This window comes from Pleurocapsa sp. FMAR1 (genome assembly GCF_963665995.1).
Lineage (GTDB): Bacteria > Cyanobacteriota > Cyanobacteriia > Cyanobacteriales > Xenococcaceae > Waterburya.
On record NZ_OY762512.1, the window covers coordinates 691,281 to 806,623 of the forward strand.

Sequence of the window (115,343 nt, forward strand, 5' to 3'; positions counted from 1 at the left end):
TTATGTGGTATGAGTTTGTGGTTAATTGCTTTGGCAGCAGAATTACCTTGGAGTCAGCTAATGGCAGTTTCTCTAGGTGGAATAAGTATAGCTAGCTTGAGTATTGCCTTGAATTCTTATCAGCTAGACCGAATTACTTCTTTTATTAATCCCTGGAAAGATTACCATAATAAGGGATACCAGCTAATTCAAAGTTTATTGGCGATCGCATCAGGGAGCTTTGACGGTTCGGGTTTTGGATTATCGCAACAAAAATTATCATACTTACCAATTCGCTCTACAGACTTTATTTTTGCGGTTTATGCCGAGGAATTTGGTTTCATTGGCTGTGTGCTACTATTATTGCTGATTATTGGTTATGGAACACTAGCTTTGAGAGTAGCCATTAAATGTCGCCAAAGTATCCCCAGATTGGTCGCCGTAGGAAGTATGGTATTTATCGTTGGTCAATCATTAATCAACATTGGGGTAGCAACAGGTTCTTTGCCTACTACTGGACTGCCCTTACCCTTCTTTAGCTATGGCATCAATTCAATTATTGCCTCATTATTGCTGGCTGGATTGTTGGTGCGAGTTGCCAGAGAAAGTAATACTTCTAAGGTAATTAACCTTAAAGAAATTTCTCCGACTCAGCAAGCTTTAACAAGGGAATGAAAAATGATTATACAATAGGGCATCTAAAAATAATTAAGATTAAATTAGTAATCAAAACAAATTTAACTCGGCATCTAGCCAAAATCTGCCTTATTTTCTAATCTGGATTAACTATGTCCACTCCCGACAGGTATCTACTCAATTCTGCCTCTAAAGTCACCAATTCCGAGAAAAAAATTCACGTTCCTGGCTCAATTATTGGTAATCGTTATCAGATTATTCAAAAGTTAGGTAGAGAAGAAATAAGAAAAACTTACTTAGCTAAAGATTTACAGGCTACAGGAGATGCTAGATGTGCTGTGGAGCAGTTAAGTCCAGTCTGTAATAAGACAAATTGGCAGCTTATTAAGCAGCACCTAATTAGAGAAGTAGAGGTTCTCAAAAGGCTGGGAGATCACCCCCAAATCCCTCAATTTTATAATTACTTTATCGAAGATCGGCAGTTTTATCTGGTTCGAGAGTATATTGATGGGGATAATTTAGAGCAGGAAGTTGAGCGTAAAGTACTAGATGAAGCACAAGTAATTCATCTAATGCAAGATGCCTTGAGAATTCTTGATTTTGTTCACAAAACTAACGTTATTCATCGCGATGTTCAACCAATTCACTTAGTGAGAAGAAAGCGCGATCGCAACTTTGTTTTAATTAATTTTGGGGCTATTCGAGAGATCGAATCAACGGCACTTGATTTTCAAGGAGAAGTAATCTCCAGCAAATCTTTAGATTGGGCTTATATTGCTCCAGAGCAGCAATCAGGAGAATCTAACTTTGGTAGCGATATTTATGCCCTTGCTCAAACCGCTATTTATGCCTTGACGGGAAAATCTCCCCAGGAACTTGAGCAAGCAAATACTACTTGGCAAAGTCAGTGTCAGATAAGCTCTAAGCTAGAGGCAATTCTTAGCAGAATGACGTTATTCAACATTGAAGAACGATATCCCTCTGCCCTAGAAGTTTTGTATGATTTACGACCATTACTTAAGCTCAAGCAGGTGGTAGGAGGACGTTATGCTATTACTCGTTATTTAGGCGGAAAAAAACGCATAGAAACCTATTTAGCCGATAATCTGCGCCGTCAATATCAGTCTCCTTGTTTAATTAAGCAAATTGAATTACCGAATGTTCAGGGTAATGGCGAGACCACAATAGAAAAGCGTTTTGCCGAAGAATTATCAATTTTAGAAAGACTAGGATATCACGAGCAAATCCCTCAGCTTAGAGATCATTTTACAGAAAATGATCAATTTTATTTGGTTCAAGAATATATTCCCGGAGAAAATCTAGCTCTGAAAATAGAGCAGCAAGATTTATCCACCGCTCAAATAATCAATATTTTAATTAGTACTCTGGGAGTTCTAAATTTTATTCATCAAAACCGTATTATTCATCGTAATATTAGACCTTCCAATTTACTAATTCGCTCAGAAGATCAGCAGGTGGTACTTACTGACTTTGGAATTTTGACAGATATAGGAACTTTGCCCAATGCTACTTTGGACTCTAGCCAAACTCAGGATAAACAAAACTACTGCTCTCCTGAACAAATTGCTGGTAGACCAACGATTAGCAGCGATATCTATGCTTTGGGCATGACAGCAATAGAGGCTTTGACTAAAATTAAACCAGGTAGGTTTTCTAGAGATAGACAAACGGGTAAGCTACTATGGCAGGAAAATCTGGCGGTCGATCGCCGTTTTGCCAAAATTATTGACAAAATGGTTTATTTAGATTTGGGTCAACGTTATCAATCTGCGTCCAAGATTCTTGATGATCTGCAAAAAATTAAATCTGTTTCTAAGTCAGCAACCAGAAAACCACTAGGGCAGAAAAAAAGAAAAACTGCAAATCATCGCCAGTCTCAATTTAAACTACCTATATTACCAGTTTTGATCGGATTCTTAGGTCTGATCTGTTTATTAGGCAGTATTGAATTTGCTTTTCCTACAGTTAGACCGATTTATTACTGGTATCAGGGAAAAAAACTATTGCCTAAAAAACCTCAAGCTGCTCTCAATGTTTTTACAAAAGCCATTGAGCTTAAAGCTGGCAGTTCCCTGGCTTGGTCAGGCAGGGGAGATGCTTTATATAATTTAGGACGTTATTCCAAAGCTTTAGAAGCATACTCTGAAGCGACAAAATTAAGTGAAGCCGACTTTAAAATTTGGAAAAAACAGGGAGACAGTTACTATCAATTAGAACAGTTTACCAAAGCGATCGCTGCTTATAATCGCGCTTTAGAATTAGAACAGAAAGATGGCGAACTATATAATCACAAAGGTAAAGCTTTATATGAGTTGAAAAACTATGATGCAGCCTTGAGTATGCAGGACTCTGCCATAGACTTAGATTCATCTAATGCTGAGTTTTTGAGCGATCGCGCTAAAAATTTACTCGCTTTAAATAAATATGACAATGCTTTGACGGTGCTTAATCGAGTTCAGGCAATTGAACCTTCTAGCGTAGAACTATGGCAAGATAAACCTTTGGTCTTAGCAGCTTTAAACCGTCCTCAAGAAGCAGAGCGAGTCAATCAAGAAATTATTGGCAACTATCAACAATTACTGCAAAACCAGCTTCAAGATCCTCAAATATGGCTAACACAAGCAGAGTTTTTCGCCAATAGCCAAATGTACCAAAAAGCCATTAATTCCTTTGAACAGGCGATTAAGTTAAAACCTAATTTTTATCAGGCTTGGCTGGGTAAAGGTAAGGCTTTGGCTAAATTAAATCAAGGACAAAAAGCTTTAACCGCCTTGGACAAAGCTTTGCAAATTCGCTCAGAATCATATCTGGCTTGGCAAGCAAAGGGTCAAGTATATCAAAATCAACAAAACAATTTAGCTATGGCGATCGCTAGCTATAGTCAGGCTATTAGCCTTAACTCTAATTATGCTCCTCTTTGGCGCGATCGCGGATTGGCGTTTAATCAGCAACAGAATTATACCCAAGGCATTGAATCTTTAACTAAAGCTAGCAAAATTGCGCCCCAAGATCACGAAACCTGGATCGGTTTAGCCACTGCATGGGATATGGTTGGTCAAGATACTAAAGCCTTGACTGCTTTAGATCGCGCTATTGAAATTCAACCACAAAATGTTGCCGCCTGGAGTCAAAAAGGTTTAATTTTTACTAAAAATGCTCAATATAATGAAGCCTGTGAAACCTATCGGCAATCTCGTTTGGCTATCCCTAATTCCCAAATAATTCTTGATTCTATGAGAACTTTGGGCTGTCGAATTGAATAACATAAGATGAATCTTAGTTGGGGCAAGCGGCGGTTTGCCCCAACGTAAACTTGATGTTATAACCTAAAGGCGTGATGCTATAAATATCTCAAGCAGATTAACTGGGATTAATTTCAGGAGCATTATAAATAGTATTTTGTTCAATACTATTGGCGGTCTTTACAGGTGAGAATGTTTCAATAACCGCTGCTTTTTTGGGTTGCATTTTGCCTATAGGAGGAATTTCTAATAAGTCTCTTGTTCCCGTAGCTGCTTGACCAAAAAACAATAACAGTGCCAAACAATTAAGAATTATATGGATATTGCGCATGGTTAAACTGCGATAGATATCGTCTAAAATTGCAATCGAAAAAATCATCAGTAGCGATGCGGCAATTCCATAATAGTAATGTGACCAATACCATTCATCAGGTAATCGCCAAACCCCATCTTGTTGACCCAAAATAATCAAGCCCATGCCTGTCATAGTCGCAAAAATACCTCGCCACAGCTTAGGTCTGGCTCGTAGCAGCAGAATCAATGAAGCAATCGTCGCCACAAATAATAAAATAATCAAAATCGCCTGGGGGTTATTCTTCTCCCAAAGCTTGCCTTTGATAAAGCTTTTGTAAACAATCGAGTAAGCGATCGCAATTAAGGAAACAATAACTACGCTAGTAGCCAGCCAACGACCAACTTGAACGTGTTCTCGTCCCACAACCGCAGGAATTTTGCTTTTTCCTTTTTTGCTTTCCAAACGACGCTGACGAGTTTGCCAGGCAAAATTGGCTACTATGCCTACCATAGGAAAAACAAAGGCAACTACTAGTATCGGGTGAATCAGACCAAGTAAATCTTCACTTCCAAGATTACTAAAAGCGAGATAGTTTTGATGGACAATTAAAGTCCATATATAGCTATTCATGATGGTTAAAGATTAGGGGTAATTAATTTAGAGATTTTCAACGTTCTCTCAGTAAGTTAAAACACAATTATGAAAACAGACTGAATTTCTTCTGATTTTAAAATGTGTTACATACCCCATCGCCAAAATGTTGATACTTCTTTGGATAATGTCTTAGTCGTTATTCCTGTGCGTAACGAAGAAGCAACAATTGCTGCTGTAATTAAAGATTTACAGAGCTTTGGCTTAACTAAAATTCGGGTAGTAGACAATGGCAGTAGCGATCGCAGTGCAGAAATAGCTAAAGAAGTTGGGGCAGAAGTTTCATTTGAGTTTAGGGCTGGTTATGGGCAAGCCTGCTGGAGAGGATTACAGAATATGCCCTCAAAAATTGACTGGATTTTATTTTGTGATGGTGATGGCAGTGATGGTTTAATATCGCAGTACGTTAATCGGTTAGCGGTGCGACCCCCGCAGGGAGTGTCCTAACACAGCCTCGTATTGCTATATCTACTCGCACAAGTTTGGCATCCGCCCGTCAAAAGCAACAGTATTTTTGCTCTACCTTTAAGAATCATAACTATATTTTTATTCTGGAAAGCTCGTAATTTTCAACAGTTTGCTCTCAGCTTCCTTGCCTCGTTGCTAATTATCTCTCCCATAGTTCACGGCTGGTATTTCACCTGGATAATTCCCTTTGCAGTAGGTACAAAAAATTGGGGAGTACGCCTAGTTAGTCTTTCGGCTTTTGTGTATTTTGTTTTGCCCTATCGTCAAGCATTGGGCGATCGCAGTTGGCATCTGACAGACACCGAAACATGGCTGTTATGGCTACCCTTTATCTCAGGCTATGGCTGGAGTTTATGGCGATCGCAGACTAACCCAGATCTGCTTTAGTTGCCAACTTTAACATTCCTTGAGTGATACCAGGAAACAAACGATTTAAAAACGCAGGCACTTTGGCAGAACCCACTATTATCTCGGCTTGAGGGTGCTTAACTGCATCCAAAATTGCTTTAGCTACATCTTCAGGTTGACTCGATAAAGGACTAGACATCATTTGCTTCATTTGTTGAGGGTCGCTGTCCTTAAATACCGCTCGTTCTAAAAAGTCCGTGTTGGTGACGCTGGGATGTACTCCAGAAACATGAATACCTTGAGGCTCTAATTCTAAGCGGAGGGTTTCTGTTAAGCCGACAATAGCGTGTTTGGTGGTGCAGTATGCCGTCATTTTAGGTAAGGGTACTTTTCCTCCAAATGAACCAACGTTGATAATATTTCCCTGCTTTCTAGCTAAAAAATGAGGCAAAAGGGCATTGATCGTGTAAATATAGCCCCAAAGATTAACGTTGATCATTCTTTCCCAATCTTCAATGGTAGTTTTTGCCATTGGTGCGCTCATACAGACACCTGCGTTATTAACTAAAACATCAATTTGCGAAAAACGTTCTAGACCTAAATTAATTAAGGCTTCAATAGCACTGCGATCGCTCGTGTCGGTGGTAATTGCCAATGCTTGCCTGTCCAAACTTCTAATCTCTTCGGCAACAGATTCCAATCTATCTTTAGTGCGAGCAGTAATAATTAAATCGTAACCGTTTTTGGCAAAGAGCAAGGCTGTAGCTTTACCAATGCCTTGAGATGCACCTGTAATAAAAGCAGTAGGAGACATAGTGATGAAATTAGAAGTGATTAACGCTATTTTAAATATTACAAATTAATACTTAGTCGAGACATCAATAGAAAGATATAAAAACCCTTGGAATCTCTTTGACCTCAACAAAGCCAGCAAATTGCCGTAAAAACTCGCAAATCTATCTTTAGGAATAGCTAAAAGCCTTTCATACTAGCAAGATTGCCGAACTTTTACAAGTTAAATAAGGCTACCATAAAGTTAGAAGTTGTTTATTAGACATATTGAATATTCAAAGCCAGCTAAATCAGAGATTACTTGCAAATCTTCTACAATCTCTGACAGCCGTAAAACCGTTATTTATTCATAAATACTATAGTCGGACGAAGTTTTAAGATTAGGAAATATATAGATGAAAATAGCTATAAATAAGCGAAAAAAACGCCATAATATCTTCATCCCAATTTTGGTGTCATTGGGCTTAATTTTACTTGGTTTTACTACCTATCGCCTTGTCAAAAGTTCCAAATCAGAAGTAGATATTAACGCTTTAACTGTTCCTGTAAATAGAGAAAATTTAAATGTAGAAATTGCAGCTAGTGGCAGGGTTGAGCCGATCAAAAGCGTCAACGTCAGTCCAAAAGAACCTGCGCGGTTAATCAAACTACTAGTAGAGCAAGGCGATCGCGTCAAGGCAGGACAAACCCTAGCCATCATGGAAAATGCCGAACTGGGAGTGGGAGTTACTCAAGCAGAAGCCGATTTCAAACAAGCCCGCGCTAGCCTTACCGAAGGAGAAGCAAATGTACAAGCCGAAATTGCTCAAGCAGAAGCTAGACTCAAACAGGCTGAAGCAAAATTAAATCAGGCTCAAAATAGAATCCCCGCCGACGTGGGGCAAACTCAGTCCCAAATTGCTGCTGCCGAATCTCGTTTAAGACTTGGGCAAGAGCGACTTAAGCGCAATAAATATCTTTTGCGACAGGGAGCAATTACTCAAGATGCTTTTGACGAAATTACTAATAATTATGAAAATGCCCAATCTGAGATTAAGGAATTGCGTCAACGACTAGAACAGTTTCAGAGTACAGGAGGTTCAGAAGTTGAACAACTCAAAGCAGAAATAAAAGAGGCTAAAGTCTCTCTCGAACAAAAACAGGCAACTGCACCAGACCAGATAGCAGGATTGGAAGCATCCTCAGAAAAAGCAGAAGCATCCCTGAAGCAATCAGAAATTCAATATACCGATAGCTTAGTCAAAGCTCCTTTTGCAGGTGTTGTGACCCAAAGATACGCCGTGGAGGGGTCTTTTGTTGCCCCTAGTACTTCTGGCTCTAGTACTGAGTCAGCTTCTGCCACTTCAATCTTGGCATTAGCCCAAGGATTAGAGGTAATTGCCAAAGTTCCAGAGTTAGATGTAGGTCAGCTACAGCCAGGACAAAAAGTTAAGATTGTCGCCGATGCTTACCCAGATAGAGAATTTACAGGTGAAATTAAACGGATTGCTCCTGAAGCAGTAATTGAAGAAGAGGTTACTTCTTTTGAGGTACGGGTCAAGCTGCTTACAGGCGAGGATGTACTACGCTCTAAAATGAATGTTGATGTCACTTTTATTGGCAAAGAACTAAATAACAGCTTGGTAGTTCCTACTGTGGCGATATTTACCCAAAATGGAAAACAGGGAGTAATGATACCTGATGCGGAAAACAAGCCTAAATTTCAGCCTGTCAAAGTTGGTTTGTATTTAGGTGATAAAACGCAAATTATTGATGGAGTTAAGGCTAATCAAAAAGTATTTATTGACCTCCCTAATCAAAAAAAGAAAGAAAAATAATTAGACATCTTGCACAAATCAGAAATATTGATTGAGAATGAGGTCAGAGGTTTATTGTTACTCGACACTTTTTAACCACCTATGCGGAATTCAATTACATCTCCTTCTTGAACAATATAATCTTTACCTTCTAAACGCAGCAAGCCTTTTTCTTTGGCACCATTTTTAGAACCCGTGGCGATTAAATCTTCATAGCTAATTGTTTCTGCTTTAATAAATTTCTTTTCAAAGTCAGTATGAATTACTGCTGCTGCTTGAGGTGCTTTCATACCTGCAATAATTGTCCAAGCGCGGGATTCTTGCTCTCCTGTGGTAAGGTAGGTACGCAAACCTAAAAGATCGTAGGTAGCTCTAATCAAAGATTTTAGTCCTCCTTCTTCTACCCCCAAGGCTTCGAGAAAATCCTTAGTTTCCGCTTCTGATAGTTCAACTAACTCCGACTCAACCTGAGCAGAAACTACAACTACCCTAGCCTCTTCGTCTTTAGCAAATTCTCTGACTTCTTCTACCCAAGAATTACCCGTTGCCAAATCATCCTCAGCAACATTAGTAGCATAAATAATCGGTTTATTTGTCAGTAAGCCCAGTGGTTTAATCATTAGCAAGTCATCTTCAGACAAGTTCATACTGCGAACAGATTCACCATCATTTAAAACTGTACTAATTTTTTCTAATAGCTCAACCTCGGCTTGAGCGTTTTTATCATTCTTTGCCTGTTTACGCAGTCTGGTGATGCGCTTTTCTACCTGAGCCAAATCTGCTAAAACTAGCTCTAAATTAATTACTTCAATATCTCGTACCGAATCTACAGAGCCATCGACATGAATAATGTCGTCATCATCAAAGCAACGAACCATGTGAACAATAGCATCAACCTCACGAATATTAGCGAGAAATTGATTGCCCAACCCTTCTCCCTCGCTAGCACCCTTAACTAAACCCGCAATGTCGACAAACTCGATTCTCGTTGGCACGATTTTTTGCGAGCTATTCAATTTAGCCAGTACCTCTAAACGTGCATCAGGTACGGATACCACGCCGACATTGGGTTCAATGGTACAAAAAGGGAAATTAGCGGCTTCTGCCTTAGCATTGGCAACCAAGGCGTTAAACATAGTAGATTTACCCACGTTTGGTAATCCCACGATTCCTGCTCTTAACATGACGACTTATTATAGACTTATTGCTTCAGTCTGCTAATTTTACTGCATTACAACTAGATAACTCAAACATATAGCCTCTACCCCACACAGTTTTGATAAAGTCAGCATTAAGATCGCCAATTTTTTTGCGAATTCGACCAACATGAATATCGACTTTGCGATCGTCTCCATCATAGTCATCTTTATTCCAAATTGCCGAAATTAATTCGGCTCGATCCCATACTCGATTAGGATTATTTGCCAAGAAATATAGTAAATCAAATTCTAAGGCAGTTAGAGGAATTATGCGCCCATTTAAAACAACTTCGCGCCGATAAAAATTGATTTTTAAGTTGCCTAAATTTATCGAATTATTCTGAGTTGGTTGTAAATCATTTGTAGCCCTTCTTCTAAATAAAACATCAATTCTAGCCTTGAGAATTTGCAGATCGAAAGGTTTACTAATATAGTCGTCTGCTCCTCTAGAAAATGCTTCTAAAATATAGTTATTATCTGTCATGGAACTTAGCATAATAATCATGACGTTACTTTTATGCATTTCTTCGCAGAGAGTTAATCCAGTATCATCAGGTAGATTGATATCTAGAATTGCTAAATTTGGCTGAAACTCTTGGAACTTTTCTCTGGCGGTTCTACAATTAGAAGCAATTTCAGTAAGATAATTATTGTAGCTAAGAAATCTGTTCAGCAAATGCTGTAGGGCTGCATCATCATCTACAATCAGAATTTTTTTTTGGGGCTTCTCGACAAGATTGTAATAGTTATTCAATAAATACACTTGTTATATATCCTTTTTGTTATTAATTTTACTTTTTTAAAGGATATCAGAGTAAATACGCAATAAGCGACAGTAGAAGACGGTTTTTTACTCAATCTTTATATATTAAGCAGTCTGTATAAAGTTATAATTAAACAATTACAATTCTCGATAAAAAATAGTAAGTCAATCTTAATTATTCGAGAAACCAAAAGGTTGGGTTGAGAAATAATTAGTCAAATAACTTTAGCGGTTCTCATTTTTAACGCCTGATGTGAATAATAAAGCTCAAAATTCAATAGTTTGAGCTTTATTATTCGTGAACGTTTTATTTTTTGGTAGAAACTTGTTTTAATTAAGCGAAATTTTTAGCGACAGATGATCTTGAGCTAATTCTAAAGAATTAGCTTCGCGTCCGTAGTATTCTAAAGCTGAAAGCTAAGAGCTAATAGCTAATAGCTACGAGCCGATTAATATCAACGAAGACAATCCACATCAAGCGTTTTTAATAAGGTACGTTAATAAGGTACGGTCTTAATGATCTAATTTTGTTAATTAATCATAAATAGCTAATGATGGAGACTCCTTTATTAAATGCTTTAAAAACGTCTGCTCACAAATCTCATGCAGCTTTTTATGCCCCTGGACACAAACAGGGTAAAGGAGTTAGCGATAATATTAAAGACTTAATAGGAAGTGCAGTATTTGCAGCAGATTTACCAGAGTTACCAGAATTAGACAACTTATTTGCTCCAGAAGGTGTAATTAAGGAGGCACAGAAATTAGCAGCAAAGACTTTTGGCGCAGAGAAAACTTGGTTTCTAGTTAATGGCTCTACCTGTGGCATTATGGCAGGTATTTTAGCTACCTGTGGTGCAGGGGATAAGATTATCTTACCGAGAAATATTCATCAATCGGCGATCGCAGGTTTAGTTCTCTCAGGAGCAATACCGATATTTATTAATCCCGAATATGATGCCACCGAAGGATTGGCTTATAACGTGACTCCAGAAGCGGTACAACAAGCTTTAAAGACACATCCTGATACTAAAGCGGTAATGATGCTCCATCCCACTTACCAAGGAGTTTGCGCTGATTTAAAGGCGATCGCCGAAATTGTCCATCAATATAATATTCCGCTACTGGTAGATGAGGCTCATGGCGCACATTTTGCTTTTAATAATGATTTACCTCCTTCTGCCTTGAGTGTTGGTGCAGATTTAACGGTACAGTCGACTCATAAAGTCTTGAGTGCCATGACTCAGGCATCGATGCTGCACATCCAGGGCAAGAGAATTTGCGATCGCCGAATTAGTAAAGCCTTGCAGCTAGTTCAATCTACCAGCCCTAGTTATCTGCTGCTTGCCTCTTTAGATGCAGCCAGACAACAAATGGCAACCAAAGGCAAAGAGTTAATGAATAGCACCATTGCTCTAGCTACCAAAGCCAGAAATCAACTAGCCGAGATCCCGAACTTATCGGTATTTAAACCAGAAACAAATTCTGGCTGTCGGCACTTTGACTGTACCAGACTAACCCTTAACGTCTCTCAACTAGGCATCACTGGCTTTGAAGCTGACGAAATACTCCACGAACAATTAGGAGTAACCTGCGAACTTCCTTTGCTGCATCACCTAACTTTTATTATTTCTCTGGGCAACACGTCAGAAGATATTCAAAAACTTGTCCAAGCCTGTACAACTCTTTCACAATTAGCTATTAGCCCTCAACCGTTAGCTATTAGATATCAGCTATCAGCCATCAGCTATCAGCCATCAGCTATTAGCCCCCGCGATGCTTACTTTAGACTTACTAAGACTATAACCATTACCAAAGCAAGCGATCGCCTTAGTGGTGAATTAATTTGTCCCTATCCTCCAGGAATTCCTGTCTTAATGCCTGGAGAAAAAATCACCTCTCAAACAATTGACTACTTACAACAGGTGCTAGCTGCGGGAGGAACTATTACGGGGTGTAACGATCCGACTCTTAAAACAATACAAGTACTGAAATAGAACTTAAGTAGGTAAACTAAAAACTAAAAACCAATTATGCTTTGGCCTTACAAAACCCCTGGAATTCCCGATAAATTGTTTGAGCGTTTGCCTGGAATTCCTTTAAGCAAGAGAGAAGTTCGTGTTTTAATTATTTCCTCGCTGCGAATGAAGCCAGATTCAGTCCTGTGGGATATTGGTGCTGGGACAGGAACAATACCTGTAGAGATTGGTTTACTTTGCCCTCAAGGACAAATTATTGCCATCGAAAGAGATGATGAAGTAGCAAAATTAATTAAGCGCAATTGCGATCGCTTTGAAGTTAATAATGTCAAGGTAGTCCAGGGAAGTGCGCCCAAATGTTTAGAAGATATACAGCCAAAACCAGATCTGGTTTGTATTGAAGGAGGTAAACCCATTAAAGACATACTCAAGCAAACTTGGAAATACCTTCAGCCAGAAGGACGTATTGTTGCTACCGTTAGTAATTTAGAAAATCTCTATATTATTTCTGAAGGTTTAGCAGAACTTCAGGCTCGTAATATTGAGGTTGTCCAGTCGGCAGTAAATCGCTTAGAAACAAGAGGAATTCATCAGACTTTTGCAGCAGTTAATCCGATGTTTATTCTCAGTGGCGAAAAACTATAAACCTTTATTGATGGGTTTTGCCTTTAGCTTGACCCATCCTCTAAAAAATCAGGTCAATATTGATTATCCGTTCGCTTTCTTTGCTGCTTTCCAGGCATCTTTAGTTCTGCCGAGGTTAATTTTAAACTCATCAAACCCCATCAGAGTACCCGCACGATCTTCATCCCAACAGGCTGAAAAAAGACCGTAGCTTAAGCCTAAAACTCCTAAACCTAAAAAGCCAAAGGAAACAGCGAAAGCTAGATAGGGAGGTAATTCGACGATCTCTTTGACCTTAAGCCAGTAGAAAATAAACAGGGAAGACATACCCAAAACAGAGGGAATACCGCAAAATACCGCCATGCGTTTCCCCATGCGTTTGCTGACTAAATCAGGAATTGCTGAAAGATTAGAGTTCGGACGAGAATTTCTAGAAGTCGATTTAGCTTTTTTGACTACCTTTGCTGATTTGGGAGATGGGGATGTAGAAGCTTTCTGGGGCTTGTTTTCTGAACTATTTTCCTTGGATGCAGCAGGCTTGTTTTTATTGTTTTTACGGGGTTCAAATGGTAGACGACCCCGTTTAGAATCTGATGGCATGAGTTTTAATGATTAACGACGAATGCCGAGACGAGCAATCAGTTTTTGGTAGCGTTCAAAATCTTCTTTTTGGATGTATGCCAAAAGACCTTTACGACGACCAATCATTTTAAGCAGACCACGACGGGAAGAATGATCTTTTTTGTTAGCTCTTAGATGAGAAGTTAGTTGATTAATTCTTTCAGTTAGAACGGCAATTTGTAAATCGGCAGATCCAGTGTCGGTTTCATGGATCTGATATTCTGCCATTAATTCCTGTTTACGCTGTTGAGTCAAAGTCATGTTGGTTTAGTCTGGTATTCTCTGGTTATATTTAAACTACAAACTATTATATTACCATCGATTTTTTAGATCTTTCATCCCGATCGCAACTGACGATTCTGGATACAATTACCAGTGACAGATTACTCCGCCCTAAACGGACGGAGCCTGCTGTCACCGTTGGTCAAGATTTTGATCTGTCATAATAGGCAAGCCTTATATTATATTGTAAGCATTTATTTATATTTAAAAGTGAAATCACCTTCTGATCCTAATTCTTTACCTACTGGCTCTGATTCAGTAGTTCAAGCTACAGGCTTGGGTACATTTGGCGGTGTGTTTACTCCTTCGATTTTGACAATCTTGGGAGTCATCATGTACTTGCGTTTTGGCTGGGTAGTTGGCAATGCAGGATTGATAGGCACCCTGGCTATTGTGACTATTGCTACCTCAATTACCTTTTTGACGGCACTGTCAGTATGTGCGATCGCTACTGACAGAGTTGTGCGGGTGGGTGGTGCATATTATATGATCAGTCGCTCCTTGGGCATTGAAACAGGTGGCGCAGTAGGTATTTCACTTTATTTTGCTCAGGCGATTTCTGTAGCACTCTACACCATTGGTTTTGCTGAAAGTGTAGTCAATGCCAAGATCAATATTTTCGGTCGGGCTATTAATCTGCAAAATTATGACTTAAATCAAACTTATGTTGCCCTAATTATCACGGTTTTAGTTGGTATTTTGGCAATTACTTCTGCTAGCTTGGCGATCAAAGCCCAGTATTTTATTATGGCAGCGATCGCCATATCTCTTTTGATGTTTGTCTTGGGCAGTCCTTTACCTAACGTCGAACCCCAGATGTTTTCTGCACCGCCTAAAACAGCCCTTCCTTTTTGGACAGTGTTTGCAGTGTTTTTCCCTGCGGTAACGGGAATTATGGCGGGGGTAAATATGTCAGGAGATTTAAAAGACCCGATTAAATCTTTACCGACAGGAACACTGGCAGCAGTAGGAGCAGGATATGTGATTTACATGATCTTGCCAATTTTTATGGCAATGCGGGCAGATTCAGCCAGCCTAATTAATCCAGATGTCTTTGTGATGCAGGAAACTGCTCTTAAAGGCTTTGGTTTTACCATGTTGCTGGGAGTCTGGGGCGCAACCTTGAGTAGTGCTATCGGTAGTATTCTGGGCGCGCCTCGCGTATTGCAGGCATTAGCTAGAGATGGAGTCTTACCGCCAATTCTCAGCTTTTTGGGTAAGGGACACGGCTCAGAAGATGAACCCCGTAACGGTACTCTGGTTAGTTTAGCAATTGCGATCGCTGCGGTTTGCGTGGGTGATTTGGATTTGATTGCCCCTGTGCTAACGATGTTCTTTTTGACTACTTACTTGGTATTAAACGTTTCGGCGGCGATCGAAGGTTTTTTACAGAGTCCCTCCTATCGCCCAAGCTTTCAGGTGCATTGGTCATTATCCCTATTGGGAGCACTGGGCTGTCTGGGGGTAATGTTTTTGATCAATGCCATTGCTACGGTTGGTGCTGCGATAATTGTTTTGGGTATCTATCTTTGGTTACAGCGTCGGGAGTTACAAACGACTTGGGGTGATGTGCGTCGCGGAATGTGGATGGCGTTAATCAGCCAAGGGATCTTCCAAATAGAAGAACAAGACGACCCCAAAAACTGGCGACCTCATATTTTGGTTTTATCGGGCGCACCTCAAAAACGCTGGTCGTTGATTGAATTAGCCGATGGCTTTAGCCATAATCGCAGTCTGATGACGGTTTCTAGCGTTCTTCCCAGTGGTTCGAGGGATCTCAAGCAGCAGCTTAAGTTGGAAAAAACCATCCGCGACTATATCCAAAAACGAGGAGTTAAAGCTTTAGTTAGGGTAGTGAGTGCTGACGATCCTTTTGATGGTGCGGTGCGTTTGGTAGAAACCTATGGTTTGGGGCCGCTTGTGCCTAATACTGTGGTTATGGGAGATAGCGAACAACCAGAAAGAAGAGAAGGTTTTTGTAATGCGATCGCCGAGATTCATGCTAGCCGTCGCAATGTAGTTATCTTTCATGAAAATCAACAGCAAGGATTTGGTTTTCGTCGTAGTATTGATGTCTGGTGGGGAGGTATGCAGTCTAACGGCAGTCTAATGCTATTGCTGGCATACTTGCTGCGCACTGACATTAATTGGCGTAATGCAAAAATCTATCTTAAGTTAGTCGTAGCCGATCAGGCTGCTGCTGCTGCTGCCAAAGATAATCTCAATACTTTTAGCCAAAGCTTACGTATTGATGTAATTCCCCAGGTTATAGTGGCTGAAGGTAGGTCTTTTGATGAAATTCTAAATTCATCTTCCCGCAATGCCGATTTAATCTTTTTAGGTATGGCTCAACCATCGGCAAAATTTATTGAGTATTATGAACAGCTGCAAAATAGAGTAGCAGATTTACCTTCTGCCATTTTTGTGTTGGCTGCTCCTGATTTTGCTTTTGGAGAAGTTTTGACAGAGTAGAAGTCAGAGGTCAAAGGTTCATTAAAGAAGAACGCTTGTTCGCCCGTACAGAAATAATAATGAAAAATTATCAGGTTAAATCAGATTCACGATCAAGTCAATGGCAATGCGTTGCAAGCTGTGGTGCTTGTTGTAATTTGACTCCAGAAGATAGACCAGACCTAGATAAATACTTGTCTAGTGCAGAGCTAGAGCTATATATGAGTATGGTAGGAAAAAACGGCTGGTGTATTAATTATGACCATGATAATCGCCAATGCAAAATATATGAAGAGCGACCTCGCTTTTGTCGAGTTAAGCCTGAGAACTTTCAGGATATGTACGGGGTAGAAACAGCAGAATTTAATCAATTTGCGATCGCCTGTTGTCAGCAACAAATTGTTGGTGTGTATGGCGAAAATAGCCAAGAACATGAACGCTATAATCAGGCTATATTTCCTAACTAACTTCAACCCGATGTGGCGATCGTGCAGAAACTGGGATGAGAATATTTATCTTATCAATACTAAAATAGAAGAGAATTAGGTTAGAATTTTCTTATAAAGCGACTTAGATTTTTAACTTTAATTAGGAAGTACAGCTAATGACTACTTTAAGGTTGATCAAGCAAAACATCGTTAAAATGACCGAAGAAGACGTAGCGACCATTGCTAGTCGCTTAGAGCAGGATGAATATGATACTCCTTTTGCGGCTTTAGAAGATTGGCATTTACTTCGAGCGATCGCCTTCCAAAGAGAAGAATTAGCTGAACCCTATATTCATCTATTAGATATCGAAGCATACGACGAAGCCTAGTAGGGGACGGGGCTTATAAACGCCTGGGAAACCACAGGCGACAGCCCCTTCGCTTCGCGAATCGCCCCTACTAAATCATGGCATCGTCGCAGAAGGCGAGATAAGGACAAAAAGCGCATTTTTCCAGAGTCGGAGTAGCGGTATAGTTACCCTGATAAATTTGTTGTGCCAAATTGTTTGCCTGTGGGGCGATCGCCGCCAAATCATCTTTAGTAAAGCTATGGATACGATCGTGGCGTAGATAGACTATATGTGCGTTAGGGTGTTTTAGGGCTTGGGCATATACCCACAGTTGAAAACGATGATCTCTAGGCTGCATAGCGCGATCGCTTTTGTAGTCTAGTACCCAATCATTACCTACCAGATCGATTACGCCGTTAAAAGTTAGCTTTCCTAGCTCTAGACTAATTTGCTGTTCCTTAGCAATTGCGGTCTGACGAAAATGCTGATATATAGGCAGTTGAAAGAATCTTTGCGCTAGAGCGATCGCCTGTTCAAATACTTCTTGTGACCAGTCTCCCTCAGCAAAGGGTAATAAATCTTGCACTTGGGTAATATTATTCTCTAAGGCTTTGTGAACCAAAGTACCGATTTGCATTCCATAAGCCAATCCTTCTCCCAAACCTGGATGTCCATCAATAAAACGAAGCTTAAACCGTTGAGGACATCTTGCATAGTCAGTTAATGCCGTCACAGGCAGTTCTGATAATCCTGAACCAACAGAATTGAGCAATAGCGGTGGCAAATGCTCTGCAATAGGCGGGGTTTGAGGCAAAGGAGGCAAGGCTTTACCATCTGTATAGGGAATGGTGAGAGTCGGAATTGACGCAGCCATTAAGCCACGCTGAAGGCGATTTAATTCTCCTTTATAGGGTTCGGCAGCACTGAGAATCAAATAATCTCTGGCTCTAGTTAGTGCCACGTATAATACTCTAACTGCTTCTTCTCTATCTTTTTGTTCTTGTAGATATGCTAGCCAACTATACAGCACTGGTTTTTGCATCTCTCCTTGAGCATCCTTAGTTTTAACCGCTACTCCCAATTGAGCATCAAAATAAACATTGGGCGAAAACTTAGGACGTTCTTTACTCAAGTCAGCAACTATAACTAAAGACCACTCTAAACCCTTGGAGGCAAAAATAGTCATCAAAGAAACAGCATTAGTTACCGCCAGTACAGGGCGGGGGACAGCAACTTCTTGAGCGAATAAGCGTTTGAGGCGACGTACTACCCCAAATAAATCGTAAGTACCCTGTTCTAAATCTTTAACTAGTTGCTGAAAACCTTGCCAGTCTGCCATTCTTCTTGATGCACCAGCAAGGTTGGCAATTACTGCCGTATATCCCGTTAGGCGATCGCATATCTGCAAAATACGAGACGGTATTTCAGATTGACGGTATTTTAATAACTGCTGCAATACTTTTACAGGATGTTCTAATTCAGCAAACTGTAATGTTTGTAATTCATCCCACCAACAACTATCTTGATCGGCTTTAATAAATGAATTACGGATTTGCCATAAAAGGCGATCGCTGATGGCAAAAAAGGGACTTCGCAACACTGCCACCAAGGCAATATCATCTCTTGGGTTAGCCAAAAAGCGTAACATTGCGCTAGCATCCTTGGCTTCTCTAGTAGCTAATAAATTTCCTCCTCCTGCGGGGGCAACGGGAATACCAATGGAGGTTAAAGCCTCACTATACACTTCTAGAGGTTGCCAAGTACGAGTAAGAATAGCAATGTCTTTTGGTTGAATCGAGCGAATTTGTTTAGTTTGCTTATCAAAGACGGGAGTTTTATTGTCTAGCATCTGCTTGATTTTTTCTGCCAAACAAAATGCTTCTACTTGCTGACGTTGAGCTTTATTCGGCTTGGGTAGTTTTTCTTCTCCCTCTTGAGGAAAGCGAAGCAGCGCGGTCTTGCGAGACAGTCCGTTGCGGGGGTTTCCCCCGTTATAGGAACTGTCGAGGGCGGGGGTTTCCCCCATGAGCGACTGCTTCAAGAAGGGATCGCCAATAGTTAATACTTGCAAATAATTGTAGTTTTTTCCTTCACTTTGGATCGGAGTTTCTCGATAGGCATTTAAATCCTGATGATTTTCTGCCAGTAGAGGTGCAAAGATTTGATTAAAAGCAGTGATTAAAGTTTGATGAGTGCGAAAACTAGTGCTGAGAATAACTTCCTTACCATTGTTGCTGAGAATGCGATCGCGAAACTGTTGAAAAACGCGAATATCTGCCCGTCGAAAGCCATAAATTGACTGTTTGATGTCTCCGACTATAGTTAATTCTGCCTTGGCGGTTAGAGTACTAAGCAACTCTGCCTGAGTAGGGTTTGTATCCTGAAACTCATCTACTAGAAATACTTGCCATCGTTGATAATAATAGTTCTGTACCTGGATATGCTCTAAAGCCCTTAACGCATATATTTCTAAATCGCTAAAGGTAAGTACTTTCTTTTGCAGCTTAAGACGACTTAAATAACTTGTAACTTCTTGATATGCCTCAGTCAAAGCAGGAAGCATTAGCTTTAATTGTTCATCACTATCGCTCAAGGCTAAATCTAGTAAACCTTGATTAATGACTCTTTTGACGCACTCTCGAAGAATTTTTAATGCTTCTTTAACTGTCTTTAGATCATCACCCTGCCAATTCTTTTTACTGCCGACTCTCAGATTAACTTGATCGATAGTTTCAATGGCAGCATTAATATTTTTTGCCTCTTCGAGATCTTCCATCGCTTTGATAACAGACTGACGAATTACCTCTAGCTTGTCGTCTTCTTTTCCCCGATGCTGTTTTAGCGTTGTCCAAGTTTCTCGCCATGAGCGATCGCTAATAATTATTTTTACAGCTTTAGTACGAGCTTCGATAATTAGCTGTGACCAATCTTGGATACCCTGTCTCAAAGCCTTATCAGCCGTATAAGGATCATCTAAAAGTTTATTTAATACATCCTGCAACAAAGAGTAGGGAATTGCTTGAAAAATCTCTGGAGGTAATTGAGTTAAAGCATTTTGTAAAGCATCTTTTGACCATACCTGCCCTTCTAAATCATCTAGTACCTGAAAATCTGCTGGGATATTAATTAGCTGAAAGTGTTCTTGACAGACACGGGCAGAAAGAGCATGAATAGTACTTATTTGAGCAGCTTCTAATTCAGCTAATAGATCTAAACGTTGAGGTAATTGTTGACTGACTAGGGTTCGGATGCGCGATCGCAATTCTGTAGCAGCCTTTTCTGTAAAGGTGACTGCAACTATCTCCAAAGGTGATAAGTTTCTCGACCGCAGATAATAAAGATATCTCTCTGCCAACATATGCGTCTTTCCCGTACCTGCCCCCGCAGTAATCACCACGCTACAGGGTGCATAAGCTGCCGCTTGTTGTTTTAGGGTTAGATTAGACATAGGGATAATTTATAACACCAAAGTAGTATTTTAATTGGCAGAAATAAGGCGATTAGGCTTACGCCTAGCCAAAGCGATCGCGCCTTAGAGCTTTAGTTACAAAACTGAATATATCGCAGTACGTTGACTAGTTAGGACAGAAAAATGAACTGCTCGTAAGTAACGAGTAACAAGTAACAAGTGTCCTAATATAAGTACGTATTGCTATATTAGATTCTCATTTACTCAGATTAATCTTACCGCTACAGATTAATCCATTAATCATCCATGTCAATGCTTTCGGTTGTGATTGCTGCTGAGTAGCTTATCTTGATTACTTTTATTGTAAGTAGAAATTTAGAGTAAAGACTTTTGTCTCAGGCATATGTACTAGAAGAATAAGCGAAAGTTAAAGAGTTTTTATTTCTTTAGTTTGGATAATTCGAGACTTTGGCCTGATCTTGCTATTTTAGATTCCCTTTAGTATCTAATGTATGGTTTTCAACCTTGAAGTTTAGATTATGGAAGAAAGTACTGGTTTATGAGCAATGGCAAATTTAAAGAAAACCATGATGATTTTTTTTGCTTTCTAATGCTTTTATACCTATAGCTGTTTATACCAAACAGTCAAATTGAATGCCTGCATTTTTCCCGAACTATCAACATATTCAAACAGAAATAACACAAATCAGCTACATAATACATAAAGCTGTAAAAACAATTAGGAGAAAATTTTATTATGGACGAAAATACTGGTAATTTGATTAGTGGAACTGATGGAAATGACACTCTCAATGGTGGTGTAGGTAACGATACCATTGTCGGCGGTAAAGGCGATGACCTTCTAACTGGCAGTGAAGGGGATGATCGCTTCATTTGGGCTAATGGTGACGGTAGCGACATTATCGAAGGTGATGGTGGCAATGACGTAAGCCAAGTCAACGGTGCTTTAGAAGATGGAGATAGCTTTGAGTTAAGAGCCAACGGCGATCGCGCTGAGTTTGAAAGACTCAATTTAGGTACCTTTGTCTTAAACGAAGATAATGTTGAGCGGTTTGAAGTCAATAGTTCTGGTGGTGACGACATCCTCACGGTTCAAAATCTAACTGGCACCGACGTTCAACAAGTTGTTTTTAATGGTGAAGACGGTATAGATTTTCTAGATGCTTCTCTTGGCAATGTCGCCGTTGTGGCTGATGGCGGTGCTGGAGACGATATTCTATTTGGTAGTAGCGTGCCTGAAATTATCGACACCCTTAGTGGTGGTGAGGGTAATGATACTTTGGTCGGCAATAAAGGCAATGACATTCTAACTGGCGGTGAAGGAGACGATATCTTCGCTTGGTTTAATGGTGAAGGTAGCGACATCATCGAAGGTGACGGAGGCAATGACGTTAGTCAAGTCGTCGGCGATTTAGCAGATGGAGATAATTTTCAATTAAGAGCCAACGGCGATCGCACTGAGTTTGAACGACTTAATCTAGGTAACTTTGTCTTAAACCAAGATAATATTGAGCAGGTTAAGGTCTTTGGTGTTGATGGTGACGACATCCTCACGGTTCAAGATTTAACTGGCACCGACGTTCAACAAGTTGTTTTTGATGGTGGATACGGTAACGATCTTCTAGATGCTACTCTGGGCAATGTCGCCGTTATGGCTGATGGCGGTGCTGGAGACGATATTCTATTTGGTAGTAGCGTGCCTGAAATTATCGACACCCTTAGTGGTGGTGAGGGTAATGATACTTTGGTCGGCAATAAAGGCAATGACGTTCTAACTGGCGGTGAAGGAGACGATCGCATCATTTGGAGCAATGGTGAAGGTAGCGACATCGTCGAAGGTGATGCTGGCAATGACGTAAGCCAAGTCAACGGTGCTTTAGAAGATGGAGATAACTTCGAGTTAAGAGCTAATGGCGATCGCGCTGAGTTTGAACGACTCAATCTAGATAACTTTGTCTTAAACCAAGATAATGTTGAGCAGGTTGAGGTCAATAGTTCTGGTGGTGACGACATCCTCACACTTCAAGATTTAACTGGTACTGACGTTCAACAAGTTGTTTTTAATGGTGAAGACGGTAACGATGTTCTAAATGGTACTCTAAGCAATGTCGCCATTGTGGCTGATGGCGGTGCTGGAGACGATATTCTGGGTGGTAGTTTAAATAATGATGATACTTTAACTGGCAATACTGGTGCTGATACTTTTACTCTCGGTTCTGGTGGCACAGATACCATTACTGACTTTAATTCCGCAGAAGGTGATATGATTGCGCTTTCAGGTCTTGATTTGGGTATATCTTCTCTCGAATCATTGAGCTTTAACACTAATAATAATACGTTAAATCTAGGCGAAACTGAATTAGCGATATTTGAAAATCTAGAACCAGGAGTCAATCCAATAGATTTCAGCTTTCTGGTCTAAGATTAGACCTCGAAAGTGTTTGAAGATTTGATATTTGCTGTGTATCACCAGAGATATTAGTTGGTCGTAAAAAGGGGGTATTGAACATGAAATGTAAGCTTTAAAACGTCTATTTAAAGCGAACCATGAATATCCCTTTTCTTTTTAATGCTTTTATACTATATCTATACATCAGCTTTGCATAATTTCAGGCGATCGCTTTAAATATGTTAATAGCTACTATTTTGGTTTTTCTCTAAAATATTATTTCTATACCTCTATTTTTTTCATACTCTCGGTGTCTCCTCGTTTTCTCACCATCAATCTTGTGTCGTAGTCTACATCGGTTTTTAACGACAAAACTTGTATATACTTCTGTAGCTATTAAACTTTTTTGCTGAAGTTTACAAGAAATATTTCAATTACATTTGTTTCATCTTTTTCTACTTGCTGTATTATTTTCCCTCTTGCTTCTAGTTCGATCTCCAAAATTAAATATCGTATCTCTGATTAAGAATATATTCTCTCGCTTACTGCAAATTTTTCTCTGTATATTCTAACCCTCGTCTTGATAAAGCTTATATATTCTTTTAGCTGCCTTATTTCTTGTGTTAACTATACATCCCCTTCTTTGACGATAATGCTTTTGTCAGCCTTTATCAAGGTATGTTTCTGCTGCTCTGTTTGGGTTTGTATTGTATAAAATAACTCAAGATATTTGTATATGTAACTAACAGAAAATCCTGTTTTTCTAGCAACTATACAGATAGTAATTTATTGCTTTTTATCTACTAAAGTAGCGATCGCTTCTTGATTCAGTCACTTCTTCTGTTTTTGATAATGCTTTTTGTCTTCTTTTCTATCTATATTCAACCAGTGCTGCTATCTGTTCATCTGACATTTTTTTACCTGGATACGATTTAGTTAGTAGCGATGTAAATATTGTAGACGTTTTCAAGGCAGTACCGATAATTACTGTTATCGGTACTGCCTTAAATTCCTATACCTCAATCATTCCCAGCATGACATCTGAAATAGATTTTACTTTCTCAAGATAGTCAACGCTATATACATTATTCGCCAGAGTTCTTGTCATTTCACCCTGTTTAATATCTTTTAGGACATAGATCATCATCTTATTCATTATATAAAAAGCATTTAATTTAAGCTCTAATACCAGATTTATAATGGCACAGCCAACCTAGATCATGCTTCTATTAAATAGCATAGATAATCTAGATTATTTTCTGTTAAATTTGCTTTCTACTATTGAATTTCAGATAATAAAATCAATAAAAGCTTTACTAAACTTCGGCATCTATATCTATATTTAACGTACGCCTAATGTGTCATTACTTTAAGTATGACACACATAAATTGAGTGAATTTTAGCAAACGTCTTTTCTGTTTTCTACATAGATTTAATTCTTATTTCCCTCGACGATAATTGGTCAAATTAGACGATGGCGTAATCTCGTTAGTAAGTTTGGGATCTCGGATAAGAACTCCTGGTGTTATTTCCAATGGTAATTCTCCTGCCCAAATCGGCAATGCGTAATCTTCTGCATCATCTGATGGTGAGCCAGTACGAACTTTCGCCGAACCTTCTTCAATCGGAAAAGAAAGCACAGTTGTGGCTTTTAATTCTTGAGAATTGGGAAGACGAGCATCTTCCCAGCGTCGAGGGATCATTTGTTCTGTAAAAGCTCGTAGAGCAGTCATTTTCTCGGTTTCACTTTCAACTAACTTAGCTTTACCAAACAAGACTACAGAGCGATAATTCATTGAGTGATGAAATAAAGAACGCGCAATTACTAGTCCATCTAGTAACGTCACGGTGAAACATACATCAACGCCTTGTTGTAAAGTTTTGAGTAAGCGACTAACAGAAGAACCATGAAGATATAGGCGATCGCCTTCTCTGCCGTATGCCATCGGAATTACAAAAGGCTGAGTATCACTAATAAATCCCACATGGGCTATCAGTGCTTCATCTAAAATATTGTAGATCAGTTCTCGCTCCTGACTACCTCGTTTTGGTAAGCGTTTAATTTTACTGCGTTTGGTTACTTGAAGATTATGAGAATCAGACATTGGTTATCTTTGTAGTTGTCTTTCTCTGACCAAGATAAAAAGAATATTGGTATGATTCAAGAGCCAATTTGAGTTTTTTATACCAGTCCACTTTTTAAAATTATGGACTTAGCTATCCATCTAGATCGCGCTTCTACAACACCCTTGTATCAGCAGCTAATAGAAAAAATTCGTGATGCTGTATTAGAGGGAAGACTTAAGCCCAACCAAAAACTACCTTCATCTCGAAGTTTGGCAAAGTCTTTAACTATTTCTCGCTCTACAGTAGTTCAAGGCTACGAACAATTAGAGAGCGAAGGATACTTAGAAACTCGTCGTGGTAGTGGTACTTATATCTGTCATCGAATACCTGATGAATGGCTAAAACCGCAGTCAATAAAACCTGTAACAGCAAAGGTATTTAAGGCTTGTACCTTGTCCCGATTTGGCTTGAGTTTAACCTCTATAAAACAATTAGAAGTCTCAGAACCAGATTATGAAATTAGCTTCCGCTACGGTAATCCTGCGGTAGAGTATTTTCCAATGCAACAATGGCGGAAGTTTTTGGCTCGCCACTATAAAGATTCGACCTTACTTAATTATGCTTCTGATGCTACGGGATATTTCCCTTTGAGAATAGAAATAGCTAACTATTTAGGACGTTCTCGTGCGGTTCGCTGTACTCCAGAACAAATAGTTATTATTAACGGTTCACAGCAAGCATTGGACTTGATTGCTCGTCTAACCTTAAATCCAGGGGATTGGGTAGCAATGGAAGAGCCTGGTTATCTTGGCGCACGCTACTGCTTTATGGGACAAGGGGCTAATTTACAACCTATAGCTGTGAACTCCGAAGGTTTAGACGTATCCGTTCTTAGTAAGAATCGTCAAAAATTCAAGCTGATTTATGTCACACCTTCACATCAATTTCCTACAGGGGTTACTATGTCATTATCTCAGAGAATAGCACTTCTCCAGTGGGCGCAGGAAACAGACACCCTGATTATCGAAGATGATTACGACAGCGAGTATCGTTATGGAGAACAGCCAATTCCTGCTTTGCAAGGAATGGATCGAAGTCAGTCAGTAATTTATATTGGTACTTTCTCCAAAATTCTCTTTCCGTCTTTACGAATTGGCTATTTAGTTGCTCCTCCTGCATGGATACCGATTATTCGTCAAGCTAAGTGGTTATGCGATCGCTTTTGCCCAACTTTAGAACAGTATGCCCTTACCGATTGGATTGCATCAGGACATTTTGAACGACATATTCGGCGAATGCGACATCTCTACGATCTGCGTCGCCAAGTTTTAATCAAAGCTCTTAAAGGCTATTTTGGAGCCAGGGTAACTATTTTGGGAGAAAATGCAGGTATTCATGTAATGGTAAAAATTGAAACTGGTTTAGCCGATGATATTGTTATCCAAAAAGCTGCTGCTGCTGGAATTGGCTTGATAAGTGCCAGGGAGTATTATTTAAAACCTCAACATCAAGGAGAATTTATCTTCGGTTATGCCCAGCTAGAAGAAACTCAAATAGAACAAGGCATCTTGAAGCTGTCTCAGATATTTTGATTGGCAGAGAAAAGACTAGGAAAAATAAGATTTTGTTACATTCTCTGCATTATTTTCTGTGGAACAAATAATATGTGTCATAAATAAAGTTTTGACACGCTACTAAAATAAGTTCGTTAGGCTGATATGTAAAATATGCAAATGAATGGTAAATCAAAAGAAATTAAGCAAATAATTAGGAGAAGCAATGAGGTATTTAATTACCAGTGCATTACCTTATATCAACGGCATTAAACATCTTGGCAATTTGGTGGGTTCGATGTTGCCACCAATGTAAAGCGATCGAGTAGCCAAGAATTACAGCGATCGCTGTACCAAATAAACTCTAGTTTATTTAGTACAGAAAATTGGAACGAGATTTCAATGGTTTGATGGGGCTAATTCTCCGAGGGTCTAACTGGTACACAAAATTAAATTCCCAAAGAATCTCTGTAAAGGAGATGCAGTAAAGCTTTGTTCTACGTTGTCCACTAAATTGGACGGCAAGCGCGTGATTCTTGGTTCGCTTGCTACGCAAACCCCTTTAATTGATGTAAATATCCATTTAGTGCAAAAGCAATCCTTATTCTACGTTTACTCGCATTTGACAACTGGTGAAGCCGTTGAATAAATAGGTCGATGATATAATGCTTGCGAATTATTAGGTCGAAAAGGTTTCTGAAAAACAGATTCCATTAGCTTATGGAATATCCCATATTGTTTAATTTCTGGAATCTCGCTTGTTTCTTCTTTTAGTAGGTGAAGCTCTATTGTTTGAGTAGAGCGTTCTCCCTTGATAAGCCATCCTATCGATTTATTAACTATAGAAAAGTCAGAAACTTCAATCGGTAGTTGCTCTGAAGACGATTCCCAAAAAGGAATAAATTGATCTACATAAAAAGCAGTAACTAAAGATCTCAAAGACCATAAACAGCTACCCGCTCCTGAATATCTATTCAAAACACTTATGTTCTGACCACAATAGCCTTGTGTTACTGTACCCTCACGTAAGGCATCATGCTGAATAAAAAATGACCAAGTTAGATCTAGAACTCGATAAGCAAAACCTGGAGATATAAGGTCTGGTGCTATTAACGTTCCCGCGATTATTGGTGCTGGAGCTCCAAGACGATAACAGGTACTTCTTCCCATCATTGGAAATCCATTCTTACTAAATAAGTATCGATAAAACTCTAAAAACTCTGTCTGCGTAGATTGAATAAAATCTGGATCGAATTGCGGGTCTATTTGATCTAGCCAGAAAAGAGTATAGTGAACTGCCCAGGCATTATAATAATCAAATCCCTTAGGAGGATCGTTAAACCAACCTTCGCCGGAGTAAAGGCGTTTGTACTTTTGATATTTTTCTTGGATTTCCTTATTGTATTTAGGATTATTAACTCCCAAACCTTGTAAAGACTTCAAAGTAACTACTGGAAATAGTAGCCAATTATTATCAATAACTTTTCGCTTTATAACTCCCTCTAGCCAAGATACAACTTGATTTTGTTCTTCAATCGAAAAATTTGAGTATAAAATATTGCGACTAATCCACAAACCTAGCGCAATGTCTGCTGCTTCGACAATGCGCTGGTCTTGATCTTTTATGTCTCCCCAATATTCAGGGTTGTTTGGATCTGTACCAGCAATTATTCCTTGACGCAAAATTTGAATGAAATTTACTTTTTCGCCATCAAGCTCTAACGTAGCCTCATTTCCAGATGCGAGATATGCCGCCGCTAGAGGAAAAAAGCGAGAAAATCCTTCTAAAGCATCAACTCTGAGTCCATGAGAACTATGTTCTCCAGGATAATAGACCAATGCTCCATTTTGTGACCGATACTTAACGAAACCCAACGCAAAATACTCAAATAGCGATTGATAACGAGTAGCTGGCGATTTATTATTATCGGTAAGAAAAGATTTTTTGATACTTATATCGGCTATATTATGGTCTTGAAATGGTTGATTTTTTTTACTCCAACCCTCTACAGGTGGATATTTATTTGTCAGTAGTTTTATGCTTGTAACAATTGCAAGCATAATTAAAAAAATTGCTACTAATTTAACTATTTTCTTTGATGAAAGCATTATCTGAATTAAAACTTTTTGACATTTTTTTTTTCCGTAGTTGCACTATTAAAAATAAAACGATTAGTTTTTCCGTTTCTATTTCCTCGCTCTGTACTGCTAAAAATTGCTTGATCTCTTTTTTTTCGGCTACTAACTTTGGTTTTTTACTCTAATTTCTCTTTTGGAACTTTTTTCATGAGATTTCTGCTGCATCAAATAAATCGCAGCAGCTCGATCTCCCTACAAATGTGACCTCGAACTCAGAAGCAAGATAGTATTCTAATTCATTCAGATTCCATTCATTTTTACTTTATAGAAAAAAGGCGAGTTGCATTTTTGATAAAATTGTAGTAGGGTGCTGCATATTTGTCTATCAATATTACCACAATCAATGGGATTAGCAAAAAAGACATCTCCAATAACTTGTAACTAAGTTTTATCGGTTATGCCCAACTAGAAGAAACTCAAATAAAGCAAGGCATCTTGAAACTATCTCAAATATTCTAATAAGTAGAGAAAAGACTAGGAAAAATAAGATTTTATCTTATGCGCTGCATTGTTTTCTGTTCCGTTACTCAAGTAAAACTAAAATGGGTCATAAATAAAGAAGTGATACATTTCTTCAAAATAAGGAAATATTTTAATGAATGCAAAAGTAATCGCCGTAAGTATTAATACAAACCATTCATTTAGCAAAGACAACCAAGAAAGCATCAAACTATTAGCAAGATTGGGTGTAGAGGGAGATGCTCACGCAGGAGAAACAGTTAAGCATAGATCCAGGGTAGCTAAAGATCCCAGTCCCAGTCAACCTAATTTAAGACAGGTACATTTAATTCATGCAGAATTACATGATGAATTAAAAACCAAAGGTTTTGATATCTTTCCTGGTCAGATGGGAGAAAATATAACTACCAAAGGAATAGACTTACTTGGTTTGCCTACTAATACCAAGCTGCACATTGGAAATAAGGCTGTAATTCAAATAACTGGATTGCGTAATCCCTGCGCTCAACTAGACAGTTTTAAAACGGGCTTAATGGCTGCTGTTTTGAATAAGGATAGAAAAGGTAATCTTATTCGTAAAGCGGGAATTATGGGCATTGTGCTTGCGGATGGAACAGTAAGCGCAGGAGATAGTATTCTTATTCAACTTCCAGCCAAACCCTATCGATCGCTTGAACGAGTTTAAAAACATATTTTAAAAGAGCAGCGAATGTTTCATTAATTTATTTTTGACACATATAATACAAATTATCCAGCAATGCCTGATATGGAAATAATTAGACGTAATGCCTTAGATGCGATCGCTATAAAATATGTAAATGAATGGTAAATAAAAAGAAATTAAGCAAATAATTAGGAGAAGCAATAAGGTATTTAATTACCAGTGCATTACCTTATATCAACGGCATTAAACATCTTTGCAATTTGGTGGTTCAATGTTGCCAGCCGATGTGTATGCTCGATTCTTAGGACAAGAGTGAGAAACAGTACTTTTTATTTGCGGTACAGATGAACATGGAACTCCTGCTAAACTAGCTGCATGGGAAGAAGGATTAAATGTCGAAGATTATTGCCAACGTCAGCATGAGCGACAAGCAAAAGTTTATGATGAGAGAACCTATTTAACTATAGTTTCAAATTTAGAAAATTAAGACGTTAAAAAAACAAAATTATGGCAACTTATCAAGTAACGCTGGTTAACGAAGCAGAAGGCATCAATCAAACTATTGAGGTGGCAGACGATCAATATATATTCGACGCAGCAGAAGAGAATGACCTAGATTTACCTATATCTTGCCGTTCTGGTTCTTGTTCTAGCTGTGCAGGTAAAATCTTGTCAGGAACAGTGGATCAATCTGAGCAAGCATTTTTAGATGATGAGCAAATGGAACAGGGATTTGTTTTAACCTGTGTTGCTTATCCCACATCCGATTGCAAAATCCAGACTCATCAAGAGGATGAGATTTTATAAGCTGGTTTTTTCACCAACATCCATCTAAATAATGGTTCGGACAAAATTTAATTAGTAACGAAAAAATTAGGTATTTGAGGCTTATCTTAGACTGGGATAGCTAACGATAAAGTGGGCTTTTAGAGCTTTTATCTAAAGCTGTCCGAACTATTGCTTAAATCAATACTGGCTTTAATTTCCTTTCTAGCTATTTCTAAAGCCTTATCTGCTGTGTAATATATTTCGTCGGGCTGATATAGCGAAACAGGCATTTTTAAACTTGGAAATTCTCAATTTAGACGATTTTGAAGTAGACGAAGGATTGGATAATTATCAGCACATGAAGCGAGTTATGGCAGAGATTTAATGGCGATTAATTAGGTAGGGCTTGAACAAAATCAGCTTCAATAGTTAGAGGGCTTTCCTTTAGTCCTCGGTTGATAAAATTAATTAAAAAAGTAGAACTCAATCTAGGTAGGCGATCGCTTATCTTTATTTGCTGATAATTAGTGCTGGTTAATCTATAGAACTCAACATTTCCATTCTGCCAGAACCAGACTTCCTCAACCCCAAGCAGCTTGTATTTATCTAGATCGGCAGTACCGCCACTACTATAAACTACTTCTATAGCCAGATCGGCAATAGGCTTACGAGTATCGAAGGAATAAGAACTATCGGGTTCTTTGCCAGCTAGAGGAGGATTTTTTAGCGTGGTTGAACCCATTGGGAAATAGGGCAAACTATACTTACGACAGTAAGCAGTGATTAACCCAGATATTGTTCGCTCGATGACCTCATGATTATAAGATGGCGACACAATAGTAATAATTCCCTCTAAATAAGATAGGCGATAGCTATTCGCTTCTTGAGTTAGGCAATCGTAATCCTCCCAAGTCATACCTGACAGGCTTAAGACCTGATCTTGTAAAGTCGATCTATCTCGATTAATTGATAAATTTAATAAGTCTGTAAACATTTTTTGAATGACAGTTTCTAGATTAAAGGTGGAATAGATTCATTCAAAGCTTACTAATTCGTTTTTGTTTCAGAATTATAATTTTGAAACATCTCATAGTAGGGAATGTTCTTTTTAATCGCATAATCAGTTTTAGAAGAATAAAACTCTCCATGGCGATCGTGAAAAGCCCAGGTAGTAGGAAAGTGTATAATAGCTCCCATTGTTAAGGGAACACCCGATTCTTTAAGAGTTTTAATACGTCGGTGTAGAGTGCTTCTAGATAAGCCAGTTTCTTCAATTAACTGGCGGTAACTATATTTTTTGCCATCAATTAGCATAATGATTGTTTAGAATTTGATTGAACTGTGTCAGAAATTTAATTTTGACACATACTTAACTATTTGGCTTTAAAATCCTATTAGCGCGAATGAATATATACCGAGTAGTTAGAATAAAGACATTTTGTTTCATTATTTTAATTTTGACACAAAACAATAGCAAAATTCAGCTTATTTAGAATCACTTTTAATCTGTATCCTTATCCTTCATCCTTGAAAACATGGCTTTACCCAGAATAAAAATAGCAAAAGACAAAGCTGAGTTGGTTCAAAAACTATTAGATGCAAAAGGAACAACGGGGGCGTTTCAAACCTATGCAGATATTATTGCTTTTGCAGCCAGTTTAGGAGTCAAACATCAGAAAAGAGTCAAGTTGACGGAAATATCCCAAAGTGAACCTGCACCAATCAGTTTAGAAGTATTTATCTCTCGTGGCTACGATCGCCTGATTAAACTTATTGCAGTTACCGAAACTCAAAATATCAAAATTCTCTCGGCGGAGAATATAGCCATAGAAGCACAAAGAGTTCTTATTTTTGAAGAATATGCCAACGGTGGTCTAGAAAAACTAGGCTATGAATTACGAGGGGCGGTAGATTATGCAGAAAGATTAGTTTTGATTCTTAATGCAGAGAGATTTAGGACTGAAACTAGTGGCGAAGAATTTGATTTAAGTAGATTTCTTTAGTAGCTATAATGTTTCAAAAGTAAAATAATGACACATAAAAAAGTATTGAAAAATACAAAATGATTTCGTTTGTACTAACCAGTGCAGTTGGTCAAGAGACTTAATAGCATATAGCTAGCTGCCTCAACTAATTAATTGCCTTAACCCGAACTGAGGTTTTTATAGCTAATTTGAACATAGTCCTTAAATTTTAAATAATGAATGATTTTTCCAGTCAACAATTTTATTGGCGAAATAGCTGCTTTAAGTGCTGCTTTACTTTGGGCGATCTCCTCCGTTGTCTATATTCATTTGGGGTTAAAGATTCCCCCGCTACAGCTTAATCTTTATAAGGGCATAATAGCGATCGCTTTTATTGCCATAACTTTACTTATTCAAGGTGCAGCCTTGAGAGATTTATCCCCCCAGACACTATCTTTACTATTCCTTAGCGGTATAGTTGGCATTGGCTTGGGAGATACAGCTTATTTTGCAGCCTTAAACAGCTTAGGGGCGAGACGTACTCTCTTGTTAGAAACCTTTTCGCCACCAATAGGTGCATTGCTGGCTTTAATTTTCATTGGCGAACAGCTAACTACGAATGCTTGGTGCGGTATTTTGTTAACTATTTTGGGGATAGCCTGGGTTATTAGCGAACGAAACCCTGTAGATAATATCAGCGTGTCACGGCAAGGTATAATCTGGGGAATCCTAGCTGCGATCGCTCAAGCAGTTGGCGCAGTTATCTCTCGTTTTGCTCTAACACAGTCAGATATAACCCCTTTAGCCAGCACTTTAATTCGTTTACTAGGTGGTACGGCGATTGTTTTGGGTTTAATATTTATACCTCTACCTGTTGCTCAAAAACCTGGCATTAAATGGAAACTATCTTGGCATAGTCTAAAGATAATTGCGATCGCAGCTATGGGGAGTACCTATCTTGGCATCTGGCTACAGCAAACATCACTTAAGTTTGCACCCACAGGAATTGCTCAAACTTTTTTAGCCACCAGTCCTTTATTCGTAATGCCCATAGTTGCCCTACAAGGAGAAAAGATTAGTTGGCGAGCAATACTAGGGGTGATAGTCTCTTTAAGTGGAATTGCTCTCATTTTTGTTCGCTAAATATCGAGAAGATTCATAAGTTACGCCTGATGTGAATTAACTTTCTTTTTTCATCTTAGAAAAGATTTATCTATTCCCGTAAATAGAGAGATTTATCGTTTAAATTAAATTCAAGCGAGTTTAACATTATGCGGATTCAGACTCTAGCTAATCATGGGAAGAATCGATATTAATGTTTACGTCAGGGGTTTGGGGAGGGTCGTAACGTCCCCAACAGGGGGTTTGGGGGAATTTTTCCCCAGGAATAAATCACGGTTTTTACAGACCAATTTCATTTAGAAGCGATAATAAGCATTTTTTTCTTGGTCAGCATTCCCTTGCTAGCGGGCGTGGAATAAGCTTCTTGGACAGAAGCTTATTCCACGCCCGCTCTGACGGCGACGCGGTGAAGCAGTTGCGGTGGTGAGACACTTGCGTTGCGGACGGCAGTTTTTGAGGCGAGGAAACGCCCCCGTTTAGGGGGCTTGTTCCACTCGCCTGTTGGGACAGAATACTCTGACCCAACCTCGACAGTTCCTTTAAGCGGGGGAACCCCGCCAACGGACTCAGATGCGGACGAAGCGTCCTTTCTCGCAAAACACGCCTCGTCTATGACCCGTTGCGAGACACCCTCAACAGTCCTCTGCGGAGGGAAACCCTCCTGCAAGGCTGTTTCGCAAAACCGTTGCGGGGGTTCCCCCCGTTGAGGTACCTGCGGGGGGTATCCCTTGGTTGTCGAGGGCGAGCAAAGTGTCGAAAAGGTTCCCTGGCATAAGCAAAGGCACGAACCATGCGCGGGGGTCTGACCGCTAATTCACATCAGACGTAAATTTAAGGCGATCGCCTTAAATGCTTGCCGAAAACCAATCAGTGAAACATTAAGATTAGCCAGTTATTTAGCTCAAATCGGCAATGCTATTTAGTAATGCTATAATGCTAAAGCAACATTTTGTTACATAAATTTTAATAAAACGTTGCCAAAAATGTACTAGTTCGCTATAGCTCTATTGGCAGTAGGGCTGCAAATACTATTAGTGAAAGACAGTAAATTAAGTCGTATAAACACTCACAGTATTTTATATTTAGCGTCATTGATGGTCAAAATATTTAGTAATATCAAGCTGTTAATGATCGATAAGGCAATTTAAAAGGATGCAATTAAAGCGCGGCGTTCTTAATTACCTGTGAAAGAGTGCAATTTTTATAGTTAGTAGTTGGGCAAACAAGCTCAAATAATAATGAATCCATCCTCAAATCAACTACGGGCAATAGTGACAGGTGCAAGTAGTGGTATTGGAAAAGCAACTGCCTTAGCCTTTGCTAAATCAGGTATTGAGGTTGCTCTAGTAAGTCGTTCTGCAAAAAATCTCAAAATCGTAGCTGATGAAATAAATGCTCTAGAAACTCAAGCTAAAGCAAGCGTTTATCCTATAGATTTAGCAATTGTAGATCGAGTCAAGCTAAAGATTGCTGAAATTTGCGACCATTTTGGCTCTATTGATATTCTAGTCAATAATGCAGGAATGGCATATACCAACTCTTTAAGTAATACAACCTTGGAAGATTGGCAAAAAGTGATCGAGCTGAACCTAAATAGCCCTTTTCAATGTATACAGGGAGTCTTACCGCAAATGCGCGATCGCCGTAAAGGTACAATTATTAACGTTGCCTCAATTGCTGCGTTTAATGCCTTTCCTGACTGGGGTGCTTATGGTGTAAGCAAAGCTGCTTTGGTGGCGTTGGGCAAAGCTCTATCAGTAGAAGAAAGAGCTAATGGTATTCGCACAGTAACAATCTCTCCTGGTTCGGTTAACACTCCAATTTGGGATACAGATACCGTCCAGGCAGACTTCGATCGCGAAGCAATGTTGACCCCAGAGATTGTTGCCCAATCAATACTCCATACAGCTTTACTACCTGATTACGCAGTAGTAGAAGAGATGATTGTTACGCCTAGTGGAGGGGCATTATAAGTAACGTTAGATCACGGCGCGTTTTGGGGCGAGGAAATGAGGGAAGACCCCGCGTCGCCGTAGGGCGCAAGGGAATGCTTCCCGATGCTCTCAGGCTCTATCGAGCCTCGACGTTGCTTTGCAACGGCGGCGGACAGAGAGTCCGCGAGAGCATATTCCACTCGCCCGTTGCGGTGAGGCAGTTGCGTTGCGGAGGTTCCCTCCGTTGAGCAAAGGCACGAACCCGAAGGGGGGTTTCCCCCGTTGAGCGGAGGAAACGCTCCCGTTTAGGGAGCTTGTTCCACTCCGCTGTTGAGGTTATTGTCGAGGTTCTGCATGAATCTTCATACATAAAAGCCGCCTTACTAAATTTAGTAGCAAGAGGACAGAGTTTTACTCGCATTAATTAATTATGACAACAGTTTCTTCTAACGGTTCTAGTAGTTCAGAATCTTTTAACAATAATGCTTCTAACCCATTAAAATCAAGTTTGCGAGAGCAGATTACTAGTAGACCCGATCGCAATACCCATAATGGCAAAGCTGCTCAAATAAAAGCAAAATCTGAAGCTGCCAAAGAAAAAATGATGGAAGCAGTTTATACAATGTTAGAGTGTGTCGGCGAAGATCCACAGCGAGAAGGATTACTCAAAACTCCTAAGCGAGTAGCTGAAGCAATGGAATACTTGACTAGTGGCTATAACCAATCTTTAGAAACCCTGGTTAATGATGCCATTTTTGACGAAGGACATAATGAAATGGTCTTGGTCAGGGACATCAACTTCTTTAGTCTCTGTGAGCATCATATGCTGCCCTTTATGGGTAGAGCGCACGTAGCGTATATTCCTAATCAAAAAGTAGTCGGTCTAAGCAAGCTTGCCCGTATTGTCGAAATGTATGCTCGTCGTTTACAGGTACAAGAGCGTCTTACTCGCCAAATTGCTGAGGCAATTAAAGAAACATTAGAACCCCAGGGAGTTGCCGTGGTTATGGAAGCGACTCATATGTGTATGTCCATGCGTGGAGTGCAAAAGCCTGGATCTTGGACAGTAACTAGTGCTATGTTAGGCGTATTTCAAGATGAACAGAAAACTCGTGAAGAATTTCTTAATTTAATTCGTCATCGACCTAGTTTTATGTAAAAGCATAGTATCAGCAAGTTTTTAGTTTAGATAACCTGATAATCCGATCGGTGTTTTGTCAATTTAAATTTGCTGTTGCTCAATTAATGTCAACGAGCGACCCCGCGTCGGCGGTAAGCTGTTCCTAAACGGAACAGCACGGGGACTCCTAAACGGGAAGCCACGCGGACTTGGGAATGCTGACTTAGCAAGAAAATGCGCGAGTCATAACTGATATGGTAATTAGCACTTGGACAAGAAGACATATCCTGTCTTTAATTGATTTTACGGCAGCAGAATACGAGATTGTATTACAAACCGCAGCTAGCTTTCAAAAAGTACTCTCAGGGAGAACTAAAAAAGTTCCTGCGCTTCAGGGTAGAGTTGTGGCAAATATGTTTTTTGAACCTTCTACCCGCACTCGTAGTAGTTTTGAATTAGCAGCCAAAAGGTTATCCGCTGATATTTTAAATTTTTCTCCTGGTAATTCTTCCCTCAGCAAAGGGGAAACAATCTTAGATACGGCAAAAACATATCTAGCAATGGGTGCGGACATCATGGTGATTCGCCATCAAGAAGCTGGTGTGCCTCAGGCGATCGCCATGGAGATGGATCGCCTAAATTCAGGAGTAACCATACTCAATGCAGGAGATGGTTTACATCAACATCCTTCTCAGGCTTTGCTGGATCTATTTACCCTTACTTCTGTCTTAGATGCCGATAATCCTCGTTTAGAATTATTAGCAGGTAAAAAAATTGCGATCGTCGGTGATATTCTTCATTCTAGAGTAGCCCGTTCTAATATCTATAGCCTAACCACAGCAGGAGCAGAAGTTCACTTAGCAGCACCTCCTACCCTTCTACCTAAAGCCTTTTTAGCAATGGTAAACCAACAGCGTCAGGGTAAATTATTTCTCCATTGGGAATTAAACCCCGCCCTAGAAAACGCTGATTTTGTGATGACGTTGCGGTTACAAAAAGAACGAATGACGGCGAATTTTATTCCCAGCTTACGAGAATATCATCAACTGTTTGGGATTACACGCGATCGCCTAAAAATATGTAATCCTAATGTTAAAGTACTTCATCCTGGTCCAACAAATCGCGGCGTAGAAATAACCTCAGACCTAATGGACGATCCTAGCTTGAGCCTCATTCCTCAACAGGTGGCAAGCGGTGTATCAACTCGTATGGCATTATTATATTTAATCGGCATAAAGGGCGAAAGTTAGAAGCTTGAAGGTTAAATAACTTCCGTACTTATTTGTATGGCGTTGCTGAATCGAGGTATGATTCTGTTTTTTAGACAACTAAACCAATTGGCAGGACAACTAAAAACTAAAAACTACGAGCAGATTACTGTTCGGTTTCATATTTTCAATCAGCAACGCCATTTGTCTTTATCAATTTCAACATTAATTAACAGTTCAGAAAGGCGATCGCCTAGTTTTCAGTTATTGAGCAAAAATTCTCATCTCATGTCGCCACAAAAGCCTGTGAATAATCTTTTATAGTCATTCTATCTAGTTTGCTTATGGTAGTTTTGTATTGATAACTAGGTTAAATGCTAATTGTTACTCGTTACTTTTTCCCAAAACCAACTGGTTGCTATTTAAAATGACTATCAGTCTAAATGGATCTGTCCAAGACGAAAAAGAATGGTTGTTGCATTGCTTTAAAATCCATCAAACCCAACACCGTATTTTCATTCACCTTTCTAAAAATGTCATTAATTGGCAGGTAGTCATAGATCATAGTTGCGCTTACTTTGCCTCGATGTTCCATCATCCGAACTCTGGCTTTACTTTCTTCGGTTTTGAACATTTTGAGCGTCAAACTATAAAACGGTTTTAGCGCATCGTTTTTGGGAATAGATATGTTGAGTCCCAGATTCGTGGCGGTAGGATTTAGATCTACCTTAAAAATCTTGTTGCCATCAGAGAATAGTAAAGGATGAACCGAATCTGCCGAGACAAATTCTTTTCCGTACCAACCAATAGTCTCTAATAAACCGTCCATCGGATGATTGGTGTGAAAGCCAGATCCTTTCCATCTACCCATCATGAACTTTAAATCCACAGTATCCAATTCATCAAAGAGTTTTAATGCTTCATCGGTACTAGTTTTCCCTTGTCGAGTTATCTGGAATTTCTCTAAAGTATTCATCATTTTTCAGGGAATGAAATAAAAATGCCCCCTTGATAGATTATCTTATCAATTGCTCGATCTTTCTCACCGACTCATCCGTATCCATCTCACTTAACAAAGGACATGATTAATTTTGTAGTTTTACGAGTTACTGTAGTTGCGATTTTTAAATAATTATTTAAGTATTAAATTAAGTAAATAATATAATAATACAGTAATTCATCAGAAACAGGCGATCGCTGTTACTTCGGGACAATGGGCTACAGTCTGGGACATACCAGGAAGACTGGCTAGTGAATCTGCATCAAAATACAAAAAATTATTTAAAGAAAAGAATCGATCGAGCAACTACCATGACCAAAAAACAACGCAAGCCACTTGATGATTCTCTAGCTTCAGAATTTGTCTTTGGCGGAGATAAACCCCAAACAGGAGCAGCACCCACACCAGATATTGAATTAGGTGTCGAAGAGGAATCAACACCCATTGCACCTATCGAAGAAAAACTACAGGTTGAAGCAAAAGAGGGAACTAAGGGTTTTACTATTGACTTGAAAGAATCAATACACCGAAAATTGTCTATTCTTGCAGCTAAAGCAGGTAGAAGTAAAGCAGATATCGTCATAATGTTACTTGATAATGCACTTGAAAATGTAAATGAGTAAATACTTACTTGCTTAAGCACTGCATTAATTATAGCGATCGCCATTTCTTTAAAAGATCTTTTCTCGGTTGTAAAATTTCATGACTAATTCACCAGACCAAGAAGCAGTATTAGCTGCCAATCAAGCCTTTTACGATGCCTTTTCCAGCAAAGAACTGGGAAACATGAACCGTTTGTGGTGGCAAGGTTCGTCCAGTTTGTGTATTCATCCTGGAGGCGGGATGCTGGTGGGATGGGATACAATTCAAGCTTCTTGGAAATCTATTTTTAGCAACACTGATTCAATAGAAATTGATGTAGAAGTTATTAAGGTCGAAGTCGATCAAGCTATTGCTTATATAGTAGTCCGCGAAACCGTGTTGCAGTCGAGCCGAGGCAGAAAACTAAAAGCACAATCAATAGCAACCAACATCTTTCAGAAGATGGCACAAAAATGGTATCTAGTTCAACATCATGGTAGTCCGATCATGCGCTAGTTTTTAGTTAAAAGTGCGATCGCGGTTAAGCAAGTCAAGCAGCAGAAGATATATTTCTAAATAATATTTGTGGGGTTTCTGGTTAATCAAGGATTTAACTGTTATCCTGAATTTTGCTTAATTACTTATTTAAGTACATGACACCTAACTCTCAGATTCCTCATTGTGCTTGGCAACGTCCTATAGGAAAAGGATGGTCAAAACCCTATACTGTTCGCTATGCAAGTAATCTGGATGATGGCCCTTGGCACGGAATGCCTTTGGGTGGAATGGGTGCAGGCTGTATTGGGAGATCCACTAAAGGGGATTTTAATCTTTGGCATTTAGATGGAGGAGAGCATATCTTCAAGTCTTTACCTGCCTGTCAGTTTAGTATTTTTGAACAGACAGAATCAGCGACTCAGGCTTATGCTTTGTGTACGGAAGCCCCAGAAGATGATACCTTGTCTCGTTGGTCTTGGTATCCGCAGTCAAAGGGGACTTACGGTGCGCTATATCCTCGCAGTTGGTTTGAATATGAAGGTGTATTTGCTGCGGATCTTACCTGTGAACAGTTTTCACCAATTTGGGCAGAAAATTATCAAGAGTCTAGCTATCCGATAGTTAACTTTGACTGGACGGTGCATAATCCAACAGATAAGCCGATAACCCTGAGTATTATGCTCACTTGGCAGAATGTTATCGGCTGGTTTACTAATGCGATTAAATCGCCAACAGTCAAGGTGCGAGATGATGGTAGTCCAGAATATGAATATCAACCAAAATGGCGAGACAGTACGGGTAACTATAACGAATGGATTGAGGATAATTATCGAGTCGGTTGCTTGCTGAATCGAGTCCAGGCACATGAGGAGGTACAGGAAGGAGATGGACAAATTGCGATCGCATCTGTATTTAATCCTAGTCTAGAAGTATTTTATCTCAGTCGCTGGAATCCTGACGGGAATGGTTCAGAAGTTTGGGATTACTTTGCAGCCGACGGTTCATTACCTGACCAGCAAGACGAAACTCCCGCCGATCCTGGGGAACAAATTGCCTGTGCGATCGCCATTCGGTTTACAATTAAACCAGGAAAAACTAAGCAAATTCCTTTTACTTTAGCTTGGGACTTGCCTGTTACCGAATTTAAGCAGGGAATTAACTATTTTCGTCGCTATACAGACTTTTTTGGGCGCAACGGTAAAAATGCCTGGAGTATGGTCAGGACTTCTCTCAAACACGGTGACTTATGGAAAGAGAAAATAGCAGCTTGGCAAAAACCTATTTTGCAACGGGATGACTTACCCGACTGGTTTAAAATGGCACTGTTTAACGAGCTATATTTACTGGCAGACGGTGGGACTCTCTGGACGGCAGCCACAGAAAACGACCCTGTAGGACAGTTTGGGATCTTGGAATGTATGGACTATCGCTGGTACGAAAGCCTAGATGTGCGTCTATACGGCTCATTTGGTCTAATGATGCTCTGGTCGCGCCTCGATAAATCCGTCTTAGAAGCTTTTGCTAGAACTATTCCCCATCACGATAATACACCCCGCATAGTAGGTTACGATGGCTCAAGTGCTATTAGAAAAGAAGGTGGTGCAACTCCCCATGACCTTGGCGCACCCAACGAACATCCTTGGGAAGAAGCTAACTATACTTCTTATCAAGATTGCAACCAATGGAAAGACTTACCCAGTGATTTTGTCTTGCAGGTATATCGAGATTATGTCCTAACCGATGGCGCAGATATTAACTTCCTTTGGGAATGTTGGGACAGTATTACTCAAACCTTGGCATATCTAAAGAAATTTGACCGCGATCGCGATGGCATCCCCGAAAACTCTGGCGCACCCGATCAGACCTTTGATGACTGGAGATTAAAGGGTATTAGTGCCTACTGCGGTGGTTTGTGGATAGCAGCCTTAGAAGCAGCTATCAAAATCGGCGAAATATTAATTGCCAACCCACCGACAAATCCTAACCTGCAACCTTCAGATTTTCCCGCAGGTATAGAAAATGCAGTTGATACCTATCGTAGCTGGTTACATCAAGCGCGATCGCTTTATCATGATGCTCTTTGGAATGGTGAATACTATCGTCTCGATACCGAAAGTGGCTCAGATGTAGTCATGGCAGATCAACTCTGTGGACAGTTTTATGCTCGTTTATTAGGTTTACCCGACGTAGTAGAAGAACAATATACCAAATCTACTCTTAACAAAATATACGATTCTTGTTTTCTTAAGTTCCATGATGGCAAATACGGTGCAGCTAATGGTGTATTACCTGATGGTAGTCCCGTCAACCCCGATGATACCCATCCTTTAGAAGTATGGACGGGAATCAACTTTGGTTTAGCTGCTTTTATGCTGCAAATGGACATGAAAGAAGAAGCCTTTAAGCTAACAGAAACCGTGGTTAAGCAAGTATATGAAAATGGCTTACAGTTTCGTACTCCTGAAGCCATAACAGCAGTTGGTACTTTTAGAGCCAGTCACTATTTAAGAGCGATGGCTATCTGGGGTATTTATGGTGTTTTGTGTGGCTGGGATTAGTTTCTCGCAAAGACGCAAAGGCGCAAAGGATTTAATTGCTTGTAAGGAATGTTATAAAAGAAAAAATTAAGTATTGATGATTATTCTCGTAAAGCTATTTATGAGCATTTGAGTCAAATTAAAAATGCAATTAAAAACCTTAACTATTATTTTCTCCTTATTTCCTCTTCTTGCGGGATGCCAGGGAATATTCCTAGACTGCACAAGTAAACAGACTACCAATCAAAGACATCTTAAACGTTTACTCAAAACCAAAAAATGTACTAATTGCTATTTGGGAGATGCCGATTTAAAAGGTGCCGATTTAAAAGGTGCCGATGATTATTTTCTGTCGGGATCTTATTTAGTTAAAGCCGTTTTAGATGATGCTGATTTAAGGAATGCTAATCTTGGCAACACTCAGTTTAGCTGGTTCGATGGGAATTATGGTGCGGGAGCAAATGGTTATATTGGACCACCCACCAGTTGTTATGTAAGTTTATCGGCTTCTCTTAAGAGAGTGAATTTAAGCGGTGCAAACTTAAGCGGTGCTAATTTGCGAGATGTTGAGTTGCAAGGAGCAAACCTACAAGGTGCTGATTTATCAGACACTAATCTATATCAGGCAAGATACACTAAAGCAAGAATGTTTGAGAAGGAAAGTATAGAAAATGGAGATACAAATTTTCCCGCTCAGTTTGAACCATCAAAGGCAGGTATGATTCGAGCTGGGGAATATCCTTCTGGGGAATATCCTTTAGATTTTAGTAAGGTAGACATCAAAACTGTAGATCTAAGAGGTAAGGTTATTTACCAAGAAAACTTTGACGGTCGAGATTTGAGTGGATTAAGTTTTAGAGCTACAAAATTCATCGAGGTTTCTTTTGAAAACGCCAATCTAAATAACACCGACTTCGACCATGCAGAATTTTTTAAAGTATCTTTCAAAAAAGCTCAACTAGTTAAAGCTAGTTTATCCAGTGCAAATCTATCGCAAACAGACTTACAGAAAGCGAATCTTAGCTATGCTAGACTTACTCACGCCAACTTACAGGGAGCTAATTTACAAGAAGCGAACCTCAGCTACTCGCGATTAGGTCTAGCAAGTTTTCAACAGGCAAATTTGTCAAATGCGACCCTTCCCGATTTAGGAATGAATTACAACAAGTCTAGAATGTTCAAAGGCGCAATTATGCCTAACGGTTCAGTTTATCAAGAAGATACTAAATAATATAATTAAGCTGCAAATTTTAGCGGATAAAGGTTCGATATTTAAGAATGTGGACTCACTACGAATAAACATTTTCTAGTGTAGCTAATTTACAGAAAAGCGATCGCGCCGTCATAGTAGAGAATGCGTTGATAGACATAGCTCTTATCCTTCTTGTTCATTTGGACAAAGAAACTTGACCTCAATACTTTATACTTTTTGAATAAAACTCCAGTTTTCAAAGTGGGCAGGGTTTAAGAGGCTGGATATTGGTCAAATTTTTGCATTAATTCCAATAGTTCTTCTTGACTGGGTTGTCGTCCATCTTTTTTCAATTCTGCCAAGCCGATAAAATATTGCTCTCGCGAATCTGCGGGACAAAACATAATTAAGAACTTAGCTCTTTTCGCACTACGATTGGAAAAACCATGAGGCGTGTTTTCTGGCACGCTCATCAAACTTCCTGAGACAGCGGTTATTTTCTGTTGACCTAGCACCAATTCTAGTTCCCCTTCCACAACATAAAAGATCTCGGTCATCTGTTTGTGTATATGAGGACTTGGACCTTCGGTTTCTGGCTCTAAGGTATATTCAAATAGTCCAAAGTGACCATGAGTATCCTTTCCTGTCAGCTTAAAAGTACAGTTACTCGTACCAATTGTTACCGACTGTCCTTCTCCTGGATGAAGAATGATGGGTAATGACATTTTAAAAACCTCTTAAGAATTAGGAATTACTGTTACTGCATCAATCTCAAACAACATTTTATCGTCTGCTAGTCTAGGTACGGGAATTAGAGTACTAGCTGGCTTCTGACTTGACCAGAAAGAATTTCTCTTGGCAGAGATTAAGCGTAGTTTATCTTCATCGTGATCGACTGAAAGAATGGTAATCTTTACCACGTCTTCTGGAGTAGCACCCACTGCGGTAAGTGCTATTTGTAAATTAGCAAATGATTGTTCTAATTGCTCGGCAAAACTACCATAATTGCCGTTTTTGTCTGCCCCGCCTTGTCCTGCTATATAAACTAAGTTTGAACCAGATGGCACAATAACAGCTTGAGTATATCCATAGCCAGATGAATCTCCAAGTTCTGGTGGATTGATATGCTTCATGTTTTTAAAGTGTTTATATGCTTATTTTGTTAATGTTTCTAGACGAAGTTGAGCAATTTTACTAATTTCTGATAAAGCCTGCTGTTTTTCTTGTTCTGGAGTATTTTTTAAACGAGTTTCAAAAGCTTTTAAAATACTATCTTTAGTTTGGTTTTTAACTGCAATAATAAAAGGAAAATTGAACTTATCTTTATAAGCCTGATTGAGAGATTGAAAACGCTGATATTCTGACTCGGATAAGCGAGCTAAGCCAACTCCTGCTTGCTCTTGTACCGAAGCTTCTGCCATCTTCGTTTTACTACCTAAGTCGGGGTGAGCTTTGATTAATGCTACTTGTTCAGCCTCACTCATATTATTTACTACTGCAACCATAGCTTGATACAAAGCATCAATATCTTTAAAAGGTCTGCTGTGCCATGTTTGGTTGGCAATTTCAGGCGTTTCTTCCCAAATCTCGCCCAAAGCAGCAGTAAACGACCCTTGAGACATCTGATTTAATTGAGCGATTTCATATTGTTGATTATTCATTTTTTCTCTATTAAAATCCTAAATCTTGTTTTTTAATGATACTGAGTAGCAAGTGCGATCTGCGCGTGAAAGGGTTTCACCGCAAACTAAAGGTTGTTGCTTCTTCCCATAAGCAACATAACGATAGACTAAAATTGGAGTGCCTAAAGGTACTTGAAGATGTTCGGCAATATCAGATGTGGCATGGGTGCTTTCTAGAACAACTTCTGTAGATGCTAAGTAATAGCCAGATTGATGAAGAGTAGCGTAGGTAAAGCCCATTTGCAATAATTCTGCCAGATTTTCTGCTATATCTACTGGAAAATAGGAAATATCTAGAGCGATCGCCTGACGGTCTGCTAGAATAATTTTTTGCTGTTGATAAACCTCAGTTTTAGGCTGAGATAATTCTAATTGAGTGCAAATTTCTGAAGAAGCTTTAATAAGTTGGAAACTGAGATTACAAATTTCACCTGTTATTCCTTGTCGAGATAAATCTTCGTTAAAAAAGGTGAGGGGATTTGATAAGGAAAAGCTAATCTTTTGCTGCTGTTTGACAAAAGCACCTTTTCCTTGCTGCGTATATACAAGTCCTTGATTGATTAAATTGGCGATCGCTTTTCTGACTGTAGTTCTACTTACTCCAAACAAAGCACCAAGATCGAATTCGCTAGGCAATAGTTCTCCTGGGGAATAAACTCCAGCTTCGATTTCGGTTCTCAGCTTTTCTGAGATTATTCGATGCAGTGGTTTTTTAGTCTGCTTTGCCATAGTAAAAGTAACGATCGCAGAAGATTTATTTTTAAATAAGTTAAATTATTAAAAGCGATCGCTTCTATCTCATCAAAATCATAATTTTAAGCAATTTGCAGCGTACTAGGTTTGGGAATGGGTTCGTCTTCTGCTTGCCAAGCTTTTAAATACATCTCAATTACTTCTTCTGCTTGGCGAATTGCCTCTTCACGAGTTTTACCATGAGTACAAGGCATGATAACGCGATCGGCAAATTCTGGAATCGTAACTAGAAAGAGTCGATCCTCATTACTCCATTGAACAATCATGCTGTATTGGTTCATGAATCTTTATCCTCTCTTAATTCTTCTAGTTTAGTTAATAACTTAGCTAACTGCTTTTCTAAGTAAAGTGGTACATCATTCCCATCTTTACCTGGAATTGTTAGTGTTTTCTCAAGCAAAGGGTGTCGCCAACGTTCATGACTACCTTTACCACGCTAGGGTAGATACACAAATCCCTCACGGGCAATTTGAGCTTTTAACTCTCTAATTTTTCTGGGCATAAACTTTGTTTGTCTACCTTATGCGATCGCTTTTCTTACTGTAGTTTTACTTACTCCAAACAAAACACCAAGCTCGAATTCGCTAGGCAATAGTTCTCCTTTGAATGGGGATAAATAATTACTGTATCTCAGCACAGCATCTTATTTGATGTTATATGAAGCATAGTTTAAACCTTTTAATATTTTACGAACATCATCAACCCACCTAAAATCAGAAACAAACCAATAGTAGATATGATATTGGGTATTGGTTTGCCTAAGAACACCATGCCACCAATTAAGGCAAACACAACCTCACTTGATTGGGTTGCATCAACGCCAGCTATTTGACTTGAATTAGAAGCCAGATTCCTGGCATATAAAAAAATACTGGTACCAATTATCCCTGAAAATAGAGCTACTAAAAGCGTATTCAATAGTTGAGAATAGCTGGGTAAGGGTGGCTGTGAAATTAGAATCAGAATTATCCACAGAGGGAAAGATCCCAAGGTTAACAGCATAACTTTATTGAAAACATTAGTTAAAAGAGGGGAGTCAATCTTAGGAACTCTTTTATGGCTTCCATGTTTTGCTTCCCAAACGAGTTGATTGCCTAACGGATAACAGAACGCTGCAATGATTACGGGAAATCCTCCAAGCACCAGCACTCGTAGATTAAATTCATCTATACGGGATAAATTGACCATACATACGCCAGCAAAGATAATTAATGCATAAATCCAGACTCTTTTGGGAAATGACCGACCAAACAACATCAGCACCAAGAGAGTAGCGACTGTGGTGAACTGGTACGTTGCAGCAATTACCCACCCTGGTGAAAAGTCGGCACTAAAACAGATAAGTGCGTAAAATGCCCCAAATCCAATACTTCCGCTTAAAATCCAAAACTGCCAGTTTGACAAAAAAAGCTTGAGTACGTCTTTTATCCGATTAATCCCACCCTGAACAAAAAGAATTACGACCAACATCAAAGCCATAAAAACATAGCGTAAGGATGCTGACCAAACCCAATGACCGCCAGACGAACTCATCACTTCATTTAATAGGAAAGTCGAACTGAAAAATGCACTTGAGAATATACCCATCAAAATCAACTTCGACATTTTTAATCAAGGTTTTTGGACATATAAACGCGATCATAACCGTTTTCGCGAACTCGTCTAATTTCACGATAGCCGATATGTGTATACAAACTGATATTCTCAGTCATCTTTTCGTGAGTGTAGAGCGTAATCGTCTTGAATCCCAATTCTAGAGCTTTATTTTCGGCGGTTTCTAAAAGAATTTTGCCAATGCCTTTATTTTGATGATCTCGATGGACGGCAATGTTATCGAGAAGAAAAATTGAGTTGACTATCTTCAGGACAATCAAGCCGAATATGGAGTCTTGCTTTTCAGCTACATAGACGTAATCCATTTCGATGACTTCTTGATAGTTTTCTAGCATTGGTGCAGGAGGTTTTCCTATTCTTTCGATATATGAGCAATAGGCATCGTGGATAAGGGTGGCGATCGCCTGGACATCGCCACCCTGTGCCCGTCGAATGTTAATAGTCATTGACAGCATATTCTCTAAGAAAGTTTTATATCGTCAGATTGAAATTTGTGAATCCTATACGGCTACCTGCTGAAAACGAGACAGCTTAAACAAGCTAGTGTCATGTTGAGTTTTTCCTTTTAAAGCTAATTCCGCCAGCATCTTACCCATTAGGGTGGTGAATTTAAAACCGTGTCCAGAAAAGCCCGCCCCAAATGCTATGTGGGGATAATTAGGATGGTTATCGACTACAAAATGTTTGTCAGGTGTGAGGGTATAAAGACAGCGACGAGTAGAAATTGTCTCCCCTGCTGCATCAGGAATATATTGACGGGAAAAGTTACGGATATATTCTACCCACTCTTCATCGGGAGTATAGTCTACCTCACTGGGATGATCTACAGTTTGCCAGCCATAAAAGGTTGTTACTTTTACGCCAATGCTTTCATCTTCGTGGGGAATACCATAGGGCATTTCGCCGTATTCGCCATTCATGTGAGCAAAAAATACGGGAAAGTTTCCAGGCTTAAATTTTGCTGATTTTGGTTGGTAAAATCCTAGCTGACAGGGCATAATTTTTAGCGGTAGATTAATACCTTGTTCGGCTAACAAGGCTTTTGACCAACTACCTGCGGTGATTACGAGTCTTTCTGCTAGATATGTCTCGGTTTCGGTTTTTATTTCTACACGATCGCTATGAGGAATAATCTTAATCACGGGAGTGCGATCGCAAACTGTCGCCCCATACTTTTGAGCCAAACGAACATGAGCCAGCACACAGCGAGAAGCTTTTAGCAATCCCGTGTCCGCCTGAAACAAAGCTGCCATACCATCATCTAAATTAAACTGAGGAAAACGCCGATCAACTTCTTTTTTTTCTAAATATTCATAGTCCAATCCCGCTCGATCCATACTTTGCTTTAGCTTTTGGAATGTTTCTTCACTGGGAAAGCCAAAATCTAAACCACCTGTCTTTACATAAAGCTGCTCTCCAGCCTCTTCTTGTAGGGCAAACCAAAGAGGATAAGCAGCCCGCATTAGCTCAATATAGATCGGATTGTCGTAGGTATAGCGAATTACCCGCGAGAAGCCATAAGAACTTCCTTGTTGGTGGTTGAGTTCAAATTGTTCGAGTAATAAAACTTTTTGTCCTGATTTAGCAAGATAGTAAGCAGCAGCACTACCTACCCCACCAGCACCAAGAACGATCGCATCAAATTGTTGTACCATTACGAATCAATAATTTACAGTATTTATTATAATTATTTTTTTGAGTCACTCATAAATAGCTATTTGCTGCTACGACCAGCAAAGGCAGTCATCATACCTAGCCCAATAAATGCACCACCGCTCATATAACGTCCGAGTTGGCGAAATCCCTTTGCCCGTGCCAATGTTGGGGCAATAGAACCCGCAGTTAACGCATATACAGTATCGGTTGTTGCTGCTATAGCGACGAATAACGCACCAAGCATCACGCTTTGCAGCATGGGCGTTGTTGTTTCCATAAATTGAGGCAGAAAAGCAGCAAAAAAAATAGCTGTTTTGGGATTAAGTAAGGCAACAATAAAACCATCTCGAAAAATCCTCCAGGGTTGAGCAGAATTGAGTTTTTTCCTTACTTCCGACTCAGGCAATAAGCCTGACGGACAGGGCGTTAGCCCAGATCGTCGTCTTACGACGACTGGCGATGCTTCCGCATCGCGTGCTTCGCTACGCAATACTTGAATCCCAAGATAAACTAGATACAAAGCTCCTGCATACTTAACTATCGTGAACGCAACCGAAGACACAGCAAATACAGCAGCGAGTCCCACCGATGCACCGATAGCATTGCCAAGGTTGCCCAACGCCACCCCTGCAACTGAAGCCAGTCCTGAACGCCTACCTTGAGCTAGGCTGCGAGTGACAATATAGAAAACGCCTGGTCCAGGAGTTACAGCCAGAACGAAGCTTGCAGCCAAAAAAGTTGTAAGTAATGACCAAGGCGGTAAAAGTTCATTCATTAGACTTTTGACTTCTTACTTATTCACAACCAGACTCTTTTTCATCTCAGTTGCTTGTAACTCTTCCGCCTCAAGCATCGCCATTTCTTCATTCAGCCCACGATAAAGACTAAAACACATTACCAAAAGCACGACCGCAAAAGGTAAACCTGTAGTAATAGAAGCAGTTTGTAGAGCCTGCAAGCCACCGCCTAAAAGCAAAGCTGCTGCTACTACCCCTTCGGTAACTGCCCAAAATACTCTTTGAGGAGTAGGAGAATCTAATTTCCCTCCAGAGGTTATGCTATCTACCACTAACGAGCCTGAGTCGGAAGAGGTAACAAAAAATACGGTTACTAAGATAATGCCAATAAAAGAAGTGATCGCGGTTAGAGGCAACTGCTGTAACATCACAAACAGGGCAGTTGCTACATTATCTTCAACCGCTTGGGTAATTGCTGTCCCTGGTTGATTCAGTTCTAAAAACAGTGCCGTACCGCCAAAAGTAGACATCCATAAAAAAGTCAGTAAAGAAGGTAGCAGTAAAACTCCTAAGACAAACTCCCGTATAGTTCTACCCTTAGAGATGCGAGCGATAAAAATACCAACAAAAGGCGACCAAGATACCCACCAACCCCAGTAAAATACTGTCCAGCTATTTTGCCAGTCGGTTTGCTCAAAAGTCTCCGTCCAAAGGCTAAGAGTCGGCAGCGAGGCAATATAATAACCAAGGGTTTGCACAAATGAGCCGAGAATGAATAATGTTGGTCCAGCTATCAGTACAAACGCCATAAATAAACCAGCTAGCAACATATTCAGTTCGCTCAAACGGCGCACGCCACTATCCAAGCCAGATACTACCGAGGCGGTGGCAAAACCCGTAATAATTGCAATTAAAGCAACTTGAACTGATGTATTGTCTGCCAGTCCGAACAAGAAATTTAGTCCTGCGTTAACCTGCTGTACGCCCAAACCCAAAGAAGTGGCTAACCCAAACAAAGTTGATGCTACCGCTAAAATATCAACTACGTTACCCCACCAACCATAAATGCGATCGCCCAACAGGGGATAAAATACAGAACGAATAGTTAGGGGTAATCCGCGATTATAGGCAAAGAAAGCCAAAGCCAGACCAACAAGCGCATATACTCCCCAGGCATGAAGTCCCCAGTGAAAAAAGGTAATCCCCAACGCTTCCTGGGCCGCTGCTGCCGTATCGGGCTTTACTCCACCAATCGGCGGAGTCTGAAAGTGAAAAACTGGTTCGGCAACGCTCCAAAACATCAGTCCAATTCCCATCCCTGCGCTAATTAGCATGGCAATCCAGGCAAAGGTGGGAAACTCTGGGCGAGCATCTTGTCCTCCAAGGCGGATTTTGCCAAACCGACTAAATGCCAGAATAACAACTACGCTTAGGTAGATACTAACCACCAAAATCATAAACCAACCCATTGCATTAGCAATAAAGGTTTGTAAGCTGCTAAAGGCTGCTTCTGCTGGTTTTTGAAAAATAAGAGTTACCAATACAAAAAGTAGAATTAGTCCCGCCGAAACAAAGAATACTTCTGGGTGAATATCAAATCCCCATTTTTGTAGATTCCTATCTCCAGGAACTCGCTTTGAAGAATTAGGGCTAGAACTTTCTCTCGAACGAGGCTCTTTTCCATTCATAATTTTTTCTCCTTAAACAAGGTGTTATAAGCACAAAGTTTGAATAGCTATAAATTAAGCAATATATTTAAAATTCATTTTGGTAAGGTAAGATACTTTTTATTTTTTAGTTATTTTGTCAATAATAGTTGGTTGTTACTTATGTTTTTACAACTTAGTGGTTCAAATATTTAGTTAGATATTACTTTGATATTAATCGCCAAAATAAGCCATGAGTTTATGAGTACTCAAATCGCTCATTAAATTAAACATGATGCTCTTGGGTAATAAACTCAAGATCTCCTGACATATGCCATCAGCACAGTTTGTAGTTTTTTGAATCTAAATACTTTAACTTGAATAAAAAGCTTGGTATTTCAGAATCAGAGTTTTGTATCATCTATTCTTTTTACGCCTAATGCAATTTTAAAACTGTAAAAAAGCTCACATTTTTACAATAAAAAACAAAAGCCGAATTTTGGTTTTTACACTTGTAATTACAAGTTAAATTGGTTAAGCTAATTTTACGTTACGTTTGCTGAGTTGGGTTTATAGTTTTATACCCAACGGCAACTATCGAGCTGTTCTTTAGTTACTTAAAGACGGCTTACGTGCGAATTTTATTAGTGAGATAATCACTGTTTAAGCATATTTATAATTTTTGCCTGTGACGAGGTAAGTCATGACCGAGAAAGTGTTGGCGCGTCTGAGCGATGACCAAAATTCAAATAGCAACAAAATTGAACGAGCGATCGCAACTTTAGATAATTCTACGGCTGATGCTGTTGGCTTACCTGCTATGGCATATACCAGTGAGGATTTTTTAGATCGAGAACGACGTACTGTATTTACTAATCATTGGGTTTGCGTTGGTATAGGTTCAGATTTGCCAAATTTTGGGGATTTAGTTCCCGTAGAGGTGGCGGGGATGCCCATAATGCTGGTGCGCGATCGCTCTAGTAAAATCCGCGCTTTTCACAATATTTGTTCTCATCGAGGCTTACAGTTAGTTACTCAACCCTGTCAGCAACAAAAGCTAATCCGCTGTCCCTATCATTCTTGGTCATACGCTTTAGACGGCGAACTCAAATCCACGCCTCACTTTGGCGGTTACTGGCAGGATACCTATGAAGGATTTGATCGCGCTAGTAAAAATTTACAGTCTATCAAATGTGAACAGTGGCTTGACCTGATTTTTATTAATTTGGTTGGCAATGCACCACCGTTAGAAGATTATCTACAACCAGTTATAGAAAGATGGTCGGATTACGATCTTAGCTTACTCTCTCATGGGCGAGATCTCAGTTTTGAGTTCGATGCCAACTGGAAACTAGCAGTAGAGAACTTTTCGGAGAGCTACCATTTACCTTGGGTTCATCCTCAGCTAAATAATTGTTCGCGGATGGAAGATCATTTTGGTTTTGAGGTAGGAGAGAATCATGTCGGTCAGGGTAGTAAGCTTTATCGCATCGGTGCGATGGGCGATCTAACTCTACCTGTATTTCCGAATTTACCAGAAAGTCGAGAAACCGTAGCCGAGTATATTTCTGTCTTTCCCAATCTAATGCTGGGCATTCACCCCGACTACTTTTTGGCTTTGACTGTTAATCCTCTCAGTCCCACTCGTTCGGTAGAGAGAATGTCATTTTATTTCATCGGCGACGGGGCAACGAGTATCGAATATGAAGCTTTGCGCCAGATTCCCATTGACCTTTGGAAAATTACTAACGAAGAAGATTTAGAAACCATCGAAAGGCTGCAAAAAGGTAGAAAATCACCTGCTTTTGATGGTGGTTGCTTTTCACCTGCTTTGGAAACTACCGTTCATCAATTTCAACGTCTGGTCGCCAAGGCGATCGCAAACAAGTAGGGGCGATTCGTGAAGCAGCGCGATCTTGTTGGTTTCCAACAAAGAGCGACTGCTGAACCCAAAGGGCGAATCGCCCCTACCCTAAATTCTAATTTAACAACAATGGAAAATACGGCAAAACTGGTAATTATCGGTGCGGGAATAGTTGGCTGTAGTACTGCTTACCATTTGGCAAAGCTAGGCTGGCGCGATATTGTAGTTATCGATCGCGGTTCTCTATTTGCTACTGGCGGTTCTACTTCCCATGCCCCTGGTTTAGTTTTTCAGACCAACTCTTCTCAAACCATGACCCGACTGGCAAAATACACCGTAGAACTTTACAGTCAGCTTGAAAGTAGTGAAGGTTCGGCTTTTTATGGGGTAGGTAGTGTAGAAGTGGCTTATACCGAAGCCCGTTGGCAGGAACTAAAGCGCAAGCTAGGATGGGCAAAATCCTGGGGAATTGAAGGGGCAATGCTTACTCCCGAACAGGCAAAAGAAAAAATACCTCTCCTCGATGAAACTAAAATACTCGGTGCTTATTATGTTCCTACAGACGGTATTGCTAAAGCGGTAAGGGCAGCAGAGGCACTAGCCAACTTTGCCATAAACTCCAGTGCAGCTAAGTTTTATGGCAATACTCAGGTATTAGATATTGAAGTAGAACAGGGACAGGTAAAATCTGTAATCACTAACAAAGGTAATATTGCTACCGATAAAGTTGTCGTTTGTGCTGGCATCTGGGGTTCTCTCATTGGCGAGATGGTAGGAGAAGTAATTCCTCTAGTTCCCGTACAGCATCAATATGTTAAAACTTCCCCACTATCAGAATTAGCAGGGGAAACTCGTGAAGTGGTGCAGCCGATCCTGCGCCATCAAGATCGGTCGATGTATTTTCGTCAACATTCCGACTGTTATGGCATTGGCTCTTATCAACACGAACCTTTATTGGTAGACCCCAAAGATATTCTGACTCACAAAGATTCACCGATGATGCCTTCTGTAAAGCAATTTACCGAGTCACATTTTCAAGCAGCATGGCAATCTACAGTAGAACTGCTGCCAAGTTTGGCACAGACGGAGTTGCCTTATAAAATAAACGGCATGATGTCTTTTACCCCCGATAGCTTCCCGATAATCGGCGAATCTTCTCAAGTCAGAGGCTTTTGGGTCGCAGAAGCAGTTTGGGTAACTCATGGTGGTGGCGTAGGTAAAATGGTAGCGGAATTATTAACTACGGGTGTTCCCAGCCTCGATTTGCATGAGTGCGATATCAACCGTTTTCCTCAAGTGGCTCAAAGCAGTAAATATATTTGGGCAAGCGCAGCACAGCAATATCGCGAAGTTTACGATATCATTCATCCTCTGGCACAACCAACTCATTCTCGTCAACTGCGGGTGAGTCCTTTTTATCCACGCTTGCAGGAGTTAGGGGCGGTGTTCTTTACCAGTGCTGGTTGGGAACGTCCTCAATGGTTTGAATCTAATGCCAAGCTGCTAGAAAAATATACTATTCCAGAACGTCAGGGTTGGTCGGCACAAAACTGGTCAACTATCCAGGGTGCAGAACATTTGGCTACTCGTGAAGGGCTTGCCATGTATGACCTGACATCATTTACCAAGCTTGAAGTTACGGGAGAGAAAGCTTGTGAATATCTGCAATATCTCTGTGCCAACAAAGTTAGTTCTAATGTGGGCAAAGTTACTTACACCTCGATGCTGGATGCTAACGGTGGCATCATGTGCGATTTAACCATAACTTGTCTGGATAAAAATCGATTTTGGGTAGTAACTGGAGGTGCAGTGGGCGGTCACGATTTAGCCTGGATGCGATCGCATTTACCAAAAGACAATTCGGTAAACATTGCCGATGTCTCTTCTAGCTATTGTTGTCTGGGGTTGTGGGGACCCTCAGCACCAAAAGTATTATCAGAAGTCACTGATACCGATGTCTCAAATAAAGGCTTTGGTTTCTTTACCGCACGACAGATTTATCTTGGCGCAATTCCCGCTTTAGCGGTGAGGGTATCCTATGTCGGTGAACTAGGCTGGGAAATTTATGTTCCTACTGAATCTGGATTGAAGCTATGGGATTTACTTTGGCAAGCAGGTCAACCATACAATATCATTGCTGCTGGGGTAGGTGCGTTTGAGTCCCTACGTTTAGAAAAAGGCTATCTATCCTGGGGTGCAGATATTCATACCGAATACGATCCTTATGAGGCTGGTTTGGATTTTGCTGTCAGGCTTAATAAAGATGAATTCATCGGTCGAGATGCCCTACTTCAGCGTAAACAATATCAAAGCCGTAAACTCTGTTATTTAACCTTAAATGACCCTAGCGTAGTGATTATGGGTAAAGAGCCAATCATGGCTGAGGGGAAAGTATTAGGTTATGTCACTAGTGCAGGTTATGGTTACAGTCTGGGTCGATGTGTTGCTTATGCCTATTTGCCCCTTGGTTACTCTACACCTGGAACTAATGTAGAAATAGAATACTTTGGCGATCGCTATTTAGCAACCGTAACAGATATAGGTTAACGATTAAACTCATTAAAAGGTAACTGTCTTGAGGATTAATCGCAGCCGACCTATTTGCTTGCCATTATGGATGTAATATCTGGTTAGTTTTCTATTTGCTTTTTCCAATCAGGACGACGAAAGTCGCTCAGGTTTTTCGCCTCAATTTCCTGAAGCTGGTTTTCGGGAATATTCTCATTACCACCAAGGAACAGTAAATCAAGCTGCTTGAGATCGAATAGCCCACGAACGTCATTAATTTGGTTGTCTGCTAACCCTAGCTCTACAAGTTTTGTGTTTGACTTTAAACAGGTAATATCTCGAATATTAGTATGCCAGAGGTAAAGAGAAGTTAGGTCTTTAAGATTAGCAATTGGATCGAGGTCACAGAGCGGATTTTCGGAAATATTTAAGGCATTTAGTTTTGTAAGTAAGGATAGAAGATAAATCTTGTATCTGGTTAGCACTCAAATTAAAATTCTGTAAATTAAAAAGTTAGCAAGTTGTGAAGCATTTGCGATCTCGTTTCTTGACAAATCTAATGTATGCAATTTCGATTTAAAACCAAAGTTAAAAGCCAAGATCTAGAAACTATCAGTTAAAGCTTTTACAAAAAATGAAATAATCAGGGCATTTTTTGTAGGAAATGTTACTGCTTAATTATTTATAAAACATAATAATCAAATCAGTTTTGCTAATTTGCTTAATCAAAAAAGCATTTGGATTGAGCAAATTATATGAGAAACTAAAGCACCATAATTAAATATTTTATTGTAAAGAAACTATAAATCTTATGAGAAATATTCAATGTTTCATTAGCAAAATGAAACAAATGCAGCTTGTCAAACAATCAAATAAATTCAAGCCTAAATGGATACTATCTTGGGCTTTGGTTATAGTTTTAGGTTTTGCTCTACCAAGCCTAGCCCAGGAAAAAGCAGCAAAAGCACCAGGGGGTTTCATTGGTGCGCTGGACAGCATTTTCTCCAAACTTGTTGATGTTTTAGATAAAATTCTCTTTTTTGAAATTGCTGGTTTTCCTCTAATTGTGCTGTGGTTGATCTGTGGCTCAATTTTCTTTACGCTGCGAATGGGATTTGTTAATATTCGCGGTTTGAAGCACGCTATTGATATTGTGCAGGGTAAATACGACGATCCTAACGATGCTGGTGAGGTATCTCACTTCCAGGCACTGGCAACGGCACTATCGGGGACAGTGGGATTAGGTAATATTGCGGGGGTGGCGATCGCCGTACAGACTGGAGGACCTGGGGCAGTATTGTGGATGACCCTGGGAGGCTTTTTTGGGATGTCCAGTAAATTTACTGAATGTACTCTAGCTCAAAAGTATCGACGAGTTAGAGCCGATGGATCGATAGCTGGCGGACCAATGTATTATATTTCTCGTCCCTTATCAGATATGGGCTTGCGTCCTGTAGGCAAAGGTTTGGCAGCTTTATTTGCCATCCTCTGTATCGGTGGCTCTTTTGGGGGAGGCAATATGTTCCAGGCAAACCAATCTTATGTCGCTGTAGCCAATATTATTCCCGCTCTGCCCAGTTGGCTCTTTGGTATAATTGTCGCTGCTTTGGTAGGGGTGGTAATTATTGGCGGTCTTACTCGAATTGCTTCGATTACGGGCAAGCTAGTTCCTTTGATGGCAATAATTTATATTGCTTCTTGTTTGTGGATTATTTTGAGTAACTTTACTGAAATTCCCAGCGCGATCGCCACTATTTTCACCCAGGCTTTTTCACCTCAAGCCGTTGGCGGTGGCGTTATTGGCGTAATGGTGCAGGGAATTAGACGTAGTGCTTTTTCTAATGAAGCAGGTGTTGGCTCGGCAGCGATCGCACACTCGGCAGCCCGTACCGATGAACCTCTTAGAGAAGGGCTAGTAGCTTTATTAGAGCCTCTAATCGATACAATTGTGATCTGTAATATGACCGCTTTAGTAATTATCATTACTGGGACTTATCAGGATACTTCTATAGATGATGGAGTGCTGTTGACCACTGAATCTTTTGCGACTGTGGTTAGTTGGTTTCCCATAATTTTGGCGATCGCCGTAGCCTTGTTTGCTTTTTCAACCATGATTTCTTGGAGTTATTATGGCGAAAAAGCTTGGGAATATTTATTTGGCAATAGTAGCATCCTAATTTACAAGGCTCTGTTTGTCTTTTGCGTATTTCTTGGCTCAGTAGTTAACCTGGGCGCGGTACTTGATTTTAGTGACATGATGATTTTGGCAATGTCAATTCCTAATTTAATCGGCTGTTATATGCTCTCTGGAGCGATCGCCTCAGAACTTAAAGACTATATGCAGCGTCTGGGTTCGGGACAAATGCTTACCTATGATGCTGAAGTTGCCAGACGCAATCTAAGCCCAGAAATAACTTCTAAACATCGATAAGTAAAATGATAAAAGTTCACACAAAAACTTTAGTTGCCAAAAACCCAGCCAAAGCAGAAGCTACAGCAGAAGTAAAGGAAATAGCGAAGATCCAGTAAGCAGCAGTGGAGATCGCTTTCCTGGCTGCCTCTACTTGTTGTAAGGTTTGTTGTTTGAGAGCTTGAGACCGTTCGTCAACTGTTATTTTAACGGTTTCAATTTGCTGGGCGACATAATCTTGTATTCCTTGAATTGGCTGCAAGGTTGAGTCGTGAAATAGCTCGTTATTATCAGTAATTTTTGATAGAGTTTCACGGCTTAATTGTTCTAGGCGAGCGCCTAATTCTTCTAAAGGTATTTCTGCTATCGTTTCTCGCCACGAATCACTCAAAGATTGAAAGTCAAAATTAGTCAGGCTATCTTTAATGCGTTCGTAATCGAGATCAAATAAATTGAGTGAACTAAGATATTCGCCAAGGCGATCTCCTAGATCTTCAGTAAGTTGGTTAGTTTGCTCTTGCTGGTTTTTAATCTCTTGGGATAGTTGCTGAGTAATGGCTACAAAGCGATCGCTAATTTTTTCTATTTCAACGGCAGTAAGATCCTGTCGCTCAGAAAGAGACTGGGTAACACTTGTCAGAGTTGATTCTAACAAGCGATCTCCATTAGAGTCAGCAGAATCACCCTCTGAATCGAATTGTGTTTTTGAGCGGTTGAAAATGCTTTTAAGCTCCTGTTCCAGGTGTTCTGAAGTAAATTCGACTTTATTACTGTGGCTAAAAAAATCTTCCAGTTCATCAACTGCATTTTTAGCTTGCCGAGTAGTGCGAGTTGCCCAGCGTCTTGGAGTTTTGATTAGCTTACGAGTTGCTTCTCGTGCCTGTTTAATTGTTGTTTGAATTTTTATTTCGCTGTATTTTTGAGCTTGTTTGAGCTTTGCTTCAATCTCTTGCCAGTTTAATTGAGCCAGTTGCTGATTTACTAAAGTCTTTGTTTGCTCGCGATCGAGATTTAATTGTGGTAGCAAATCTGCTTCAATTTCTGCCAGATTTGAGTTTTGTTCAATCGCCTGATATAAATAATCGACTAAATTTTCACTTAATTCTCTAGATTTTGTTTGTATCTGCCAACTTTCTGGAATTATAGAGTCGTTTGATTTTTGCCATTTGGTTTCTATTTGAGTAATAACAGCCTCAACCAGATCTGCATCTGTTCCTTTGCGTTTCTCTAATATCTTTGTCAACTTAGAGCAATCTATATCTGGAAACTGCTGCGCTGATGGCTGAAGATCGGCTGCTGATTGCCAGAGTTGGTCTAACTTGGCATCGATCTTGGCTGGGGTTAAATGGTCTAAATTAGTGTAGCGCAGATATGATTCTAGTTTATGCTGTAACTCCTTAGTAGTTGAGGTTTGAACTTGCCCATCTTTTACTCGCTCGAGTAAGCGATCGCCTATTCTAGTCAACTGTTCTGTAATTTGCTTGAGCTTCGTTGGCTCTAAATCTTGTCTTTGCTGTAACCAGGTGTGCCAATCTAGCTGCTGCCAATTATCTAAAAACTGAGTCAATACCCCTGTAGTTGCTCCCGATTTAATTAGTAGCTGTTCGAGCTTTGATGGTAGATTATCATCTTGCAGTTCGGTTGGTTCTGCTTTTTGTAAGTAATTTTTGAGAAGTTGGCTTAATTCCTGCTTTTGTTCTGATAATTCTGCCTGCTCGATTAAAGCCAAAACCTCTTGCCTTGATGCTTCTAAGTGTTCGATAATTTCATCGATCTTGGCTGCATCTAAGTCATCTCGTTGCTGGAGAAGTTCGACCAAATCTTGTGGCTGAACTTGTTCTAATTGAGAGCGAACCTGTGCTGGATCTGCTTGAGAATCGTAAATTACCTCCTTAAATTCTTGCCAACCCTGTTCACAATTCAAATACCAGGGTGACGCGTGCCATAAAAAGTCTTCCACATCGTTGCCAATAGTATTAAAAGACTGTGACCCTGATTCTGATGAATTAATTTTCTGATATAGAGATTGGAGGCTATGCCAAACATCTTCCAACTCTACTTCTGAAAGATCGACTCTGTTGAGTAGTGCATTTTTAATTGCTCTCCAGTCTAGGTTATTCCAGCTTTCAACAATCAAGCTAGGGTTATCGTCTATGGCGACTTCATCTACTTCATCTACTTCATCTACTTCAAGCGATCGCATCTCTGAATCGGCTGAATTATCCTGAGATTCTTTGCCTACTATCTGTTCCAAGCGTTTGGCTAGCTGCTCAAACTGTAGCTCTTCGGGATTGACCGACTGAAGAAATTGCTGCAATTTCCCATTTAAATCTTGCTTTTCATCCCTAGCTGAGACTTGTTGCCAAACTCCATCTAATCGATCGACAATTTGCTCAACTACTGACTGGGGAAGATTTGTACGTTCATCAATTAAAGTGATAAAAGTTTGTCGATCTATATTTTGTAATAGGTTAGCATCGGCAAAAGATTCTAGGTTCAATTTGCTAAGTAAATCGCTAAATCCCTGCTCGATTGCGGTCAAGTCTGGCTGAGGCGACGGTGTTGTCTTGAGATAATCATCAATGTTCTGCTGTAGGTCAAATTTACCCAAAGCAGCCTGTAATTCTTGTTTAATCAGGTCTGATGCTGCTGCTTCAGTCAAAAGGTCTGAAGTTGCTGATTCTGTTCCTGGAATCGCCAGCGCGATCGCTTTAATTAGTTGACGCAACTTTGTCGTTAGCGAACCGAATATCCAACCCGTAACCGAATCTACCGCACTATAGCTCGCCCAAATTAAAATCAGGAAGTAAATTGAGCAAATAACAATCCCTAAAGTTGCTCCTGAAATAGGATCCCTAGCAGTACTAAACCTGACAGCCAAAAAACAAGCAATAAATAAGACTGAGTTTAGGGTAAGTAAGATTCCTAATCCTGCGAAAAAGCTAATATTAACGCCGATTCCACCGCTTTCGGACTGAGAGGATTCAGCGGCTTTTGATGAAGCTTGGGGTCGATATTTAAGCAGCGAGATACCTAATGCCAATCCCAAATTAGTCAGCAAAAACTGAACAACAAAAGCAGTCAGTAATCCTACTATCACTGCCACTACAATCTGAGTCCCTACTGAAGCAGGAGGAATGTACGAAATTGCCAACCATATTTGGGGATACATAACTATACTCTTGAGCGAACGGATTTAGTATTAAGGCAACAAAACTCAGCTAACTACGATTTTGAAGACATTACTTACTAGGTTATGCCACTAGAATTAGAATTAGGATAATATTAGCGAAAATCTTTATTCGGGATTTATTTTCTCTTAAGCAGCCTTGACATCAGCAGCAAGATTAGTAGCGATCGCTCTATCATTTAACGTTAGCAGATCCAACAATCAAACATCAACAAATGAAAATAGCGATCGCACAACTCAACCCCACCATCGGCGATATAACCAATAACGCCCAACAAATAATTACTGCTGCTAATACCGCAGCTAAACAAAACGTGCGTTTGTTACTTACCCCTGAATTATCTTTGTGTGGTTATCCACCCAGAGACTTGTTGCTTTATTCTGACTTTGTGGAGTCGATGGCGCAGCAGTTAAAAGCGATCGCTAGGGAATTACCAGATAAGATTGCTGTCTTGGTTGGCACTGTAGAAACAAATCCTCATGCAGACTCCAAAGGACAAAAACCTTTATACAACAGCATGGCTTTATTGGCTGAGGGAGAAATAAAGCAGATTTTTCATAAGCGTTTGTTGCCTACCTATGATGTGTTTGATGAGGATCGTTATTTTGAACCTGGATATGAAGCCAATTATTTTACCTTGGACGATCTAAAGGTCGGCGTGAGCATCTGTGAAGACCTATGGAATGATGAACGGTTTTGGGGGAAACGCAGCTATGAAGTTAATCCCATTGAAGAATTGGCACAGTTAGGGGTAGATATAATTGTTAACCTGTCAGCTTCTCCCTATAGCGTTGGTAAACAGAAGTTAAGAGAAGCGATGCTACATCATGCAGCTACAGCTTATCAAAAGCCCATTTTGTATGCCAATCAGGTTGGGGGTAATGACGATCTGATTTTCGATGGTAATAGCGTGATGTTTAATCGTGCAGGGGAATTAGTCACTCATGCTCAAAGTTTTGATACAGACTTGGTGGTAGTGGAGTTGGATCAGTTGCTGTCTTCTTCTAAAGGAGACTGGGTGGCTGAGAGACTGGGTGACAAAGATAGCAATGAAGAGATATTTTCCGCGTTGGTGTTAGGAGTCAAAGACTATGCCAGGAAATGTGGTTTTAGTCAGGCTATCTTAGGCTTGAGTGGGGGTATAGATTCAGCTTTGGTAGCTGCGATCGCATCTCAGGCTTTGGGTGCAGAAAATGTATTCGGGGTACTAATGCCGTCTCCCTATAGTTCAGATCATTCCGTTAGCGATGCGATGGATTTGGTTAATAGTTTGGGGATAAAAAGCCAGCAGTTAGCCATCAAGCCAGGGATGGACGCTTATGATACTATTCTCGATCCTTTGTTTGCGGGGACAGAATTTGGCATTGCCGAAGAAAATATCCAGTCGCGGATACGGGGTAATTTGCTAATGGCGATCGCCAATAAGTTTGGTTATTTGCTGCTTTCTACGGGTAACAAGTCCGAAATGGCTGTTGGTTACTGTACTCTTTATGGCGATATGAATGGTGGCTTGGCGGTAATTGCTGATGTGCCAAAGACAAGGGTGTTTAAACTGTGTCGCTGGCTCAATCGCGATTGCGAAGCTAGCCGAAGGCATCGCCAAGTAATCCCCGTCAATATAATTACTAAGCCTCCCAGTGCCGAATTAAAGCCAGAACAAAAAGACTCTGATTCTTTGCCACCTTATGAAATACTAGACGATATACTTGAGCGCATTATTTGTCTACATCAATCAACCGCCGACATTGTTAAGGCTGGACACGACACAGAAACAGTAGCTAAAGTAATGAAATTAGTTATCCGTGCAGAGTTTAAACGCCGTCAAGCCCCTCCAGGAATCAAGATTACCGATCGCGCCTTCGGTACTGGCTGGCGGATGCCCATTGCCAAGAAGCTAAAAGCTAATAGCGGGGAGACCCCCTAAAGGGTTCGACAGTTCCTTCGCCCTCAGCAGTCGCTCTTTGTTGGAAACCAACAAGACCGCGCTGCTTCGCAAGTCGGGGAACCCGCCCAACGGACTGTCTCACCGCGTCGCCGTTAGGCGCAAGGGAACGCTCACCAAGACGCTAATAGCTACAAACAGAAATACATTGTACGTCATTAATTAAATCAGCAACGCCGATTTATGAACCTGCAAAAATCACTGATTAAGCAACAAAAGCTAACTCCGTATTTGTTTTTGCTACCGGCGATCGCTTTACTAGGATTAACGGTATTTTTACCGGCAATGTTAGCTTTTGCCCTTAGCTTTACTCAGATGTACGATCTGACTCAATTTCCTGAGTGGATTGGTTTAGCTAATTTTCGGAAACTGTGGCAAGACAAAGTATTTTGGCAAATCGCTATTAATACATTGCTATATTTAGTAGGAGTAGTACCAATTTTGGTAATTGCACCATTAGGGTTGGCAATTCTCGTTAATCAAAAATTGCGAGGCATAAATTGGTTTCGCACGGCTTTTTATGCTCCTGTAGTAATTTCCATGATTGTTGCTGGAATCGCTTGGAAAGCTCTTTATACGCAAAATGGATTACTCAATCAGTTTCTTCAGCAGCTTGGCTTGGCAGAAGGTATTCCTTGGCTAACCGATCCCAAATTAGCCCTCTGGAGCGTTATGGTGGTAACTATTTGGAAAGGACTAGGTTACTATATGGTGATTTATTTGGCTGGATTACAGTCAATTTCAACCGAATTATATGAAGCAGCAGCGATCGACGGCTCAGATAGCTGGAAAAAGCATTTAGATATTACTATTCCCTTGATGCGTCCCTATTTATTCTTAGTAGCAGTAATCTCCGCCATTTCAGCCACCAAGGTATTTGAAGAAATCTATGTTATGACCAAAGGTGGTCCAGGAAATAGCTCCAAAACCGTAGTTTACTATTTATACGATAAGGCATTTGGATATGACTACGATATTAGCTACGCTAATACAATTGGTTTAGTCTTGTTTTTAAGTATTTTAGGTTTATCTATAATTAACCTCAAGCTGACCAATAATTAACCAATTACTGATTATCTCGTATCTTAACAATTTAGCTTTTGAGGCAAAAATTATGAAAGCAGTTGGTTTAACCCAATACTTACCGATTGAAGATGATCGTAGCCTGCGAGATGTTGAAATCGATCAACCTATAGCTAGAGAATATGACTTACTTGTAGAAGTCAAAGCGATTTCAGTTAACCCTGTTGATACTAAAGTTCGCAGTCCAAAAGATAAAGTCGAAGATCGTCCGCGAATTCTGGGTTGGGATGCAGCAGGTATAGTAGTGGAAGTAGGAGAAAAAGTAACAGAGTTCAAAGCTGGTGATGAAGTCTATTATGCAGGGGATATTACCCGTCCTGGCAGCAACAGTAACTTTCAGTTGGTGGATGAGCGGATTGTTGGCTATAAACCAAAGAATTTAGAGTTTGCAACTTCAGCAGCTTTACCATTGACCAGTATTACTGCTTGGGAAGCTCTGTTTGAAAGGTTAAACATTAGCAAAAATGGTGCAGATGCAGGCAAATCAATCTTAATCATTAATGGTGCTGGAGGTGTAGGTTCTATTGCCATTCAGCTAGCCAGAAAATTAGCCAAGCTTAACGTTATTGCCACTGCCTCACGTCCAGAAACGATCGCCTGGTGTCAGAAACTTGGCGCGAATGCGATCGTCAATCATCATCATAATTTGGCGGACGAAATCGCCAAAATAGGCTATGAAACTGTGGATTATATTTTGTGCTTAAACGATACCGATGGTCATTGGCAGGCGATCGCTCAAGCAATTAAACCCCAGGGCATTATCTGTACCATCGTTGAAAATAAAAAACCACTGGAGATGGATGTCTTAAAAAATAAAAGTGCAGGTTTGGTTTGGGAATTTATGTTTACCCGTTCTATGTATCAGACTGATGATATGGCAAAACAAGGTAAATTACTTAACCAAGTTAGTCAGCTTATCGAAGCTGGTACGATTATTACAACCTGCAACGATATAGTTAAGCCAATTAATGCCAAAAATCTGAGAAATGTTCATCAGCGTATTGAAAAGGGCAGTGCAATTGGCAAGATAGTGCTTGCTGATTGGAATTAGAAGTATCTCTTTTTTGTCACTCTTTGAAAATTAGAATTAACTAGACAAAGGTTTAAAACTAAAAACAAACAACATCGGTAACTTTGATTACAAATGCGATCGCCTTTTTCTTACAAGCTAAATACAAGTTTCGTAAGTAAAAAAGCTAAAATTCAAATGAAAACCGCTAAATTATCTTTTTATCAATATTTTTTACTGGTAACTATCTTGATTGCATTAACTTCATTAGTCGGTATACCAGATGTAAAATCTCAATCTGTAAATGATAATATAACTGCCGATTATCTAGTCAAATCTACACCAGAAAATGTAATTTGGGGAAAATTATTTACATCTGCTGATAAGCCAATTTTACAGGTCAAATCTGGAGATGTTGTTACCATTGAAACCATATCCCATGAAGGTATTTTACCCGATCAAGGAGATACGGTTGAGTTTTTTACCAAGGCAGGAATTGACAAAGCAGATATCCTACCAGATCAGCTAGCGGTCAAAAAACAAATCAAAAGAACTGCACCAGGTCCTCATGTTATTACTGGTCCAATTTTTGTCAAAGGTGCCGAACCTGGAGATGTTTTAGAAATCAAAACCGTTAACATTGATTATCGCGTCCCTTATGGCGTGATCTCCAACCGTCACGCCAAAGGATCTTTACCTGATGAATATCCCCTAAACAATGCAGATATATACACCAAGGTTATTCCCCTTGATACTGAAAAAAACATTGGATTTTTTCGCCCCGCTAATGGTAGACCAAATATAAATCTCCCCCTTAAGCCTTTTATGGGCATCATGGGAGTAGCCCCAGCCGATGCTAAAGAAGCAGTAAACTCAGTACCGCCAGGTAACTATGGCGGAAATATAGACATCAAGCGTCTAACTGCGGGTTCGAGTTTATATCTATCAGTACAAGTTCCTGGTGCATTATTCTATTCTGGCGATCCTCACTGCGCCCAAGGAAATGGAGAAGTAGCCCTGACAGCTATTGAGTGTTCTTTAACTCCTACCTTTCAACTGATTGTTCATAAAAGCAAAAAGCAAGAATCACCAGTGGGAGAAACTCCTGACGCTTGGCTAGCAATTGGACTAGATGAAGATTTAGATGGGGCAATGAAAAAAGCCGTGCGGGAATCTCTACGAATCATGAATGAAGAATATGGTTTGACAAAGCAAGATGCTCTACTGTTTGGTAGTGCTGCAATTGACTATGAAGTTTCTCAGGTGGTGGATATAGTCAAGGGTATTCACGGAGTTATCCCTAAAGATATACTGCAACCTTTAGAATCAAAATAGGATATTGTACGTAGTAATTAGGTCAATACTGTAAGTAGTGCTATGCTTGCGACTCAAGTGTCTCTCGTTCCAACAGTACCAGAAGCTTTTGAGGCAAAAATTATGAAAGCGGTTGGTTTAACCTAAAACTTACGATTGAAGATGATCCTAGCCTGCAAGATGTTGAAATCGATCAGAGCGATAAAAGCAATGTCAGAAAATATAACCCCTCCAGTAATATTTTAAAGTAGTCGCTTAAGCGACTACTTTTTTCCAGAGTATTCTTACCTACTTATTAGTTGCAACACAACCTTAATCTAAGCTATGTCTCCTATATTCTTCTGTCTTCGTCGATTCTTTTATCTTTAATAACGATAATTTCTTCGAGTTCGGGACTGCTAGAGGTTTGAACATTTTTATCCTTGTTCTGCTTGGCAGATTCTGCTCCACTCTTAACAGATGACTTAACTGAATCAGCAGCACTTTTTCCCGATGATTTAAGAGATTCGGCTGCGCTTTTTATTGATGGCTTCACCGCTTCGGCTGTGCCTTTTACAGTCGCTCTGACATCCTTGGTAGCACCCTCAATTTCTTGAGCCACTGCTTTAGCCGAAGGCTTAACTGCATCTGCGGTACTCTCAATTGATTTAGCAGCACCTTCTACAGCAGGTTTGACCCCTTCTACAGTCTTATTGACTGAACTGGTGACGCTTTTAATTGTTGGTTTAACTTCTTCAGATGCTTGCTGAACTGCATCTACTACTGAAGGCTTAACTTCCTTAACTGTTTGGTCTACCGATTGTGCAATTCCTTTAACAGAAGGTTTAGCTTCTTCAACCGTCTCTTTAATGGCTTCGGCTGTTCCAGCGATCGAAGGCTTAACTTCTTCTATCGTTTTTTTAGCTGCTGTTCCGATCTCTTTTACAGATTCTTTAACGCCGTCAGCCACGGTGTTAGCTGCCTCTCCTAAATTGTCTGCGGTATCAGCTACTCCCTTCCCAGCAAGAGCTCCACCAATTGCGCCAGCGACAACACCAAAAAGTCCTCCACGAGCACCAAGCGCGCCACCAAGAGCAGCACCAGCTACTCTTGCGCCAATACCCGAACCCGATCCTGATGAAGACTCTGATGACTGCTCTTGTTCAGACTTAGCCTTTTCTTCTGTTTGTTCTACAGGTTGCATACCTGGATTTCCACTAACAATTTCAATTTGTTCGCGACCAATATTTTTCTCTGGCTGATTGGAAGATGGCTTGCTACTCATAGATGTATCCTTTGCTTTAAGTTTGATTTTAGTTACTCTCAACTTAACTATTATTTATAAGATATTTCCATAACTTGAGGAGGAGATATTTCTGTTTTTATCTACCTCTCTAGTTACATCTAGCAAAGAATTTGGCTCAATATGCTTAACCCGAATTTGGGTTAATTATTTGTAGTCTGGATTGAGCTGACAATAGCAACGTTTGATTGTGAATGTTTTATGTCTAAGATTTTTTAACTCCCAAATCAGCAGTAACAGGGTGCCTTTGCAGAACTTGTCTTAAATACGTCGCTGTATAAGAATTTTTATTTTGAGCTACTTCTTCTGGTGTACCTGTGGCGATAATTTGTCCGCCTTTATCTCCTCCTTCAGGACCAAGATCGATAATCCAGTCCGAACAACGGATAACGTCTAAGTTATGTTCAATCACAATCAAGGAGTTGCCTTTATCTACCAAACGTTGCAGCACGTTTAAAAGGTGATGCACATCATAAAAAGATAAGCCTGTAGTTGGTTCATCGATTAGGTAGAGAGTTTTACCAGTGGCGCGACGGGATAACTCCGAAGCCAGTTTAACTCTTTGTGCTTCTCCTCCTGAAAGAGTGGGGGCGGGTTGTCCTAGTTTGACATAACCCAAGCCCACATCCGTTAGGGTTTGCAGCCTATTAGCAGCACGAGGAATATTTTTAAAGATTTCTGATGCTTCTTCCACCGTCATGTCTAAGACATCAGCAATAGAATAGTTTTTATACTTGGCTTGGAGAGTTTCACGGTTGTATCTTGCCCCTTTGCAGACATCACACTGCACATAGACATCGGGTAAGAAATTCATCTCAATCACGTTTACCCCTTGTCCACTACAGGCTTCACAGCGTCCACCTTTAACGTTAAACGAAAATCGTCCTGCTTTGTAACCTCTAGCTTTGGCTTCAATGGTTTCGGCAAATATCGTCCGAATGGCATCAAATACCCCTGTGTAGGTAGCAGTGTTGGAACGAGGAGTCCGACCAATAGGAGATTGATCTATGGTAATTACTTTATCGATCGCCTGTAAACCTTGAACTTCTCCTAGTTGTTTGGGAAAAGGAACTTTACGACTGAGATGATGTTTTAAGGCGGGATGGAGTATTTCATTAACTAAGGTAGATTTACCCGAACCTGATACCCCAGTGATGCAGACAAATTTACCTAAAGGAATATTTACGTCAAGATGCTGAAGATTATTTTGATGGCAGTCTTTAAGAATAATGCCAACTGCTTTACCTCTTCTTCTCTCTTGAGGAGTAGCAATCACCCGTTTACCAGATAGATATGCCCCAGTTAAAGAAGCCTCTGAATTTAACAGGGTAGTTAAATCTCCCTGTGAGACAATTTCCCCGCCATGTACCCCAGCTTTGGGACCTATATCCACAATGCTATCCGCAGCGCGAATAGTGTCTTCATCATGTTCAACTACGATGAGAGTATTGCCTAAATCTCTTAGTTTTCTTAGTGTTCCCAGTAATTTGCCGTTGTCTCGTTGATGTAGACCAATACTTGGTTCATCCAAAACATATAATACTCCTGTTAATCCTGCACCGATTTGGGTAGCTAAGCGAATTCGCTGTGCTTCGCCCCCAGAAAGGGTCATAGCTGCCCGATCCAAGGTCAAGTAGTCTAAACCCACATCTAATAAAAACTGAAGACGGGATCTAATTTCTCTGAGTGCCAACTCGCCAATTAATGCTTGACGGTTACTAAGCTTAAGATCATTTATCCGCTCTAAACACTCTCGAATTGGCACACCTGCTAAATCATTGATGCGGTATTGTCCTAAGCTGACGGATAAAGAGGCTGGCTTGAGACGTTGACCATCGCAGGTTGCACAAGGCTGGTTGACAAGATACTGTTCTAGCTTACTCTTAATCGCATCAGAGTTGGTTTCTTGATAGTTGCGCTGCAACATTTTTAGCACGCCTGAATAGTGGCGATGATAGCCTTTGTTCTTACCGTTGCGACTGTCAGACTGAAAGTACACAGGTTCTGCTGCACCAAAAAGAATAACGTCTTGCTGTTCTTCTGTCAGCTTTAACCATTGAGTCTGAATCTCAAAACCAAATGCCTGTCCTACTCCATGTAAAAGAGAGAGATAGTAAGAATTATCTTTATCTGACCAAGGAGCGATCGCGCTATATACTGGTTGCTGAGGATCGGGAACAACTAATTCAGGGGCAAAAGTCTTATGGCTGCCTAAACCATGACAGTCAGGACAAGCACCATAAGGGGAATTAAAAGAAAATAAACGAGGAGATAGTTCTTCTATTACTGCACCATGTTCGGGACAGGCAAAGTTTTCTGAAAAGACAATCTTTGGCGGTTGCTCTTTAGCATCAGCAGCAGGAATAATTTCAATTTCGGCAATGCCCTCAGATAAACGCAAACAAGTTCCCAAAGAATCTGCTAAACGTTCAGCGATTCCTGATTTTTTAATTAGACGATCTATAACTACTTCGATGTCATGCCTGTAGTTTTTATCTAGTTTAATCTTATCGTCAAGCTGCTGCACTTCTCCATCTATTTTTACCCGTACAAAGCCTTGAGAAGACAAACTAGACAATAATTGCTTGTGTGTCCCCTTGTTACTTCGCACCACGGGGGCAAGAATCATAAACTTGGTTTGATCGGGTAGATCCATAATGCGATCGCACATCTCATCAATGGTCTGTGGTACAATCGAGCGATCGCATTTAGGACAATGGGGTTCACCCGCCCTACCAAACAGCAACCTTAAATAATCATATATTTCTGTAACCGTCCCGACAGTAGAACGAGGATTATGAGAGGTGGACTTTTGATCGATAGAAATTGCAGGACTCAACCCTTCAATGGCATCAACATCGGGCTTATCTAGCTGTCCTAAAAACTGACGGGCATAAGCACTAAGAGACTCCACATATCGCCTTTGTCCCTCGGCAAAAATAGTATCAAAAGCCAAAGAAGATTTACCCGAACCTGAAACTCCAGTAAAGACAATCAGCTTGTTACGAGGTAACTCTAAATCAATATTTTTTAGGTTATGTTGTCTTGCACCTTTGATACGAATGACATTCTTTTCTAAAGATTCTGGCTGAATTTTGCTATTTTTACCGTTGGGTTTTGTACCGTTGCTGGAAGGAGACATACAGTCAGTGCTTAACAATGCTTAAGAGTCCTTAATTATATTAACGTTATCTAGTGAGTCAGTTGAGTGTAGTTAGTTAAATAATTTTGTTGGATTATATAAGCTCATCTTGTTTTAGTTCAGCAAGTAAATCGGCATGGCTAGTAGTGGGTTCATCTCGTCTTTGGGCCACAGTTGCTAAATCTTCTATGTCTTCAAGTAATTCTTCAAATTGAGCAATAGGTAAAATTACAGCAGTTTTTTCACCCGCTTCATTAGTAATGTAATTTAAAGCTAAATCTTGAGTATCGATCATGGTTGCCTAGTTTGAAATGATATTAATTATAAATGATGCTTTTAGGTAAGGCGATCGCATATTGATGTATAAAGCTTTATTTTTCATAATTAGTCATTAAATTTTGCCAAGTCGTGTAATTTTTTTTGTCTGAGATCACTGACTTTGGTTGGAATCAAAAATTAAACTATTGATTGAAAATCATAAATTTAATTAAAAAAGGTACGAGATAAATGTTTTTTGAAATCGCTAAATTTGCAATGGATGTGTCAGGTTTGAGTAGTCAACAAAAAGTTGCTGAATGGGCAAGATTGAATAGAACCAATCCTTTTAATATGGGAGCGAAGAATTATCAACGTTGTTTATGGGATCTGAAACTAGGTGGCAAGTATCACGAACTTGAATATAACGGAGATGGAAGTCTTAAATATCAGTAGATATCTACAGAAACAGTGTAAATATTAATACAGCTAAGTTCTGGAATCTCAAATCTATAGAAAGTTGATACTCTCTAAGTTTTAGCGTCTCTGCGTACAATAAAAATTTTCCCTAAAAACTTAGGAGGAATTAAAAACAACTCAAATCAAATTTAGATAAATCATCATTGATTTCGTCCATCTCTAAAACGATATCGTCGGCTATATTAGCCTCTGCAAGCAATACGTTCATTTGTCCAGAGGCATTTTTTCTGCTGCGGGGTGGATACCAAAATGGACTTGTTTACCCTGCTTGCGCAGAATCTACTGAATCAAAGTATCTTTCATTTGGTAATATTTTTTACTACAACAAGCTAAAGTATTACGTACCTATTTGTAAATCAAGCTCATTGCTTTCTCAATAATCTGATTTTTATCAGCCACTGTATCAAGTTGATCGACCGTATATTTTCCTTCAAATGCTTCGTAGCTTGCCTCTTCAATTGCATCTGTATAAGCTTCATGAAGCATCTGAGATATTGTCTCAGATTCAGCATAATGCCCACCGCTTCTACGTCTTTTATTCGTCTTGTTAATTCCCTTGACTGAATTAGAAACAGATCTATTCCCAGAAGACGTAGTTCGCTTTTCAACAGACTGTTTAATCAGGTGCATAAGTAAGATTATCATGTAGCTTTCAATCTTATTCAGTTTATCCTCTACAGACATTTCCTCTAGTTCATTGATGATTGACAAAGCACCTTGGTAGTCTTGATTTTCTACTTTTTTCCTAAGCTCTAATAATTCATCCATAACTATATCCCTACGTTCTAGCTTATTTTGTATCGTTAAAATCAACGCCAGTATAGATTTCAGATAATTCTAATTTCAAATCTAACGAACCCAATTGAATCAAAGCATCTTCCGTTTCATATTCAGACAATAACCATTTTCCTGCTTCTGTCTTGGTGTATTGTATGACATGGTATTTCTGCTGAGAAATTAAAATATATTCTTCCATTTCAGGAATAGAACGATAATAAGTAAACTTATCTCCCTGATCGTAGTTTTGGGTTGATGGGGATAAAACTTCTGTAATCATCACAGGATTTGTTACCGTAGTTGTGCCTCTATCGGCATAAATAGGTTCTCCTTTAATTAGCATTACATCAGGGTAAGTATATAAACGATAGCGAGGTATCCATAGACGCACATCAACCATGTAAACACGATAATTTTGCTTTTTTAAACTAAATCTAAGATTAGTTACTAGATTTAGGCTAATTTCATTGTGATTAGTCGTTCCTCCTGTCATGGGAATAATCTCTCCATCGCGGTATTCGCTTTTGTATTCTGCTTGTTCTTCTAACTGCAAATATTCTTCAGGGGTGTAGGTACGAGCTTGTAACTGCATAATGAGAAAAAAGTTTTATTTCTTTTAATTTTAGTCTCGAAGTTGCATCACCATTTCTATGCGAGAGCTAACTTCTAATTTCCGAAACATTTTTTTCTAAGCTTATTTAACTGTGTTGTGACTAATCCATAATTTTTGGCTAATCTCGACATTAGTTAGACCTTGAGCAATTAAATGAGCAATCTGCATTTCTCGCTTAGTGAGTAATTCAATAAGCTTATCCAGGCGCAAACATCTACTTAAACGGCGAACTAACAGTAGATTTCCCCGAAGATGTCAAGATACCTATTGAACCTAATCAGATGACTACTGCTGTTTTGAGTGAGAGTAGTTTGAAGTTTAGTTATTGTAGTTTGGATAAAGCGATCGCACTTTTGAAAGAGCAGTATGCAGTTGGGACGGTAGAAGTGAGAATAGTTAATAGCTAATTTGCGGAGTTTGTAGAGGTTAGCATGGTGCGATCTAGAACATTGAATAACGTGTAGAAAATTTCCAAATAATATTATTGTGCAGAGAATGAACGAGCTATACGCCTGTTACGAAAGAATGGTCAATTTGCTTGGAACGGATGCTGAACCTTTTGAATCAGTTGAGCTTGTTGAGCAATATCGTCAATTTTGGCGACCAGATAATGTGCGCGTTGTAATACTAGCCGAATCTCACGTATTCACTTCAGATGACGATCGAAAGTACCGAATTCGAGAAATAGATGGGTTATCAGGTTGTCCAACGCAATATGCTAGGTTTGTATATTGTCTTGCCTATGGTGAAAATTCATTGACGGAAGGAAGTAGTCATCCATGCAAAAGAGATGGAACTCCGCAGTTTTGGAAGATATTTTTCAGTTGCGAAAATGAAATTTCATCACGAGAATCCTTCGCCCCTATTCTCAAACGTAATAACCCGATAGATCAAAGAATCCGAAATAAAGTTGAATTACTACAATCTTTGCAGGCTCATGGGGTATGGCTTGTAGATGTAAGCATTATGGCTTTGTATAACAAGGGCAAAAAACTGTCAAATAAGGCTATGAATCAAGCTATTAGAGTTTCTTGGTCAAATTATACTAGAAGGGTCATTGAAGAATCCCAGCCCAACCATGTAATAGTAGTGGGTAAAGGGGTTGCAAAAGTTGTAGAATCAGAACTTGCCGAAATTATGAACCAAAGCTACTCCGTTATTGAACAGCCAAATGCACATTTATCGGCAGAAAAACACTTAAATAATTTCAAAACTTACAGATCAATAATTAGCCAAATTTAAAACAACGATCGCCTTTCCAGAACTCAGATTGCACCAAATATAAACTAACTCTGCTCAAAAACCATCAGCTATTGGGAACAATAGAACTAAAGAAGTTCCACGCAATCGAGGTTTTGGGTAGATGAAGAGGGTTAGTAAATTAGTTATCTATGGACTGGTAATAGTCGACATGGCGATCGCCAACTCTTCAAAACTCCAGCAGTCAGAGTCGAGGATTGCCCTGATTGACGAGAGACTAGCTGTTACAGAAGAGAGAATCGACTATACCAGTAAGAAGAAGTGGACTAACTATATCTCTACAAATACAGACTTGTTGGCAGCTAAGGCAAAGTTAGAAAGGCAACAAGAAGAGAAACTAAAGATTGAAGATAAAGTATTAAGTCTTCTCTTAGATTACGAAGCTGCCAACCGCCAACTTAAACTACTCACATCAAACTTAGAAACTTTAGAATAGCCAAGGGAAGTAATAATAATTGGCTATAAGTTTGAGCAGGGTACTACAAATCAAATATTAGGTATGGAGGTAAGGCGATCGCGCCTTGTTCTAAATCTTTCCAAAAGGCTTTTCATATGGTTCTCTTGCAAAAAATTTAAGTTGGTTAGTTTGAATATTGTGGTCTATTTATTTGAAACCCGTTGTAAGTAAATAAAATACATTAGCATAGCTTACAGTTTGTTCCAGGGAAAAGATGATATTTTATTGGCTAAATAGATGAATTTTTGTTACACTCGTTACAAAACCTCACACCCTAAAAATAAATTATGTCTAATAAGAAAACTGTTATTTCTCCCTCAATTTTATCAGCAGATTTTAGCCGCCTAGGCGCAGAAATCGAAGCTGTAGACAAAGCTGGTGCTGATTGGATTCATATTGATGTTATGGACGGTAGATTTGTACCTAACATTACTATTGGTCCAATGATTGTTAAAGCTGTTCGTCCTCTTACTAAAAAGCCTTTGGACGTGCATCTAATGATTGTTGAACCAGAAAAGTATGTCGAAGATTTTGCTAAAGCTGGTGCGGATATTATCTCCGTTCATGCAGAACACAACGCCTCTCCTCACCTGCATCGCACTTTAGGACAAATCCGCGAACTAGGTAAGCAAGCTGGAGTAGTATTAAATCCTGGTACTCCTTTATCTTTGATCGAACACGTTCTTCCTCTTTGCGATCTAGTCTTGATTATGAGCGTCAATCCTGGTTTTGGTGGTCAAAGCTTTATTGAAGAAATGGTAAGTAAAATAGCTCAATTACGTCAAATGTGCGACGAAAAAGGCTTAGATCCTTGGATCGAAGTTGACGGTGGAATAAAGCCTAATAATGCTTGGCAGGTTATAGATGCTGGTGCTAATGCGATTGTAGCTGGCTCTGCCGTATTCAAAGCTGCTGACTATGCTGAGGCTATCGAAGGTATTCGCAATAGTAAGCGTACTCAGCCTGAATTGGCTACTGCTTAAACTTTATTAAGTAAGTCGATCGATAGAGGTTCACGATCAAGGAGAAAATGAACCTCTCTTTCTAGCGATCGCTTTAACCTCGGCGGATATTGTCCATTAATCAGCAAATTTAATGAGCAAAGTTGTCATTGGGGTTATGGGTGCAGGGAATGCAGCCACTCCACAAGATCTTGAACTAGCTTATCAGTTAGGTAAATTAGTTGCTAAACAAGGTTGGGTGCTGCTCACTGGAGGGAGAAAAGCAGGGGTGATGGACGCAGCGAGTGGTGGTGCCAAAGCTGCTGGGGGATTAGTAGTAGGAATTTTGCCAAGTAATAATACGGTAGGAATGTCGGAGGCTGTAGATATTCCCATTGTCACTGATTTAGGTAATGGACGAAATAATATTAATGTGTTGTCTTCCAACGTCGTAATTGCCTGTGGCATGAGTTTAGGAACTGCATCAGAAGTAGCCTTGGCTTTAAAAAACCTTAAGCCAGTAATTTTATTAAATCAAAGTAAATCAACCTATCAGTTTTTTGCTGAATTAGCATCTGAGCGAGTTTTTCGAGTCGAAACTGCGAGTCAAGCGATCGCTTTGGTCAAAGAGCTTCTGAAATGACTAAAATACGATAACCAGCATCATATTCGGCTTGCTGTTGTAGATAGCCATATTTTTGTAACCAAGTACCGCTATTAATATCTGGTAGAGTCGAGGGGAGCTATTACGCTCCGCCCCTCTCTTTTAGATCTGTACGTGCGACTTTCACCGCATACGGCTCCCGAATATCTTTAGTCTTTCCGACCTTTGCCCATGTGTGTATAGTGGTGACAGCTTCTGTGATTGGCGATTAGATTCTCCCTGTCCCAGTTGTTGTGATTACCATCAATATGATGTAATTCTACTTTTTCTCCGTAGAGAAATTTCAATCCACAATATCCACATGAATGATTTTGTTTTCTAAGCGTGCTTGCTATTGCTCCGTCGTAATATTTACTGTTTCTCTTTGCCCAGTAGTTTATGTCTCCATCAAAAGGAGTCTTTTCTCCTTTGACGTTGACAAATTTGTTCTCTGAGTAACTAACAGTTGGGAAGGCGTTTTTGACCATTTTGACTGCTTTATAGCGGTTTATAGATTTTTGTTTTAAGAACACTTTGAATGTTCTTTGGGATAATCTCCCTAAATTGAATCTTGAACCGTCCATCTTGCAGAATTTATGGTAATTGCGCCATCCCCTAACGACAGGCGCTAGCTTTGACACTTTTGTTTCCGCATCATAGTTAGAGTTGTTGACGATGTATTTAACTTTGTTACGAAAAGCTTTGAAGTTGTCCACTGATGGGATGCTCCTAAACTTGCCGTTTTTTTGGACGTAAAATTTCCATCCAAGAAAGTCAAAACCATCTGTCGAAGCCGTTACTTTGGTCTTCTTTTGGTTAACTTCCATTCCTCGTTTGGCAAGAAATTCTTCAACTTTGGCAAGTATTTGTTCTGCACTATCTTCTGGTTTTAGTATGAAAACCATGTCATCCGCATAACGAGTACACTTAGATGTCCTTTGTTCCCCAATTAGTTCTATGCCGTTCAAAGCAATGTTAGCCAATAATGGGCTTACAACTCCACCTTGCGGTGTACCTTGATTGGGAAACTGTGGGTTAACTCCGATTTTAAGACATCGACGTATTCCGTCTATAATAAAATCGGGAGCAATAACTATGTCTAAGATGGATTTATGACTTATGCGGTCAAAGCATTTAGAGATGTCTATTTCTAGAACTCTCTTTTTAATTCCGTTGCTTTTGCTTCTTAGATTGTTGAACAGGTTTTTTTGGGCGTCATGTGTGCCTCGTCCTGGTCTAAACCCGTAGCTTCGAGCATGGAACGTTGCTTCGTGTGCTGGTTCTAGAGCATATTTCAGTAAACATTGATATGCTCTATCGGCTATTGTTGGTATTTTCAGTATTCGCTTGCTGCCATCCTTTTTAGGAATGGGTATCTCGCGAAGTCCCTGGTGTACCCAAGTTTTGTAGTTCTTTCTTAGAGTTTCCTCTAAGTCAAACCTTTCCTTGAATGACAATAATTTCTTGCCATCAATTCCAGCCGTTTTCTTTCCTGTGTTTAGTTGAGTTACTTGTCTAATTGCTAGCATCCTTGCTGAACGAGAAGATAGAATCAACTTCTGTAGACTTTTAGCCTTAGCTTTGTCTCCTTCTCTAGTTGCTTTGTATATTCTCCTTTGGAGGCGAAATAATACTTTCTGAAATCCCTTCCAGTCGGCAAATTTCCAGTTATCGCTATAACTTATGCTATGCGTCATAATTATTACCTTCTTAGTTGAACATTGTTCTGATATCCTTGAGGCGCGGAAAGCAAAGCTTTCCCAGTCGTCGAAGACGACGATCTGAGTGCTTCGCACTCTGCACGCCTCATCCTACCCTCTGCTTGGTTTTCCGCTACTCGTCTAGCCTATTCAGGTTTTCGATTCCTGAAACCAAGTATCAGAGTTTTTATTCGTTCCGATGGTTAGATTGACTGATGTTTTAGGGCGGTTCAATTTGTCTATTACCTTCTCAGAGAAGTAGCTTGTCAACCACAAACGCTACGAGAATAGGCGGTAATAAAGTCCATATTTGTTGTTCAGATTATGGCTCCAAATTAAGACATTTTCCTAGAACCTGTTTACCCATGACATCTCCCTATTAGCGGTAGTGTGGCTATCTGTTTTGCCTCTAATTCCGCCCTGCTGCACGCTTTACCCTGTAGGATTCCGAGCCTACTCAGTAGTGCCAGATAAGGAGTCATCTATCTCTTAGATGGGGGGACTTTAACCTCCATCCAACTATCAGTTCAGGTTACATACAGTTTTCTCCCTGTCATCACCTGGAAGCTTCTATTTCTCTAATTTCTAGAGTTTCGCGGCTTCAACGAATCGCACATGATTTGATTTATGTATGCCTGCTTGTAACTCATCAGGAAGCATTTTAGAGAAAGAAGAAATACCGTTGCGTACTTCTGGATCTAAATAAATTTCTGGTTGACACCAACCAGCAGCAGCAAAGCGATCGCTTAAATCTTGAGGTAACAAAAAAGGGATTACCTCTACTTGCTTATGAGTAATCTGCCTAATCTGCGTAGCAATATCTTGTGTACTAGGAAAAGTGGCTAAGGTATCCTGAATAAAGTAGGGAAAATATTCTGTAAGCCAAAAATCAGGAATTTTACTTTGTTCAAACGCAAAAATGACTATTCTTCCCTTACCTACAAGCCGATTGATTTCTTTAATACTCGCTGCAATATCTTGAAAGTGATGCAGTGCTAACATAACTATTGCCCCATCAACAGAATTGTCAGCTAAAGGAATTTGTTCGGCAGCAGCAGTTATCCATTTAACCTTTTTGTGAGGTTGTGCTTGAGCCTGCATAACTGCCGATGGCTCGATGGCAATTACTGAATAACCCTGACTAGCGATCGCATCACTATAATTTCCCGTACCTGCACCAACATCAGCAATTGTTGTTTTTAAGGGTAAATTTAGCAGAGTAATTAATCTCTCAACAATTCTAGGATCTGGCTGACGGGTGTGGTTATATCCTTGACCAATAGAATTATATAAAGTCATTTAATCTCTGGGCGTTGCTGATTTAGGTAATGACCTACAAAATATTACTGTTCGTAGCTCTTAGCTCTTAGCTCTTAGCTTTTAGCTTCTTGGCGCAGTCGCTCTTTGTACGGCGCGTTTTCTGTAGGAAGCTTCCCACAGAAAAGCCGCCTTTGGAAACCAACACCGCAAGCGTGGAATAAGCTTCTTAAACAGAAGCATTTCCGCTTGCAAAGACCGCGCTGCACCGCTTTTAGCTTTTGGGTATTCTTTAAGTTCCGAATAAGTAAACAAAAAATTTATATAGCATTACAATCGAGCAACGCTAATTTCTAGGTAAGTTACCTCAATAAAAACTATCAGCTAAACTCAAACTTTTGTTTCTTCTAACATCAACTTAGAACGTCTAATATCTTCGGGAATAGATACGGGATAGTCTCCTGTAAAACAAGCTGAACAGAAATTTTCGGTGTTTTCTTGAGTTGCTTCGAGCATTCCTGACCAACTTAAATAAGCCAGGGTATCTACACCGATCCGTTCTTCAATTTCTTTGACAGACTTAGTTGCAGCAATAAGCTGATTTTGGTTATCTGTATCAATGCCATAAAAACAGGGGTGAGTCACAGGAGGAGAAGAGATTCTCATATGAACTTCAGTTGCGCCTGCATCTCTAAGAGTTTTGACAATTTTCTTGCTGGTTGTACCTCTAACTATAGAATCATCCACAATAATAATTCTTTTACCCTGTAAAGCATCTTTGAGGGTATTTAGCTTCATACGGATGCCAGCCTCGCGCATACTTTGGGTAGGCTGGATAAAGGTACGCCCTACATAGCGATTTTTAATCAACCCTTCACCATAAGTAAGCCCAGATTCACGGGAAAACCCGATCGCTGCTGGAATACCTGAGTCAGGCACACCAATAACTAAATCGGCATCGACAAAGGATTCTCTTGCTAGCTGTCTACCTAAGCGAATACGATAGCTATATAGCGTTTCATTGTGCATGACGCTATCAGGACGAGCAAAATAAATCATTTCAAAAATACAAAGCTTTTTCTCTACTTCTTCTGCCCAATAAACTGATTTTAAACCAGAATCGGTGATCCAAACTAGTTCTCCAGGATTTACGTCTCGCACGTATTCCGCACCAATAATATCTAGACCACAGGTTTCTGAAGATAGTACATAGCGATCGCTTGCGCCCTTTTCTCCTGATAAAACACCAATTACCAACGGACGAATCCCATTGCGATCGCGCGCGCCCATTAGACCCGCGGGAGTGGCAATAGTTAAGCTGTATGCGCCTATACACAGTTTAAAGGCACTAATAGCAGCCTGTAACCAATCTTTGCCCTTGTCAACCTCATCAGCCAAGGTCAAGGCAATCATTTCTGAATCGGTAGAGGTAATAAAGCTGGCATCTCTCTCGATCAAGTGTTTTCTAAGTTCTACGGCATTAACCAAATTACCATTATGAGCCAAAGCTAACTTGCCCAGTCTAGTATCTAAAACAACGGGTTGAGCATTCTCTTTTAAGCTAGAGCCTGTAGTTGAGTAGCGAGTGTGACCAACAGCAATTTCTCCAGGTAGCTGCTCTAAGATCTCTTCATTGAATACTTGAGATACCAGACCCATATCTTTATGGCAGTAAATATCTCCTTTATTTAAGGTGGCGATACCTGCTGATTCTTGTCCCCGATGTTGTAGAGCATACAAACCAAAATAGGTGAGTTTAGCCACTTCTAATGCTTTATCTGGGGCATATACCCCAAAAACACCACAGGCTTCTTCTGGTTTGTCTTCACGCTGATTACTCATTAGAGAATCTTCTGTCCAATCGAAAGACTGTTGTGGCATCATGCTCTTGACTTGCTCCTATTTGGCGGTAAATAAGTATTTGAAATGGTTGTTGATGTTTTTCACATCTTTTAGCCTGACCGCTTCGAGAAATAATTGTAGTTGTGTTAAGGCCCGATTATAAATTTTAGAACAATTGACTTTTCTATTTAAGAAACTGTAACCAGAAATAAAACTGCCTTTATTCCTAGCAAGTTACGTCGTTATGTCGCTATAATGATTGATTAGAAGATTTTAACTTTAAATCTTTGAATATAGTAATTAGGTACTAAAAAGCTAACCTAGTTTCTATTGCCTGTTTCCAGGTAGTAGATAGTATATTGATCCTAACATTAATTAACGTAAGATTATCATCAGTTAAAATGTTTAAATCTGAATTAGATTGATTTACCATCCCGATCTTTGTCCAGCGATCGCTAAAATTATCAGTTAAGTGTGCCTCCCAAGCCTTAACCATCTCAGGATTAACCGATACCACAATTTGGCTAGCAACTTCGCCAAATAGCACTTCATCTAAGCGTTGGGAATTAGATACAGGGACAGTAACAGTTGCACCTAAGTTTTTACCGATACAGGCTTCTGCCAAGGCAACTGCCAAGCCACCTTCTGCAAGATCGTGAGCCGAGCGAATCCATTTTTGGCGTATTCCATGACGACAAGCTGCTTGAACTTTACGCTCTAATTCAAAATCAACTACAGGGGGTTTTCCCGCTACCGTCTGATGAATGGCAGCCAAATATTCTGATGCGCCTAAAGTTGGTTCAAGATTGCCGAGTAAGTAAATAATATCGCCTTCGTGTTGCCAAGCTTGCCCACAGATTTTAGTAATATCAGGTATCAAACCCACCATACCAATTACGGGAGTGGGATATATAGGCTGAGGATTTCCTTGAGAATCAAGTGTCTCATTGTAAAGAGAAACATTTCCACCAGTGACGGGAGTAGACATTTCTCGGCAAGCATCCGCCACACCATGACAGGCATTAGCTAGCTGCCAATAACCTACTGGTTTTTCTGGACTACCAAAGTTAAGGTTGTCCGTAACTGCTATCGGTTCGGCACCAACACAGCTTAAATTACGGGCAGCTTCAGCCACGGCAGCTTTTGTCCCTTCATAGGGGTCTAAATATACATAGCGAGGATTGCAGTCGGTGGTGGCAGCTACGCCAATAGTGCAGTCTTCTGGTTTGGCATCTAGAGGACGAATTCTAATTACCGCTGCGTCTGCTCCGCCTGGTAAAAGAATCGTGTTATTTTGTACCTGATGGTCATATTGGCGATATACCCATTGCTTAGAAGCGATAGTGGGTGTATCTAGCAGTTGCAGTAGAATTTCATTCCAGGTTTTGTATGTTCCCTGCACGTCTATACCCTGATAATCGCACCCAGGTAAGCTATCAGCAGTCCATTTGGCAGCTTCTTTTGCATAAGCAGGAGGTTCAGTTAGTAATTCACGTTTGTAGATAGGAGTATCATCAGCTAAAGCAGTAGCAGTTACTTCTGCTGCTATGTCCCCTTGGTATAAGATTCTGACTACTGGCTCTTCGATTACCGAACCTGCAACCACCGCCTGAAGCTCCCAACGATGGAAAATATCGATTAACTCTTGTTCTCGTCCTTTTTCGGCGACAAATAGCATCCTTTCCTGAGATTCTGACAATAAATATTCATAAGGAGTCATGCCTGTTTCTCTAGCAGGGATTTTATCCAAATCCAATTCAATGCCCACACCACCTTTATCTGCCATCTCCGAAGTCGAACAGGTTAATCCCGCTGCACCCATATCCTGTGCTGCAACCACCGCACCCGTTTTAAAAGCTTCTAAACAAGCTTCGACTAAAGACTTTTCTAAAAAAGGATCCCCTACCTGTACCGCAGGGCGGTTATCCAGAGAATTGTCAGTTAGTTCAGAACTGGCAAAACTCGCTCCTCCCATGCCGTCTCGACCAGTGGTTGAGCCAACATATAATACAGGATTACCAATGCCTGATGCTCCAGACTTGACAATTTCATCAGTTTCCATCAGACCTAATGCCATGGCGTTGACTAAAGGATTGCCCGTATAAGCTCGATCAAAATAGATCTCTCCGCCTACGGTTGGTACGCCGATGCAGTTGCCATAGTGAGATATACCTTCGACTACGCCCTGAAATATACGTCTGGTGCGAGCATCTTCTAAGTTACCGAAGCGCAGAGAATTGAGGATAGCAATGGGACGCGCACCCATCGTAAAGATGTCTCGTAAAATTCCGCCTACTCCTGTGGCTGCACCTTGAAAAGGCTCGACTGCTGAAGGGTGATTATGAGATTCAATTTTAAAAGCTAGCTGTAAACCATTACCAAGATCTACTACTCCTGCGTTTTCTCCTGGTCCGACTAAAACTCTTTTGCCTGTTGTGGGAAACTGACTTAATAACGGTCGAGAATTTTTATAACAGCAGTGTTCAGACCACATAACCCCAAACATTCCTAATTCTGCTTTGTTGGGATGACGAGCTAAGCGATTGACAATTTCTTGGTATTCTTCTGGTTTAATCCCTTCGGCAGCGATTTCGCCCAGACTAAAAGGAGTAGATCTCATCTCAGACATAAATATCTTTAGACAAATGACACAGGGTTAATTGTATCTAGATCTCGGTATGGCGATCAAGATTTTTTTACAGCTTTGGTAGTCAAGATTTAGTTTTTATCACCTGACTAGAGTATTTAAAAGCCTACATCACTTACATTCTGCTTAAGTAAATCTGATTCTATATTTGTTGGCTTTGATATTTATAGAAACCTTGCCAATACTTACTTTTGATTGATTTCCTGAAAACATGGATAACGCCCAGATTTTGCCTAGAAAAACCAATTTATTGATGTAGAAATGTGTTAATCTAATTAAGTTGATAAGAAACTGGAACGTATTTAGGTCGTTGTAAGTCTTATTTGTCACGGGATGTAGCGCAGCTTGGTAGCGCGCCTGCTTTGGGAGCAGGATGTCGCAGGTTCGAATCCTGTCATCCCGATTTAGAATTAGAATTCTTAGGAATATTGATAATTGCTAGAAAGAATTGAGGCATTTATCCAATATTTTATAATTATAGTCCAAGATGAAAATTGTATTTACTTGTATAGTGTAGTGAAAATAGTAATTTATCTTTTTTCAGATAATCATTTCATTATTGATTGATAATTTTTAAAAATAAATATAATTAATAAATATAGGCAAATCAGGTAAGCATAATAGCTACTTGGTTATCCAGTAATTCACAATTTTCTATACATAATGTGTAGGCGGTAATTGGTATAATGAAACATAAAGCTATGAGCAAACTATTGGTCCGTTGGTGTACAACTTTGGGAATAGCAGGAAGTGCTTTTTTAGGTTCGGCAATAGCAGGTAATATGGCAGCACTGGCTTTACCTGAAGCGGAAGTATTACAAAAATTAAATCCTGTTCCTGTATTTACAATAGCTGATGAACAAGGTGCGCCTTTAGTCGCATCAGGTGAAGGTAACGATAAAGGTAAAGTAGCAGGGGTTTTTATTAGCCAAAATGATGCTAATCAATTTGTTAACCAGTTAAAAACAAAAAACCCAGAATTGGCAAGTAAGGTCAAAGTTGTTCCTGTCTCATTAGGAGAAGTACACAAATTAGGTCAATCTTCTCAAAGCCAAGAAAATGCTTTAGAATTTCATTACGTTCCTCAAGAGGAAGCAGTCAATTCGGCTAAAACCATTGGCGAAGCTAATAAACAGCCATATCAGGGTGGAGTGCCTTTATTTGTGGCAAAAGGTGGAGAGGACAAGGGTTATTTAACCATTGAAAAAGACTCTCAACAGGTAATTCCTTTCTTCTTCGATAAACAACAGCTAGAAGAGATGGTTGCCAAGTTTAAACAGCAAAAGCCTGATGTAGCTGCTAGCGTAAATATTGAGGTTGTTCCCTTGGAAGGGGTGATTCAAACTTTAGAAACTAGTGAAGACAAAATGTTAGAGAAAATTGTTTTAGTTCCTTCTGCTGAATCAATTGAGTTTCTCCAAAATGCATCTGTGCAACCCGCACCTAGCGCAGCACCCGCTCCTGAGGCAGTACCCGCAAAATAATTAAAATTGAACCTTATTGCTGGCGAAAAATTATATTATTGGTATCAACAGGCAAAAGAAGCTGCGATCGCCTGTAATATTGACCAAAGTGAGGTTGATTGGCTATTACAAACACTTACTAGTTTAAGCGGTATTTCTCTACGCTTAGGTTCTTGGCAAAATCTACCAGAAATTAAAAGCACTAAATCTTTATCAGAGCTAAAGCAGCTTTGGCAGCAGCGTCTTCAAGAAAATCTACCAGTTCAATATCTGGCGGAAACTGTTTTTTGGAGACGTTTTCAATTAAAAGTTACCCCTGCCGTTTTGATTCCTCGCCCTGAAACTGAATTGATTATCGATCTTGCTGTTGAAGCAGCCAAATCAAATAAGCATTTTTTGGCAACACATTGGGTAGATTTGGGGACAGGTAGCGGTGCGATCGCCTTGGGACTAGCAGATATTTTTCCCCAAGCAACTATTCATGCTGTGGATTTAAGCCAGGATGCTTTAAATATCGCTCAGGAGAATGCAAATAATTTAAAGTTAGCAAATATTAATTTTTATCATGGTAGCTGGTGGAGTCCTTTGGAGTTTCTCAAAGGTAAAGTTAGAGGAATGGTTTCTAACCCGCCTTATATTCCGACAGGTCAATTGTCTCAATTACAAATAGAAGTTGCTAAACACGAGCCTCGCTTGGCTCTCGACGGCGGTGGAGATGGTTTGGATGATATTCGTCATTTAATTACAACTGCTCCCGAATATTTGGTTTCTGGGGGGGTTTGGTTAATTGAAATTATGCTTGGTCAGTCGGATCTAGTTGTTGAACTTCTTGAACAACAGAGAGAATATTATGATATTAAAATATCTTCCGATCTTAATGGCATTGAGCGTTTTGTCTTGGCATATCGACGGTGAATAGGTAAGTAGTTAAGGGCGAACGTACATTAATAGTCAATAATGGTTAAGGTTTCTCAAACGGAATTAATTCAAGGAGCGATCGCGGGTAGAGCCGTTAGTTTTCCTACGGATACAGTACCTGCATTAGCAAGCAAGCCAGAGCAAGCCAAGCTTATTTTTCAACTCAAGCAACGTCCTGATTCTAAACCGTTAATTTTGATGGGAGCATCGATCGCTGAGTTATTGAGCTATACGGTTTATACTTCTGAGGAGTTAGCAGTTTGGCGAAAGTTAATCGATCAATATTTGCCTGGAGCGTTAACTCTGATTTTGCCCGCCTCACCTAAAGTACCTGCGGTAATTAACCCAACCAATTCTAATACAGTTGGGATTCGGATTCCTAAGCATCCTGTAGCTCTAGAAATACTAAAAGAAACTGGTGTTTTGGCTACCAGTAGTGCTAATCTTTCTGGAAATGATGCTTTGACTACAATGGAAGCTATAAATCAGGAGTTTCCTGCTGTTTTGGTTTTAGAAGGTGCTGATTTAAGCTCAAAAACCAAAATAGCTAGTGGACTTCCTTCAACAATTGTTTGCTGGCAGAATCAAAAATGGCAGATTTTACGTCAAGGAAGCGTGACTATTAAATCCTTGAATTAACACATAACGTTATTTAAAGCTATGCTAAATTAACAAAAGTATATTACGGATAACCATTAGCAGTTAAGATCATTAGTAGGCGTGGAATTGTTAATTCTAGTGCATAATAGTTGGCTTGACTAAAGAATCCATCTTTTGAATTATGAACGAAATTGATGAGCTAAAGGAAGAACTTAAACAGGCGCAGCTTGCTTATCAAATGGCAGCACAAATGAGCCAATTTAAGGCGGGTTTTTTAGCTCGAACTTCCCATGAATTGCGATCGCCTCTAAGCAGCATGATTGGGTTACATCAGTTGATTCTCTCAGATCTTTGCGAAAGCCCAGAAGAACAAAAAGAATTTATTGCTCAAGCCTATCAATCTGCACTAAAGTTACTCAAGCTAATCGATGAAATTGTAGCTGTATCCAAAACCGAATATGGCAGCAATCAATTAAACTTAGAATCTTTGCAGCTAGCAGAAATATTTAGCGAAATTAAGCGTTTAACTCATCTTCAAGCAGCTAACTACAATTTAAAATTAGAAATTGTTGCTCCCGATCCTACTATTACAGTATATGCAGATCGCGATCGCCTGATTCAATTAATTTTTAACTTGATTGATAGTGGCATTGCTTTTATGAACACAGGGAGAATTAAAGTTTCAACAACCAAGGTTACATCTGAGACGGTTACTGTTGAAATAGATCTAGAATGTCCGATTACTTTATGGCAAGAACAAAAAGGTATTGAAGCAAATTTTGATAGCAGCAACTTAACAGAAATACGACAGTTTCTGCAAGAGATTAGCTTATCTGCCAACATGAAGCTGTTGCTATCTCAAACATTATTAGAAACTATGGGGGGAAGTTTAAAATTGCTAGATCTTTCTGAGCAAAATAAGCAACAGCCATTAACTCGTATAGTTTTAACCTGCAAAAAAAGTTAGGGATTTAATTTAAAAGGGAAAAGGTTATTAAGCAAATTACCAACATTTGACTAATAATTCTTTTCCCTTATCTGGTTAACAATTGTTTAAGGAGAAAGTTTTTTCTCAAAATAAAAAAATTGAATTTTTGACAATAGATACTTAAGACCGATGATTAGTCTTTTGAGGGTATTCTTGTTCCCAGCATTTTCTAAACAAGGTAATTTGATATAAATACCAAAAATGCTTAACATTCCAAATAGAATACTTGTGAAAAAGCTGCTGATTAAAATATTGCCAAATTAAATTAGTTGTAAGTTTTATCTTTCTGTTCATCGACACAAATTCCTTTATTAATAATTTAAATTGATTTTAAGGTTGAGAAATGGTGGCATTTCCCAAACTCAAAATAGCTAATAGCGTGAAAAAGACAATACAGTCGGCGGAAACCTTCGTGTCTTCTATGCTTAATCGGCTTGTTGAATCATCTTCTATTATTAATTTGCCCAATTGAATAGCAATCTTTATGCTCACAAATGCCTAAAAATAATAACCTACATACTACCAATTAAGTATTGTTACTAATTGTCAAAAAGTAATTTTTCTGTATAGTTAAGTTAAACTTCGAGTGACATCTAAAGTTATCTTGCCACCAAAATCAGGAATTGGTGCTGCGGGTTTAGAGAGTTTGACGCGAACCTGATTGACTTTCTCTAAGCTTAATAGTTTATCGGCGATCGCACTAATTAACTTTTCAACTAGATCAAACTTAGCAGTGGTAATTTGCGACTTGACCATGGCGATCGCTTCTCGATAGTCCACAGTATCTTTAATATCGTCGCTGTGACCTGCGGTGGCTAAATCTACCCAGAGAGTTAAATCCACCTCAAACCACTGTCCTAAAACTCTTTCTTCGGGTAAATAACCTACATAACCATAGGCACGAATACCATTTACTTGAATTGAATCCATTTTTGATTACTGATTACTAATTTTTAACTTTGATTTAATTCAGCAAAACCTCACTTATTTTTCCTGCTTCGACAGATAAGATTTGGGAGCCTTTTATCCAATCATAATTAAAGCTATCAATATGGGTAGTGGTAATCATGGTTTGAAAGCGATCGCCAATTGCTGCTAAAAGTTGCTTTTGACGATTAGGATCGAGTTCGGCTAAGACATCATCCAAAAGCAACAAAGGTGGTTCACCAATGACTTCTTCAATTAGCTTTAATTCTGCTAATTTCAAAGCCAATACGAGAGTACGTTGCTGTCCTTGAGAACCATAATAGCGAGCAGGTGTCTGATTAATAATAAAATCTATTTCATCGCGGTGTGTGCCTACAACCGTCTTGCCTTGAAACTGCTCTGCAACACGACGTAGCTCAATTTTAGCTAAAAAAGCCTGTTGTACTCTTATAGGTTCATCTTCTGTCCATTCCACATTAGGAAGATAGTTGATCTCTAAGCGTTCAGTTTCCCCACTGATGCGTTGATGCCAAGATTGAGCAAGAGGTGCTAGTCTGGCGATCACCCTAGCGCGTCTACGAGCAATTCTAGAGCCTGCTGCTGCTAACTGTTTATCCCATAATCTAAGTTGAGGTTCATAAGCATCAATAAATCCTGTTGACTCATCTTGTCTAATGGCACGCATTTTTTTGAGCAGAGCGTTACGCTGTCGTAATATCTGGTTATACTCTTGTAAAATACTGGCATATATTGGTTCAAGTTGAATCAATAAGCCATCAATCCAGTTACGGCGAGTATCTGGCGCACCTCTAACTAAATCCAAATCTAGGCTAGAAAACTGTACTGCATTAAGTACACCCAGAAAATCTAACTGACGACGCAAAGATTCTCTATTTAGAGCAACAGTTCGTTTCCCTTGTTTGCGAAAAATAATGCTTAGTTCACTAGTTCCATAAGCACGTTCTAGAGTAGCTTCAATTTGCCCAGCAGTGGCAGTATCTAAAACAAATTCGCGATCGCGAATGGTACGATGACTCTTAAGACTGGCGAGTAATTCTACTGCTTCTAATAAATTGGATTTTCCCTGGGCATTATTGCCAACTAAAATAGTTTTTCTGGCGGTAAATTCTATCTGGCGATCAACATAATTCCGAAATGAGCGCAGATGCAGTCTTCTTAAAAACATTAATTAACAAATAAAGATGAGAGAAGCAGCAATTAGTAATTAATAATCAACAGATTTATTTTTCCTCATCCCTCATCCTTTATCCTTTTAAAGCCACCTCTGGTTGCTCTGCTTGAGCTAACTTTTCTTTATCTTGACGACGTTTTTTAGCATAAAGCTGGATACTCGCCACCATAGCCAATACCAAACCTGCTATTAGCCAAGTAGTCAAATCTAAAGGCAAATTATTTTTAAATACTGCCAAAAGAACGATTAAAACTAAAAGTATTGTCGGTGCTTCATTTAAAGCTCTAAACTGTTGTCCTGACCATTGACATTCTCCAGCAGCCAATTGCTTCATTATCCGCTTGCAGAAAAAATGATAGCCAATCAGCAAAAGCACAAAAGTTAATTTAATATGCAGCCAAGTAGATTTAAGGATTTCTGGTTCAGTAGAAATTAAGCCGATCGCCATGACTACAGTTACAATCATTCCTGGGGTGGTAATGATGCCGTAAAGACGCTTTTCCATTAGCTCGTACTGTTTGGTAAGAATGCTACGAGCAGGTTCGCTTTCTTGCTCTGCTTCTGCGTGATAAACAAACAGTCGCACCAGATAAAATAAGCCTGCAAACCACACCACTACACCAATTAGGTGAAATGCTTTAAACCAGTAATAAGCCATAAAAAATATCTCGATCAAAATTATTCCGTCTGTATGTGAGTGTATATTTTTCTCACGGTACAAATCACTACTACGCAATAAAATTTTAAAGACGATCAAAATAGAATGAGATAGCGGGACTGGCCAGATTTGAACTGGCGACCTAGCGCTTCAGATTGGTGTGAGTTTCCTCACTCTCTGGACTATCCCTTCACCTTGGGTAAGCTACCTTTAGGCGGTGGCCGTTATGTTGTAGGCATAGTTAAGATAAATTTAGATCTTTATACTTTCCTGATTTTAGACCTACAACCAGTCTCTGCACCTTCTCTACCAGGAACTATAGAGCTTGGCTCAAGATTACCGTGGTTGTAAATAACTACAACTTTAGGCTTCCTTGAATTTGACCACATTCATGAATGAAGTTTCCTTCATCATGCCCGATTTTTCAGGAGGCGCTTGCTCTATCCTACTGAGCCACAGCCCCTAGCTTATCTCAATCTAAACATAAACTAGGATCAAAAGCTAAATTGGAAAACTCTATTTTTGTATATAAAACTTTACTTGATTAATAAATATTGCAACATCGATTAATACTTACTGTTAACTAAAGGAATAAAATTATTATCGATTCAGCAAAGATAAACAAATAAACAATATAAGGAGAAAATTACTTTGACTTATTTAACATTATTAGCAGCAACAGTACCTAACACCGTATCCTGGAGTCCTAAAGTGGCTATTGTGATGATTGTTTGTAATATAGCTGCGATCGCCTTTGGTAGATTTACCATCAAAAATAAAAGTGTTGGGCCAGCCTTGCCTTCTCCAGCCTTATTTGGCGGCATGGGACTACCTGCACTCTTAGGTGCTACTAGTTTTGGTCATGTTTTAGGCGCAGGGGTAATTTTAGGCTTGGCTAATGCCGGCGCACTTTAATCAAAGTTAAAAATAATTTTATTAGGAGCTAGTAATTTTACTAGCTCCTGATTTTTTGTAATGACCCAAGTAGCTAGGCAGAATTAAATATAAAAAGTAAAATGCTTCAAATGATAATTACCTATTTCACTATGATTTTTCATATTTTGTATAATCGTTAGCTAGTTTTTTAAGAGAATAGAAAGATCTCTGTGTTTTTGGTAATATTATGTGAACTGAACAAAAATCGGCTATATATACTGAACTACTAATGCTTAAAACAAGATAACCCTTCCATATATCTTGCCTATCTGACCTCTATAATTATCGCCAATAAATCAAATAAAATTTTAGACCTAAAATGTTACATAAAAAAAATAATCCTGTAATTACATTAGCGGTACTACTGGCTGTAGTCGGAGTATCAAAACCAGCAAAGGCTTTCCTTTTAGCTCAAGCTGATAGCAATACTCCAACTCTGACACAGACAAACCCTGATTTAGAGAGTAGTGGTACAGTTAACGCTGATTTAGAGGGTAGTGGTACAGTTAACGCTGATTTAGAGAGTAGTGGTACAGTTAACGCTGATTTAGAGGGTAGCGGTAAAATCAATCCCGAATTTCAAGACAGTGGCGTAGTTAATTCTGATGTAAAGGAAAGCGGTGAAGTTAATCCTGATTTAAAAGAAAGCGGTACGGCTAACATTGATGCAATTGCTCAAGCAGATGCCAATCCAAACGCAGCAGATACGGAAAATGCTCAGGGTGATGCGACCGCCACAAAGAAGGGTAATTGGTGGTGGTGGATACCTATAATAATAGGATTACCACTTTTAGCATTACTGGGTATATCCTCTTTAAAACGTGGAAACAGAAGCGATCAAGAGCCTGCCGTAGGCAATACTCCTTCACCTAACGCTCCTCAAGGAGGCAGTGTTGCCTTCGATCCAGATATTGATGGTGTATCGCCTAGAAGAACAACTGCAACGGGTGATTTGGGAGCAACTTCCAACTTAGGAGGTGCAGCCATAGCAGGAGGTGCAGCAGCTACTAATAGAATAGGCGATCGCAATAATCAAGATATTGAAGAAGTCGATACCGATCGCTTTGAGTTAGAAAATGTGGTTGCTCAACCCGAAACTGATATCGATAATCTTATAGTTGAAATACCTTCTGATCCCGTAAATGAATTTACAACAGATCAAGAAACAATATTACGAACTACTGAACAGTCAACAAGAATACAGGCCGATGATTTAAATGATTCTTCTGGATTACTTGACAATGTATCGGCAACTGGTGCAGCTTTAGGAGGTAGCGCAGCAGCAGCTTCTGGATTTTTTGGCGATCGAGAAGAAGAAACTACAGAGTCAGTGACAGAAGATAATGACACCACCTTTGAGACTGAAAATGCCAGAGAATTTAGAGGTGATTATGTCCTCAGAGAAGAAAGCCCAATTGAAGAAATCAATTTAGAGACAGAAGACGACGATACAACAGCTATTAGAGACACCAACTGGGTAGACAGCACCACTAGCGAGTGGAATGCGCCAGACAATACAGGCTCAGATTCTGTAGATAATACCGCCACTACTGAAGTGGAGTTATCAAAGTCTGAAGATGAAATATTTGAGCCAACATCAGGTTTTGCCAATAATGCGACTCAAACTGGAGGCGCAGCATTAGCAGGAGGAGCAGCAGCCTTTGGTGGTGCAGCAACATCTGGATTGTTTGCTAGTCAAGACAGTGAGCAACCTACGGAAACAGACTTAGAAGACACCAACTGGGTAGACAGCACCACTAGCGAGTGGAATCAGCAATGATGCTACTCAGACTGAAAGCGCAGCAGCATCTGGATTGTTTGCTAGTCAAGACGCCAGACAATACAGGCTCAGATTCTGTAGATAATACCGCCACTACTGAAGTGGAGTTATCAAAGTCTGAAGATGAAATATTTGAGCCAACATCAGGTTTTGCCAATGATGCTACTCAGACTGAAAGCGCAGCAGCATCTGGATTGTTTGCTAGTCAAGACAGTGAGCAACCTACGGAAACAGACTTAGAAGACACCAACTGGGTAGACAGCACCACTAGCGAGTGGAATGCGCCAGATAGCACAGTCTCAGATTCTGTAGATAATACTGCTACTACTGAAGTGGATTCAGAGATAGAAGATAGTGATTTCATATTAGACACTAGAATTAACAATTACTTTGAAACTAATATTATCGCTGATGCTGAAATTACTTCTGATGAGACGGATTATAGCTTAGATGATCTCGCTAATTTAGACGAGATTACCTTTGATGATGCCGATAGTTCAGTCAGTGCTAGTTCAGATGAATTTGCTTTTGATAACACTACTGACTCTAGCGAGATTAGCTTAGACGAGATTAGCTTTGATGATGCCGATAGTTCAGTCAGTGCTAGTTCAGATGAATTTGCTTTTGATAACACTACTGACTCTAGCGAGATTAGCTTAGACGAGATTATCCTTGATGATGTGGATAGTTCAGTCAGTGCTAGTTCAGATGAATTTGCTTTTGATAACACTACTGACTCTAGCGAGATTAGCTTAGACGAGATTACCTTTGATGATGCCGATAGTTCAGTCAGTGCTAGTTCAGATGAATTTGCTTTTGATAACACTGCTGAGTCGAGCGAGATTAGCTTAGACGAGATTACCCTTGATGATGCGGATAACTCCATTGATGATTTAATTAATAGTATTGGTACAGATACTCTTAATCAAAGAGTTGATTTAGATGAACTTGGTTTTGACGAAAGGTTAGAGAGAAAAGCCAATTCACCTTCTGATTTATTAAGTGATAAAACTGCGGAAATAACCGATTTAGGCGATGATAAATCTGACGACATGAATAATATTTCAGAGTGGTTAGATGGATTAGAAACACCTAACCAAAATACCGAAAATATTTCAGAATGGTTAGAAAATCTTAATGCGGATAGTGCTAATACGGATAGCGAAAAAAGCAATAATGGTAAAACTCTAAGATTGAATGAGGAAGATGATGATATTTCATTTCAATTCCTTGAAGATTTATTAGATAGAGATCCAAATGCTAATCAAGAAAATAAATAGTTAGTTTCTGACTTTACGCATTTAATCTAACTGGTGTGACGGGGTGATGGGGTGACGAAGAGCGTAGTCTAGTTGAAGCGTCTCCAAATTCGCAACGGTGAGCGTTGCCTTGCGCCTTAAAGATCGATGAGTGCGTAACATCAGTTAGTTTCTTTGACTATTGTTGATTCTTGAAAATCCCTAATTTAAAAACTTGAACTGGGAACTTTTTTGCTCATATATTAGACAGTGAACTAAAGCTCTTGCTAAATATTCAAGAGCGATCGCCAAAACTAATTATGCATTCAAATCTTACCATTTGGTAAATGGGTTTTTGGACTTATCTATTAAACCGATAAATTTTAAAACATCTACTTTTAAAACAAGTTATGTCTAATGATACGTCGATGCAAAAAGAAGATTCAAAAGTCACAAATGATAATGCTCAATTATCAAAAAAAGTTAGTGGTAATTTGTTAGCCAAAGCAAGCTAGCTTCAAAAAAGGCAATGAATTACGAGAGCAAAGATTATTAACAGAATCGATCCTTAGCTACCAAAAGTAAATTAAACTCAAGCCTGATTATATTCAACCATTACTCAAGCTGGCAGAGGTATACAAAATCCAGAAAAACTGGCTAGAAGCGATAAAATGTTATAGACGCGCTATTGGCTTAAATCCAGATAGACATGGCTTTTATCTTATGATTAGCCGAAGTTTTGAAGCAAAACAAAATTAATGGTGCGATCGCTGCCTAGGCTGAAGCAATTGAGCTTAATCCTGATTTGTCGGCTAGGGCATATAAAACTTACGCCGATCTTTTGATTAAAAAAAATGATACAGCTAACGATGCACTTTTAGCTTATCAAAAAGCAGCAGAAATTAAGCACGATTGGCAGGCTAACTTTTAGGTTAAATTAGCAAGGCTGTTAATGGATGATAAAAAGTCTGATGAAGCAATCAAATACTTGCAAAAAGCTATTGGCTTAGAGTCAGATAATCCAGCACTATATTTATTTTTCCCTTGGCAATGCCCATCATCAGCAAGGAGAAATAGGCGAGGCGGTAAGAAATTATCAAAAAGCGATCGCCTTAAAGTCCGATTACGGTTAAGTTTACAAGAAGTTGGGCGATTTACTAAAGCAAAGAAATAAGCTAGATGAGGCGATTAAATGTTACCAAAAAACATTAGCAATCAAGCCAGATTTTAAGAGCGTCTATCGTTCTCTCGGAGATATTCTGATGGCTCAAGGTAAAGAAATCGAAGCAAAACAATGTTATCAAAGAGCATGATCGCAAAGTTAAAACGGTTTTTGATTAATGCCTAAAATTCTGGAGTGGTATTCTGATAATTCGTCAAATGTTACCAAATGGTTTTTAATTTGGTATTTGAGACTATAATATTATGTTAATAAAACAGCTAGCTACGAAGTGAAAGACCTAGCTAGCTGTAAATTGAATTTTGTTGAATCTTACTTTATAAACTATTAAGCTTTAGGGTTTAATAGTTTTTTTCATTGGCAAAATAAGCCCAAGTGCCTATACCAACTGCCGCTACGTAGCCAGTTGTTAAAACTAGGATCAAGGCGATCGCTGTTGGAGATAAAGTCATAATTGAACCTCGTTATTAGTGTTCCCCCATAATTTAACAACAATGTCAATGGTATTCAACAAATATTAATGATCCCCAGAAAATGTAACAAAGTGAAACAGAATATTCAGACTTGGCTGTCACGAAGCAGATGCCAAATCAAATAGTTGGGATCTTTACCCAAACTAGCTTTTTAATCAATATTGCAGCTTGTTGATCGGCAAAATAATTATGAGAAACAAGAATATTCTCAATTAATTGTGAGAAGAGAGCAAAAATTAAATAAATAAAAACTGACAAATAATAGCTCAAACCAAGAGTTGATATGGGTCGTGATAATTGGCGAGCGGCAAAAAATTATTAAATGTAGATAAAGCGTATACCGTTATAAGGTGCAAGAGACTATACAATAAATCGCTAGCAGTATAAGTTAGGCGAAAGACAGAGTATTATGCCCCGTCGCAGCGATATCCACAAAATTTTACTTCTTGGTTCAGGTCCCATTGTTATCGGACAAGCCTGTGAATTTGACTATTCTGGAACCCAAGCTTGTAAAGCCTTAAGAGAAGAAGGCTATGAAGTAGTTTTGGTTAACTCCAATCCTGCTTCGATTATGACCGATCCTGAAATGGCAAACCGTACCTATATTGAACCATTGACTCCTGATATGGTTGAAAAGGTAATTGCCAAAGAAAAACCAGATGCTTTGTTGCCCACAATGGGAGGACAAACAGCCTTGAACATAGCAGTATCTCTGGCAAAGAGTGGAGTATTAGATAAATATAATGTCGAACTTATTGGGGCAAAACTACCTGCCATTGAGAAAGCCGAAGATCGTTTGCTGTTTAAAAAGGCGATGGAAAAAATTGGGGTGCCAATGTGTCCTTCAGGCATTGCCAATAATTTAGCAGAAGCTAAAGCGATCGCTTTAGAAATCGGCAGCTATCCTTTGATTATTCGCCCTGCCTTTACTTCGGGCGGAACAGGAGGCGGTATAGCCTACAACCAAGAGGAATACGAGCAAATTTGCGCTTCAGGTCTTGATGCTTCGCCGATGAGTCAAATTCTAGTAGATAAATCTCTTTTAGGCTGGAAAGAATACGAACTAGAAGTAATGCGGGATTTGGCAGATAACGTGGTGATTATCTGTTCCATTGAAAATATTGACCCGATGGGGATACATACAGGCGACTCAATTACCGTTGCCCCTGCCCAAACCCTAACTGATAAAGAATATCAGCGTTTGCGGGATTACTCCCTGGCAATTATTCGCGAAATTGGCGTAGAAACAGGAGGATCTAATATTCAGTTTGCCACTAATCCCCTTAATGGAGAAGTGATTGTAATTGAAATGAATCCCCGCGTCTCCCGTTCTTCGGCATTAGCTTCTAAGGCAACGGGTTTTCCGATCGCCAAATTTGCTGCCAAACTAGCGGTAGGCTACACCCTAGACGAAATTTCTAACGATATTACTCAAAAAACACCCGCATCATTTGAACCGACTATTGATTATGTAGTTACTAAAATTCCTCGCTTTGCCTTTGAAAAATTTCCTGGTACAGAACCAATTTTGACCACGCAAATGAAGTCTGTAGGAGAAGTAATGGCAATTGGCAGAACCTTTAATGAGTCCTTCCAAAAAGCCTTAAGATCCTTAGAAACTGGTCGCTATGGCTTTGGTTGCGATCGCCAAGAAACCCTCCCATCTATTCCCCAAGTACGCTCAAGTTTACGTACGCCTAACCCAGAGAGAATTTTTAGCATTTATCATGGCTTCAAGCTGGGGATGACGATCAAAGAAATCCATCAGCTTACTGCCATTGATATGTGGTTCTTAGATAAGATGCAGGAACTTATGCTAACTGAAAAGTTTCTCAAAGGTACTTCCCTCAAAAAAATAGATTCAGAACAGATGCGCTTTGTTAAGCAGCAGGGATATAGCGATCGCCAAATTGCCTTTGCTACTAAAACTACTGAAGACGAAGTGCGCGAATATAGGAAAAAACTTGGTATTATCCCCGTGTATAAGCTGGTGGACACCTGTGCAGCAGAATTTGAAGCTTATACGCCTTATTACTACTCTACCTACGAAGCGGGTGAGTCAGAAGTTACTCCTTCAGATAAATCCAAAGTAATGATCCTCGGTGGTGGTCCTAACCGTATTGGACAGGGAATTGAATTTGACTACTGCTGTTGTCATGCAGCCTATTCCCTCTCAGAAGCAGGATACGAAACCATTATGGTCAACTCCAACCCTGAAACGGTTTCTACTGACTACGATACCAGCGATCGCCTTTATTTTGAACCGTTAACCAAAGAAGACGTACTAAATATTATCGAAGCCGAAAATCCTACTGGAATTATTGTGCAGTTTGGTGGACAGACTCCCCTGAAGTTGGCTATTCCCTTACAAAATTATTTAGAAGACGCAGAAAATCAAGCTTCTAACACCAAGATTTGGGGTACATCTCCTGATTCTATTGATGCAGCCGAAGATCGGGAACGATTTGAGCAAATATTACGAGAATTAGATATAAAGCAGCCTCCTAATGGGATTGCTCGTAGTTACGAAGAATCGCTGAGAATTGCTAATCGCATTTCCTATCCTGTAGTAGTGCGTCCTTCCTATGTATTGGGAGGACGGGCGATGGAAATTGTCTATTCCGATGCCGATCTCAAGCACTATATGACCTATGCAGTACAGGTAGAACCCGATCATCCAATTTTAATTGATAAATTTTTAGAAAATGCGATCGAGGTTGATGTCGATGCTTTGTGCGACCACGGTGGCAAAGTGGTAATCGGTGGCATTATGGAACACATCGAACAGGCTGGTATTCACTCAGGAGATTCCGCTTGTTCTATTCCCTATAACTCCTTACCTGAGTCGGCTGTGGCTACAATTCGCGACTGGACAACAAAACTAGCTAACGCTTTAAAAGTAGTTGGGCTAATGAACATTCAGTATGCGGTTCAGGGAGAACAGGTATTTATCATTGAGGCTAATCCCCGCGCTTCCCGCACTGTCCCCTTCGTATCTAAAGCCACGGGTGTTCCCTTAGCTAAAGTTGCATCCCTAGTTATGTCTGGCAAAAGTTTAGAGTCTTTGGGTGTCACCAAAGAAATTATTCCCAAACATATTGCCGTCAAAGAAGCTGTCTTGCCCTTTAATAAATTCTCGAATACGGATACTCTCTTAGGACCAGAAATGCGTTCAACGGGAGAAGTCATGGGCATCGATAAAGACTTTGGTAAAGCCTTTGCTAAAGCTGAAATTGGTGCAGGGGTTGATTTGGCTCTAACTGGTACGGTGTTTGTTTCCATGAATGAAAGAGACAAAAAAGCGATCATTCCTGTAGTCAAAGACCTGATCGATTTAGGCTTTAAGATACTTGCCACTGGAGGAACACAAAAGTCACTGCAAGCCAATGGCATTGAGAATGTAGAACTAGTTTTAAAACTCCATGAAGGTCGCCCTCATGTCGTAGATTCGATTAAAAATAATCAAATTCAATTGATTATCAATACTCCCACAGGAGAAGAATCTCAAACAGATGCTCAATTAATTAGAAGGATGGCACTAGATTACAAACTACCGATTATTACAACCATTGCAGGGGCAAAAGCTACTGTAGCTGCCATTCAGTCCCTAAAGTCTGAACCACTAGAGGTCAAAGCACTACAAGAATATTTGCAATAGCTGTTTTATTTAAGTAGGTAGGACAAATTAATTAGAAGATAGTCTCAGCAATGAGTAACGAGTAACGAGTAATGAGTAATGAATAAAAAAAATAGATCGTAATATCTTGCTTACGCTTGTTTTACATTTAATTCCACCCACCTACTTATACCAAGTTGTGTTCAACTATGTAACTTTACTATCTGCGCTTTCCTTTGCGTCTTTGCGTCTTTGCGCGAGATAATATTGTTTCTATGAGCGCAACTTAGTATTATTTCGTAAGTAACGGACTAACGCGGGTAAAACAGGGCAGGGTTTCTTTAGCTGTAAATTTGGTTTGTCTACGCTAAAAACACTCCAGCGAAACGGGCCTAAGTCGGCTGCGGACATCCATAAAAGACGTTTTGCTCTAGTCATTGCCACATATAACAGTCGATATTCTTCTGCTTGTTTTAGCCTGACGGCTTCTTGCCAAGCCTTGCTTGGCAAGGGAATAGTTTGCGGCTTATCTGGGGCTATATATTGGTGATGTACCAAAGAGCGAATTTGCGCGCGAGCAACTTCAGAAAGGGTAAAGCTGCCTAAGAATTTACCTGCGTTGGGTATCCAAGGTTGTCCAGGTATAGTATCTTGGTGGAGAAAAGGGATAAATACATAGTCCCAATCTAGCCCCTTTGCCTTGTGCATGGTGATGATGGTAATTTGTCCTGGGCGAGTATAGCGATCGCCATCGTCTTCTTCGACTGCCTCAAAATTTTCTGAGTTGACGATCTCTTCTAAAGTCTCAATGGCTGCTTTGAGGGAACTACGCCCCGTAATTTGCCGACTAACCTTTTCTGAAAGCTTTTGCACCGTGGCTAATTCTGAACCAGTGTAGGTAAGCGTCATGCCCAAAAAGGGAATTAATTGGTAGTGGGGCAACTCCATGCGGGCGCGCAGCAAGTTACAACAGTAGCGACGGGCTGTGATTACCTGGGGTTTTTGTTCTGGATGCAAAGGGGTAGGATAAAGAAACTGTTCGGGAGAAGTGGCAAGGGCATTAAGATCTTGAGTCGGAATAAGACTCCTTTGCTCAAGTACTTCTAAAGCAGCCTTAAGATTGTCTGAAGAGTGAGGGCGATCGATAAACTGAAGTAGCTTGAGAATTTCCCCTGGTATTTGCGAATATCTTTCACTTTCTGCTACTTCGTAAATATTTATTTGATGTTCTCTTTGTAGATAAGCTAATTCCTCAGCCAAGAAACGCGCCTGACGATTTTCGCGCACCAAAATTGCAGCATTGCGATCGGGATAATCTTTAAATAAAGCGATCGCCTGTTTACCAATCAATTCTGCCGTCTGGTAAACATCATCAGGGTGAATAATAACTACGCCACTACCTTCTGGCTGAGGATTAGCATCTGGTTGCGGATCGTTAGGCTCAACTTCAACAATATTTTGCAGACGAAAAGGTAATAATGGCTGATTCTCTTCTGGTTTATTATCTGACCACAGTTGATTTACCCAATGCACCACAAAATTTGCGCTATCAATAATTATCTTGCTGCTGCGCCCCGCCTGATTCATAGTTGTCAGGCTGTTTTGCTGCTTACAGGTTTCACAAAACCAGTTGAAGTAAATAGGATCGGCAGGAGTGAAGGTGGAGTTGATAGCTTGATTTGGATCTCCAACCCGCACCAAATTAGGAGAAGAATTAGGTTCACCAGCGTTACCCGCCAAGATAGAAATTAGCTTTGACTGAAGGGGACTAGAATCTTGCGCCTCGTCTTCAAATACGCCATAAACCTGATTTTGCCAAAGCATCTGCATGGGCGGATATTCCAGCACCTTTAACGCTGCCAAGATCAGATCGTCATAGTCAATTAGATCTTGCGATCGCATTAGCTGCTGATATTCTTGATATAGTCCTGCTGCAATATTTAAAATGCCATACTCGTCAGTAGCATCTTGACTCAATTCTAATAACTGTTCTGGCAACAAACCCGAACTCTTAGCTTCCCTTACAACCGTATGAGTCAGGCTGGGCAATACCTCAGTCCGCAATACCGACTGACGACGCAATCTTTCTGTTTCCTCCCCATCAAACTGCACCCCTTCCAACAGTCTTTGATATTCAACGGGATGATTGGCGATCCATCTTTCCACCGCCCCGCGAATAATCCGATGTCCCGTATTAGGGACGACAATAGTTACGTTGTCTAGATTTAGTCCTGATAGTTCTTTTCTAGAGTTAGCAATATTGAGAGCTAAACCGTGGAGAGTATGCACCACGAAGCCTCCAGGAGGCAGCTTTAAATCTTTTAAGCGATCGCGTATTTTACTTTTAATATTGGCTGCTGCCGAACGTGTGTAGGTAACAACTATTAGCTGTCTTCGGCTGTGTAGCTGGTTTTGGGCTATAGCTATTGCTGCTGCCACCGACAAACTATGAGACTTACCTGCCCCTGGTACAGCCGACACTGCCATTTCTCCCCCTTGCCAGTTCCCTAAACCCTGCTGTCCTGTTCGCAAACTACTCCGCAATAGCTGAAGTTGCTGTTCTAACCATTGCGATCGCTCTGCTTGATTAAGAATTGAGGAGTTATCAACGCTCTGCTGCTGGGAAGATAGCATTTATTATCTCAAGAAAAGTGTAGGTTAATTTTAGCAATCAAATAGTATTTAAATACTAAGTTCAATTGATAATTGATAATTGATAATTGATTACTCGCCAACAGGATTTAACATCACTGCATTCTATCAATGGTGCGATATTGAATTGCTTCTGCTAAATGATTACTCTGCAAATTGCGATCGCCTGCTAAATCGGCAATAGTACGAGATACTTTTAAAACCCGATCCATCGCCCTGGCAGATAAACCCAGCTTGCGAATAGCTGCCTCTAATAAATTACGGCTAGCATCATCTAAGTTACAAAAATCTCGTAGATGAAGCGATCGCATTTCAGCATTACAGCTAATTCCTTTTTCACCCTGAAAACGCTGTTCTGCCAGTTTACGAGCAGCAATCACCCTGATTCTTACTAGTTCAGAATCTTCGCCCGTACTTTGTCTGGTCATTTCTTTTGGCTGGAGACGATTTACCGCCACCTGCAAATCAATCCGATCCATCAGAGGTCCCGACAATTTAGCCCAATAGTTCTCCCTGTGGCGAGGAGAACAGGTACAATTTTGGATCGAATCGCCAAAGTATCCACAGGGACAGGGATTGGTGCTGGCAATTAATGTAAACTGAGCAGGAAACACCACCGATTGACGAGTACGTGAAATTGTTACCTGACCATCTTCAAGGGGTTGACGTAAATACTCTAAAACATTACGTTTGAATTCCGTAAGTTCGTCCAAAAAAAGTATACCCTTGTGTGCCAAAGATATTTCTCCAGGGCGAGGATAGCTACCGCCACCTACTAAAGATGGCCCTGATGCGGAATGGTGGGGGCTACGAAATGGTCTGACCGTAATCAATCGACCTCGATCTTTAAGTAAACCTGCAACAGAATGAATTTGCGAAACTTCCAAAGCTTCAGGAAAAGAAAGGCTGGGTAAAATTCCAGGCAGACGCTTTGCCAACATAGTTTTACCACTCCCAGGGGGACCAACAAAAATCAGGTTATGTCCGCCTGCTGCAGCAATCTCCAAAGCTCGTCTAGCCTGAACCTGTCCCTTGACATCTTTTAAATTAGGTATGTGCGACCAAGTTTGTTGGTCAGGTGGTTGTTCGGCTGGCACTACAGGCTGATACTTGTCTGGCTGATTAAGAAAGTTAGCTACCTGACCTAAATTTTCAAATCCGTATACATCAATATCCTGAACCACGGCTGCTTCTTGGGCATTACCTAGAGGCACAATCAATCCCGCAATTCCCATTTTAGAGGCTGCTGCTGCAACAGGTAAAACGCCTGAAACTGCTCTTAAAGTGCCGTCGAGCGAAACCTCGCCATAGAATAAATGATCCCCTAATAATTGCGGATCTACCTGTTCTGATGCTGCTAAAATGCCAACACTAATAGGCAAATCAAAACAAGGTCCTTCTTTACGTAGGTCTGCGGGGGTGAGATTAATTACAATTTTACGCACAGGAAAGGCAAAATCAGCATTTTTTAGAGCAGCTTTGACTCGCTCGCGCGATTCTTGTACCGCAATGTCGGGTAGTCCGACAACGATGATCTTGGGCAGTCCTCCCGAAACATCAACCTCTACCCCTACTTTAATCGCATCAATACCAGCGATCGCTGCACTCCAAACCCTTGCCAACATCAATTAATTAACCACTCATCTATCCCAGCCTATTCGTGATTGACTCGATCGGCTAACCGCAAATTCACCAGTATTTGCCCAAGATTAACAATTCATTAATAATAGGAAATGGATAATTGTATTCTGGCTGATAATTTTTTCTCGCTTTCGGGAACAATATAAACAGCTACCAATAACATCTAATGTATTTAATATATGGTAAGTCAGTTTATGACTCGCAATTAATCTTACAGAAAATATGCTTTTCAACATTGTTTTCGGTGTCGGCAAATCAAGAGCTAAAAAATATAATTGTTCATGCGCCCTTCCGTTTATAAGGCGGAGTTCCCCCATTGGAAGATAAAAAGGATGCTTATGACACAGCTTTCGCCAATCAAAATAATCTGTGACTCTAGTTAATTGTCAAAGCGAAATAAACACATTAAACCCAAACAACACAATGGATAGTTTAGATCAGTTACACCATATATTAGTAATTGAAGATCCTTCTCTTAAAAGAGAAATTAATCTTGATGCTGCAACTTATTCTATTGGTAGGCACTCTAGTAATGATATTGTTCTTTCTTGCCAAAAGACTTCTCGCAATCATGCCACTCTTTTACGCAGAACCGATCTAAAAACTAACAAATGTTCTTATTGGGTACTAGACGGAGATTTACAGGGCAATAGAAGTCGTAATGGAATTTATGTTAATGGCAAAAAAAGCTTAGTTCACGAATTAAAATCGGCAGACACGATTCAGTTTAGCGCAGAAGCTCAGGTTACATATCGAACATCTGCTAACTCAGCCAAAAATACTTCTTCTCAACAGCAAATCAAGCCTAGTTTGCCACCAGCAAACGATATAGTCAATAAAGATACGATTGTTAATCCCCCACAAGTTTCTCAGCAAGAGGTAAGTACACTCAAGCCTTTAGCTGCTTCTGTGCAAACTTCTTTAGCTGAACTTAGTCCTCAACCAATTATAGAAATAGATTTATACGGCAATATCATCTACATTAATTCGGCTGGCATTATTAATTTTAAAGACATACATCATCAAAAACTAGATCATCCTTTATTAGCAAATTTAATTGCTAAATACCATCAAGGTAACGATAATATAATTACTCGTGAGGTCAATATAGGCAATAAAACTTTTCAGCAAACTGCTTATTATTTACCAGAAAAAAAAGCAATTAGGAATTATATAGTAGATGTTACTGCTCAAAAAACCCTAGAGACGAAACTACAGCAAAAAATAACTCTTTATAACCAAATAACTGAGCAAATTGCTGAAGGAATTATCATAGCTGAATCGGCAACCAAACAAATAGTAGAATCTAACCTAGCCTGTAGTAATCTGCTGGGATATTCTGATGTGGAAATGCTACAGATGAACGTTTATGAGCTAAGTAACGAATCAGATAAGTTTGCCACAGTTCTCAAAAGAGTAATTGCCGAAAAGCAAGACTATACTGGAGACTGCCTATTTAAAAAGCAAAATGGCAATATAGTTAATGCGCTTGTAAACATAAGCTTGATTAGTTCTGAGGCAGATGAAAAAATATGTTTGATTATTAAGAATCAAGCGGAATCTAGAATTCTGCCTGATTCTTTTGTTTCAGTAAACATATCTGAACGAGAGATATTCAACCAACAGGTAATAACGGCGATCGCCAATGCTAAAAGAAGCCAAAAGCTATTGGCAGTGATGTTTTGCCAGCTTAATTCCTTGACCGATATTCAAGCAATTATTGATACCGAAAAAGTCAATCAGTTGTTATATACTTTACAAGAAAGACTAAAAACCTGTTTACGTGCAGGAGATACGGTTATTCAGTGGCAGGAAAATAAGTTTGCTTTACTATTACCGCAAATTGTCAACGTCGAAGAAGTAGTCAAAATTAATCAAAGAATAAAAGAATTAATTGGGCAATCTTTCAAGATTGGCGAAACTAGAGTTAATGCCGATAGCACTATTGGTATTGCAATTTATCCTCAAGACGGTGATGAAGGGGAGATTTTATTAGCCAGTGCCAACACCGCATTAGAACGCGCTCGTCAAAACAAAAAGAGTTATCAGTTTTACGATGAAGCAATGAATTCTCAAGCTTTGGTAGCTTTAGAAATGGAAGCCTTGCTTAAACAAGGATTAGATAGACAAGAGTTTAGACTGTACTATCAGCCACAAATTAATGTTGACACTGGCAAACTAGAGGCTATTGAAGCTCTGTTACGTTGGCAACACCCAGAATTGGGCTTAGTTACTCCCACTAATTTTATTAAATCAGCCGAAAAGTCAAAATTAATTATACCAATTGGAGAATGGGCAATTCGCCAAGCCTGTAGCCAAAATAAGGCTTGGCAATCACAAGGATTACCATCAGCCAAAATTACGGTAAGTCTATCCTCTGTTCAATTTCAACAGCCTGATTTAACGCAAAAAATTGCCGAAATACTGGCAGAAACTGCTTTAGAACCTCAATTATTGGAGCTTGAGATTAGTGCCATTAGCTTAATGGAAAATGTAGATCATAGTAATTATATACTAAACCAGCTACATTCTTTAGGGGTGCATATCGCTGTTGATAGTTTTACAGCAGGATTTTCGACTCTGGAATATCTAAAACAGTTTCCCTTAAATACGCTGAAAATAGATCGTTTTCTGGTTCAACAATTAACTGATAATCCTCAAGATTTAGCAATTATAGCTGCATTAATAGAATTGGGTGAGGGATTTAACTTGAGAGTAGTGGCAGAAGGCGTAGAAACCCAAGAGCAAGTAGATTTGCTATGTCAATTGAATTGCCAACAAATGCAGGGCTATTGGTTTGGTCGTCCTCTAGCTGCGGATGAGGCCAGCAAACTGCTACAGATCTGTAATCATCCAGAGAATTTAGAAATTACAGAAAGCTCAGAACAAGAGATATCAGAAGATACTGACAGCATAATTGATCATAACTAGATTTCTTGTTAATAAATAAAAAATGGAGCTACAAACAGTAATATAATTGGTGTCAGCCTTCAAATTAGTAATATCCTAAAAATGGAAAGTAATGGTAGTAAACCAGCTTTAGATTACGATCGCCTTTTTGACACGATCAAGGAATTAGTTTTAGCTCATTCTCCTAGTGGCGTGGAAGGTGAAATAGATCTAGAGCTAGCCGATCGCTTTACTGCTTTGAATGTCGAACATTATCAGGACTCGGCAGGTAACATAATTGCCAAAATTCCTGGTAAAGATGCCGATCGGGCGATCGCAATTACTGCTCATAAGGATGAAATTGGCATGATCGTTAAATCCATTGATCCTAATGGCTGTTTACAGGTGCGCCGTTTAGGAGGCTCATTTCCCTGGGTATATGGAGAAGGAGTAGTAGATATCCTGGGCGATCGAGAAGTAATCAGCGGTATTTTATCTTTTGGTTCACGTCATGTTTCCCATGAGTCACCCCAAAAAGCGCAACAGCTAGATACTCCTTTGATCTGGGAGGATGCCTGGGTAGAAACTAAATGTGATTTAGAAGAACTAGCAGCTTTAGGAGTGCGTCCAGGGACAAGAGTAGTAGTGGGCAAACATCGCAAACAGCCTTTTCGTCTTAAGGACTATATTGCTAGCTATACTCTTGATAATAAAGCTTCTGTGGCTATTTTATTAGAATTGGCTGCCAGAATTCAAAACCCGCCTGTAGATATTTATTTAGTCGCCTCAGCCAAAGAAGAAGTAGGGGCAATTGGTGCATTGTACTTTACCCAAAACCAGAAGTTAGAGGCATTAATTGCCTTAGAAATTTGCCCTTTAGCCGATGAGTATCCGATTGAATCAGGAATAGCTCCAGTATTGCTCTCTCAAGATAGCTATGGTGTTTATGATGAATATCTTAATGCAGAAATTCGTCTGGCAGCTACTAAAGCTAATATTCCCCTTCAGCTAGCAGTTATTGATGGTTTTGGTAGTGATGCTTCGATCGCCATGAAGTTTGGTCATGTCTGTCGGGGAGCTTGTTTGAGTTTTCCAACTCAAAATACCCACGGTTATGAAATTGCTCATCTCGGTGCGATCGCTAACTGCGTTGAGATTTTAGCAGCTTATTGTATGAGTATCTAGTACGTCTAATGTGAATTAGTTTTTGATTATCAACCTAAAATTCTTAAAGTGGGCAGAAGAAATAAAATATTAATATTTTGGAAATAAAAAAATTTTTAAGGACTTAAGCCCAAACAAATTTATTAGAGCAAAAGCATTGGTTTAACTTTTACGTGAGGGGTTTGGGGACGACGTAACGTCCCCGACAGGGGGTCTGGGGGAAAGTTCCCCCAGGAACAAATCACGGTTTTGACAGATAAATTTTAAATTAAGCATCTTTTTATTCACATTAAGCGTAAAGTAAATTACTGAGATGCACTGGCTGGTAGCGACCAAATTTGATTTGCTCCATCGGTTGTGGCATGAGGACCAGAAATTATTGCCGAAGGAAATTTAGCAATTTGGACATCAAAAATCTCGTCTACCCCTGCTTGAAATTCTAAGCTACTAATCATTTTTTGTGCTTGGAGATCGACGATCGCTATACCACATTTCAATTCCTTAAAGCGATCGCCAATTGGTAAATTGCCAAAAACAGCCGTTTCTCGAATCTTAGATAAACCAACAAAAGCATACTTGCCTGCAAGTGCTAAACCGCGTGTATAGCCAGGTAAACAGACAATTTTTGTATGTTTTCCAGAAGCTATATCGACTGTAATCAATTCACCATGACCTGAATTGAGTACCCATAAACGATTTTGATACATTCTGGGGGAGTGAGGCATGGCTAAACCTTCAGTAATTACTTTGCTGCTAGGAACTTCTAAAATGCAGCCATCAGTAGCTTTGTTGTCTCGCCAACCTCCAGGGGTATCAGTTTTCCCCATGACGGTAACGTATTTTGGCATCCCTTCGACCATAGCCACACCATTTAAATGACAACGATCTTCTGGAGCGATCGCACTAATAAAAGCTGGTCGCCATTGAGGCATAAAGTTATAGTTATTACTTAAGGTGCAAAGACAAGAAAACCGCGTGTTTACCATCCACAATTCCTTATTTCCCCAAGCTAAATCATGAATTGAAATATCTCCCGTGTATTGTCCACCTTTAGTCAAGAAGCAAGCATCATAAGTGCCTGGAGGTTCTATTTGAGGAGCTAATTTAGAATCATTTTTTAAGAAATACACCCAATCTTTGCCACCCACTGCCATTTGCGTAGGACTTATTGCCATTCCCATTGCCCGATCGAAGTTATGAAAACTAATATTGGGAGTATTGTCTTTAGCCGTAACCACCCCTAATTTCCCTGCTTGATAGGTAGAAAAAAAGAGAGTGATTCCCAAATGATTAAGAATGCTAGCTAGATTATTGCTGTATTCATAACGCACCTCTCGCAGCTTCTCTTCTTGAGCATTAGAGTTAGCTTCATTTTCAATTTGAACCATTGGTAGTTAAAAAATTACAATAAAATCAAAAATTAATTAGCTCTAAAAGTATAGAGGAGGTTTGAATCTGCTAAACCTCCTCAAATAAATCATTAGATTAGGTCAAAATCAGCAGCCGTTAGTTGTTCGGTATCGACCCCAGTAAAAGTTGCCAAGACTCGATCACCAACTTTTAGAGTATTTCCAGTCAGAGTTAAGTCATTAAACTCTAAACCAGCCGAACCAAGTTGAGCCGAAAAATATACGGTTACGGAATCGCTTCCCAGTTCAAAATCGTAATACTATCTTTCCCTTCACCACATCTCAGCACAAAAATATCTTCGCCAGCACCGCCAGTCAAGACATCTTTACCGTTACCGCCATCTAGAAGATCGTTACCAGCACCTCCAGTCAAGATATCTTTACCGTTACCGCCAAGGAGAGTATCATTTCCACCATTGCCTAGAAGATCTAGGTTATCTTTACCATTACCGCCATCTAGTTAAGATCTACCGTTACCAGCACTAGAAGATCGCCGACTAGGTTATCTTTACCGTTACCGCCAAGGAGAGTATCATTTCCACCACTGCCGTCTAAAGTATCTTTACCGTTTACCGCCTTCAATTTGGTCTGCACCATCTGTACCAACAAGGTTGTCAGAGCCATTCGTACCAGTAATGATATTAGTAGTAGTTGAATCATCAACAATTAACTTAAATAGTTCCCTGCCATTTTCACCATCGTCAGCACTAAAATACAGCTGGTTGTTAAACTCGGTAAAGTTACCGGGAAAAGAATCATCACTACCAGGATTAATATCTTCAACTAAATGAGTACCCTCAGTTGTGCCATCGCTGACCCATAGCTCGTCGCCATTTTCACCATCATCAGCCGAAAATATAACTTGTTGTTAAACTCGGTCAAGTTAGAGGGATTAGAACCATCACCACCAGGATTAATATCTTTAACTAATTGAGTACCTTCGGTTGTGCCGTCGCTGACCCAGAGTTCTCTGCCATTTTCACCATCGTTAGCCGTGGAAATATAGCTGGTTGTTAAACTCGCTCAAGTCATCGGGATAAGAACCATTACTACCAGGATTAATATCTTTAACTAATTGAGTACCTTCGGTTGTGCCGTCGCTGACCCAGAGTTCTCTGCCATTTTCACCATCGTTAGCCGTGGAAATATAGCTTATTGTCAATCTCGGTTAAGTCCCTGGGATAAGAATTACTATAATAACCACCATCAGGATTAATATCTTTAACTAATTGAGTACCTTCGGTTGTGCCGTCGCTGACCCATAGCTCTGAGCCATTTTCACCATCTTTAGCCGAGAAATATAACTTGTTGTTAAACTCGGTCAAGCCAAAGATAAGAACTATTGGTAAAAGCAATCCGTAGTAATCAGTACCACCAGGATAAATATCTTTAACTAATTGAGTACCTTCGGTTGTGCCGTCGCTGACCCATAGTTCTCTGCCATTTTCACCATCGTTCAGCCTGGAAATATAACTTGTTGTTAAACTCGATCAAGTAAGAGGGATAAGAACCATAACCATAACTACCAGGATTAATATCTTTAACTAATTGAGTACCTTCGGTTGTGCCGTCGCTGACCCAGAGTTCTGCGCCATTTTCACCATCATCAGCCCTGAAATACAGCTTATCGTTAAACTCGGTCGGGTAAAGATAAGAACCGTAACTATAAGAACCGTAACTACCAGAATTAATATCTTTAACTAATTGAGTACCTTCAGTTGTGCCATCGCTGACCCATAGTTCGTGCCATTTTCACCATCATCAGCCGTAAAATATAACTTGTTGTTAAACTCGGTCAAGTTATCGGGATAAGAATACGTAGCATAACCGTAAGGACTATAATTATAAACAAAAGGGCCACGACCAGGATAAATATCTTTAACTAATTGAGTACCTTCGGTTGTGCCATCGCTGACCCAGAGTTCTTGCCATTTTCACCATCAAGCCGTGAAATACAGCTGGTCGTTAAACTCGCTCAAGTCCCTGGGACCAGAACTATCACTACCAGGATTAATATCTTTAACTAATACAACTTGAGAAGAATTGTTTTCCATTTGAATTTTGCTTGATTGATTAATAAATTATTTATTGTCGATTAGATAGATAATTTATGCCAAGTAAACTTGTTTGGGTAATTTGTTTTTTCAAATTATTATTTCAAAACTACAATTAGTCTACAGTTATTTTAACCGCCTAAAATCCTTCTTATTAAAACTTTACTATTGATGTATTTTGAAGCAATAAAGGGCTTCGCGCGCTAATTTTTAGCTAAAAGTTGATAACTAAAAGCTTTTTGATCAATGGAATAATTATTAATAATTAAAAATAAACAATCATGGTATAAAGTCTAAAAAAGGTTTAGTAGATCTAAACCTCTGCCAATTGCGATCACAAAAAGTTATCGGGCGTAAGGTCTTCAGTATTCACACCATTCAAGGTTGCTAATATTTCCTCACCTGCTTGAATAGTATTTCCCGAAAAAGTTAGGTCGTCCAATTCTAAACTTCCCAGTAAACTAAGGCGATCGCTTTTTAAGTCAAAATCAAGAATAGTGTCTTTCGGGCGATCGCCAGCAAGAATAAAGATATCATTACCATTACCGCCAAGGAGAATATCTTTACCATTGCCACCATCGAGGCAATCGTTACCCGCACCACCGACTAGCTTATCATTGCCATTACCGCCAAGGAGAGTATCATTACCCGCATCACCGACTAGCTTATCTTTGCCGTTACCACCATCGAGGCAATCGTTACCCGCACCACCGACTAGCTTATCATTGCCATTACCGCCAAGGAGAGTATCATTACCCGCACCACCGACTAGCTTATCTTTGCCATTACCGCCAAGGAGAGTATCATTACCCGCACCACCGACTAGCTTATCATTGCCGTTACCGCCTTCAATTTGGTCTGCACCATCTGTACCAACAAGGTTGTCAGAATCATTCGTACCAGTAATGATATTAGTGGTAGTTGAATCATCAACAATTAACTTAAATAGTTCCCTGCCATTTTCACCATCATTAGCCGTAAAAAACAGCTGGTCGTTAAACTCGGTCAAGTTAGAGGGATAAGAACCATTACTACCAGGGCGAATATCTTCAACTAATTGAGTACCCTCAGTTGTGCCGTCGCTGACCCAGAGTTCGCCGCCATTTTCACCATCTACAGCCTGAAATACAGCTGGTCGTTAAACTCGGTCAAGTCTCCAGGATAAGAACCATCACTACCAGGATTGATATCTTTAACTAATTGAGTCCCCTCAGTTGTACCGTCGCTGACCCATAGCTCGTAGCCATTTTCACCATCGTCAGCGGTGAAATATAGCTGGTCGTTAAACTCGGTAAAGTCAGAGGGATAAGAACTATCACTACCAGGATTGATATCTTTAACTAATTGAGTCCCCTCAGTTGTGCCGTCGCTGACCCAGAGTTCCCTACCATTTTCACCATCTACAGCCGTGAAATACAGCTGGTCGTTAAACTCGGTAAAGTTATTAGGATAAGAATTACCACTACCAGGATTGATATCTTTAACTAATTGAGTACCATCGGTTGTGCCGTCGCTTACCCAAAGTTCTCTGCCATTTTTACCATCTCTAGCCGTGAAATACAGCTGGTCGTTAAACTCGGTCAAGTCAAAAGGATAAGAACTATTAGCACTACCATAATTATTACTACCAGGATTGATATCTTTAACTAATTGAGTCCCCTCAGTTGTGCCGTCGCTGACCCAGAGTTCGCCGCCATTTTCACCATCTTTAGCCGAGAAATACAGCTGGTCGTTAAACTCGGTCAAGTAACCGGGATAAGAACCATTAAAACCAGGATAAATATCTTCAACTAATTGAGTACCCTCAGTTGTGCCGTCGCTGACCCAGAGTTCGCCGCCATTTTCACCATCTACAGCCGTGAAATACAGCTGGTCGTTAAACTCGGTAAAGTTATTAGGAAAAGATCCATCACTACCAGGGCGAATATCTTTAACTAATTGAGTACCCTCAGTTGTGCCGTCGCTGACCCAGAGTTCGCCGCCATTTTCACCATCTACAGCCGTGAAATACAGCTGGTCGTTAAACTCGGTCAAATACCTAGGAGAAGGAGCACCATAATACCCAGGAGAAGGACCACCATAAGAATTACCACTACCAGGCAAAATATCTTTAACTAATTGAGTACCCTCAGTTGTGCCGTCGCTGACCCAGAGTTCGCCGCCATTTTCACCATCGTCTGCCGTAAAATACAGCTGGTCGTTAAACTTGGTCAAGTCCCTGGGATAAGAATCATCACTACCAGGAAAAATATCTTTAACTAGTACAACTTGACTTGAATTGTTTTCCATCGATCTAATCTATGCCTCTGCGATATGTGTAACTGTTAACTGTTTGAGTTGTATCAAATAAGCTCATCAAAACGATAAGTCTTTCTCGCCAAGAACAGTTGTTTTGATTTAAATTTTCTTCGCCCTGTTCGCTTAAGGAGTCGAGATTATGTATGTGTGATGTCCAAATCTGAGGGAGTTTACAAGTAAATTGTCACAACTTCTTTTAAAGCCATTTTTAGGCTGAATTCCCCTCAAAATTGATACATTATTTGTTTATAATTATCATCTTTTTGTCACGCGATCGCTTATATTAGTAGAAAAATTTACTTTGCTTTTGTAATGTTCAAGTGGGGTAAATAGCAAAGAGTCGAAAACGTATTCTTGCTTCGTGATGGCAATGGCGAATTTACACGCAAGATGGAAATGTTGATAGACAAAAGCAATCTTGGTTTTGGTATGCGTTCTTGGCGTTATTCTATGCTAGTTAAAGTTATGAAAACTAATATTGGAAGTATTGTCTTTAGCCGTAACCACCCCTAATTTCCCTGCTTGATAGGTAAAAAAAAAGAGAGTGATTCCCAAATGATTAAGGATGCTAGCTAGATTATTGCTGTATTCATAACGCACCTCTGGCAGCTTCTCTTCTTGAGCATTAGAGTTAGCTTCATTTTCAATTTGAACCATTGGTAGTTAAAAAATTATAATAAAATCAAAAATTAATTAGCCTTAAATGATTGAGGAAGTTTAGCAGATTTAAACCTCCTCAAATAAATCATTAGATTAGGTCAAAATCAGCAGCCGTTAGTTGTTCGGTATCGACCCCAGTAAAAGTTGCCAAGACTTGATCACCAACTTTTAGCGTATTTCCAGTCAGAGTTAAGTCATTGAACTCTAAACCAGCCGAACCAAGTCGCTCCGAAAAATATACGGTTACGGAATCACTTCCTAATTTAAAATCGGTAATACTATCTTTCCCTTCACCACATCTCAGCACAAAGATATCTTCGCCAGCACCTCCAGTCAAGATATCTTTACCCTTA

At 39.8% G+C, this 115,343-nt stretch carries 106 protein-coding genes, 1 tRNA gene and 6 pseudogenes (2 of these 113 cut by a window edge); 55 read left to right on the forward strand and 58 right to left on the reverse strand.

The window, feature by feature from the left end; genetic code table 11:
- Together SLP02_RS03480 and SLP02_RS03485 are read left to right on the forward strand one after the other, a co-directional pair.
- Positions 1–654, forward strand: partial view of an FtsW/RodA/SpoVE family cell cycle protein gene (locus SLP02_RS03480; RefSeq protein ID WP_319419261.1) — the 3' portion only. The gene continues 537 nt to the left of window position 1, outside the view; only the last 654 of its 1,191 coding nucleotides appear in the window; its start codon lies off the left edge, out of view; the stop codon is at positions 652–654.
- 113 nt (positions 655–767) lie between these two features.
- On the forward strand, positions 768–3,899 hold the full coding sequence (locus tag SLP02_RS03485; protein WP_319419262.1) for a protein kinase domain-containing protein: 3,132 nt from the start codon (positions 768–770) through the stop codon (positions 3,897–3,899).
- Positions 3,900–3,996: 97 nt separating this feature from the next.
- Here SLP02_RS03485 and SLP02_RS03490 read toward each other — a convergent pair whose 3' ends face one another.
- Complete coding sequence (locus SLP02_RS03490; protein ID WP_319419263.1) at positions 3,997–4,803, reverse strand: DUF4079 domain-containing protein; 807 nt, start codon at positions 4,801–4,803, stop codon at positions 3,997–3,999.
- Positions 4,804–4,905: 102 nt separating this feature from the next.
- Here SLP02_RS03490 and SLP02_RS03495 point away from each other — a divergent pair, with 102 nt between their 5' ends.
- A complete protein-coding gene (locus SLP02_RS03495) occupies positions 4,906–5,271 on the forward strand; it encodes a glycosyltransferase (RefSeq protein ID WP_319419264.1) in 366 nt (121 codons plus the stop codon).
- Positions 5,272–5,283: 12 nt separating this feature from the next.
- On the forward strand, positions 5,284–5,679 hold the full coding sequence (locus tag SLP02_RS03500; protein ID WP_319419265.1) for a hypothetical protein: 396 nt from the start codon (positions 5,284–5,286) through the stop codon (positions 5,677–5,679).
- On the opposite strand, the gene SLP02_RS03505 is transcribed toward SLP02_RS03500, so the two are convergent.
- Entirely contained in the window at positions 5,660–6,454 is a 795-nt protein-coding gene (locus SLP02_RS03505) for an SDR family NAD(P)-dependent oxidoreductase (RefSeq protein WP_319419266.1), read from the reverse strand. The genes SLP02_RS03500 and SLP02_RS03505 overlap by 20 nt on opposite strands.
- Before the next feature lie 373 nt (positions 6,455–6,827).
- Here SLP02_RS03505 and SLP02_RS03510 point away from each other — a divergent pair, with 373 nt between their 5' ends.
- Entirely contained in the window at positions 6,828–8,249 is a 1,422-nt protein-coding gene (locus SLP02_RS03510; protein ID WP_319419267.1) for an efflux RND transporter periplasmic adaptor subunit, read from the forward strand.
- A gap of 71 nt (positions 8,250–8,320) precedes the next feature.
- Here SLP02_RS03510 and ychF read toward each other — a convergent pair whose 3' ends face one another.
- Together ychF and SLP02_RS03520 are read right to left on the reverse strand one after the other, a co-directional pair.
- Positions 8,321–9,412, reverse strand: a complete 1,092-nt coding sequence (ychF, locus tag SLP02_RS03515; RefSeq protein ID WP_319419268.1) for a redox-regulated ATPase YchF — start codon at positions 9,410–9,412, stop codon at positions 8,321–8,323.
- 25 nt (positions 9,413–9,437) lie between these two features.
- Positions 9,438–10,190, reverse strand: a complete 753-nt coding sequence (locus SLP02_RS03520; protein ID WP_319419269.1) for a response regulator transcription factor — start codon at positions 10,188–10,190, stop codon at positions 9,438–9,440.
- Positions 10,191–10,741: 551 nt separating this feature from the next.
- Here SLP02_RS03520 and SLP02_RS03525 point away from each other — a divergent pair.
- Both SLP02_RS03525 and cbiT read left to right on the forward strand, forming a co-directional pair.
- On the forward strand, positions 10,742–12,184 hold the full coding sequence (locus SLP02_RS03525) for an aminotransferase class I/II-fold pyridoxal phosphate-dependent enzyme (RefSeq protein ID WP_319419270.1): 1,443 nt from the start codon (positions 10,742–10,744) through the stop codon (positions 12,182–12,184).
- A 36-nt stretch (positions 12,185–12,220) separates the two neighbouring features.
- The gene (gene cbiT, locus SLP02_RS03530; RefSeq protein WP_319419271.1) at positions 12,221–12,811 is read left to right on the forward strand and encodes a precorrin-6Y C5,15-methyltransferase subunit CbiT; all 591 of its coding nucleotides are present in this window, start codon (positions 12,221–12,223) and stop codon (positions 12,809–12,811) included.
- A 63-nt stretch (positions 12,812–12,874) separates the two neighbouring features.
- On the opposite strand, the gene SLP02_RS03535 is transcribed toward cbiT, so the two are convergent.
- Positions 12,875–13,390: a PAM68 family protein gene (locus tag SLP02_RS03535; protein ID WP_319419272.1), complete on the reverse strand. Its 516-nt coding sequence runs from the start codon at positions 13,388–13,390 to the stop codon at positions 12,875–12,877.
- A 12-nt stretch (positions 13,391–13,402) separates the two neighbouring features.
- Positions 13,403–13,672, reverse strand: a complete 270-nt coding sequence (rpsO, locus tag SLP02_RS03540; protein WP_319419273.1) for a 30S ribosomal protein S15 — start codon at positions 13,670–13,672, stop codon at positions 13,403–13,405.
- A gap of 231 nt (positions 13,673–13,903) precedes the next feature.
- Here rpsO and SLP02_RS03545 point away from each other — a divergent pair, with 231 nt between their 5' ends.
- The 3 genes from SLP02_RS03545 to SLP02_RS03555 all read left to right on the forward strand — a co-directional run bounded on the left by SLP02_RS03545 (position 13,904) and on the right by SLP02_RS03555 (position 16,961).
- Entirely contained in the window at positions 13,904–16,165 is a 2,262-nt protein-coding gene (locus SLP02_RS03545; RefSeq protein ID WP_319419274.1) for an amino acid permease, read from the forward strand.
- A gap of 59 nt (positions 16,166–16,224) precedes the next feature.
- Complete coding sequence (locus SLP02_RS03550; RefSeq protein WP_319419275.1) at positions 16,225–16,611, forward strand: YkgJ family cysteine cluster protein; 387 nt, start codon at positions 16,225–16,227, stop codon at positions 16,609–16,611.
- 137 nt (positions 16,612–16,748) lie between these two features.
- A complete protein-coding gene (locus tag SLP02_RS03555; protein ID WP_319419276.1) occupies positions 16,749–16,961 on the forward strand; it encodes a protein IsiD in 213 nt (70 codons plus the stop codon).
- A 70-nt stretch (positions 16,962–17,031) separates the two neighbouring features.
- Here the strand turns inward: SLP02_RS03555 and SLP02_RS03560 are convergent, their stop codons facing one another.
- Positions 17,032–20,370: a UvrD-helicase domain-containing protein gene (locus SLP02_RS03560; RefSeq protein ID WP_319419277.1), complete on the reverse strand. Its 3,339-nt coding sequence runs from the start codon at positions 20,368–20,370 to the stop codon at positions 17,032–17,034.
- Between the two features lie 718 nt (positions 20,371–21,088).
- Between SLP02_RS03560 and SLP02_RS03565 the strand changes: the two genes are divergently transcribed.
- On the forward strand, positions 21,089–22,774 hold the full coding sequence (locus tag SLP02_RS03565) for a calcium-binding protein (protein ID WP_319419278.1): 1,686 nt from the start codon (positions 21,089–21,091) through the stop codon (positions 22,772–22,774).
- 979 nt (positions 22,775–23,753) lie between these two features.
- On the opposite strand, the gene SLP02_RS03570 is transcribed toward SLP02_RS03565, so the two are convergent.
- Together SLP02_RS03570 and SLP02_RS03575 are read right to left on the reverse strand one after the other, a co-directional pair.
- Positions 23,754–23,897 (reverse strand): hypothetical protein, encoded by a 144-nt coding sequence (locus tag SLP02_RS03570; protein WP_319419279.1) that lies wholly within the window; start codon positions 23,895–23,897, stop codon positions 23,754–23,756.
- 284 nt (positions 23,898–24,181) lie between these two features.
- Positions 24,182–24,847 carry a pyridoxamine 5'-phosphate oxidase family protein gene (locus SLP02_RS03575; RefSeq protein ID WP_319419280.1) on the reverse strand — a complete coding sequence of 222 codons (666 nt, stop codon included), beginning with the start codon at positions 24,845–24,847 and terminating at the stop codon, positions 24,182–24,184.
- Between the two features lie 102 nt (positions 24,848–24,949).
- Between SLP02_RS03575 and SLP02_RS03580 the strand changes: the two genes are divergently transcribed.
- Entirely contained in the window at positions 24,950–26,401 is a 1,452-nt protein-coding gene (locus SLP02_RS03580; RefSeq protein WP_319419281.1) for a MocR-like pyridoxine biosynthesis transcription factor PdxR, read from the forward strand.
- 187 nt (positions 26,402–26,588) lie between these two features.
- Positions 26,589–26,669 (forward strand): annotated as a pseudogene (locus SLP02_RS03585) (class I tRNA ligase family protein); the annotation flags it as partial.
- Positions 26,670–26,974: 305 nt separating this feature from the next.
- Here the strand turns inward: SLP02_RS03585 and SLP02_RS03590 are convergent.
- Positions 26,975–28,423 (reverse strand): DUF2264 domain-containing protein, encoded by a 1,449-nt coding sequence (locus SLP02_RS03590; protein ID WP_319419283.1) that lies wholly within the window; start codon positions 28,421–28,423, stop codon positions 26,975–26,977.
- 673 nt (positions 28,424–29,096) lie between these two features.
- Between SLP02_RS03590 and SLP02_RS03595 the strand changes: the two genes are divergently transcribed.
- From SLP02_RS03595 to SLP02_RS03600, 3 genes and pseudogenes are all read left to right on the forward strand, one after another.
- On the forward strand, positions 29,097–29,645 hold the full coding sequence (locus tag SLP02_RS03595) for an MOSC domain-containing protein (RefSeq protein WP_319419284.1): 549 nt from the start codon (positions 29,097–29,099) through the stop codon (positions 29,643–29,645).
- Positions 29,646–29,824: 179 nt separating this feature from the next.
- Positions 29,825–30,069: pseudogene (locus SLP02_RS26460) on the forward strand (class I tRNA ligase family protein); the annotation flags it as partial.
- A 62-nt stretch (positions 30,070–30,131) separates the two neighbouring features.
- Positions 30,132–30,431: a 2Fe-2S iron-sulfur cluster-binding protein gene (locus tag SLP02_RS03600; RefSeq protein WP_319419285.1), complete on the forward strand. Its 300-nt coding sequence runs from the start codon at positions 30,132–30,134 to the stop codon at positions 30,429–30,431.
- Positions 30,432–30,559: 128 nt separating this feature from the next.
- On the opposite strand, the gene SLP02_RS03605 is transcribed toward SLP02_RS03600, so the two are convergent.
- The 3 genes from SLP02_RS03605 to SLP02_RS03615 all read right to left on the reverse strand — a co-directional run bounded on the left by SLP02_RS03605 (position 30,560) and on the right by SLP02_RS03615 (position 31,706).
- The gene (locus tag SLP02_RS03605; RefSeq protein ID WP_319419286.1) at positions 30,560–30,682 is read right to left on the reverse strand and encodes a hypothetical protein; all 123 of its coding nucleotides are present in this window, start codon (positions 30,680–30,682) and stop codon (positions 30,560–30,562) included.
- Between the two features lie 101 nt (positions 30,683–30,783).
- Positions 30,784–31,386 (reverse strand): Uma2 family endonuclease, encoded by a 603-nt coding sequence (locus SLP02_RS03610; RefSeq protein ID WP_319419287.1) that lies wholly within the window; start codon positions 31,384–31,386, stop codon positions 30,784–30,786.
- Positions 31,387–31,439: 53 nt separating this feature from the next.
- Positions 31,440–31,706, reverse strand: a complete 267-nt coding sequence (locus tag SLP02_RS03615) for a winged helix-turn-helix domain-containing protein (protein ID WP_319419288.1) — start codon at positions 31,704–31,706, stop codon at positions 31,440–31,442.
- A gap of 221 nt (positions 31,707–31,927) precedes the next feature.
- On the opposite strand from SLP02_RS03615, the gene SLP02_RS03620 reads away from it, so the two are divergent.
- The 6 genes from SLP02_RS03620 (at position 31,928) to SLP02_RS03645 (ending at position 38,064) form a co-directional block, all read left to right on the forward strand.
- Positions 31,928–32,395, forward strand: coding sequence for a DNA phosphorothioation-associated protein 4 (locus tag SLP02_RS03620; protein WP_319419289.1), 468 nt, complete (start codon positions 31,928–31,930; stop codon positions 32,393–32,395).
- 201 nt (positions 32,396–32,596) lie between these two features.
- The gene (locus SLP02_RS03625) at positions 32,597–33,499 is read left to right on the forward strand and encodes a DMT family transporter (protein WP_319419290.1); all 903 of its coding nucleotides are present in this window, start codon (positions 32,597–32,599) and stop codon (positions 33,497–33,499) included.
- A gap of 1,217 nt (positions 33,500–34,716) precedes the next feature.
- Positions 34,717–35,451, forward strand: coding sequence for an SDR family oxidoreductase (locus SLP02_RS03630; protein WP_319419291.1), 735 nt, complete (start codon positions 34,717–34,719; stop codon positions 35,449–35,451).
- A 391-nt stretch (positions 35,452–35,842) separates the two neighbouring features.
- On the forward strand, positions 35,843–36,571 hold the full coding sequence (folE, locus tag SLP02_RS03635) for a GTP cyclohydrolase I FolE (RefSeq protein ID WP_413467094.1): 729 nt from the start codon (positions 35,843–35,845) through the stop codon (positions 36,569–36,571).
- A gap of 215 nt (positions 36,572–36,786) precedes the next feature.
- A complete protein-coding gene (locus SLP02_RS03640) occupies positions 36,787–37,782 on the forward strand; it encodes an aspartate carbamoyltransferase catalytic subunit (protein WP_319419292.1) in 996 nt (331 codons plus the stop codon).
- A 57-nt stretch (positions 37,783–37,839) separates the two neighbouring features.
- Positions 37,840–38,064, forward strand: coding sequence for a hypothetical protein (locus SLP02_RS03645; protein WP_319419293.1), 225 nt, complete (start codon positions 37,840–37,842; stop codon positions 38,062–38,064).
- Between the two features lie 115 nt (positions 38,065–38,179).
- On the opposite strand, the gene SLP02_RS03650 is transcribed toward SLP02_RS03645, so the two are convergent.
- Entirely contained in the window at positions 38,180–38,716 is a 537-nt protein-coding gene (locus SLP02_RS03650) for a DUF4334 domain-containing protein (RefSeq protein ID WP_413467319.1), read from the reverse strand.
- Between the two features lie 335 nt (positions 38,717–39,051).
- Here SLP02_RS03650 and SLP02_RS03655 point away from each other — a divergent pair, with 335 nt between their 5' ends.
- From SLP02_RS03655 to SLP02_RS03670, 4 genes are all read left to right on the forward strand, one after another.
- Entirely contained in the window at positions 39,052–39,363 is a 312-nt protein-coding gene (locus SLP02_RS03655; RefSeq protein WP_319419295.1) for a hypothetical protein, read from the forward strand.
- 79 nt (positions 39,364–39,442) lie between these two features.
- Positions 39,443–39,838 carry a nuclear transport factor 2 family protein gene (locus SLP02_RS03660; RefSeq protein WP_319419296.1) on the forward strand — a complete coding sequence of 132 codons (396 nt, stop codon included), beginning with the start codon at positions 39,443–39,445 and terminating at the stop codon, positions 39,836–39,838.
- 137 nt (positions 39,839–39,975) lie between these two features.
- Positions 39,976–42,378 carry a GH116 family glycosyl hydrolase gene (locus tag SLP02_RS03665; RefSeq protein ID WP_319419297.1) on the forward strand — a complete coding sequence of 801 codons (2,403 nt, stop codon included), beginning with the start codon at positions 39,976–39,978 and terminating at the stop codon, positions 42,376–42,378.
- Positions 42,379–42,502: 124 nt separating this feature from the next.
- Positions 42,503–43,588, forward strand: coding sequence for a pentapeptide repeat-containing protein (locus SLP02_RS03670; protein ID WP_319419298.1), 1,086 nt, complete (start codon positions 42,503–42,505; stop codon positions 43,586–43,588).
- 233 nt (positions 43,589–43,821) lie between these two features.
- Here SLP02_RS03670 and SLP02_RS03675 read toward each other — a convergent pair whose 3' ends face one another.
- The 12 genes and pseudogenes from SLP02_RS03675 to SLP02_RS03725 all read right to left on the reverse strand — a co-directional run bounded on the left by SLP02_RS03675 (position 43,822) and on the right by SLP02_RS03725 (position 51,679).
- Entirely contained in the window at positions 43,822–44,274 is a 453-nt protein-coding gene (locus tag SLP02_RS03675) for a cupin domain-containing protein (RefSeq protein WP_319419299.1), read from the reverse strand.
- A 12-nt stretch (positions 44,275–44,286) separates the two neighbouring features.
- Positions 44,287–44,682 carry a RidA family protein gene (locus tag SLP02_RS03680; RefSeq protein ID WP_319419300.1) on the reverse strand — a complete coding sequence of 132 codons (396 nt, stop codon included), beginning with the start codon at positions 44,680–44,682 and terminating at the stop codon, positions 44,287–44,289.
- Positions 44,683–44,703: 21 nt separating this feature from the next.
- Positions 44,704–45,210, reverse strand: coding sequence for a 2-oxo-4-hydroxy-4-carboxy-5-ureidoimidazoline decarboxylase (gene uraD / locus SLP02_RS03685; protein WP_319419301.1), 507 nt, complete (start codon positions 45,208–45,210; stop codon positions 44,704–44,706).
- A gap of 18 nt (positions 45,211–45,228) precedes the next feature.
- The gene (locus SLP02_RS03690; protein ID WP_319419302.1) at positions 45,229–45,960 is read right to left on the reverse strand and encodes a GntR family transcriptional regulator; all 732 of its coding nucleotides are present in this window, start codon (positions 45,958–45,960) and stop codon (positions 45,229–45,231) included.
- Between the two features lie 86 nt (positions 45,961–46,046).
- Positions 46,047–46,265 carry a type II toxin-antitoxin system HicB family antitoxin gene (locus SLP02_RS03695; RefSeq protein ID WP_319419303.1) on the reverse strand — a complete coding sequence of 73 codons (219 nt, stop codon included), beginning with the start codon at positions 46,263–46,265 and terminating at the stop codon, positions 46,047–46,049.
- Positions 46,262–46,486: pseudogene (locus SLP02_RS03700) on the reverse strand (type II toxin-antitoxin system HicA family toxin). Before SLP02_RS03700 ends, SLP02_RS03695 begins: the two are co-directional and overlap by 4 nt.
- Before the next feature lie 18 nt (positions 46,487–46,504).
- A complete protein-coding gene (locus SLP02_RS26465; protein WP_413467095.1) occupies positions 46,505–46,621 on the reverse strand; it encodes a GntR family transcriptional regulator in 117 nt (38 codons plus the stop codon).
- Positions 46,622–46,662: 41 nt separating this feature from the next.
- Positions 46,663–47,517, reverse strand: a complete 855-nt coding sequence (locus tag SLP02_RS03705; protein WP_319423648.1) for a DMT family transporter — start codon at positions 47,515–47,517, stop codon at positions 46,663–46,665.
- Positions 47,518–47,591: 74 nt separating this feature from the next.
- Positions 47,592–48,044, reverse strand: a complete 453-nt coding sequence (locus SLP02_RS03710; RefSeq protein ID WP_319419304.1) for a GNAT family N-acetyltransferase — start codon at positions 48,042–48,044, stop codon at positions 47,592–47,594.
- A 54-nt stretch (positions 48,045–48,098) separates the two neighbouring features.
- Positions 48,099–49,253 (reverse strand): N-methyl-L-tryptophan oxidase, encoded by a 1,155-nt coding sequence (gene solA, locus SLP02_RS03715; protein ID WP_319419305.1) that lies wholly within the window; start codon positions 49,251–49,253, stop codon positions 48,099–48,101.
- 59 nt (positions 49,254–49,312) lie between these two features.
- Complete coding sequence (locus SLP02_RS03720; protein WP_319419306.1) at positions 49,313–50,029, reverse strand: LysE family translocator; 717 nt, start codon at positions 50,027–50,029, stop codon at positions 49,313–49,315.
- A gap of 15 nt (positions 50,030–50,044) precedes the next feature.
- Positions 50,045–51,679, reverse strand: a complete 1,635-nt coding sequence (locus tag SLP02_RS03725) for a BCCT family transporter (protein WP_319419307.1) — start codon at positions 51,677–51,679, stop codon at positions 50,045–50,047.
- A gap of 661 nt (positions 51,680–52,340) precedes the next feature.
- Here SLP02_RS03725 and SLP02_RS03730 point away from each other — a divergent pair.
- Both SLP02_RS03730 and SLP02_RS03735 read left to right on the forward strand, forming a co-directional pair.
- Entirely contained in the window at positions 52,341–53,528 is a 1,188-nt protein-coding gene (locus tag SLP02_RS03730; protein WP_319419308.1) for an aromatic ring-hydroxylating oxygenase subunit alpha, read from the forward strand.
- A gap of 9 nt (positions 53,529–53,537) precedes the next feature.
- The gene (locus SLP02_RS03735; RefSeq protein ID WP_319419309.1) at positions 53,538–56,048 is read left to right on the forward strand and encodes a GcvT family protein; all 2,511 of its coding nucleotides are present in this window, start codon (positions 53,538–53,540) and stop codon (positions 56,046–56,048) included.
- A gap of 83 nt (positions 56,049–56,131) precedes the next feature.
- Here SLP02_RS03735 and SLP02_RS03740 read toward each other — a convergent pair whose 3' ends face one another.
- Positions 56,132–56,494: a leucine-rich repeat domain-containing protein gene (locus tag SLP02_RS03740; RefSeq protein ID WP_319419310.1), complete on the reverse strand. Its 363-nt coding sequence runs from the start codon at positions 56,492–56,494 to the stop codon at positions 56,132–56,134.
- A gap of 365 nt (positions 56,495–56,859) precedes the next feature.
- On the opposite strand from SLP02_RS03740, the gene SLP02_RS03745 reads away from it, so the two are divergent.
- Positions 56,860–58,440 (forward strand): alanine/glycine:cation symporter family protein, encoded by a 1,581-nt coding sequence (locus SLP02_RS03745; protein WP_319419311.1) that lies wholly within the window; start codon positions 56,860–56,862, stop codon positions 58,438–58,440.
- Between the two features lie 16 nt (positions 58,441–58,456).
- On the opposite strand, the gene SLP02_RS03750 is transcribed toward SLP02_RS03745, so the two are convergent.
- Complete coding sequence (locus SLP02_RS03750; RefSeq protein WP_319419312.1) at positions 58,457–61,591, reverse strand: hypothetical protein; 3,135 nt, start codon at positions 61,589–61,591, stop codon at positions 58,457–58,459.
- Positions 61,592–61,824: 233 nt separating this feature from the next.
- On the opposite strand from SLP02_RS03750, the gene SLP02_RS03755 reads away from it, so the two are divergent.
- From SLP02_RS03755 to SLP02_RS03770, 4 genes are all read left to right on the forward strand, one after another.
- Positions 61,825–63,534 carry an NAD+ synthase gene (locus SLP02_RS03755; protein ID WP_319419313.1) on the forward strand — a complete coding sequence of 570 codons (1,710 nt, stop codon included), beginning with the start codon at positions 61,825–61,827 and terminating at the stop codon, positions 63,532–63,534.
- Positions 63,535–63,735: 201 nt separating this feature from the next.
- A complete protein-coding gene (locus tag SLP02_RS03760; RefSeq protein ID WP_319419314.1) occupies positions 63,736–64,614 on the forward strand; it encodes a carbohydrate ABC transporter permease in 879 nt (292 codons plus the stop codon).
- A 52-nt stretch (positions 64,615–64,666) separates the two neighbouring features.
- Positions 64,667–65,686 carry a zinc-binding alcohol dehydrogenase family protein gene (locus tag SLP02_RS03765; RefSeq protein ID WP_319419315.1) on the forward strand — a complete coding sequence of 340 codons (1,020 nt, stop codon included), beginning with the start codon at positions 64,667–64,669 and terminating at the stop codon, positions 65,684–65,686.
- Between the two features lie 156 nt (positions 65,687–65,842).
- The gene (locus tag SLP02_RS03770; RefSeq protein ID WP_319419316.1) at positions 65,843–66,979 is read left to right on the forward strand and encodes an acetamidase/formamidase family protein; all 1,137 of its coding nucleotides are present in this window, start codon (positions 65,843–65,845) and stop codon (positions 66,977–66,979) included.
- 310 nt (positions 66,980–67,289) lie between these two features.
- Here SLP02_RS03770 and SLP02_RS03775 read toward each other — a convergent pair whose 3' ends face one another.
- The 3 genes from SLP02_RS03775 to SLP02_RS03785 form a co-directional block, all read right to left on the reverse strand.
- The gene (locus SLP02_RS03775) at positions 67,290–68,222 is read right to left on the reverse strand and encodes a hypothetical protein (RefSeq protein WP_319419317.1); all 933 of its coding nucleotides are present in this window, start codon (positions 68,220–68,222) and stop codon (positions 67,290–67,292) included.
- Positions 68,223–68,445: 223 nt separating this feature from the next.
- Complete coding sequence (gene uvrA / locus SLP02_RS03780; RefSeq protein WP_319419318.1) at positions 68,446–71,382, reverse strand: excinuclease ABC subunit UvrA; 2,937 nt, start codon at positions 71,380–71,382, stop codon at positions 68,446–68,448.
- A 94-nt stretch (positions 71,383–71,476) separates the two neighbouring features.
- Positions 71,477–71,677, reverse strand: coding sequence for a hypothetical protein (locus tag SLP02_RS03785; protein WP_319419319.1), 201 nt, complete (start codon positions 71,675–71,677; stop codon positions 71,477–71,479).
- Between the two features lie 239 nt (positions 71,678–71,916).
- Between SLP02_RS03785 and SLP02_RS03790 the strand changes: the two genes are divergently transcribed.
- Complete coding sequence (locus SLP02_RS03790; RefSeq protein WP_319419320.1) at positions 71,917–72,093, forward strand: hypothetical protein; 177 nt, start codon at positions 71,917–71,919, stop codon at positions 72,091–72,093.
- Positions 72,094–72,235: 142 nt separating this feature from the next.
- Here SLP02_RS03790 and SLP02_RS26470 read toward each other — a convergent pair.
- The 4 genes and pseudogenes from SLP02_RS26470 to SLP02_RS26475 all read right to left on the reverse strand — a co-directional run.
- Positions 72,236–72,393, reverse strand: a pseudogene (locus SLP02_RS26470) (NAD(P)(+) transhydrogenase (Re/Si-specific) subunit beta); the annotation flags it as partial.
- Between the two features lie 69 nt (positions 72,394–72,462).
- Positions 72,463–72,885, reverse strand: coding sequence for a DUF29 family protein (locus SLP02_RS03800; protein WP_319419322.1), 423 nt, complete (start codon positions 72,883–72,885; stop codon positions 72,463–72,465).
- A 22-nt stretch (positions 72,886–72,907) separates the two neighbouring features.
- Entirely contained in the window at positions 72,908–73,486 is a 579-nt protein-coding gene (locus tag SLP02_RS03805; protein ID WP_319419323.1) for a Uma2 family endonuclease, read from the reverse strand.
- A 30-nt stretch (positions 73,487–73,516) separates the two neighbouring features.
- Positions 73,517–73,696 (reverse strand): annotated as a pseudogene (locus tag SLP02_RS26475) (response regulator transcription factor); the annotation flags it as partial.
- Positions 73,697–73,788: 92 nt separating this feature from the next.
- On the opposite strand from SLP02_RS26475, the gene SLP02_RS03815 reads away from it, so the two are divergent.
- The 5 genes from SLP02_RS03815 (at position 73,789) to SLP02_RS03835 (ending at position 76,808) form a co-directional block, all read left to right on the forward strand.
- Complete coding sequence (locus SLP02_RS03815) at positions 73,789–73,914, forward strand: hypothetical protein (protein WP_319419324.1); 126 nt, start codon at positions 73,789–73,791, stop codon at positions 73,912–73,914.
- Positions 73,915–74,002: 88 nt separating this feature from the next.
- Entirely contained in the window at positions 74,003–74,749 is a 747-nt protein-coding gene (locus tag SLP02_RS03820) for a hypothetical protein (protein WP_319419325.1), read from the forward strand.
- A 121-nt stretch (positions 74,750–74,870) separates the two neighbouring features.
- Positions 74,871–75,203: a hypothetical protein gene (locus tag SLP02_RS03825; protein ID WP_319419326.1), complete on the forward strand. Its 333-nt coding sequence runs from the start codon at positions 74,871–74,873 to the stop codon at positions 75,201–75,203.
- 308 nt (positions 75,204–75,511) lie between these two features.
- Positions 75,512–76,207 (forward strand): ribulose-phosphate 3-epimerase, encoded by a 696-nt coding sequence (gene rpe / locus SLP02_RS03830; protein ID WP_319419327.1) that lies wholly within the window; start codon positions 75,512–75,514, stop codon positions 76,205–76,207.
- 112 nt (positions 76,208–76,319) lie between these two features.
- A complete protein-coding gene (locus SLP02_RS03835; protein WP_319419328.1) occupies positions 76,320–76,808 on the forward strand; it encodes a TIGR00725 family protein in 489 nt (162 codons plus the stop codon).
- A gap of 170 nt (positions 76,809–76,978) precedes the next feature.
- Here the strand turns inward: SLP02_RS03835 and SLP02_RS03840 are convergent, their stop codons facing one another.
- From SLP02_RS03840 to purL, 4 genes are all read right to left on the reverse strand, one after another.
- Positions 76,979–78,508: a group II intron reverse transcriptase/maturase gene (locus tag SLP02_RS03840; protein WP_413467320.1), complete on the reverse strand. Its 1,530-nt coding sequence runs from the start codon at positions 78,506–78,508 to the stop codon at positions 76,979–76,981.
- Positions 78,509–79,093: 585 nt separating this feature from the next.
- The gene (locus tag SLP02_RS03845) at positions 79,094–79,807 is read right to left on the reverse strand and encodes a class I SAM-dependent methyltransferase (RefSeq protein WP_319419330.1); all 714 of its coding nucleotides are present in this window, start codon (positions 79,805–79,807) and stop codon (positions 79,094–79,096) included.
- A gap of 348 nt (positions 79,808–80,155) precedes the next feature.
- On the reverse strand, positions 80,156–81,649 hold the full coding sequence (gene purF, locus SLP02_RS03850; RefSeq protein WP_319419331.1) for an amidophosphoribosyltransferase: 1,494 nt from the start codon (positions 81,647–81,649) through the stop codon (positions 80,156–80,158).
- A 265-nt stretch (positions 81,650–81,914) separates the two neighbouring features.
- Complete coding sequence (purL, locus tag SLP02_RS03855) at positions 81,915–84,236, reverse strand: phosphoribosylformylglycinamidine synthase subunit PurL (RefSeq protein ID WP_319419332.1); 2,322 nt, start codon at positions 84,234–84,236, stop codon at positions 81,915–81,917.
- 347 nt (positions 84,237–84,583) lie between these two features.
- Here purL and SLP02_RS03860 point away from each other — a divergent pair.
- From SLP02_RS03860 to SLP02_RS03880, 5 genes are all read left to right on the forward strand, one after another.
- Positions 84,584–84,657 (forward strand) — tRNA-Pro (locus SLP02_RS03860).
- 298 nt (positions 84,658–84,955) lie between these two features.
- Complete coding sequence (locus SLP02_RS03865) at positions 84,956–85,738, forward strand: Tic22 family protein (RefSeq protein WP_319419333.1); 783 nt, start codon at positions 84,956–84,958, stop codon at positions 85,736–85,738.
- Positions 85,739–85,744: 6 nt separating this feature from the next.
- Positions 85,745–86,632, forward strand: a complete 888-nt coding sequence (gene prmC, locus SLP02_RS03870; RefSeq protein WP_319419334.1) for a peptide chain release factor N(5)-glutamine methyltransferase — start codon at positions 85,745–85,747, stop codon at positions 86,630–86,632.
- 42 nt (positions 86,633–86,674) lie between these two features.
- Positions 86,675–87,274 carry an L-threonylcarbamoyladenylate synthase gene (locus tag SLP02_RS03875; protein WP_319419335.1) on the forward strand — a complete coding sequence of 200 codons (600 nt, stop codon included), beginning with the start codon at positions 86,675–86,677 and terminating at the stop codon, positions 87,272–87,274.
- Between the two features lie 142 nt (positions 87,275–87,416).
- On the forward strand, positions 87,417–88,202 hold the full coding sequence (locus tag SLP02_RS03880) for a sensor histidine kinase (RefSeq protein ID WP_319419336.1): 786 nt from the start codon (positions 87,417–87,419) through the stop codon (positions 88,200–88,202).
- Positions 88,203–88,553: 351 nt separating this feature from the next.
- Here SLP02_RS03880 and SLP02_RS03885 read toward each other — a convergent pair whose 3' ends face one another.
- From SLP02_RS03885 to hemJ, 4 genes are all read right to left on the reverse strand, one after another.
- Positions 88,554–88,715 carry a hypothetical protein gene (locus SLP02_RS03885; RefSeq protein ID WP_319419337.1) on the reverse strand — a complete coding sequence of 54 codons (162 nt, stop codon included), beginning with the start codon at positions 88,713–88,715 and terminating at the stop codon, positions 88,554–88,556.
- A gap of 78 nt (positions 88,716–88,793) precedes the next feature.
- Complete coding sequence (gene folB / locus SLP02_RS03890; protein WP_319419338.1) at positions 88,794–89,153, reverse strand: dihydroneopterin aldolase; 360 nt, start codon at positions 89,151–89,153, stop codon at positions 88,794–88,796.
- A gap of 34 nt (positions 89,154–89,187) precedes the next feature.
- Positions 89,188–90,336 carry a DNA replication/repair protein RecF gene (recF, locus tag SLP02_RS03895; protein ID WP_319419339.1) on the reverse strand — a complete coding sequence of 383 codons (1,149 nt, stop codon included), beginning with the start codon at positions 90,334–90,336 and terminating at the stop codon, positions 89,188–89,190.
- Between the two features lie 79 nt (positions 90,337–90,415).
- Positions 90,416–91,000, reverse strand: a complete 585-nt coding sequence (gene hemJ, locus SLP02_RS03900) for a protoporphyrinogen oxidase HemJ (protein WP_319419340.1) — start codon at positions 90,998–91,000, stop codon at positions 90,416–90,418.
- A 129-nt stretch (positions 91,001–91,129) separates the two neighbouring features.
- Here hemJ and SLP02_RS03905 point away from each other — a divergent pair, with 129 nt between their 5' ends.
- The 7 genes from SLP02_RS03905 to SLP02_RS26490 all read left to right on the forward strand — a co-directional run bounded on the left by SLP02_RS03905 (position 91,130) and on the right by SLP02_RS26490 (position 96,267).
- Positions 91,130–91,351 (forward strand): hypothetical protein, encoded by a 222-nt coding sequence (locus SLP02_RS03905; RefSeq protein WP_319419341.1) that lies wholly within the window; start codon positions 91,130–91,132, stop codon positions 91,349–91,351.
- 300 nt (positions 91,352–91,651) lie between these two features.
- Positions 91,652–91,915 (forward strand): photosystem I reaction center subunit PsaK, encoded by a 264-nt coding sequence (gene psaK, locus SLP02_RS03910; RefSeq protein WP_319419342.1) that lies wholly within the window; start codon positions 91,652–91,654, stop codon positions 91,913–91,915.
- Positions 91,916–92,255: 340 nt separating this feature from the next.
- Entirely contained in the window at positions 92,256–93,716 is a 1,461-nt protein-coding gene (locus SLP02_RS03915) for a hypothetical protein (protein ID WP_319419343.1), read from the forward strand.
- Complete coding sequence (locus SLP02_RS03920; RefSeq protein ID WP_319419344.1) at positions 93,713–94,996, forward strand: hypothetical protein; 1,284 nt, start codon at positions 93,713–93,715, stop codon at positions 94,994–94,996. Before SLP02_RS03915 ends, SLP02_RS03920 begins: the two co-directional genes overlap by 4 nt.
- Before the next feature lie 582 nt (positions 94,997–95,578).
- Positions 95,579–95,713 (forward strand): hypothetical protein, encoded by a 135-nt coding sequence (locus tag SLP02_RS26480; RefSeq protein ID WP_413467321.1) that lies wholly within the window; start codon positions 95,579–95,581, stop codon positions 95,711–95,713.
- Positions 95,714–96,027: 314 nt separating this feature from the next.
- A complete protein-coding gene (locus SLP02_RS26485; RefSeq protein ID WP_413467322.1) occupies positions 96,028–96,087 on the forward strand; it encodes a hypothetical protein in 60 nt (19 codons plus the stop codon).
- 12 nt (positions 96,088–96,099) lie between these two features.
- Positions 96,100–96,267, forward strand: a complete 168-nt coding sequence (locus tag SLP02_RS26490; protein WP_413467100.1) for a tetratricopeptide repeat protein — start codon at positions 96,100–96,102, stop codon at positions 96,265–96,267.
- Between the two features lie 208 nt (positions 96,268–96,475).
- Here SLP02_RS26490 and SLP02_RS26495 read toward each other — a convergent pair whose 3' ends face one another.
- On the reverse strand, positions 96,476–96,586 hold the full coding sequence (locus SLP02_RS26495) for an endonuclease (RefSeq protein WP_413467101.1): 111 nt from the start codon (positions 96,584–96,586) through the stop codon (positions 96,476–96,478).
- Between the two features lie 430 nt (positions 96,587–97,016).
- Here SLP02_RS26495 and carB point away from each other — a divergent pair, with 430 nt between their 5' ends.
- On the forward strand, positions 97,017–100,265 hold the full coding sequence (gene carB, locus SLP02_RS03930) for a carbamoyl-phosphate synthase large subunit (RefSeq protein WP_319419346.1): 3,249 nt from the start codon (positions 97,017–97,019) through the stop codon (positions 100,263–100,265).
- 231 nt (positions 100,266–100,496) lie between these two features.
- On the opposite strand, the gene SLP02_RS03935 is transcribed toward carB, so the two are convergent.
- Both SLP02_RS03935 and SLP02_RS03940 read right to left on the reverse strand, forming a co-directional pair.
- A complete protein-coding gene (locus SLP02_RS03935) occupies positions 100,497–102,857 on the reverse strand; it encodes an ATP-dependent helicase (RefSeq protein ID WP_319419347.1) in 2,361 nt (786 codons plus the stop codon).
- Positions 102,858–102,970: 113 nt separating this feature from the next.
- A complete protein-coding gene (locus tag SLP02_RS03940; RefSeq protein ID WP_319419348.1) occupies positions 102,971–104,500 on the reverse strand; it encodes a YifB family Mg chelatase-like AAA ATPase in 1,530 nt (509 codons plus the stop codon).
- Between the two features lie 439 nt (positions 104,501–104,939).
- On the opposite strand from SLP02_RS03940, the gene SLP02_RS03945 reads away from it, so the two are divergent.
- Entirely contained in the window at positions 104,940–107,447 is a 2,508-nt protein-coding gene (locus SLP02_RS03945) for an EAL domain-containing protein (protein WP_319419349.1), read from the forward strand.
- A gap of 81 nt (positions 107,448–107,528) precedes the next feature.
- On the forward strand, positions 107,529–108,590 hold the full coding sequence (locus tag SLP02_RS03950) for a M42 family metallopeptidase (protein ID WP_319419350.1): 1,062 nt from the start codon (positions 107,529–107,531) through the stop codon (positions 108,588–108,590).
- 284 nt (positions 108,591–108,874) lie between these two features.
- On the opposite strand, the gene SLP02_RS03955 is transcribed toward SLP02_RS03950, so the two are convergent.
- The 10 genes from SLP02_RS03955 to SLP02_RS03985 all read right to left on the reverse strand — a co-directional run bounded on the left by SLP02_RS03955 (position 108,875) and on the right by SLP02_RS03985 (position 114,321).
- On the reverse strand, positions 108,875–109,957 hold the full coding sequence (locus SLP02_RS03955) for a TIGR03032 family protein (protein ID WP_319419351.1): 1,083 nt from the start codon (positions 109,955–109,957) through the stop codon (positions 108,875–108,877).
- A 247-nt stretch (positions 109,958–110,204) separates the two neighbouring features.
- Positions 110,205–110,351, reverse strand: coding sequence for a hypothetical protein (locus tag SLP02_RS03960; RefSeq protein ID WP_413467103.1), 147 nt, complete (start codon positions 110,349–110,351; stop codon positions 110,205–110,207).
- Positions 110,352–110,434: 83 nt separating this feature from the next.
- Complete coding sequence (locus SLP02_RS03965) at positions 110,435–110,638, reverse strand: hypothetical protein (RefSeq protein WP_319419352.1); 204 nt, start codon at positions 110,636–110,638, stop codon at positions 110,435–110,437.
- A complete protein-coding gene (locus SLP02_RS26500; RefSeq protein WP_413467323.1) occupies positions 110,541–110,837 on the reverse strand; it encodes an ELWxxDGT repeat protein in 297 nt (98 codons plus the stop codon). Before SLP02_RS26500 ends, SLP02_RS03965 begins: the two co-directional genes overlap by 98 nt.
- Positions 110,762–110,980 carry an ELWxxDGT repeat protein gene (locus SLP02_RS26505; RefSeq protein ID WP_413467324.1) on the reverse strand — a complete coding sequence of 73 codons (219 nt, stop codon included), beginning with the start codon at positions 110,978–110,980 and terminating at the stop codon, positions 110,762–110,764. The genes SLP02_RS26500 and SLP02_RS26505 overlap by 76 nt, the downstream gene beginning before the upstream one ends.
- Positions 110,967–111,140, reverse strand: a complete 174-nt coding sequence (locus SLP02_RS03970) for an ELWxxDGT repeat protein (protein WP_319419353.1) — start codon at positions 111,138–111,140, stop codon at positions 110,967–110,969. The genes SLP02_RS26505 and SLP02_RS03970 overlap by 14 nt, the downstream gene beginning before the upstream one ends.
- The gene (locus tag SLP02_RS03975; protein WP_319419354.1) at positions 111,112–111,333 is read right to left on the reverse strand and encodes an ELWxxDGT repeat protein; all 222 of its coding nucleotides are present in this window, start codon (positions 111,331–111,333) and stop codon (positions 111,112–111,114) included. The genes SLP02_RS03970 and SLP02_RS03975 overlap by 29 nt, the downstream gene beginning before the upstream one ends.
- Positions 111,334–111,424: 91 nt before the next feature.
- Positions 111,425–111,670 carry an ELWxxDGT repeat protein gene (locus SLP02_RS26510; protein ID WP_413467325.1) on the reverse strand — a complete coding sequence of 82 codons (246 nt, stop codon included), beginning with the start codon at positions 111,668–111,670 and terminating at the stop codon, positions 111,425–111,427.
- A 696-nt stretch (positions 111,671–112,366) separates the two neighbouring features.
- Positions 112,367–113,041, reverse strand: a complete 675-nt coding sequence (locus SLP02_RS03980) for a calcium-binding protein (protein WP_319419355.1) — start codon at positions 113,039–113,041, stop codon at positions 112,367–112,369.
- A 104-nt stretch (positions 113,042–113,145) separates the two neighbouring features.
- Positions 113,146–114,321 (reverse strand): ELWxxDGT repeat protein, encoded by a 1,176-nt coding sequence (locus SLP02_RS03985; protein ID WP_319419356.1) that lies wholly within the window; start codon positions 114,319–114,321, stop codon positions 113,146–113,148.
- Positions 114,322–114,633: 312 nt separating this feature from the next.
- Here SLP02_RS03985 and SLP02_RS26515 point away from each other — a divergent pair.
- Positions 114,634–114,789, forward strand: a pseudogene (locus SLP02_RS26515) (peroxiredoxin); the annotation flags it as partial.
- On the opposite strand, the gene SLP02_RS03990 reads toward SLP02_RS26515, so the two are convergent.
- The gene (locus tag SLP02_RS03990) at positions 114,784–114,987 is read right to left on the reverse strand and encodes a hypothetical protein (protein WP_319419357.1); all 204 of its coding nucleotides are present in this window, start codon (positions 114,985–114,987) and stop codon (positions 114,784–114,786) included. The pseudogene SLP02_RS26515 and the gene SLP02_RS03990 overlap by 6 nt on opposite strands.
- A 91-nt stretch (positions 114,988–115,078) precedes the next feature.
- Positions 115,079–115,343, reverse strand: partial view of an ELWxxDGT repeat protein gene (locus SLP02_RS03995; RefSeq protein ID WP_319419358.1) — the 3' portion only. 1,682 nt of this gene lie beyond the right edge of the window; the window shows 265 of its 1,947 coding nt (coding positions 1,683–1,947); the start codon falls outside the window, past its right edge — the gene reads right to left on this strand; the stop codon is at positions 115,079–115,081.

What these genes read in the sequence shown, in the direction of transcription:
- SLP02_RS03485 (WP_319419262.1), top strand. Translation starts at nt 768, where the DNA reads ATGTCCACTCCCGACAGGTATCTACTCAATTCTGCCTCTAAAGTCACC.
- SLP02_RS03490 (WP_319419263.1), bottom strand. Translation starts at nt 4,803, where the DNA reads ATGAATAGCTATATATGGACTTTAATTGTCCATCAAAACTATCTCGCT.
- SLP02_RS03495 (WP_319419264.1), top strand. Translation starts at nt 4,906, where the DNA reads ATGTGTTACATACCCCATCGCCAAAATGTTGATACTTCTTTGGATAAT.
- SLP02_RS03505 (WP_319419266.1), bottom strand. Translation starts at nt 6,454, where the DNA reads ATGTCTCCTACTGCTTTTATTACAGGTGCATCTCAAGGCATTGGTAAA.
- SLP02_RS03510 (WP_319419267.1), top strand. Translation starts at nt 6,828, where the DNA reads ATGAAAATAGCTATAAATAAGCGAAAAAAACGCCATAATATCTTCATC.
- ychF (WP_319419268.1), bottom strand. Translation starts at nt 9,412, where the DNA reads ATGTTAAGAGCAGGAATCGTGGGATTACCAAACGTGGGTAAATCTACT.
- SLP02_RS03525 (WP_319419270.1), top strand. Translation starts at nt 10,742, where the DNA reads ATGATGGAGACTCCTTTATTAAATGCTTTAAAAACGTCTGCTCACAAA.
- cbiT (WP_319419271.1), top strand. Translation starts at nt 12,221, where the DNA reads ATGCTTTGGCCTTACAAAACCCCTGGAATTCCCGATAAATTGTTTGAG.
- SLP02_RS03535 (WP_319419272.1), bottom strand. Translation starts at nt 13,390, where the DNA reads ATGCCATCAGATTCTAAACGGGGTCGTCTACCATTTGAACCCCGTAAA.
- rpsO (WP_319419273.1), bottom strand. Translation starts at nt 13,672, where the DNA reads ATGACTTTGACTCAACAGCGTAAACAGGAATTAATGGCAGAATATCAG.
- SLP02_RS03550 (WP_319419275.1), top strand. Translation starts at nt 16,225, where the DNA reads ATGAAAAATTATCAGGTTAAATCAGATTCACGATCAAGTCAATGGCAA.
- SLP02_RS03555 (WP_319419276.1), top strand. Translation starts at nt 16,749, where the DNA reads ATGACTACTTTAAGGTTGATCAAGCAAAACATCGTTAAAATGACCGAA.
- SLP02_RS03560 (WP_319419277.1), bottom strand. Translation starts at nt 20,370, where the DNA reads ATGTCTAATCTAACCCTAAAACAACAAGCGGCAGCTTATGCACCCTGT.
- SLP02_RS03565 (WP_319419278.1), top strand. Translation starts at nt 21,089, where the DNA reads ATGGACGAAAATACTGGTAATTTGATTAGTGGAACTGATGGAAATGAC.
- SLP02_RS03570 (WP_319419279.1), bottom strand. Translation starts at nt 23,897, where the DNA reads ATGAATAAGATGATGATCTATGTCCTAAAAGATATTAAACAGGGTGAA.
- SLP02_RS03575 (WP_319419280.1), bottom strand. Translation starts at nt 24,847, where the DNA reads ATGTCTGATTCTCATAATCTTCAAGTAACCAAACGCAGTAAAATTAAA.
- SLP02_RS03580 (WP_319419281.1), top strand. Translation starts at nt 24,950, where the DNA reads ATGGACTTAGCTATCCATCTAGATCGCGCTTCTACAACACCCTTGTAT.
- SLP02_RS03590 (WP_319419283.1), bottom strand. Translation starts at nt 28,423, where the DNA reads ATGCTTGCAATTGTTACAAGCATAAAACTACTGACAAATAAATATCCA.
- SLP02_RS03595 (WP_319419284.1), top strand. Translation starts at nt 29,097, where the DNA reads ATGAATGCAAAAGTAATCGCCGTAAGTATTAATACAAACCATTCATTT.
- SLP02_RS03600 (WP_319419285.1), top strand. Translation starts at nt 30,132, where the DNA reads ATGGCAACTTATCAAGTAACGCTGGTTAACGAAGCAGAAGGCATCAAT.
- SLP02_RS03605 (WP_319419286.1), bottom strand. Translation starts at nt 30,682, where the DNA reads ATGCCTGTTTCGCTATATCAGCCCGACGAAATATATTACACAGCAGAT.
- SLP02_RS03610 (WP_319419287.1), bottom strand. Translation starts at nt 31,386, where the DNA reads ATGTTTACAGACTTATTAAATTTATCAATTAATCGAGATAGATCGACT.
- SLP02_RS03615 (WP_319419288.1), bottom strand. Translation starts at nt 31,706, where the DNA reads ATGCTAATTGATGGCAAAAAATATAGTTACCGCCAGTTAATTGAAGAA.
- SLP02_RS03620 (WP_319419289.1), top strand. Translation starts at nt 31,928, where the DNA reads ATGGCTTTACCCAGAATAAAAATAGCAAAAGACAAAGCTGAGTTGGTT.
- SLP02_RS03625 (WP_319419290.1), top strand. Translation starts at nt 32,597, where the DNA reads ATGATTTTTCCAGTCAACAATTTTATTGGCGAAATAGCTGCTTTAAGT.
- SLP02_RS03630 (WP_319419291.1), top strand. Translation starts at nt 34,717, where the DNA reads ATGAATCCATCCTCAAATCAACTACGGGCAATAGTGACAGGTGCAAGT.
- folE (WP_413467094.1), top strand. Translation starts at nt 35,843, where the DNA reads ATGACAACAGTTTCTTCTAACGGTTCTAGTAGTTCAGAATCTTTTAAC.
- SLP02_RS03640 (WP_319419292.1), top strand. Translation starts at nt 36,787, where the DNA reads ATGGTAATTAGCACTTGGACAAGAAGACATATCCTGTCTTTAATTGAT.
- SLP02_RS03645 (WP_319419293.1), top strand. Translation starts at nt 37,840, where the DNA reads ATGATTCTGTTTTTTAGACAACTAAACCAATTGGCAGGACAACTAAAA.
- SLP02_RS03650 (WP_413467319.1), bottom strand. Translation starts at nt 38,716, where the DNA reads ATGAATACTTTAGAGAAATTCCAGATAACTCGACAAGGGAAAACTAGT.
- SLP02_RS03655 (WP_319419295.1), top strand. Translation starts at nt 39,052, where the DNA reads ATGACCAAAAAACAACGCAAGCCACTTGATGATTCTCTAGCTTCAGAA.
- SLP02_RS03660 (WP_319419296.1), top strand. Translation starts at nt 39,443, where the DNA reads ATGACTAATTCACCAGACCAAGAAGCAGTATTAGCTGCCAATCAAGCC.
- SLP02_RS03665 (WP_319419297.1), top strand. Translation starts at nt 39,976, where the DNA reads ATGACACCTAACTCTCAGATTCCTCATTGTGCTTGGCAACGTCCTATA.
- SLP02_RS03670 (WP_319419298.1), top strand. Translation starts at nt 42,503, where the DNA reads ATGCAATTAAAAACCTTAACTATTATTTTCTCCTTATTTCCTCTTCTT.
- SLP02_RS03675 (WP_319419299.1), bottom strand. Translation starts at nt 44,274, where the DNA reads ATGTCATTACCCATCATTCTTCATCCAGGAGAAGGACAGTCGGTAACA.
- SLP02_RS03680 (WP_319419300.1), bottom strand. Translation starts at nt 44,682, where the DNA reads ATGAAGCATATCAATCCACCAGAACTTGGAGATTCATCTGGCTATGGA.
- uraD (WP_319419301.1), bottom strand. Translation starts at nt 45,210, where the DNA reads ATGAATAATCAACAATATGAAATCGCTCAATTAAATCAGATGTCTCAA.
- SLP02_RS03690 (WP_319419302.1), bottom strand. Translation starts at nt 45,960, where the DNA reads ATGGCAAAGCAGACTAAAAAACCACTGCATCGAATAATCTCAGAAAAG.
- SLP02_RS03695 (WP_319419303.1), bottom strand. Translation starts at nt 46,265, where the DNA reads ATGAACCAATACAGCATGATTGTTCAATGGAGTAATGAGGATCGACTC.
- SLP02_RS03705 (WP_319423648.1), bottom strand. Translation starts at nt 47,517, where the DNA reads ATGAGTTCGTCTGGCGGTCATTGGGTTTGGTCAGCATCCTTACGCTAT.
- SLP02_RS03710 (WP_319419304.1), bottom strand. Translation starts at nt 48,044, where the DNA reads ATGACTATTAACATTCGACGGGCACAGGGTGGCGATGTCCAGGCGATC.
- solA (WP_319419305.1), bottom strand. Translation starts at nt 49,253, where the DNA reads ATGGTACAACAATTTGATGCGATCGTTCTTGGTGCTGGTGGGGTAGGT.
- SLP02_RS03720 (WP_319419306.1), bottom strand. Translation starts at nt 50,029, where the DNA reads ATGAATGAACTTTTACCGCCTTGGTCATTACTTACAACTTTTTTGGCT.
- SLP02_RS03725 (WP_319419307.1), bottom strand. Translation starts at nt 51,679, where the DNA reads ATGAATGGAAAAGAGCCTCGTTCGAGAGAAAGTTCTAGCCCTAATTCT.
- SLP02_RS03730 (WP_319419308.1), top strand. Translation starts at nt 52,341, where the DNA reads ATGACCGAGAAAGTGTTGGCGCGTCTGAGCGATGACCAAAATTCAAAT.
- SLP02_RS03745 (WP_319419311.1), top strand. Translation starts at nt 56,860, where the DNA reads ATGCAGCTTGTCAAACAATCAAATAAATTCAAGCCTAAATGGATACTA.
- SLP02_RS03750 (WP_319419312.1), bottom strand. Translation starts at nt 61,591, where the DNA reads ATGTATCCCCAAATATGGTTGGCAATTTCGTACATTCCTCCTGCTTCA.
- SLP02_RS03755 (WP_319419313.1), top strand. Translation starts at nt 61,825, where the DNA reads ATGAAAATAGCGATCGCACAACTCAACCCCACCATCGGCGATATAACC.
- SLP02_RS03760 (WP_319419314.1), top strand. Translation starts at nt 63,736, where the DNA reads ATGAACCTGCAAAAATCACTGATTAAGCAACAAAAGCTAACTCCGTAT.
- SLP02_RS03765 (WP_319419315.1), top strand. Translation starts at nt 64,667, where the DNA reads ATGAAAGCAGTTGGTTTAACCCAATACTTACCGATTGAAGATGATCGT.
- SLP02_RS03770 (WP_319419316.1), top strand. Translation starts at nt 65,843, where the DNA reads ATGAAAACCGCTAAATTATCTTTTTATCAATATTTTTTACTGGTAACT.
- SLP02_RS03775 (WP_319419317.1), bottom strand. Translation starts at nt 68,222, where the DNA reads ATGAGTAGCAAGCCATCTTCCAATCAGCCAGAGAAAAATATTGGTCGC.
- uvrA (WP_319419318.1), bottom strand. Translation starts at nt 71,382, where the DNA reads ATGTCTCCTTCCAGCAACGGTACAAAACCCAACGGTAAAAATAGCAAA.
- SLP02_RS03785 (WP_319419319.1), bottom strand. Translation starts at nt 71,677, where the DNA reads ATGATCGATACTCAAGATTTAGCTTTAAATTACATTACTAATGAAGCG.
- SLP02_RS03790 (WP_319419320.1), top strand. Translation starts at nt 71,917, where the DNA reads ATGGATGTGTCAGGTTTGAGTAGTCAACAAAAAGTTGCTGAATGGGCA.
- SLP02_RS03800 (WP_319419322.1), bottom strand. Translation starts at nt 72,885, where the DNA reads ATGGATGAATTATTAGAGCTTAGGAAAAAAGTAGAAAATCAAGACTAC.
- SLP02_RS03805 (WP_319419323.1), bottom strand. Translation starts at nt 73,486, where the DNA reads ATGCAGTTACAAGCTCGTACCTACACCCCTGAAGAATATTTGCAGTTA.
- SLP02_RS03815 (WP_319419324.1), top strand. Translation starts at nt 73,789, where the DNA reads ATGACTACTGCTGTTTTGAGTGAGAGTAGTTTGAAGTTTAGTTATTGT.
- SLP02_RS03820 (WP_319419325.1), top strand. Translation starts at nt 74,003, where the DNA reads ATGAACGAGCTATACGCCTGTTACGAAAGAATGGTCAATTTGCTTGGA.
- SLP02_RS03825 (WP_319419326.1), top strand. Translation starts at nt 74,871, where the DNA reads ATGAAGAGGGTTAGTAAATTAGTTATCTATGGACTGGTAATAGTCGAC.
- rpe (WP_319419327.1), top strand. Translation starts at nt 75,512, where the DNA reads ATGTCTAATAAGAAAACTGTTATTTCTCCCTCAATTTTATCAGCAGAT.
- SLP02_RS03835 (WP_319419328.1), top strand. Translation starts at nt 76,320, where the DNA reads ATGAGCAAAGTTGTCATTGGGGTTATGGGTGCAGGGAATGCAGCCACT.
- SLP02_RS03845 (WP_319419330.1), bottom strand. Translation starts at nt 79,807, where the DNA reads ATGACTTTATATAATTCTATTGGTCAAGGATATAACCACACCCGTCAG.
- purF (WP_319419331.1), bottom strand. Translation starts at nt 81,649, where the DNA reads ATGATGCCACAACAGTCTTTCGATTGGACAGAAGATTCTCTAATGAGT.
- purL (WP_319419332.1), bottom strand. Translation starts at nt 84,236, where the DNA reads ATGTCTGAGATGAGATCTACTCCTTTTAGTCTGGGCGAAATCGCTGCC.
- SLP02_RS03865 (WP_319419333.1), top strand. Translation starts at nt 84,956, where the DNA reads ATGAGCAAACTATTGGTCCGTTGGTGTACAACTTTGGGAATAGCAGGA.
- SLP02_RS03875 (WP_319419335.1), top strand. Translation starts at nt 86,675, where the DNA reads ATGGTTAAGGTTTCTCAAACGGAATTAATTCAAGGAGCGATCGCGGGT.
- SLP02_RS03880 (WP_319419336.1), top strand. Translation starts at nt 87,417, where the DNA reads ATGAACGAAATTGATGAGCTAAAGGAAGAACTTAAACAGGCGCAGCTT.
- folB (WP_319419338.1), bottom strand. Translation starts at nt 89,153, where the DNA reads ATGGATTCAATTCAAGTAAATGGTATTCGTGCCTATGGTTATGTAGGT.
- recF (WP_319419339.1), bottom strand. Translation starts at nt 90,336, where the DNA reads ATGTTTTTAAGAAGACTGCATCTGCGCTCATTTCGGAATTATGTTGAT.
- hemJ (WP_319419340.1), bottom strand. Translation starts at nt 91,000, where the DNA reads ATGGCTTATTACTGGTTTAAAGCATTTCACCTAATTGGTGTAGTGGTG.
- SLP02_RS03915 (WP_319419343.1), top strand. Translation starts at nt 92,256, where the DNA reads ATGTTACATAAAAAAAATAATCCTGTAATTACATTAGCGGTACTACTG.
- SLP02_RS03920 (WP_319419344.1), top strand. Translation starts at nt 93,713, where the DNA reads ATGATGCTACTCAGACTGAAAGCGCAGCAGCATCTGGATTGTTTGCTA.
- SLP02_RS26495 (WP_413467101.1), bottom strand. Translation starts at nt 96,586, where the DNA reads ATGACTTTATCTCCAACAGCGATCGCCTTGATCCTAGTTTTAACAACT.
- carB (WP_319419346.1), top strand. Translation starts at nt 97,017, where the DNA reads ATGCCCCGTCGCAGCGATATCCACAAAATTTTACTTCTTGGTTCAGGT.
- SLP02_RS03935 (WP_319419347.1), bottom strand. Translation starts at nt 102,857, where the DNA reads ATGCTATCTTCCCAGCAGCAGAGCGTTGATAACTCCTCAATTCTTAAT.
- SLP02_RS03940 (WP_319419348.1), bottom strand. Translation starts at nt 104,500, where the DNA reads ATGTTGGCAAGGGTTTGGAGTGCAGCGATCGCTGGTATTGATGCGATT.
- SLP02_RS03945 (WP_319419349.1), top strand. Translation starts at nt 104,940, where the DNA reads ATGGATAGTTTAGATCAGTTACACCATATATTAGTAATTGAAGATCCT.
- SLP02_RS03950 (WP_319419350.1), top strand. Translation starts at nt 107,529, where the DNA reads ATGGAAAGTAATGGTAGTAAACCAGCTTTAGATTACGATCGCCTTTTT.
- SLP02_RS03955 (WP_319419351.1), bottom strand. Translation starts at nt 109,957, where the DNA reads ATGGTTCAAATTGAAAATGAAGCTAACTCTAATGCTCAAGAAGAGAAG.
- SLP02_RS03965 (WP_319419352.1), bottom strand. Translation starts at nt 110,638, where the DNA reads ATGATTCAACTACTACTAATATCATTACTGGTACGAATGGCTCTGACA.
- SLP02_RS03985 (WP_319419356.1), bottom strand. Translation starts at nt 114,321, where the DNA reads ATGGAAAACAATTCAAGTCAAGTTGTACTAGTTAAAGATATTTTTCCT.
- SLP02_RS03990 (WP_319419357.1), bottom strand. Translation starts at nt 114,987, where the DNA reads ATGGTTCAAATTGAAAATGAAGCTAACTCTAATGCTCAAGAAGAGAAG.